Source organism: Streptomyces sp. Ag109_G2-15 (assembly GCF_900215565.1).
Taxonomy (GTDB): domain Bacteria; phylum Actinomycetota; class Actinomycetes; order Streptomycetales; family Streptomycetaceae; genus Streptomyces; species Streptomyces diastatochromogenes.
Genome location: NZ_OCNI01000001.1, coordinates 4,405,253 through 4,520,595, shown reverse-complemented (window position 1 = coordinate 4,520,595; position 115,343 = coordinate 4,405,253). Strand labels below are relative to the sequence as shown.

General features: G+C 72.0%; 98 protein-coding genes and 4 pseudogenes (2 of these 102 running past the window's edge). 57 read left to right on the top strand and 45 right to left on the bottom strand.

Going from position 1 to position 115,343, the window contains the following annotated elements:
* Both CRP49_RS20305 and CRP49_RS20300 read right to left on the bottom strand, forming a co-directional pair.
* Positions 1–107, bottom strand: partial view of an Fpg/Nei family DNA glycosylase gene (locus tag CRP49_RS20305; RefSeq protein WP_097254654.1) — the start only. It extends 703 nt beyond the left edge of the window; only the first 107 of its 810 coding nucleotides appear in the window; the start codon lies at positions 105–107; its stop codon lies off the left edge, out of view.
* 178 nt (positions 108–285) lie between these two features.
* Positions 286–771, bottom strand: coding sequence for a ribose-5-phosphate isomerase (locus CRP49_RS20300; RefSeq protein ID WP_097254653.1), 486 nt, complete (start codon positions 769–771; stop codon positions 286–288).
* A 203-nt stretch (positions 772–974) separates the two neighbouring features.
* Here CRP49_RS20300 and CRP49_RS20295 point away from each other — a divergent pair, with 203 nt between their 5' ends.
* Positions 975–2,402 carry an amino acid permease gene (locus CRP49_RS20295; RefSeq protein WP_097254652.1) on the top strand — a complete coding sequence of 476 codons (1,428 nt, stop codon included), beginning with the start codon at positions 975–977 and terminating at the stop codon, positions 2,400–2,402.
* Positions 2,403–2,459: 57 nt separating this feature from the next.
* Here the strand turns inward: CRP49_RS20295 and CRP49_RS20290 are convergent, their stop codons facing one another.
* Positions 2,460–4,115 carry a serine/threonine-protein kinase gene (locus CRP49_RS20290; RefSeq protein ID WP_373560359.1) on the bottom strand — a complete coding sequence of 552 codons (1,656 nt, stop codon included), beginning with the start codon at positions 4,113–4,115 and terminating at the stop codon, positions 2,460–2,462.
* Between the two features lie 207 nt (positions 4,116–4,322).
* Between CRP49_RS20290 and CRP49_RS20285 the strand changes: the two genes are divergently transcribed.
* On the top strand, positions 4,323–5,039 hold the full coding sequence (locus CRP49_RS20285) for an LPXTG cell wall anchor domain-containing protein (protein WP_097254650.1): 717 nt from the start codon (positions 4,323–4,325) through the stop codon (positions 5,037–5,039).
* A gap of 198 nt (positions 5,040–5,237) precedes the next feature.
* Here CRP49_RS20285 and CRP49_RS20275 read toward each other — a convergent pair whose 3' ends face one another.
* Positions 5,238–5,819, bottom strand: a complete 582-nt coding sequence (locus tag CRP49_RS20275; RefSeq protein WP_097254648.1) for a biotin transporter BioY — start codon at positions 5,817–5,819, stop codon at positions 5,238–5,240.
* A gap of 443 nt (positions 5,820–6,262) precedes the next feature.
* On the opposite strand from CRP49_RS20275, the gene CRP49_RS20270 reads away from it, so the two are divergent.
* The 10 genes and pseudogenes from CRP49_RS20270 to CRP49_RS20225 form a co-directional block, all read left to right on the top strand.
* Positions 6,263–7,462 (top strand): ROK family transcriptional regulator, encoded by a 1,200-nt coding sequence (locus CRP49_RS20270; protein WP_097254647.1) that lies wholly within the window; start codon positions 6,263–6,265, stop codon positions 7,460–7,462.
* Positions 7,463–7,671: 209 nt separating this feature from the next.
* Positions 7,672–8,715, top strand: coding sequence for an ABC transporter substrate-binding protein (locus CRP49_RS20265; protein ID WP_097254646.1), 1,044 nt, complete (start codon positions 7,672–7,674; stop codon positions 8,713–8,715).
* On the top strand, positions 8,712–9,560 hold the full coding sequence (locus CRP49_RS20260; protein ID WP_097254645.1) for an ABC transporter permease: 849 nt from the start codon (positions 8,712–8,714) through the stop codon (positions 9,558–9,560). Before CRP49_RS20265 ends, CRP49_RS20260 begins: the two co-directional genes overlap by 4 nt.
* Positions 9,536–10,270, top strand: a complete 735-nt coding sequence (locus tag CRP49_RS20255) for an ABC transporter ATP-binding protein (RefSeq protein WP_097254644.1) — start codon at positions 9,536–9,538, stop codon at positions 10,268–10,270. Before CRP49_RS20260 ends, CRP49_RS20255 begins: the two co-directional genes overlap by 25 nt.
* Positions 10,267–11,601, top strand: coding sequence for an LLM class flavin-dependent oxidoreductase (locus CRP49_RS20250; protein WP_097254643.1), 1,335 nt, complete (start codon positions 10,267–10,269; stop codon positions 11,599–11,601). The genes CRP49_RS20255 and CRP49_RS20250 overlap by 4 nt, the downstream gene beginning before the upstream one ends.
* Before the next feature lie 23 nt (positions 11,602–11,624).
* Entirely contained in the window at positions 11,625–12,515 is an 891-nt protein-coding gene (locus CRP49_RS20245; RefSeq protein ID WP_097254642.1) for a TauD/TfdA family dioxygenase, read from the top strand.
* Positions 12,516–12,637: 122 nt separating this feature from the next.
* Entirely contained in the window at positions 12,638–14,029 is a 1,392-nt protein-coding gene (locus CRP49_RS20240; RefSeq protein ID WP_097254641.1) for an amino acid permease, read from the top strand.
* 121 nt (positions 14,030–14,150) lie between these two features.
* Positions 14,151–14,798 (top strand): superoxide dismutase, encoded by a 648-nt coding sequence (locus CRP49_RS20235; protein WP_097254640.1) that lies wholly within the window; start codon positions 14,151–14,153, stop codon positions 14,796–14,798.
* Between the two features lie 191 nt (positions 14,799–14,989).
* Positions 14,990–15,226, top strand: a pseudogene (locus CRP49_RS20230) (MMPL family transporter); the annotation flags it as partial.
* A pseudogene (locus tag CRP49_RS20225) lies at positions 15,219–15,554 on the top strand (LuxR C-terminal-related transcriptional regulator); the annotation flags it as partial. The pseudogenes CRP49_RS20230 and CRP49_RS20225, both read left to right, overlap by 8 nt.
* On the opposite strand, the gene CRP49_RS20220 reads toward CRP49_RS20225, so the two are convergent.
* The 5 genes from CRP49_RS20220 to CRP49_RS20200 form a co-directional block, all read right to left on the bottom strand.
* Positions 15,555–16,172: a histidine phosphatase family protein gene (locus tag CRP49_RS20220; protein ID WP_097254639.1), complete on the bottom strand. Its 618-nt coding sequence runs from the start codon at positions 16,170–16,172 to the stop codon at positions 15,555–15,557.
* A gap of 46 nt (positions 16,173–16,218) precedes the next feature.
* Positions 16,219–16,992 (bottom strand): SDR family NAD(P)-dependent oxidoreductase, encoded by a 774-nt coding sequence (locus CRP49_RS20215; RefSeq protein ID WP_097254638.1) that lies wholly within the window; start codon positions 16,990–16,992, stop codon positions 16,219–16,221.
* Positions 16,989–17,264 (bottom strand): nuclear transport factor 2 family protein, encoded by a 276-nt coding sequence (locus CRP49_RS20210; protein WP_097254637.1) that lies wholly within the window; start codon positions 17,262–17,264, stop codon positions 16,989–16,991. The genes CRP49_RS20215 and CRP49_RS20210 overlap by 4 nt, the downstream gene beginning before the upstream one ends.
* A gap of 6 nt (positions 17,265–17,270) precedes the next feature.
* Positions 17,271–18,278, bottom strand: a complete 1,008-nt coding sequence (locus CRP49_RS20205) for a hypothetical protein (RefSeq protein ID WP_097254636.1) — start codon at positions 18,276–18,278, stop codon at positions 17,271–17,273.
* 140 nt (positions 18,279–18,418) lie between these two features.
* Positions 18,419–19,846, bottom strand: a complete 1,428-nt coding sequence (locus CRP49_RS20200) for an FGGY-family carbohydrate kinase (RefSeq protein ID WP_097254635.1) — start codon at positions 19,844–19,846, stop codon at positions 18,419–18,421.
* 181 nt (positions 19,847–20,027) lie between these two features.
* On the opposite strand from CRP49_RS20200, the gene CRP49_RS20195 reads away from it, so the two are divergent.
* The 8 genes from CRP49_RS20195 to CRP49_RS20160 are packed head-to-tail and all read left to right on the top strand — an operon-like array spanning position 20,028 to position 28,577.
* Positions 20,028–21,449: an ABC transporter substrate-binding protein gene (locus CRP49_RS20195; protein WP_097254634.1), complete on the top strand. Its 1,422-nt coding sequence runs from the start codon at positions 20,028–20,030 to the stop codon at positions 21,447–21,449.
* On the top strand, positions 21,449–22,333 hold the full coding sequence (locus CRP49_RS20190) for a carbohydrate ABC transporter permease (RefSeq protein WP_097254633.1): 885 nt from the start codon (positions 21,449–21,451) through the stop codon (positions 22,331–22,333). The genes CRP49_RS20195 and CRP49_RS20190 overlap by 1 nt, the downstream gene beginning before the upstream one ends.
* A complete protein-coding gene (locus tag CRP49_RS20185) occupies positions 22,330–23,154 on the top strand; it encodes a carbohydrate ABC transporter permease (protein ID WP_097254632.1) in 825 nt (274 codons plus the stop codon). The genes CRP49_RS20190 and CRP49_RS20185 overlap by 4 nt, the downstream gene beginning before the upstream one ends.
* Positions 23,151–24,242, top strand: coding sequence for an ABC transporter ATP-binding protein (locus tag CRP49_RS20180; RefSeq protein WP_097254631.1), 1,092 nt, complete (start codon positions 23,151–23,153; stop codon positions 24,240–24,242). Before CRP49_RS20185 ends, CRP49_RS20180 begins: the two co-directional genes overlap by 4 nt.
* Entirely contained in the window at positions 24,242–25,066 is an 825-nt protein-coding gene (locus CRP49_RS20175) for a DeoR/GlpR family DNA-binding transcription regulator (RefSeq protein ID WP_097254630.1), read from the top strand. Before CRP49_RS20180 ends, CRP49_RS20175 begins: the two co-directional genes overlap by 1 nt.
* Positions 25,044–26,117 (top strand): ABC transporter ATP-binding protein, encoded by a 1,074-nt coding sequence (locus CRP49_RS20170; RefSeq protein WP_097254629.1) that lies wholly within the window; start codon positions 25,044–25,046, stop codon positions 26,115–26,117. Before CRP49_RS20175 ends, CRP49_RS20170 begins: the two co-directional genes overlap by 23 nt.
* Positions 26,114–27,136: a 2-hydroxyacid dehydrogenase gene (locus CRP49_RS20165; protein ID WP_097254628.1), complete on the top strand. Its 1,023-nt coding sequence runs from the start codon at positions 26,114–26,116 to the stop codon at positions 27,134–27,136. Before CRP49_RS20170 ends, CRP49_RS20165 begins: the two co-directional genes overlap by 4 nt.
* A gap of 13 nt (positions 27,137–27,149) precedes the next feature.
* On the top strand, positions 27,150–28,577 hold the full coding sequence (locus CRP49_RS20160) for an FGGY-family carbohydrate kinase (protein WP_097254627.1): 1,428 nt from the start codon (positions 27,150–27,152) through the stop codon (positions 28,575–28,577).
* Between the two features lie 65 nt (positions 28,578–28,642).
* On the opposite strand, the gene CRP49_RS20155 is transcribed toward CRP49_RS20160, so the two are convergent.
* Entirely contained in the window at positions 28,643–29,305 is a 663-nt protein-coding gene (locus CRP49_RS20155) for a DsbA family protein (RefSeq protein WP_094221243.1), read from the bottom strand.
* Between the two features lie 139 nt (positions 29,306–29,444).
* On the opposite strand from CRP49_RS20155, the gene pepN (CRP49_RS20150) reads away from it, so the two are divergent.
* The 3 genes and pseudogenes from pepN (CRP49_RS20150) to CRP49_RS20140 form a co-directional block, all read left to right on the top strand.
* Complete coding sequence (gene pepN / locus CRP49_RS20150) at positions 29,445–32,024, top strand: aminopeptidase N (protein WP_179851689.1); 2,580 nt, start codon at positions 29,445–29,447, stop codon at positions 32,022–32,024.
* 207 nt (positions 32,025–32,231) lie between these two features.
* Positions 32,232–33,269, top strand: a complete 1,038-nt coding sequence (locus CRP49_RS20145; RefSeq protein WP_097254626.1) for a hypothetical protein — start codon at positions 32,232–32,234, stop codon at positions 33,267–33,269.
* 108 nt (positions 33,270–33,377) lie between these two features.
* Positions 33,378–33,746 (top strand): annotated as a pseudogene (locus CRP49_RS20140) (GNAT family N-acetyltransferase); the annotation flags it as partial.
* On the opposite strand, the gene CRP49_RS20135 reads toward CRP49_RS20140, so the two are convergent.
* The 6 genes from CRP49_RS20135 to CRP49_RS20110 all read right to left on the bottom strand — a co-directional run bounded on the left by CRP49_RS20135 (position 33,696) and on the right by CRP49_RS20110 (position 40,226).
* On the bottom strand, positions 33,696–35,063 hold the full coding sequence (locus CRP49_RS20135) for a glycosyltransferase (RefSeq protein WP_257033678.1): 1,368 nt from the start codon (positions 35,061–35,063) through the stop codon (positions 33,696–33,698). The pseudogene CRP49_RS20140 and the gene CRP49_RS20135 overlap by 51 nt on opposite strands.
* A 151-nt stretch (positions 35,064–35,214) precedes the next feature.
* The gene (locus CRP49_RS20130) at positions 35,215–36,348 is read right to left on the bottom strand and encodes a serine hydrolase (RefSeq protein ID WP_179851688.1); all 1,134 of its coding nucleotides are present in this window, start codon (positions 36,346–36,348) and stop codon (positions 35,215–35,217) included.
* Between the two features lie 93 nt (positions 36,349–36,441).
* Complete coding sequence (locus CRP49_RS20125; RefSeq protein ID WP_097254624.1) at positions 36,442–38,196, bottom strand: TIGR03767 family metallophosphoesterase; 1,755 nt, start codon at positions 38,194–38,196, stop codon at positions 36,442–36,444.
* A 231-nt stretch (positions 38,197–38,427) separates the two neighbouring features.
* Complete coding sequence (locus tag CRP49_RS20120) at positions 38,428–38,874, bottom strand: NUDIX hydrolase (protein ID WP_179851687.1); 447 nt, start codon at positions 38,872–38,874, stop codon at positions 38,428–38,430.
* Between the two features lie 9 nt (positions 38,875–38,883).
* Positions 38,884–39,777 (bottom strand): pyridoxamine 5'-phosphate oxidase family protein, encoded by an 894-nt coding sequence (locus CRP49_RS20115; RefSeq protein WP_097254622.1) that lies wholly within the window; start codon positions 39,775–39,777, stop codon positions 38,884–38,886.
* Positions 39,778–39,779: 2 nt separating this feature from the next.
* On the bottom strand, positions 39,780–40,226 hold the full coding sequence (locus CRP49_RS20110; protein WP_097254621.1) for a VOC family protein: 447 nt from the start codon (positions 40,224–40,226) through the stop codon (positions 39,780–39,782).
* Between the two features lie 105 nt (positions 40,227–40,331).
* Between CRP49_RS20110 and CRP49_RS20105 the strand changes: the two genes are divergently transcribed.
* The gene (locus CRP49_RS20105) at positions 40,332–40,874 is read left to right on the top strand and encodes a CGNR zinc finger domain-containing protein (RefSeq protein WP_097254620.1); all 543 of its coding nucleotides are present in this window, start codon (positions 40,332–40,334) and stop codon (positions 40,872–40,874) included.
* A 157-nt stretch (positions 40,875–41,031) separates the two neighbouring features.
* Positions 41,032–44,334 (top strand): S8 family serine peptidase, encoded by a 3,303-nt coding sequence (locus CRP49_RS20100; protein WP_097254619.1) that lies wholly within the window; start codon positions 41,032–41,034, stop codon positions 44,332–44,334.
* A gap of 48 nt (positions 44,335–44,382) precedes the next feature.
* Here the strand turns inward: CRP49_RS20100 and CRP49_RS20095 are convergent, their stop codons facing one another.
* Together CRP49_RS20095 and CRP49_RS20090 are read right to left on the bottom strand one after the other, a co-directional pair.
* The gene (locus tag CRP49_RS20095; RefSeq protein WP_097254618.1) at positions 44,383–45,264 is read right to left on the bottom strand and encodes a hypothetical protein; all 882 of its coding nucleotides are present in this window, start codon (positions 45,262–45,264) and stop codon (positions 44,383–44,385) included.
* Between the two features lies 1 nt (position 45,265).
* Complete coding sequence (locus tag CRP49_RS20090; protein WP_094221253.1) at positions 45,266–45,784, bottom strand: RNA polymerase sigma factor; 519 nt, start codon at positions 45,782–45,784, stop codon at positions 45,266–45,268.
* 308 nt (positions 45,785–46,092) lie between these two features.
* Between CRP49_RS20090 and CRP49_RS20085 the strand changes: the two genes are divergently transcribed.
* Both CRP49_RS20085 and pepN (CRP49_RS20080) read left to right on the top strand, forming a co-directional pair.
* On the top strand, positions 46,093–47,112 hold the full coding sequence (locus tag CRP49_RS20085; RefSeq protein ID WP_097254617.1) for an aspartate-semialdehyde dehydrogenase: 1,020 nt from the start codon (positions 46,093–46,095) through the stop codon (positions 47,110–47,112).
* 164 nt (positions 47,113–47,276) lie between these two features.
* The gene (gene pepN, locus CRP49_RS20080; protein WP_097254616.1) at positions 47,277–49,853 is read left to right on the top strand and encodes an aminopeptidase N; all 2,577 of its coding nucleotides are present in this window, start codon (positions 47,277–47,279) and stop codon (positions 49,851–49,853) included.
* A gap of 69 nt (positions 49,854–49,922) precedes the next feature.
* On the opposite strand, the gene CRP49_RS47955 is transcribed toward pepN (CRP49_RS20080), so the two are convergent.
* Positions 49,923–50,426, bottom strand: a complete 504-nt coding sequence (locus CRP49_RS47955) for a hypothetical protein (RefSeq protein ID WP_257033447.1) — start codon at positions 50,424–50,426, stop codon at positions 49,923–49,925.
* A 122-nt stretch (positions 50,427–50,548) separates the two neighbouring features.
* Here CRP49_RS47955 and CRP49_RS47950 point away from each other — a divergent pair, with 122 nt between their 5' ends.
* Complete coding sequence (locus CRP49_RS47950) at positions 50,549–50,812, top strand: hypothetical protein (protein ID WP_257033446.1); 264 nt, start codon at positions 50,549–50,551, stop codon at positions 50,810–50,812.
* 81 nt (positions 50,813–50,893) lie between these two features.
* Here CRP49_RS47950 and CRP49_RS49135 read toward each other — a convergent pair.
* From CRP49_RS49135 to CRP49_RS20065, 3 genes and pseudogenes are all read right to left on the bottom strand, one after another.
* Positions 50,894–51,151 (bottom strand): annotated as a pseudogene (locus tag CRP49_RS49135) (M14 family zinc carboxypeptidase); the annotation flags it as partial.
* Between the two features lie 87 nt (positions 51,152–51,238).
* Positions 51,239–52,000 (bottom strand): SDR family NAD(P)-dependent oxidoreductase, encoded by a 762-nt coding sequence (locus CRP49_RS20070; RefSeq protein ID WP_097257454.1) that lies wholly within the window; start codon positions 51,998–52,000, stop codon positions 51,239–51,241.
* 70 nt (positions 52,001–52,070) lie between these two features.
* Positions 52,071–53,402, bottom strand: coding sequence for a sigma-70 family RNA polymerase sigma factor (locus tag CRP49_RS20065; RefSeq protein WP_097254615.1), 1,332 nt, complete (start codon positions 53,400–53,402; stop codon positions 52,071–52,073).
* Between the two features lie 102 nt (positions 53,403–53,504).
* Here CRP49_RS20065 and CRP49_RS20060 point away from each other — a divergent pair, with 102 nt between their 5' ends.
* Positions 53,505–53,990: a DUF1203 domain-containing protein gene (locus CRP49_RS20060; RefSeq protein ID WP_097254614.1), complete on the top strand. Its 486-nt coding sequence runs from the start codon at positions 53,505–53,507 to the stop codon at positions 53,988–53,990.
* A 325-nt stretch (positions 53,991–54,315) separates the two neighbouring features.
* On the opposite strand, the gene CRP49_RS20050 is transcribed toward CRP49_RS20060, so the two are convergent.
* From CRP49_RS20050 to CRP49_RS20035, 4 genes are read right to left on the bottom strand one after another with little or no spacing between them, the layout of a single operon-like run.
* On the bottom strand, positions 54,316–55,230 hold the full coding sequence (locus CRP49_RS20050) for a LysR family transcriptional regulator (RefSeq protein ID WP_097254613.1): 915 nt from the start codon (positions 55,228–55,230) through the stop codon (positions 54,316–54,318).
* Between the two features lie 45 nt (positions 55,231–55,275).
* Positions 55,276–56,199 (bottom strand): DMT family transporter, encoded by a 924-nt coding sequence (locus CRP49_RS20045; protein WP_097254612.1) that lies wholly within the window; start codon positions 56,197–56,199, stop codon positions 55,276–55,278.
* Between the two features lie 36 nt (positions 56,200–56,235).
* Positions 56,236–57,165, bottom strand: a complete 930-nt coding sequence (locus CRP49_RS20040; protein WP_097254611.1) for an EamA family transporter — start codon at positions 57,163–57,165, stop codon at positions 56,236–56,238.
* A gap of 32 nt (positions 57,166–57,197) precedes the next feature.
* Positions 57,198–58,490 (bottom strand): MFS transporter, encoded by a 1,293-nt coding sequence (locus CRP49_RS20035; protein ID WP_097254610.1) that lies wholly within the window; start codon positions 58,488–58,490, stop codon positions 57,198–57,200.
* A 107-nt stretch (positions 58,491–58,597) separates the two neighbouring features.
* Here CRP49_RS20035 and CRP49_RS20030 point away from each other — a divergent pair, with 107 nt between their 5' ends.
* Positions 58,598–59,113, top strand: a complete 516-nt coding sequence (locus CRP49_RS20030; protein WP_097254609.1) for a MarR family winged helix-turn-helix transcriptional regulator — start codon at positions 58,598–58,600, stop codon at positions 59,111–59,113.
* On the opposite strand, the gene CRP49_RS20025 is transcribed toward CRP49_RS20030, so the two are convergent.
* Complete coding sequence (locus CRP49_RS20025; RefSeq protein WP_097254608.1) at positions 59,110–62,463, bottom strand: NACHT domain-containing NTPase; 3,354 nt, start codon at positions 62,461–62,463, stop codon at positions 59,110–59,112. The genes CRP49_RS20030 and CRP49_RS20025 overlap by 4 nt on opposite strands.
* A gap of 99 nt (positions 62,464–62,562) precedes the next feature.
* Entirely contained in the window at positions 62,563–64,044 is a 1,482-nt protein-coding gene (locus CRP49_RS20020; RefSeq protein WP_097254607.1) for an FAD-dependent monooxygenase, read from the bottom strand.
* Positions 64,045–64,174: 130 nt separating this feature from the next.
* On the opposite strand from CRP49_RS20020, the gene CRP49_RS20015 reads away from it, so the two are divergent.
* Positions 64,175–64,774 carry a TetR family transcriptional regulator gene (locus tag CRP49_RS20015; protein WP_097254606.1) on the top strand — a complete coding sequence of 200 codons (600 nt, stop codon included), beginning with the start codon at positions 64,175–64,177 and terminating at the stop codon, positions 64,772–64,774.
* An 85-nt stretch (positions 64,775–64,859) separates the two neighbouring features.
* On the opposite strand, the gene CRP49_RS20010 is transcribed toward CRP49_RS20015, so the two are convergent.
* The 3 genes from CRP49_RS20010 to CRP49_RS20000 are packed head-to-tail and all read right to left on the bottom strand — an operon-like array spanning position 64,860 to position 67,501.
* Complete coding sequence (locus CRP49_RS20010) at positions 64,860–65,126, bottom strand: hypothetical protein (protein WP_097254605.1); 267 nt, start codon at positions 65,124–65,126, stop codon at positions 64,860–64,862.
* A 47-nt stretch (positions 65,127–65,173) separates the two neighbouring features.
* A complete protein-coding gene (malQ, locus tag CRP49_RS20005; protein ID WP_097254604.1) occupies positions 65,174–67,255 on the bottom strand; it encodes a 4-alpha-glucanotransferase in 2,082 nt (693 codons plus the stop codon).
* Positions 67,256–67,501 (bottom strand): hypothetical protein, encoded by a 246-nt coding sequence (locus tag CRP49_RS20000; RefSeq protein WP_097254603.1) that lies wholly within the window; start codon positions 67,499–67,501, stop codon positions 67,256–67,258.
* A 214-nt stretch (positions 67,502–67,715) separates the two neighbouring features.
* Between CRP49_RS20000 and CRP49_RS19995 the strand changes: the two genes are divergently transcribed.
* From CRP49_RS19995 to CRP49_RS19975, 5 genes are all read left to right on the top strand, one after another.
* Positions 67,716–68,312: an RNA polymerase sigma factor gene (locus CRP49_RS19995; RefSeq protein WP_097254602.1), complete on the top strand. Its 597-nt coding sequence runs from the start codon at positions 67,716–67,718 to the stop codon at positions 68,310–68,312.
* Positions 68,309–69,208, top strand: coding sequence for a zf-HC2 domain-containing protein (locus tag CRP49_RS19990; RefSeq protein ID WP_097254601.1), 900 nt, complete (start codon positions 68,309–68,311; stop codon positions 69,206–69,208). The genes CRP49_RS19995 and CRP49_RS19990 overlap by 4 nt, the downstream gene beginning before the upstream one ends.
* A gap of 213 nt (positions 69,209–69,421) precedes the next feature.
* Complete coding sequence (locus tag CRP49_RS19985; RefSeq protein WP_097254600.1) at positions 69,422–70,180, top strand: ABC transporter ATP-binding protein; 759 nt, start codon at positions 69,422–69,424, stop codon at positions 70,178–70,180.
* Positions 70,177–71,508 carry a hypothetical protein gene (locus tag CRP49_RS19980; RefSeq protein WP_097254599.1) on the top strand — a complete coding sequence of 444 codons (1,332 nt, stop codon included), beginning with the start codon at positions 70,177–70,179 and terminating at the stop codon, positions 71,506–71,508. The genes CRP49_RS19985 and CRP49_RS19980 overlap by 4 nt, the downstream gene beginning before the upstream one ends.
* Positions 71,505–72,107 (top strand): hypothetical protein, encoded by a 603-nt coding sequence (locus CRP49_RS19975; protein WP_097254598.1) that lies wholly within the window; start codon positions 71,505–71,507, stop codon positions 72,105–72,107. Before CRP49_RS19980 ends, CRP49_RS19975 begins: the two co-directional genes overlap by 4 nt.
* 41 nt (positions 72,108–72,148) lie before the next feature.
* Here the strand turns inward: CRP49_RS19975 and CRP49_RS19970 are convergent, their stop codons facing one another.
* Positions 72,149–72,685: an HNH endonuclease gene (locus CRP49_RS19970; protein ID WP_094214599.1), complete on the bottom strand. Its 537-nt coding sequence runs from the start codon at positions 72,683–72,685 to the stop codon at positions 72,149–72,151.
* Positions 72,686–73,002: 317 nt separating this feature from the next.
* On the opposite strand from CRP49_RS19970, the gene CRP49_RS19965 reads away from it, so the two are divergent.
* Positions 73,003–74,103, top strand: coding sequence for a mechanosensitive ion channel family protein (locus tag CRP49_RS19965; RefSeq protein ID WP_257033444.1), 1,101 nt, complete (start codon positions 73,003–73,005; stop codon positions 74,101–74,103).
* Here the strand turns inward: CRP49_RS19965 and CRP49_RS19960 are convergent.
* Positions 74,072–74,710: a hypothetical protein gene (locus tag CRP49_RS19960; protein ID WP_097254597.1), complete on the bottom strand. Its 639-nt coding sequence runs from the start codon at positions 74,708–74,710 to the stop codon at positions 74,072–74,074. The genes CRP49_RS19965 and CRP49_RS19960 overlap by 32 nt on opposite strands.
* The gene (locus tag CRP49_RS19955; protein WP_097254596.1) at positions 74,707–75,240 is read right to left on the bottom strand and encodes a hypothetical protein; all 534 of its coding nucleotides are present in this window, start codon (positions 75,238–75,240) and stop codon (positions 74,707–74,709) included. Before CRP49_RS19955 ends, CRP49_RS19960 begins: the two co-directional genes overlap by 4 nt.
* A 196-nt stretch (positions 75,241–75,436) precedes the next feature.
* Between CRP49_RS19955 and CRP49_RS19950 the strand changes: the two genes are divergently transcribed.
* The 7 genes from CRP49_RS19950 (at position 75,437) to CRP49_RS19920 (ending at position 83,223) form a co-directional block, all read left to right on the top strand.
* A complete protein-coding gene (locus CRP49_RS19950) occupies positions 75,437–76,264 on the top strand; it encodes a hypothetical protein (RefSeq protein ID WP_097254595.1) in 828 nt (275 codons plus the stop codon).
* Positions 76,265–76,513: 249 nt separating this feature from the next.
* Positions 76,514–77,725, top strand: coding sequence for an ROK family transcriptional regulator (locus CRP49_RS19945; protein ID WP_097254594.1), 1,212 nt, complete (start codon positions 76,514–76,516; stop codon positions 77,723–77,725).
* A 71-nt stretch (positions 77,726–77,796) separates the two neighbouring features.
* Complete coding sequence (locus CRP49_RS19940; protein ID WP_257033443.1) at positions 77,797–79,140, top strand: ABC transporter substrate-binding protein; 1,344 nt, start codon at positions 77,797–77,799, stop codon at positions 79,138–79,140.
* Between the two features lie 2 nt (positions 79,141–79,142).
* Positions 79,143–80,084: a carbohydrate ABC transporter permease gene (locus CRP49_RS19935; RefSeq protein WP_097254592.1), complete on the top strand. Its 942-nt coding sequence runs from the start codon at positions 79,143–79,145 to the stop codon at positions 80,082–80,084.
* Positions 80,085–80,086: 2 nt separating this feature from the next.
* Positions 80,087–80,980 carry a carbohydrate ABC transporter permease gene (locus CRP49_RS19930; protein WP_097254591.1) on the top strand — a complete coding sequence of 298 codons (894 nt, stop codon included), beginning with the start codon at positions 80,087–80,089 and terminating at the stop codon, positions 80,978–80,980.
* A 6-nt stretch (positions 80,981–80,986) separates the two neighbouring features.
* Complete coding sequence (locus CRP49_RS19925; RefSeq protein ID WP_097254590.1) at positions 80,987–82,252, top strand: 6-phospho-beta-glucosidase; 1,266 nt, start codon at positions 80,987–80,989, stop codon at positions 82,250–82,252.
* Positions 82,243–83,223, top strand: a complete 981-nt coding sequence (locus CRP49_RS19920) for an N-acetylglucosamine kinase (RefSeq protein ID WP_097254589.1) — start codon at positions 82,243–82,245, stop codon at positions 83,221–83,223. Before CRP49_RS19925 ends, CRP49_RS19920 begins: the two co-directional genes overlap by 10 nt.
* Here CRP49_RS19920 and CRP49_RS19915 read toward each other — a convergent pair.
* Positions 83,199–83,690, bottom strand: a complete 492-nt coding sequence (locus CRP49_RS19915; RefSeq protein ID WP_097254588.1) for a GNAT family N-acetyltransferase — start codon at positions 83,688–83,690, stop codon at positions 83,199–83,201. The genes CRP49_RS19920 and CRP49_RS19915 overlap by 25 nt on opposite strands.
* Before the next feature lie 6 nt (positions 83,691–83,696).
* On the bottom strand, positions 83,697–84,143 hold the full coding sequence (locus CRP49_RS19910; protein WP_097257453.1) for a VOC family protein: 447 nt from the start codon (positions 84,141–84,143) through the stop codon (positions 83,697–83,699).
* A 193-nt stretch (positions 84,144–84,336) separates the two neighbouring features.
* Here CRP49_RS19910 and CRP49_RS19905 point away from each other — a divergent pair, with 193 nt between their 5' ends.
* The 7 genes from CRP49_RS19905 (at position 84,337) to CRP49_RS19875 (ending at position 95,070) form a co-directional block, all read left to right on the top strand.
* Positions 84,337–85,761 carry a hypothetical protein gene (locus CRP49_RS19905; protein WP_373560358.1) on the top strand — a complete coding sequence of 475 codons (1,425 nt, stop codon included), beginning with the start codon at positions 84,337–84,339 and terminating at the stop codon, positions 85,759–85,761.
* Between the two features lie 14 nt (positions 85,762–85,775).
* Positions 85,776–86,807, top strand: coding sequence for a glutamate ABC transporter substrate-binding protein (locus CRP49_RS19900; RefSeq protein WP_097254587.1), 1,032 nt, complete (start codon positions 85,776–85,778; stop codon positions 86,805–86,807).
* Positions 86,808–86,858: 51 nt separating this feature from the next.
* Entirely contained in the window at positions 86,859–88,151 is a 1,293-nt protein-coding gene (locus CRP49_RS19895; RefSeq protein WP_097254586.1) for a hypothetical protein, read from the top strand.
* Entirely contained in the window at positions 88,148–90,616 is a 2,469-nt protein-coding gene (locus CRP49_RS19890; RefSeq protein ID WP_097254585.1) for a serine/threonine-protein kinase, read from the top strand. The genes CRP49_RS19895 and CRP49_RS19890 overlap by 4 nt, the downstream gene beginning before the upstream one ends.
* 3 nt (positions 90,617–90,619) lie before the next feature.
* On the top strand, positions 90,620–91,927 hold the full coding sequence (locus CRP49_RS19885) for a PP2C family serine/threonine-protein phosphatase (protein WP_097254584.1): 1,308 nt from the start codon (positions 90,620–90,622) through the stop codon (positions 91,925–91,927).
* Between the two features lie 102 nt (positions 91,928–92,029).
* Positions 92,030–93,373, top strand: coding sequence for a VWA domain-containing protein (locus tag CRP49_RS19880; RefSeq protein WP_097254583.1), 1,344 nt, complete (start codon positions 92,030–92,032; stop codon positions 93,371–93,373).
* Positions 93,374–93,423: 50 nt separating this feature from the next.
* Complete coding sequence (locus CRP49_RS19875; protein ID WP_097254582.1) at positions 93,424–95,070, top strand: FHA domain-containing protein; 1,647 nt, start codon at positions 93,424–93,426, stop codon at positions 95,068–95,070.
* Positions 95,071–95,083: 13 nt separating this feature from the next.
* Here the strand turns inward: CRP49_RS19875 and CRP49_RS19870 are convergent, their stop codons facing one another.
* Positions 95,084–96,061: a methyltransferase domain-containing protein gene (locus CRP49_RS19870; protein WP_097254581.1), complete on the bottom strand. Its 978-nt coding sequence runs from the start codon at positions 96,059–96,061 to the stop codon at positions 95,084–95,086.
* Between the two features lie 101 nt (positions 96,062–96,162).
* On the opposite strand from CRP49_RS19870, the gene CRP49_RS19865 reads away from it, so the two are divergent.
* The 6 genes from CRP49_RS19865 to CRP49_RS19840 all read left to right on the top strand — a co-directional run bounded on the left by CRP49_RS19865 (position 96,163) and on the right by CRP49_RS19840 (position 105,253).
* The gene (locus CRP49_RS19865) at positions 96,163–96,567 is read left to right on the top strand and encodes a globin (protein WP_097254580.1); all 405 of its coding nucleotides are present in this window, start codon (positions 96,163–96,165) and stop codon (positions 96,565–96,567) included.
* Between the two features lie 153 nt (positions 96,568–96,720).
* A complete protein-coding gene (locus CRP49_RS19860) occupies positions 96,721–100,068 on the top strand; it encodes an ABC transporter permease (RefSeq protein ID WP_097254579.1) in 3,348 nt (1,115 codons plus the stop codon).
* Between the two features lie 22 nt (positions 100,069–100,090).
* A complete protein-coding gene (locus tag CRP49_RS19855) occupies positions 100,091–102,805 on the top strand; it encodes an FtsX-like permease family protein (protein WP_257033442.1) in 2,715 nt (904 codons plus the stop codon).
* A gap of 146 nt (positions 102,806–102,951) precedes the next feature.
* Positions 102,952–103,908: an ABC transporter ATP-binding protein gene (locus tag CRP49_RS19850; RefSeq protein WP_097254577.1), complete on the top strand. Its 957-nt coding sequence runs from the start codon at positions 102,952–102,954 to the stop codon at positions 103,906–103,908.
* 188 nt (positions 103,909–104,096) lie between these two features.
* Complete coding sequence (locus CRP49_RS19845; protein WP_097254576.1) at positions 104,097–104,792, top strand: FadR/GntR family transcriptional regulator; 696 nt, start codon at positions 104,097–104,099, stop codon at positions 104,790–104,792.
* A gap of 11 nt (positions 104,793–104,803) precedes the next feature.
* Positions 104,804–105,253, top strand: coding sequence for an SLC13 family permease (locus CRP49_RS19840; protein WP_257033676.1), 450 nt, complete (start codon positions 104,804–104,806; stop codon positions 105,251–105,253).
* On the opposite strand, the gene CRP49_RS19835 is transcribed toward CRP49_RS19840, so the two are convergent.
* The 8 genes from CRP49_RS19835 to CRP49_RS19800 all read right to left on the bottom strand — a co-directional run.
* Complete coding sequence (locus tag CRP49_RS19835) at positions 105,240–105,917, bottom strand: hypothetical protein (protein WP_097254575.1); 678 nt, start codon at positions 105,915–105,917, stop codon at positions 105,240–105,242. The genes CRP49_RS19840 and CRP49_RS19835 overlap by 14 nt on opposite strands.
* Complete coding sequence (locus CRP49_RS19830; RefSeq protein WP_097254574.1) at positions 105,914–106,327, bottom strand: thioesterase family protein; 414 nt, start codon at positions 106,325–106,327, stop codon at positions 105,914–105,916. The genes CRP49_RS19835 and CRP49_RS19830 overlap by 4 nt, the downstream gene beginning before the upstream one ends.
* Before the next feature lie 6 nt (positions 106,328–106,333).
* On the bottom strand, positions 106,334–107,998 hold the full coding sequence (gene ettA / locus CRP49_RS19825; RefSeq protein ID WP_097254573.1) for an energy-dependent translational throttle protein EttA: 1,665 nt from the start codon (positions 107,996–107,998) through the stop codon (positions 106,334–106,336).
* Between the two features lie 219 nt (positions 107,999–108,217).
* The gene (locus CRP49_RS19820) at positions 108,218–110,293 is read right to left on the bottom strand and encodes a CDP-glycerol glycerophosphotransferase family protein (protein ID WP_257033441.1); all 2,076 of its coding nucleotides are present in this window, start codon (positions 110,291–110,293) and stop codon (positions 108,218–108,220) included.
* A gap of 211 nt (positions 110,294–110,504) precedes the next feature.
* Entirely contained in the window at positions 110,505–111,038 is a 534-nt protein-coding gene (locus CRP49_RS19815; RefSeq protein ID WP_097254572.1) for a putative immunity protein, read from the bottom strand.
* Between the two features lie 90 nt (positions 111,039–111,128).
* The gene (locus CRP49_RS19810; protein ID WP_373560357.1) at positions 111,129–112,538 is read right to left on the bottom strand and encodes a Cys-Gln thioester bond-forming surface protein; all 1,410 of its coding nucleotides are present in this window, start codon (positions 112,536–112,538) and stop codon (positions 111,129–111,131) included.
* Between the two features lie 298 nt (positions 112,539–112,836).
* The gene (locus tag CRP49_RS19805) at positions 112,837–113,346 is read right to left on the bottom strand and encodes a single-stranded DNA-binding protein (protein ID WP_097254571.1); all 510 of its coding nucleotides are present in this window, start codon (positions 113,344–113,346) and stop codon (positions 112,837–112,839) included.
* A gap of 584 nt (positions 113,347–113,930) precedes the next feature.
* Positions 113,931–115,343, bottom strand: partial view of a YfjP family GTPase gene (locus tag CRP49_RS19800; RefSeq protein WP_373560396.1) — the 3' portion only. 894 nt of this gene lie beyond the right edge of the window; the window shows 1,413 of its 2,307 coding nt (coding positions 895–2,307); its start codon lies off the right edge, out of view; its stop codon occupies positions 113,931–113,933.

The following is a 115,343-nucleotide window of genomic DNA, read 5'->3' as shown; positions in this document are numbered from 1 at the left end:
GCCGCGTCCGAAAACTTGCCCTGGGGACTGGTCACCCGTGGGTCGGTGCCCTGAAACCGCTCGGCGTAGTCCTGGGCCAGCCGGTGGATGGTGTGCCCTTCTGGCAAGGCGGAGGTGTCCTTTCCAACCGATTTTTCCCACCCACCCGTCTCGGTCGACAGAAGGGCGGGACAAGGGGTGGAAGGGGCGGGCCCCCACCAAGCCCCGCCCACCCTTGTCAGCCGACCGAGTCGGGTGGGTGCGTGGGAAACGGGGGTCTGGGGGCGGAGCCCCCAGGGGGCGCCGTTACTGCTGGGGGTGGTGGGCCGGGATCGGGGGGAGGTCGCCGGTGGTCTCGTAGGCCGACAGCATGTCGATGCGGCGGATGTGACGCTCGTCACCGGAGAACGGCGTGTTGAGGAAGACCTCGACGAACTTGGTCGCCTCCTCCGTGCTGTGCATCCGCGCACCCACCGCCACGACGTTCGCGTTGTTGTGCTGCCGCCCCAGCGAAGCCGTCTCCTCGCTCCAGGCCAGCGCCGCCCGCACACCCTTGACCTTGTTCGCGGCGATCTGCTCCCCGTTGCCGGAGCCGCCGATCACGACACCGAGAGCCTCGGGGTCCGCCGCCGCCTTCTCCGCTGCACGCAGGCAGAAGGGCGGGTAGTCGTCCTGGGCGTCGTAGATGTGGGGCCCGCAGTCGACGGGCTCGTGCCCCGCCGCCTTGAGCCATTCGACGAGGTGGTTCTTGAGTTCGTAGCCCGCATGGTCGGAGCCGAGATACACGCGCATGGGACGAGTGTGACACGCCTGTTTCCGGGCAGCAGCCTCGGGTGTCGGCCCGGAAAAATGTGAGCCGAGCCATAGAACCTCAAGGAAACCTCAAGTAACAATCCGGATTCAGAGGTTCCCGGATTCGTTCACCTCGGTTTCACTGGACCGGCTCGTACACCGCTCGTGCGGGCAGCTCCACCTGGCGTAAAGGAAATCCGTCCATGACCCCTGGTTCGGGCCTTCAAGCAGGACTGAAAAACCGCCATCTGTCGATGATCGCGATCGGTGGCGTCATCGGAGCCGGCCTCTTCGTCGGTTCCAGTTCCGGTATCGCTACCGCGGGACCGGGCATCCTTCTGTCGTACGCCCTCGTCGGCACGCTCGTGGTGCTGGTGATGCGCATGCTCGGCGAGATGTCCGCCGCCAATCCGACCTCCGGTTCCTTCTCCGCGCACGCCGACCGTGCGCTGGGACGCTGGGCCGGCTTCTCCATCGGCTGGCTCTACTGGTTCTTCTGGGTCGTCGTGCTGGCCGTGGAGGCCACCGCCGGCGCGAAGATCCTCGAGGGCTGGATCCCGGCCGTCCCGCAGTGGGGCTGGGCGCTCATCGTGATGACCGTCCTGACCGCGACCAACCTGGTCTCGGTCAGTTCCTACGGCGAGTTCGAGTTCTGGTTCGCCGGCATCAAGGTCGTGGCGATCGGCGCGTTCATCGTCGTCGGCCTGCTGGCCATCTTCGGTGTCCTGCCGGGCGTGCACGCCGACAAGGCGAGCTTCGGCAACCTGACCTCCCACGGCGGCTTCCTGCCGCACGGACCCGGGGCCATCCTCACCGGTGTGCTGCTGGTCGTCTTCTCCTTCATGGGCAGCGAGATCGCGACGCTGGCGGCCGGCGAGTCGGAGGACCCGCAGCGCGCGGTCACCAAGTCGACCAACAGCATCATCTGGCGTATCGGCGTCTTCTACCTGGGCTCGATCCTGGTCGTCGTCTCCCTGCTGCCGTGGAACGACCCGTCGATCGCGAAGGACGGCTCCTACGTCGCCGCCCTGAACTCCCTCGGTATCGCGCACGCCGGTGAGCTCATGAACTTCATCGTGCTCACCTCGGTGCTGTCCTGCCTGAACTCGGGCCTGTACACCGCCTCCCGGATGGCGTTCTCGCTCGGTCAGCGTGGTGACGCGCCGAAGATGTTCGCGAAGACCACCTCGCGCGGTGTCCCGGTGGCGGCGATCACCGCGTCCGTGCTCTTCGGCTTCGTCGCCGTCTTCTTCAACTACAAGTTCCCGGACTCGGTCTTCCTCTTCCTGGTCAACTCCAGTGGTGCGGTGGCCCTGTTCGTGTGGCTGGTCATCTGCTTCTCGCAGCTGCGCATGCGGAAGATCATCCAGCGGGAGGCGCCCGAGAAGCTGGTCGTCAGGATGTGGCTCTACCCCTACCTGACCTGGGCGACGGCCGCACTGATCGTGTTCGTCCTCGGCTACATGCTGACGGACACGAAGGGCGAGAGCAGTGGTCGTACGACGGTGCTGCTGTCCGTGCTGGTCGCGGCGCTCGTGGTCGGCATCGCCGTGATCAAGGAGAAGGTCGTCGGCCGCCGGGCGGTTCCCGCCGCGGAGGCGGAGCCGGTCGACAAGGTGAGCGTCGGCTGATCCGGCCCACCGCCGCGTTTCGGGGAGGGAGTCCTTCGGGGCTCCCTCCCTCGCGTTTCACAGGACCGTGAACGTGTCCTTGACGCGGTCGTAGAGGCTGATGGCCTGCCCCTCGATCTCCGGCTGGTACCAGGTGTTGATCTGGTACGACTTCCCGTCCGCGTCGAAGCCGAGCAGGCGGGCGTGCCAGGGGGTGCCCTTGAGGGTGAAGGTGTACTCCCAGACGACCGCCGGGTACCCCTGGAATCTGGTCTCCGCCAGCCGGATCTTGACGTAGTCGCGTCCCTGCTGGGCGTCCTTCTCCGAGCGCTTCCAGGTGTCCAGGAGGTCGCCCCGGGCCAGCGACGACTTGCCGACGAGTTCCTGCCGCCCGTCCGGCGAGGTGTAGTGCACCTCGGCCCCCGTCTTCACATCCCGCCGCCACCCCTTGGGCGGCACCCATGCGAACCCGCCCGCCTCCGTCCTGGCACCGGGCGGCGGACTGTGCGGCCGCGAGGTCCCGTCGACGGTCGGAGAGACCGTCGGGGAGACGGCCGCAGAAGCAGCAGAAGACGCCTTGGGCGACGAGGCCACTGCGGTTGCGCCACCTGCCCCCTCCCGCCGCCCGCCGCCGCCGGACGTGGCGGCCAGCACGGCGACCACGACACCCACGGCGACGACCCCGAGCACGGCGAGCAGCGCGGTCCGGCGGGGGTGCTGGCCGACGGCGGTCTCGGGTTCCGCGGCGGGTTCGGGTTCCGCGGCGGGTTCGGGCGGCGCGCCCCCGAACTCTTCGGATGACCCACCTCCAGGCCCCTCCCCTGCGGGGGCGCCCTCGGCGGCTCCTGGGGGCTCCGCCCCCAGACCCCCGTTTCCCACCCGCCCAACCATCTCGGTCGGCTGAACCGGCTCGCTCCTGAAGGGGACGGTCGGTACCGGCGGATACACCACCGCTCGCAGGGCCTGCTCCACCTCCGCGAGCCCGGGCCGGGCCGACGGGTCCTTGGCCAGCAGAGCGGCGAGGAGGTCACGCAACGGGCCTGCTGACGGCGGGAGTCGGGGCTCCTCGTACAGGACCGCGTGCAGGGTGGCCAGCGTGGTGTCGCGGGAGAACGGGGAGTTGCCCGCCAGGGCCGCGGAGAGGGTCGCGCCGAGGGACCACAGGTCGGACGGCGGGCCCTGACGGCGGCCGGAGATGCGTTCGGGGGCCATGTAGTCGGGGGAACCGACGAGCATGCCGACCATCGTGAGGGCCTTGGCGTCCTGGATCGCGGCGATGCCGAAGTCGGTGAGGACCACGCGGCCCGCTCCGGACTCGACAAGGACGTTCCCCGGTTTGATGTCCCGGTGCAGGACGCCCCCGGCGTGCACCTGGCGGAGCGCCGCCACCAGGCCCAGCCCGATGCCCGCGGCCTCGCGCGGGCTCAGCGGGCCCTGCTCGGTCATGATCCGCTCGAGTGAGCGGCCGGGGATCAACTCCATGACGATCCACAGGCGTTGCCCCTCGTCCACCACGTCGTAGACGCGCACGACGTTGGGGTGGTCGATCCGGGCCGTCGCCCGGGCCTCGCGCAGGGTGCGTTCGCGGTGGGTGCGACTGTCCTCCGCGGCGTGCCCGTCGACGCGTATCTCCTTCACCGCGACCAGCCGGTCGAGCATTTCGTCGACGGCCCGCCACACCCGCCCCATTCCCCCCTGCCCGATGCTTTCGACCAGCCGATAGCGCGCGTTCACCAGTAGCCCCGGAATCCCGCCGGCCCCCGGTTCTCCCGCTTCCCCCATATTTCCCGGCAATGCGTCGCACCCCCCTCAACGACCGCCTCTGCTGAAACACAACGGTCACACTTCGCGCCGTACCAGCATAGTGCGGGGAAATCTTGTGGTACCTCTTCAAGTACTGCGAATTCAGGTGCAGTCCAGGGGGTTGCAAGGGGGGCGAACATGAGTTCTCGTCGCAGGGCGGGCATCGCGGGATCGCTGGTCACGGCATCTTTCTCGGCCGTGCTGGTCCTCGCCTGCACGGCCGTGGCCGATGACCAGGGACCGGGCAGCGACAAGGGAGGAAAGGCGGTCGACGAGGCACCGGCGGGCGTGAAGCTGCGCACGCTGCTGCCGGAGAAGATCTCGGTCGACAACAGTTCGAAAAAGACGGCGATTACCGCCACGGTGAAGAACGAGGGGACCAAGGACAGCGGCGACATCCGGCTTTTGGTGGTCGGATTCGACGGGTTGAGGATCGCGGGTGTTCAGGGCTGCTCGGCGATCGCGGAAAAGGACCTGCCGGAAGGTTCGAACAGTGGTTTCAGTTGCCCGGTCGGTTCGCTTGCGGCCGGGCAGTCCAAGTCGTACGCGGTGCAGGCCACGTACGACCTGAGCAAGGCCGGGAAGATCTGTCTGCCCGCGCAGACCACGGACGGGAAGAAGACGTTCTGGCAGCAGGGCCCGGTGCCCTTCGGCACGACCAATCCGTCGCCGAACGCCCCGGCCACCCCGCTGCTCCTCGGCACCGACAACAAGCCGGTCGCCCCGGACGGCGACGAGCTGCCCAAGACCGGTGTGGGGCGTGCCGTGCTGCCCCTGGGCGCCGCGGGCGCCGCGCTGATCGCGGCCGGCGCGGCCGGAGTGTGGTGGTCGCAGCGCCGGCGGCAGGAGGCCTGAGCCGCACCACGACAACCGCGGAACATCGGCCGCACAACCTGACGGAAGCAGTCAGGTTGTGCGGCCATCGTGTGCGTCACGTGGCCAGGGGCGCCGGGGACCGGAGTGCGGGTCTGTACGACCCGGAGACGCAAAAGAGGCTCGCCGGGCTGAAGGCGCAGTACGACCCGGCGAACCTCTTTTGCAGGAACTGCGGATTCAGCGCTTGCCGACGAACTTCCAGGCGGTGGGCAGCACGCCCATCGCCAGGGCGGCCTTCAGGGCGTCGCCGATCAGGAACGGGGTGAGGCCGAGGGAGATCGCCTGGGAGGCGGACAGGTCGGCGGCCAGGGCCAGGTAGGGGACGCCGACGGCGTAGATGATCGCCTCGCCGAGGATCATCGTGCCGGCCATGCGCAGCGGGGAACGGTCGGCGCCGCGGCGGGCCAGCGCGCCCACGGCCGCGGAGGCGAGCAGCATGCCGATGATGTAGCCGAAGGAGACGGCGCCCGAGCCGGAGGTGCCGCCCGCGAACCACGGCACGCCGACGACGCCCGCGACGGCGTACAGGGCGAGGGAGAGGAAGCCGCGGCGGGCGCCGAGCGCGGTGCCGACGAGCAGCGCGGCGAAGGTCTGGCCGGTCACCGGCACCGGGGAGCCGGGCACCGGAACCGACAGCTGGGCCGCGAGACCGGTGAGCACGGCGCCGCCGAGCACGAGGGCGGCGTCGCGCACGCGGGACGCGGGAAGGAGGTCGGCGAGGACGGCGCCGGGGCGGGCGGCGACGGTGGCGGTGCTCATGGGGACTCCGCGAGTGGTGTGGGCACGTGGGAACACCGTGACGCTATACCGGCCGCCGCGCGCCGATCACCGTCAGTGCTCGACAAAGGCGGTCACCGGCCCTTGGTGGGCTCCGGACAAAGGATGCGGGTTACACCGGGTACGGCGTGATACCGGTCACTGAGGTGAAGTGGTGCATGGTACCTGGGGAGCTGACACCACGTCTGTAGGGTTCCACCAAAGGCCCGGTGGCCGTCTCGCCCGTCGGTCGCCGTCTGGGCAGCGCGGGGGCGCTTTGCTAGCTTCGAACGCATGGTTGCCCAGGCCCGGTACTTCACGTCGCGTCGCTATGTCGACCTGCGACGCCAGGGCGCTGCCACCTGTCGCCGCCCGGGGTAGCGGCGCTCTGCGGGGCGCCTCTCCTTTCCGAGACGTGTCGGCCCCGCTTCCGAGGACGGTTCTCCATGCCCCGTACCGCGGCATCCACCCTTGTCTCCCCCGTTCCCCGTGCCGCCGACAGCGACCGGCGGCGGACCAGCGCCAGCGTCGTGCTGCGGTCCGTGCTGGAGCACGGGCCGGTCGCACGCAGCACCATCGCCCGGCTGACCGGGCTGTCGCCCGCGTCGGTGACCGAGCACTGTGCCCGGCTGGCCGGGCTCGGACTGATCCACGAGGAGGCGGCGCCCCGCCGTTCGAACGGGGTCGGCCGGCCGCATGTGCCGGTCGACCTCGACCGTGACCGGTTCGTGGTCGGCGGGGTGCACGTGGCCGTGCCGTACACCACCGTCGCGCTGCTGGACCTGCGGGGCCGTGTGGTGGCCGAGCGACGGCTGAAGCACGAACGGACCGATCCGGGCTGGGTGCTGGCCCGGGCCGCCGAGGGCCTGACGGCGCTGCTCGCGCGGGCGCCGGGCCGCCGGCCGCTGGGGGTCGGGGTCGCGGTCGGCGGCTGGGTGGACCGGGAGACGGGTACCGTCGTCGAGCACGAGCTGCTGGGCTGGCGCGAGGTGCCGGTGCGGGAGCTGCTCGGCGCCCGCACCGGGCTGCCGGTCCAGGTGGACGGGCACGCGCGGGCGTTGGTCAACGGCGAGCGGCTGTTCGGGCGGGCCCGGGGCAGCCGCAGCGTGCTGCATCTGTTCGTCGGCAACGTGGTCGACGCGGCCTTCGCCACCAACGACGAGGTGCACTACGGGCCGCGTTCCCAGGCCGGTGCGATCGCCCATCTTCCGGTGCCGGGCGGCACCGAGCCGTGCGACTGCGGGCGGACCGGCTGCCTCCAGGTGGAGCTGAGCGAGCGGACGTTGTGCCGGCGGGCCCGGGAGGCCGGAGTGATCGACGGGGTGAACCCGATGCACGTGCTCGCGGCGGCGCAGGCCGGGGACGCGGCGGCGGTACGGCTGCTGGTGGAGCGGGCGCGGATGACCGGGCGGGCGGCGGGGCTGCTGCTGGACGTGCTCAATCCGGAGACGGTGGTCGTGACCGAAGTGGGCGTCATGCACCGCGAGGACTGCCTGGCCGCGCTGCGGGAAGCGGCCGGAAATCACCGGTCCGCGGCCGTGCTGCCGACGAGTTTCCCGGATTCCGTGCTGGCGGTCGCGGGTGGCTCCGTGGTGCTGGACGCGCTGTTCCGGGACCCGTTGGGTGCGTCACCTGAGGCTATTTAATTCAGAAACTCGGAATGTTGACAGGAGTCGCTCATGGCCGGGAACATCCTGGTCATGAGCCCTCTCACGAGCTGTCGCACCCTCTGTTGCTGACACATTGCCGCGCATGAAGCGCGTGTTTCTCGCTGCGTGAGTTTTTCCTGCTCCGGCTTGCCTTCCCGGAATTCCTCCTGCCTTTCCGCTCGCCCTTTTTCCCCGGGAGTCCTCCCATGCACCGTCGTGTCTTTCTCACGTCCCTGCTCGGCGCGTCCGCCGCCGTCGCCGGCCTCAGCGGCTGCGCAGACGGCAGCGCCGCCGCCGACACCAGGGGCGCCGCCACCAAGCCGCTCGCCGACAAGGTCCCGTCCGGCACCAGCCTGAAGATCGCCTCCTACCAGGGCACGCAACAGCTGCAGTTCAGACTGGCGAAGCTGCCCCCGCTGCCGTTCACCGTGTCGAGCTGGGTCAACATCGGGGCCGGTCCGGACGTCATCAACGCGTTCCGCGCCAAGTCCCTGGACCTCGCCAACAACGCGGGCATCCCGCCGATCCAGGCGCACTACCAGGGTTTCGACGCGAAGATCGTCGCGATCAACATCACCCGCAAGCCCAACTACCTCTTCGCCACCAAGCCCGGCAGCGACATCCGCACGGTCGCGGACTTCAAGGGCAAGAAGCTCGCCTTCTCCCAGGGGCAGGCGCAGGGTGTCGTACTGCTGCGCGCGCTGAAGCAGGCGGGGCTGAAGTACGACGAGGTGAAGCTGGTCCCGCTGACCAGCAACCAGTTCCTGACCGCCCTGCAGTCCGGGCAGGTGGACATCGCCCCGCTCGCCAACAGCCAGGCACCCGCCTACCTCAAGCAGTACGAGGGCAAGGGCGCCCACACCATCCCCACCGACGTCGTCGACCTGCTCAACCTGCTGTGGGCGCCGCAGTCCGTGCTGAACGACCCGGCGAAGGCCGCGGCGATCGCCGCCTACATCCCCGAGTGGGCCAAGGGCCAGGTGTGGCAGTACGAGCACGCGGACGTGTGGAACGAGGAGTTCTACGTCAAGACGCAGAACCTGACCCTCGACCAGGCCCGGGGTATCAGCAAGCTCGCCAACAAGCCTCTCTTCCCGCCCAGTTGGGACGAGGCGATCAAGTGGGAGCAGGAGACCGCCGACCTGCTCGCCGAGGGCGGCTTCGTGAAGAAGTTCGACGTCTCCTCGCTCTTCGACCACCGCTTCGAGTCCATCGCCGCCAAGGCCGTACCGGCGGAGTATCGGAGGTGAGCGCCGTGACCACGACGACGACCGCCGTGGCGGCCACGGCCGCCGGGGAACTCCCCCAGGTCCGCCGGCGCCGCCGCCTCTCCCCCGGCCGCCGCCTGCCCGCGGCCCGGCTGGCCGGGCCGCTGCTGCTGCTCGCCCTGTGGGCCGCCGCCTCGGCCGCCGGACGGCTGGACCCGGGTGCCATCCCGGCGCCCTGGACCGTGCTGCGAACGGGCGTCCACCTGTGGACCGACGGCACGCTGCCCACCGACATCCTGACCTCGCTGGAGCGGGCCGGGTACGGCTTCGTGATCGGCCTGACCGCCGGGGTCGCCCTCGCGCTCGCCTCCGGGCTCAGCCGGGCCGGGGAGGCGCTGATCGACGGGACCGTGCAGCTCAACCGGGCGATCCCGACCCTCGGTCTGATCCCGCTGTTCATCCTCTGGCTGGGCATCGGGGAGACCTTCAAGATCGCCATCATCGCGATCGTCGTCTACATCCCGCTCTACCTGAACACGCACGCCGCGCTGTCCGGCATCGACAGCCGGTACGTCGAACTCGCCGAGGTGCAGGGCCTGTCGAGGTTCGCCTTCATCCGGCAGATCGTGATCCCGGGGGCGCTGCCCGGATTCTTCGTGGGACTCCGGCTCGCCGTCACCGGCTCCTGGCTGGGCCTGGTGGTCCTGGAGCAGATCAACGCCACCAGCGGCCTCGGCTACCTGATGTTCCAGGCGCAGAACTACGGCCAGACCGACGTCATCCTGGTCGGCCTGCTGATCTACGGCATCTTCGGCCTGGTCTCCGACAGCGTGGTCCGTCTGATCGAACGAAGGGTGCTGTCATGGCGCCGCACACTGAACAGCTGACCCGGCCCGCCGTCCAACTGCGGGGACTGACCCGGTCGTTCGAGGAACGTACGGTCCTCGACAGCATCGACCTCGACCTGCCCGCCGGCCAGTTCACGGCCCTGCTGGGGCACAGCGGCTCGGGCAAGTCCACCCTGCTGCGAGCCGTCGCGGGCCTCGACCACGGGGTCACGGGCAGCGGGCAGCTCACCGCGCCCGAGCGGGTGTCGGTCGTCTTCCAGGACTCCCGGCTGCTGCCCTGGCGCCGGGTGCTGGACAACGTACTGCTCGGCCTGGACGGCAAGGACGCCGTCGAACGCGGCCGTTCGGCACTGGCGGAGGTCGGCCTCGAAGGGCGGGAGCGGGCCTGGCCCGGCGAGCTGTCCGGCGGCGAGGCACAGCGGGCCGCGCTCGCCCGGTCCCTGGTCCGCGAACCCGAACTCCTGCTGGCCGACGAGCCGTTCGGCGCGCTGGACGCGCTCACCCGGATCCGGATGCACCACCTGCTGCGCGAGCTGTGGGAGCGCCACCGGCCCTCGGTGCTGCTCGTCACCCACGACGTGGACGAGGCGATCGTGCTCGCCGACCGCGTCCTCGTCCTGGACCAGGGCCGGATCGGCCTCGACCTGACCATCGACCGTCCCCACCCGCGCTCCTACCGCGAGCCGGTGCTGGGTGAATACCGCGAGCGGCTGCTGGCCGCACTGGGCGTCACGGAGGATCATCAGTGACACAGAGAAAGCTCCACCTCAACGCGTTCCTGATGAGCACCGGCCATCACGAGGCATCGTGGCGGCTGCCGGAGAGCGATCCGTACGCGCACGTCGATCTGGACCACTACGTGCGGCTCGCCCGGATCGCCGAGCGCGGCACCTTCGACTCGCTCTTCCTGGCCGACGGCCCGCACCTGTGGGGCAGCGTCGCCCAGCGCCCGGCCGGCGCCCTGGAACCGCTCACCCTGCTCACCGCCCTGGCCACGGCCACCGAGCACATCGGCCTGATCGCCACCGCCTCCACCTCCTACAACTCCCCCTACAACCTGGCCCGCAAGTTCGCCTCGCTGGACATCATCAGCGGCGGCCGGGCGGGCTGGAACATCGTCACCACGGCGGGTGCCGAGGCCGCGCGCAACTTCGGCCTGGACGCGGAACCCGCGCACGCCGAGCGGTACGCCCGGGCCGCCGAGTTCCTCGACGTGGCCCTCAAGCTCTGGGACAGCTGGGAGGACGACGCGATCGTCGCCGACAAGGCGGCCGGGGTCTGGGGCGACGACGCCAAGATCCATCCGCCCCGGCACCAGGGGACGTACTTCAGCGTCGAGGGCGCGCTCAACGTGCCGCGCTCCCCGCAGGGCTATCCGCTGCTGGTGCAGGCGGGCTCCTCCGAGGACGGCAAGGCGTTCGCGGCCCGGTACGCGGAGGCGGTGTTCACCGCCCAGCAGACGCTGCGGGACGCGCAGGCCTTCTACGGCGACCTCAAGTCCCGTACCGCACAGGCCGGAAGGGACCCCGAGCACATCAAGGTGCTGCCCGGCATCGTCCCGGTGATCGGCGCCACGGAGGCCGAGGCACGGGCCGCCGAGCAGCTGCTGGAGGACCACATCGTGTACGACCACGGGGTGAGCCGCCTGGAAAGCCTGCTCCAACTGCCCTCCGGAACACTGGAGTTGGACGCCCAGCTCCCCGCCGACCTGCCGCCCGAGTCCGCCATCGAGGGTGCCAAGAGCCGCTACACGCTGATCGTGGAGCTGGCCCGGCGCGAGCGGCTGACCGTACGGCAGCTGATCGGACGGCTCGGCGGCGGGCGCGGGCACCTCACCTTCGCCGGGACGCCCGAGCAGGTCGCCGACCAGATCGAGACCTGGTTCACCCAGGGCGCCGCCGACGGCTTCAACATCATGCCGGCCGTGCTGCCCTCCGGCCTGGAGGCGTTCGTCGAGCACGTCGTACCGATCCTGCGCACCCGCGGCCTGCTCCGCACCGCCTACGGCCCCCGCCAGACCCTGCGGGAGCGCTACGGCCTTCCCCGCCCCGCCAACCAGCACACCGCAGCCCTCGTCTGACTCGTCTGAAAGGACCAGCGACCATGTCCATCGAGATCACCAAGGTCACCGCACGCATCGGCGCCCGGGTCTCCGGCGTCGACATCACCCGGCCCCTCGCCCCGGAGCAGGTCGCCGCGATCCGCGAGGCCCTGAACGTCCACAAGGCGCTCGTCTTCGACGCCCAAGGCCTGGACGACGCGGGCCAGCAGGCCTTCGCCCGCCACTTCGGCGACCTGACCACCGCCCACCCGACGGTCGGCGCCGTCGAGGGTGCCCCGAACGTGCTGCCCGTGGACAGCGAGCGCGGCCGCGCCAACCACTGGCACACGGACGTCACCTTCGTCCTCAACCCGCCGCAGGCCAGCACCCTGCGCTCGATCACCGTCCCGCCGTACGGCGGCGAGACCCTGATCGCCAACGCGGCGGCCGCCTACCGCGACCTGCCCGAGCCGCTGCGCCGGCTGGCCGACACCCTGTGGGCCGAGCACACCAACGACTACGACTACGCGGTGCCGGACGAGGAGATCGACGAGGAGAAGGCGGCCCAGCGCGCCCAGTTCACGTCCATCAAGTACCGCACCGCGCACCCGGTGGTCCGCGTCCACCCGCTGACCGGCGAACGCGGGCTGTTCATCGGCGGGTTCGCGCAGCGGATCACCGGCCTGTCGGTGGGCGAGTCCCGCAGGATCCTCGACCTGCTCCAGGCGTACGTCACCCGCCCGGAGAACATCCTGCGCTGGCGCTGGTCGGAGAACCAGCTGGTCCTCTTCGACAACCGCATCACCCAGCACTACGCCATCGACAACTACGACGGGCAGCCGCGCCGGCTGCACCGGGTGACCGTCGCCGGTGACGTCCCGGTCGGCATCGAGGGCAAGGAGAGCTACTCGATCGAGGGTGACGCCTCGCACTACACACCCGTGGCCGCGTAACGTCACACTCACCCTGCGTACAGGGGGTGTCCGCATACTGGGCGACTCGTTCGCGTGAGCGGACGGGCCGCCCAGACTGTGGGCGTTTTTGCCCACTCTTCAGCACTGGACGAGCCGCGCCGATGCCCAACAGCACCACCACCGAGACGCCACCGCAGCAGCGGGACGGTGTCTCCCTCTCCCACGGTCTCAAGCAGCGCCACCTGTCGATGATCGCCCTCGGCGGTGTGATCGGCGCGGGCCTGTTCGTCGGCTCCGGCGCGGGTATCGCCGCGGCCGGACCGTCCATCGTGCTCGCCTTCGCCCTCTCCGGCCTCCTGGTGATGCTGGTGATGCGGATGCTCGGCGAGATGTCGGCCGCCCACCCGTCCTCGGGTTCCTTCTCCGCGCACGCCGAGCGGGCCATGGGCCCCTGGGCGGGCTTCACCGCGGGCTGGTCCTTCTGGGTGCTGCTGTGCACGGCCGTCGGCCTGGAGGGCATCGCCGCCGCGAACATCGTCACCGGCTGGCTGCCGGGCACCCCGCAGTGGGCCTGGGTCGCCCTGTTCATGCTGGTGTTCTGCGGGGCGAACCTGGCCGCGGTGAAGAACTTCGGCGAGTTCGAGTTCTGGTTCGCCGCCCTGAAGGTCGGCGCGATCTCGCTCTTCCTCGTCCTCGGCGGGCTCGCCATCACCGGCGTACTCCCCGGCACGGACGCCCCGGGCACCGCGAACCTCACCCACTTCTTCCCGCACGGCGGCGAGGGGCTGATCGTCGGTCTGCTCGCCTCCGTCTTCGCCTACGGCGGCCTGGAGACGGTCACGATCGCGGCCGCCGAGTCCGAGAACCCGGTCAAGGGCGTGGCGAGCGCGGTCCGCACGGCGATGTGGCGCATCGCGCTGTTCTACATCGGGTCGATGGCGGTCGTGGTCACGCTCGTCCCGTGGGACTCGAAGGACATCGCGAACCCGGACAAGGGCCCGTACGTCGCCACGCTCGACCATCTCGGCATCCCCGGCGCCGGCCAGGTGATGAAGGTCGTCGTCCTCGTCGCCCTGCTCTCCGCGATGAACGCCAACATCTACGGCTCCTCGCGCATCGCCTACTCGCTGGTCGAGCGGGGTCAGGGCCCCAAGGTCCTGGCGAAGGTCTCCGGCGGGGTCCCGCGCATCGCCGTCCTCACCTCCTCCGTCTTCGGCTTCGTGTGCGTGCTGCTCAGCTACTGGCGGCCGGACGACGTCTTCCCCTGGCTGCTGAACATGATCGGCGCGGTGATCCTGGTCGTCTGGATCTTCATCGCGGTCTCCCAGCTGTTGTTGCGGCGGCGCGTGGAGCGGGAGGCGCCGGAGAAGCTGGTCGTACGGATGTGGGGGTTCCCCTGGCTGACGTGGGTCGCGTTGGCGGGGATGGCGGCGATCTTCGTGCTGATGGCGCGGGAGGAAGGCACCCGCATTCAGCTGTACTCGACGGGTGGGATGACGTTGTTCCTCGCGGTCGTGGGGTACGTCCGGCAGCGGGTGCGGGCCAGGTCCTGACCTCGCCCCTCCTCTTCGAGCCCCTCCCGAAAGACCCCCGCGGTGCACCCGCGGGGGTCTTTTTGTTGCTAGCGTGTAGTTGCAAGCCATTTGCAATAAGAGGTTCGGAGGGGAACGACCCATGCCCGTCTACACGCTGCCCGACCTGCCCTACGACTACTCCGCGCTCGCCCCCGTGATCAGCCCCGAGATCATCGAGCTGCACCACGACAAGCACCACGCCGCCTATGTGAAGGGCGCCAACGACACGCTGGAGCAGCTCGCCGAGGCGCGGGACAAGGAGTCGTGGGGCTCGATCAACGGCCTGGAGAAGAACCTGGCGTTCCACCTCTCCGGGCACATCCTGCACAGCATCTACTGGCAGAACATGACCGGCCCGAAGGACGGCGGCGGCGAGCCTCTGGCGCAGGACGGTGTGGGCGACCTCGCGGACGCCATCACCGAGTCGTTCGGCTCCTTCGCCGGGTTCAAGGCCCAGCTGACCAAGGCGTCCGCGACCACCCAGGGCTCCGGGTGGGGCGTCCTCGCGTACGAGCCGCTGAGCGGCCGACTCGTGGTGGAACAGGTCTACGACCACCAGGGCAACGTGGGGCAGGGCTCCGTGCCGATCCTCGTCTTCGACGCCTGGGAGCACGCCTTCTACCTCCAGTACCGGAACCAGAAGGTCGACTTCATCGAGGCCATGTGGCAGGTCGTCAACTGGCAGGACGTGGCCCGCCGTTACGAGGCCGCCAGGGCCCGCGCGGACGTACTGCTGCTGGCGCCCTGAGGCAGGCGTGAAACGTCCTGCTCGTGATCGTCTTCTCACCTTTCACGTAGCGGGCGGATGAAGAGGAGGGCCCTCGCGAGGACGTGACTCGCGAGGGCCCTCCTTGTGCACCGCGTCCACCGATCGGCTGACGCCGAGTTCAACCAAGCACCCGTCTCCACGAAGTACCCTGCTCAGCAAGGCTTTTGGGCATGAACACACTCACTGTGCGCGCGGCGCGCTGGAGCGCCCGGCACCCTTGGCGGGCCCTCCTCGGCTGGCTGCTGTTCGTGGCGTTGTGCCTGGGCGCCGGCAGTGCCGTCGGCACCAACAGCGCGAAGACGGCGGACTACAGGGTCGGCGAGGCCGGGCGGGCCGAGGCCATGGCCGCCGAAGGGCACCTGGAGCGCCTGTCCACCGAACAGGTACTGATCTCCACCCGCTCGGGCCATCGGCTATCTGCTCAAGGACACCACCAGGGAACAGCTGGTCGACGCGATCCGCTCGGCCGCGCGCGGTGAGACCGTCCTCGCCCCCCGGGTGGCGGAGAAGCTGGTGGCCCGTATGCGGCGCCCGGTCCAGGATCCGCTGACCGCCCGCGAGACCGACGTCCTCGACACGGTGGCGGACGGGCTCACGAACGCCGAGATCGGCCGCCGTCTGGTCATCTCCGAGGCCACCGTCAAGACGCATCTGCTGCGTCTCTTCGCCAAGCTGGACGTCAACGACCGGACGCGGGCGGTGGTGGCCATGGAGCGGGGGCTGCTGCGGCGGTGACTACGGCTCACAGGGCACATTGAGCGACAGCAGCGCGGTGTGCTCCCCAGTGACGCGGATCTCGCTCACCGCCGCGTTGTGCAACCTCGGGAAGACACGGCGGTACTCCGCGACCGGGATGTGCAGGAGCGAGCACAGCACCAGTCGGAGCAGGGTGTTGTGGGCGACGACGAGGACCCGTTCGTCGGGGTGTGCGGCGGCGATCCGGCGCAGGGCGGCCGTGCCCCGGGCGGCGGCGGTGCGAGGGTCCTCGGCGCCGGGGAACGGGTGCGCCACCGGGTCGGTGCGGAAGGCCCGCGCCGCCTCGGGGTTCTCCTTCTCGAACTCGGCGAGCGTCCGGCCCTCCACCACCCCGAAGTCGCACTCCCTCAGGTCGCCTTCGCGCCCCGGGGTGAGGCCGAGGGCGCGGCAGGCGGGCTCGGCGGTGGCGATCGCCCGGGACAGGGGCGAGGTCCAGACCGCGTCCACCGGATGAGCGGCGGCCCAGCGGCCCAGCGCCTCGGCCTGGGCGCGCCCGGTGTCGGTGAGGCCGACGTCGCTGACGCCGGCGTACCGGTTCTCGGCGTGCCAGACGGTCTGGCCGTGGCGGGCGAGGAGGAGGGTGGTGGCCGAGGTCATGGTGAGCAGTATTGCCGGTGCCGGTCCCTCCGGTCGGCCGCGGTCGTCAACCGGCTGAGAACGTGCGGGCGTAGTGGCCGGCGGTCCAGCCGCCGTCCACCACCAGCGTCGACCCCGTCATGTAGGAGGAGGCGTCACCGGCCAGGAACATGACGGCCTTGGCGATCTCCTCCGGCGCGGCGGGGCGCTGGAGGGGGACATGAGCGAGAAGTTCCTCGGGAGCGTAACCGAGACGGGTGAAGTCGGTGTTCTGGAGCAGGGGCGTGGCGACGGCACCGGGGCAGATCACGTTCACCCGGACGCCCTGGGCGACGACCTCCATGGCGGCCGCGCGGGTGAGGCCGAGTACGGCGTGCTTCGAGGCACAGTAGGCCGCGAGCCCGGGGATGCCTTCAAGGCCCGCGAACGACGCCACGTTGATGATCTGTCCGCCGCCTCCTCGGATCATCAGCGGCAGAGCGGCGCGCATGCCGAGGAAGACGCCGGTCTGGTTGACCGCCACCATGCGGGTGTAGTCCTCGAGCGACGTGGTGTGGAGCGGACCGGGGCGCATGACACCGGCGTTGTTCACCAGGACGTCCAGCCGTCCGAAGCGCTCCTCGACCTCGTCGATCAGGTCGCTCCACGAGGTCTCGTCGGCGACGTCGAGCTCGCGCAGCAGGAACCGGTCGGCGCATCCGGGGCCTACGGGCCGGCCGTCCCGCAGTGACAGGTCGGCGGCGATGACGGTGGTGCCGTCGTCGAGCAGCGCCTGGGTGACAGCGGTGCCGATCCCGCCGCACGCACCGGTGACCAGGGCGATCCGTGCGGCGCCGCTCATCGCCGGACTCCTTCCGTCGGAGCTTGTGTCGGGGCGGTGGATCCTTCCGGCACCGCGTCCAGGTACTCCGCCACCCAGGCGCGGATCTGAGCCCGCCCGCGATGGGTTCTCTTGAAGGAGCGGTCCTCCGCCACCGCGTCCTCCGTATAGAGGCCGGGGAACTTGTCCAACCCGTCAAGGGAGAACGAGTCGGCCCACTCCACGACCGGCAGGGCGCCGGGCGCGAGCGGTGCCGGGCGGGCCGTCGGCCGGGCGGTATGGATCGCTGTCACAGTTCCTCAGCCCTCGGCGCCGACGAGCAGGGAGGTCGCCCATTCGGGCAGCGTGCGGTGTGCGTGATGGCGGGTGGTGATCCGCTCCCACTCGTAGTCACCGCAGACCCAGTCATGGAGGATGTCCGCGTACCCGGCGACCGCGACCCGCTGGGAGTCGTCCAGGGCCCGGGCAAGGCGGGGCAGCTCCTGCCGTTCGAGCTCCACCAGTTCGTCGGCCTTGCCCTGTGCGATCCCGGACGCGATGACCAGTGCCTCGTCCCGGGTGCAGCCGTGGGTGCGTTCGACGAGGTGGATCACGTTGTGCCCGCCGGTGACGTCCTCGTGGTTGAGGGACATCGAGTCGTTGCGTAACCCGACCAGGTCCGCGGCGAGTTGCCGCATGCGCCGCAACAGCGGGTGGTGCCACACCACCGGCGCGACCTCGACGCCACCCCAGTGCTCTGCCAGGTCGTTCTGCCCGAAGGCGCACGTCGTGGCGGCCCGGAGCTGGAAGTACTCCTCCAGGTCGGTGTGGACGCGGCCGTCGGTACGGTCGATCGCCTCGGTGAGCTGCGACGCGAAGTACGACGACCAGTGGTGGGCCACACGTGACCGCAGCGGGGCGGACATCCCCCGGACCATGCGCTCCCACAGGTCGGCGAACGCCCGTACCGTCGGCGCCTGATGCCGCTCCGTGCCCGGTGCGCCGTGCACGATGTCGATCAGCGCACCGCAGATGCGGGCCACCCGCCGTGGATCGCGCCCGGCCTCCCCGTCCAACTGGTCGTCGAACGGCAGGAAGTACCAGCCCATCATCTGCGCGGCGGTACAGCACGCGTCGAGGTCGGCCTGGGGGTAGAAGAACCCGGCCACCTCCGCCAGGCGCCAGTTCGTGAAGTCCTCGACGGCCTGCTCGCCGTGCAGCAGATCGAACCTTCTCATCCAGTCGATCGCGCTCTCGCGAGCCGCGTCCACATGCGGGTTGAACCGAAGCGGCCACGGGGCAGTGAACACCACACCCTGATACGTCACGTATGCGCCTTTCGTGAAGTCCCTTCTCCAGGAAGGATCTTGTGGCGCGCACGACCCCTGCAAGACTTGTCCCGGTCTGTCCATCCGATCGAGCTAAAAGCCCGTCAGAATGTTTTGTGCCTTGATCACCGACGGCTCCCTCACGGCCGTAGCCGCGCCCGGGCATGCGCCGCCACCGCCCCCGGCAGCCACCCCCGGGACTCCAGTTCCCCCACCAGCCGGGCGTACGGCTCGGCGAAGCGTGCGGTGCGGTCCGGGCGGGGCTCGGCCGTCGTGCCGATGCGGACCATGCCGTCGGCCGCGTCCGCGAGCGTGGGAGCGGCGCCGGTGCCGTAGGCCGCCAGTGCGGCCATGCCCAGGGCGGGTTCGGTCTGCTCCGGGACCCTGGCCGGGCGGCCCAGGATGTCGGTGCGGAGCTGGGTCCAGTAGGGGCTGCGGGCCGCGCCGCCGGTGAAGGCGAGAGGGCCGTCCAGAGGGGCGCCGAGGTGGTGGAGGTAGTCCAGGCAGAGGCGTTCCGTGAAGGCGACGCCCTGGAGGAGGGCGGCCCACAGGTCGGCGTCGGACTCCGGGGCGCCGAGGAGGAGGGCGGTGGCCTGCGGGGCGTGGAAGGGGAAGCGTTCGCCCGGGGAGACGAGGGGGTAGGCGACCGCGTTCGAGGGCTCGAAGGCGGCGGCCGCGGCGTCCAGCGCGGCCGGGTCGGCGCTCCCGAAGCGGGCCGTCAGGACACCGGCGCCCACGCTGGAGGCGCCACCGGGCAGCCAAGTGCCGTCGGGAGCACGGTGGTTGTAGACCACCCCGGTCGGGTCATGCACCGGATCCGCGGCGGCCCCCTTCAGCACCAGGGTCGTCCCCAGCACCGAGTTCCACGCGCCCTCCCGCAGCGCGCCCGAGGCGATCTGTGCCGCGCAGCCGTCCGTCATGCCCGCGACGACCGGGGTGCCGGCCGGGATGCCGGCGGCCTCGGCGGCCGCCGGGCAGACCTCGCCCAGCCTGGTGCCGGGGCGTACGACGTCGGGCAGGACACCGGAGGGCAGCCCGGTGAGGTCGGGCCAGCGGTCGCGCTCCACGTCGTACGCCGTCTTCAGGGCATGACTGGAGTCGGTGGGGACAGGGCCGCCGACGAGCCGCGCGTTGATCAGGTCGGGCTGGTGCGCCACCCGGCCGGGACCGTACCGGCCGACCAGCCACCGCGCCTTCGGCAGCGCCCAGGTGTCCTGCACCACGAGCCCCGCCGACCGCAGCCGGCCCGCCTCGGCCGCCGCCCGCCCGTCGTCGTACATCAGCGCCGGACTCACCGGGCGGCCGGTGTCATCGGTGAGCAGTACGGTCCCGGAGGTCCCGCACACCGCGAGTCCCGCCACCCGCACCCGCACCCCGTCGAGCGCGGCCCGGCAGGCCGCGCACACCGCCTCCCACCACTCCCCCGGATCCTGCTCGTGCCGCACCCCCTCCCGCCGCCCGCGCCGCAGGGGCGCCGCACCGCTGCCGAGGACGCCACCGTCGGCCGTCACGAGCAGGGCACGCACCCCCTGCGTGCCGAGATCGATCCCGAGCCACGCCAACCCCATCCGGACCTCCCGCAGATAGCGAATGGGCTTGTGAACTTCCCATACCCCTCTGAGATTTCCCCCTGATTTCCCCGTGCACAAGGGATTGACGGCCTTCCTTCGCCGTTACACCCTCTGTTATCGAGTCGACTCGCACTGTTAACCCGGCCCGACCCCACCGCCCCACCGACGGAGGTCACCGATGAACAGGTACGTGCACGACCGCCGGCGCTTCCTCGCCCTGACCGCGGGGGCCGCCGCGACCCCGTTCCTCGCGGCCTGCGGTGCCGGCTTCGGCGGTGACGGCAAGAAGAGCGACGGTTCGGCCGCGGACGACGTCACCGGCTCCTTCGACTGGAAGCGGGAGAAGGGCACGACGGTCAGGGCGCTGCTCAACAAGCACCCGTACGCGGACGCCCTGATCGCCGACCTGAAGTCCTTCACCGAGAAGACCGGCATCGAGGTGAAGTACGACGTCTTCCCCGAGGACAACTACTTCGACAAGCTCACCGTGGATCTGTCGAGCGGGCGGGCCTCGTACGACGTCTTCATGCTCGGCGCCTACATGGTGTGGCAGTACGGGCCACCGGGGTGGCTGGAAGACCTCGGGCCCTGGATGCGCAACTCCTCAGCCACCGGCGCCGAATGGGACCAGGCCGACTTCTTCCCGAACCTCCTGCAGGCCGACCAGTGGTCGCTGAAGGCGGGCGCGCCGCTCGGCCAGGGCGGGCAGTACGCGCTGCCGTGGGGCTGGGAGACCAACGTGGTCGCCTACAACACCGAGGTGTTCGACAAGCTGGGACTGAAGCCCGCCGAGTCCTTCGACGAGCTGCGCGAGCTGGCCGGCGCCATCAAGAAGAGAGCCCCTGGCGCCGGGTTCGACGGGATGTACGGGATCGCCGTGCGCGGGTCCAGGAGCTGGGCGACCATCCACCCCGGGTTCATGACCATGTACGCCCGCAACGGGCTGCACGACTTCACCGTCGAGGGCGGGAAGCTCACCCCCGCCATGAACACCCCGAAGGCCGTCGCCTTCACCGAGGACTGGGCCGGCATGGTCAGGCAGGGCGGGCCGCCGTCCTGGACGTCGTACACCTGGTACCAGTGCTCCAGCGACCTCGGTGCGAAGAAGGCCGGGATGCTGTTCGACGCGGACACGGCGGCCTACTTCCAGGCCGTGAAGGGAGCCTCTCCCGCCTCGGGGAAGATCGCCTTCCACCCCGGGCCCAAGGGGCCGGACGGGTCGCTCGCCACCAACATGTGGATCTGGTCGCTCGGCATGAACGCCAGGAGCAGGCGGAAGAGCGCCAGTTGGCTCTTCCTGCAGTGGGCGACCGGGAAGGAGCACCTGCGCAGGGCCGCCCTCACGAACAACCACATCGACCCCGTACGGAAGTCGGTCAGCCAGGACGGCGCCTACAAGGACAAGATGCGGCACCTGCCCGGGTTCATCGAGACCTTCGAGACGGTCGTCGACCAGACGAAGATCCAGTTCACCCCGCAGGCCCAGTTCTTCGACGCCACCACCAGCTGGGCCGCCGGCCTCCAGGAGATCTACGGCGGGAAGGACGCCCGGTCCGTGCTGAACGGACTGGCGAGCGACCTCAGGTCCAAGGTCGACTGATGGGCCTGCGAGTCACCCTGCGCCCGTACCTCCTCGTCGTACCGGCACTGCTCCTCACCTGCGGGATCCTGTACCCCTTCGCGCTCGGCCTGTACTACACGCTGTTCGACTTCTCGGCGAGCAAACCGCAGCCGGACATGGTGCGCTTCCAGAACTACGAGACCGTGTTCACGCAGGACGCCTTCTGGAACTCGGCCTGGGTGACCGTGCTGTACGCGGTCGGCGCGGCCGCCGTGGAGACCGTGCTCGGGGTCGCCGTCGCCCTGCTGCTGCACCGCTCGTCCCTGGTCGGCCGGGTGCTGGAGAAGATCCTGATCCTGCCCCTGATGATCGCCCCGGTGATCGCGGCGATCATGTGGAAGCTGATGCTCCAGCCGTCGGTGGGTGTGGTCAACCACCTGCTGAAGCCCTTCGGGCTCGGCGGGGTGCAGTGGACGGACACCCCGACGGGCGCCCTGTTGTCGTCGATCGCCGTGGACGTCTGGGTCTACACCCCGTTCGTGGCGATTCTGGCGCTGGCCGGTCTGCGGTCGCTGCCCACCTCCCCCTTCGAGGCGGCGGCCGTGGACGGCGCCGGCTGGTGGTACACCTTCCGGCGGCTGACCCTGCCGATGCTGTGGCCGTACGTCCTGGTCGCGGTGATCTTCCGGTTCATGGACTCGCTGAAGGTCTTCGACATCATCTACGCCCTGACGGAGGGCGGCCCGGGCGACTCCACGGTCGTCCTGCAGATCCGGGCGTATCTGGAGGCGATCCGCTTCCAGCGGTACTCCTTCGGGATCAGCTACACGATCGTGCTGTGGGCCGTGGTGTACCTGGCCGCGATGGTCCTCGTCCGGCATCTGGGGCGGATCCAGCGGAAGGCGGCGGAGGTGTCCCGGTGAAGCGACGCCTGGTGGGCCGGCTGGCCGATGCCGCGCTCATCCTCTACTTCCTCTTCGCGCTGTTCCCGATCGCCTGGATGGTGATCCTCTCCCTCAAGCCCGCCGACCAGCTCTTCAGCACCTACTTCTCGTTCACCCCGACGCTGGACTCCTACCGGACCGTGCTGGGTGACAGCGAGGGCATCCCCTTCGTGCGGTTCTTCGTCAACAGCCTGGTGGTGTCGGTGGGCGCGGTCGCGCTCTCGCTGGTGGTCGGGCTGCCGGCGGCGTACGCCTCGGCGCGCTGGCGGTTCCGGGGCTCGGAGAACCTGATGTTCACGCTGCTGTCGTTCCGCTTCGCGCCCGAACTCACCGTGATAATCCCGCTGTTCGTGCTCTACCAGAAGCTGGGGCTGTTCGACACGTACGTCGGCATGGTGTGGGTGCTGCAGCTGGTCACGCTTCCGCTGGTGGTGTGGATCATGCGGTCGTACTTCGCGGATCTCACCCCTGAGCTGGAGCAGGCGGCGCTGCTCGACGGCTACTCCCGCAAGCAGGCCTTCTTCAAGGTGGCCCTGCCGCTGGTGAAGCCGGGCATCGCGGCGGTGTCGCTGCTGGCGTTCATCTTCGCCTGGAACAACTTCGTCTTCCCGCTGATCCTCACCTCCAGCTCCGCGCAGACCGTGACCGTGGGCGCGCTGTCCTTCCTGGGCGGCGACCGGCCCAAGTACAACCTCACGGCCGCGGCCGCGCTGGTCTCCGTCGTACCGCCGCTACTGCTGGCGCTGACCATCCAGCGGTATCTGGTGCGCGGGCTGTCGTTCGGGGCGGTGAAGTCATGAGCGTCGCACTGCGGGACGTACACAAGGCGTACGGCCGGACGACCGCCCTCGACGGGATCGAACTCCGGGTGGGAGAGGGCGAGTTCTTCTGTCTGCTCGGGCCGTCCGGCGCGGGCAAGACCACCACGCTGAAGACCGTCGCCGGGCTTGAGCGGCCCGACTCCGGGACCGTCGAGATCGACGGCCGGGACGTGCGGGACGTGGAGCCGTACGACCGGGGTGTGGCCATGTGCTTCGAGAGCTACGCCCTCTATCCGCACCGCTCGGTGTACGACAACCTCGTCTCGCCGTTGCGCTCACCGAGGCACCGGCTGCCCGCCGCCGAGGCCCGGGAGCGGGTCGGGGCGATTGCCGAACTGCTAAGTATCAGCGCACTGTTGGACCGTTCTGTGGGGCAGTTGTCCAACGGGCAGCGGCAGCGGGTCGCCCTCGGCCGGGTGCTGGTGCGTCCGGCCCGCGCCTTCCTCCTCGACGAGCCCCTCTCCCACCTGGACGCCAAGCTGCGCCAGCAGATGCGGGCCGAGCTGAAGGCGATCGGAGCCGTCCGGCGCACCACCACGCTGTACGTCACCCACGACTCCGTCGAGGCACTGGCGCTCGGCGACCGGATCGGGGTCATCCGGGACGGGCGGATCGTGCAGACCGGCACCCGGGAGGAGATCTGGTACCGGCCTTACGACACGGAGGTCGCGCGGGCCTTCGGGCGGCCGCGGATCAATCTGTTGCCGGGGACGGTGACGGAAGCCGGGGGCTTCCGGTCGGTGGACGGCGCGGTCGAACTGCCGCTGCCCGTGCGGGCGCCCGCCGGCAGCGAGGTGCTGGTCGGGGTACGGCCCCGGGACGTCTCCCTGGCCGGGGACGGCCACCGGCTCTACGGGTCCGTCTACGTCACCGAGGTGCTGGGCTGGTCGGTCGAGGTCACCGTGCGGATCGGCGCGCAGCAGCTGTCGCTCGTCGTACCCCGGAGCGAGGCGGCCGGGCTGCGTCCCGACGAACCGGTCCGACCGGCCGTCCGGGCTGAGAACCTGCTGGTGTTCGAGGCCGACCGGCCAGGGCGTCCGGGACGACGGATCGGGAAGAGCACGTGATGAGCAGTGGTGCACAGCAGGGACCCGCGGCCCGGCAGGCCGCCATGGCCGAGCGCGTGCTGGCCGAGGGCTCGGCCACCGCGGCCGAGCTGGCCGAGCGGTTCGGGGTGAGTCTGATGACCATCCACCGGGACCTGGACGAACTCGAACGGCAGGGGATCGTCAGGAAGTTCCGGGGCGGGGTGACCGCGCAGCCGTCCGGGGTGTTCGAGTCGAACGTGCAGTACCGGCTGAAGACCATGCGCCCGCAGAAGGCCGCGCTCGCCTCACACGCCCTGGGGCAGATCGAGCCCGGCATGGCGATCCTCCTCGACGACTCCACCTCCACGCTGGAGATAGCCCGCCGGCTGCGGCTCGGCGAGATCACCCCGCTCACGGTCGTCACCAACTTCCTGGAGGCGATCAACCTCCTGGCCGGCCGGCGGGGCATCCATCTGATGGCCCTCGGTGGCGACTACGACGGGCTGCACTCCTCCTTCCTCGGGGTGTCCTGTGTGGAGGCGGTGGAGCAGCTGCGGGTGGACGTGGGCTTCGTGTCGACGTCGGGCGTGCACGGCGGCTACGCCTACCACCAGGAGCAGCACATCGTCTCCGTGAAGCGGGCGATGCTCGCCGCGGCCGCGCGCAACGTGCTGCTGGTCGACCACACCAAGCTGGGCCGGGTCGCCCTGCACCGGGTGGCCCCGCTCTCCCGCTTCGACCTGCTGCTGGTGGACGACGGCGCGTCGGCGGAGGCGCTGCGCGACCTGGACGAGCACAAGGTGCGGTACGAGGTGTGCGCCACGGATCCGAGGGAGGGCGATGACCGCGCTGGAGTTACGTGAGCTGCGCAAGACGTACCGGTCGCGGGGCCGCCCGGCGGTGGAGGCGGTCCGGGGCCTGGACCTGAGTCTGCGGTCCGGTGAACTCCTCGGGCTGCTGGGCCCGTCGGGCTGCGGAAAGTCCACCACGCTGCGGATGATCGCGGGTCTGGAGGCGGTGACCGGCGGGGACATCCTGGTCGGGGGCGCGTCGGTGACCGGCCGTCCGGCGCAGGAGCGGAACATCGGGGTCGCGTTCGAGAACTACGCGCTGTATCCGCCGCTGACGGTCGCGGAGAACCTGGCGTTCGGGCTGAGGGCGCGCCGGAGAAGCCTTCGGGGGGATGTGCGGCGCAAGGTCGCCGAGATCGCCGAGCGGGTCGGCCTCACCGACGTCCTCGACGCCCGCCCGGCCGGACTGTCCAGCGGGCAGAAGCAGCGCGTTTCGCTGGCCCGGGCGCTGATCCGGGAACCGGACGTCCTCCTCCTGGACGAGCCGCTGTCCCATCTCGACGCGGCCCAGCGCGACACCACCCGCCGTGAGCTGAAGCGCATCCAGCGCGACCTGGGCCACACCACGATCCTGGTCACGCACGACCAGGAGGAGGCCCTGTCCCTCGCCGACCGGATCGCCGTCATGCGGGACGGTGTGATCCAGCAGCTCGGCACGCCCTACGAGATCTACGACAGCCCCGCCACCGCCTTCGTGGCGGACTTCGTCGGCGAGCCCGCGATCAACCTGCTGCCCGGCGCCGCCACCGCCGACGGCCACGTACGCCTGTCCGCCGGGGTGCGGATCGCGCTGCCGGTGCCGGTGGCCGAGGGGCGGGCCGTGGTGGTCGGCATCCGCCCCGAGGACCTGAGCCTCACCGGCGACGGCGGCATCCCCGCCCGGGTCGTGGCCCATGAACCCCTGCTGGAGTCGGGCATCGCCACCCTCGCCCTCGACGGGGTGGAGCGGCACCTGGTGGTGCTCAGCGGGCCCGAGGTGCGCCTCGCGCACGACGAGCGGGTCCGGGTGGCGGCCGGACTCACCCATGTCTTCGACGCCGAGACGGGAGACACCCTGCGATGACCTCCAGTGTGCGTGTGGTGGCCGCCGGCGACCACTTCGTCCTGCCGTCCCTCATCACGGCCGCCCTCGGGCAGGAAGGCGCCTGTGATGTACGGGAGTTGACCCTGGGCTGGCCCCTCGAACCCTTCGGGCCGGTCGCCGAGGTGAGCGAGGCCAGCGACGCCGAGGACGAGCTGATCTCCGCTCTCGCCGGCGCGCAGGTCCTGGTCACGCAGATGGGCCCGGTCACCGAACGCGTCCTCGGTGCCTGCCCCCAGCTGCGGCTGGTGGTGGTCTGCCGGGGCGGGCCGGTCAACGTCAACCTGGACGCGGCGAAGCGGCACGACGTCCGGGTGTGCTTCGCGCCCGGCCGCAACGCCGCCGCCACCGCCGAGTTCACCGTCGGCCTGCTCCTCGCCGCCCTGCGCCGCATCCCACAGGCCCATGAACTCCTGGCCCGCCAGGGGAGTTGGGCCGGATCGGCGTACTACACCTACGAGCGCAGCGGACTGGAGCTGGAGGACCTGCCGGTCGGGCTGGTCGGCTACGGCGCGGTGGGCAGCCGGGTGGCGCGGGTGCTGTGCGCCTTCGGGGCGCGGGTGATGGTGTACGACCCCTATGTGCGCGGGGAGGTGCACGGACTGCGGGTGCCCTCGCTGGACGACCTGTTGCGCCGCTCGGCCGTCATCACCCTGCACGCCCGGCTCACCGCCGAGACCCGCGGTCTGATCGGCGCCCGTGAACTGGCGCTGCTGCCGCCCGGAGCGGTGGTGGTGAACGCGGCCCGGGGGCCGCTGCTGGACGAGGACGCGCTGTGCGACGCGCTGGAGGGCGGGCGGCTCGCGGCGGCGGCCCTGGACACCTACGCCCGTGAACCGCTCCCGCCGGACTCCCGGCTGCCCGCTCTGGCCGACCGCGTCGTCCTCACCCCGCACCTGGGCGGGGCCAGCCGGGCGGTCGCGGAGAAGGCGGCCCGGATCGCCGCCGCCGAGGTGGGCCGCTGGGTGCGCGGGGAGCCGCTCGCGCACTGTCTGACCTGACCCAGGAGGTCTTATGTACGTCGGGATCGATGTGGGCACGTCCATGGTGAAGGCCGCCGCCTTCGACCGCGGCGGCCGTGAACTGGCCGTCGAGGCACGGCCGGTGGGGCTCAACCTGCGCGGCGGAGCCGTGGAGCAGGACATGGAGGAGGTGTACGGGGCCGTCGTCGCCGTACTGCGGGCGCTGACCGCTCGGGTGCCGGAGCCCGTGGAGCTGGCCGGGCTGACCGGGCAGGGCGACGGGGTGTGGCTGGTGGACGGGGCGGGCCGGCCGGTGCGGCCTGCGGCCTCCTGGATGGACGGCCGGGCCCACGCACTGGTCGACCAGTGGCTGGCGGACGGCACCTTCGAGAGCGTCTTCCGGCGCACCGGCAGCGCGATGTTCCCGGGCTGCCCGGGCCCGCTGCTGGCGTGGCTCGACCGGTACGAGCCGACGTCCCTGGAGGCGGCCGCGGCGGCCGTGTACTGCAAGGACATGGTCTTCCAGCGGCTGACCGGCGCGGCGCGGGCGGTGACGGACGTGTCGGACGCGTCGATGCCGTTCCTGGACCCGCGCACCCGGTCCTACGACAACCGGGTCGTGGAGCTGCTCGGTCTGACCCACCGCCGGGGCCTGCTCGCACCGGTCAGCGATCCGGTCGCGACCGGCGAGGCGCGCGGCGCGGGGCTGCCGCCCGGCACCCGGCTGGCGAACGGCCCGTACGACCTGCCGGCCTGTGCGCTCGGCGCGGGCGTCACCGCGCCCGGTGACGGGCTGCTGATCGTCGGCACCTGCCTGGCCGCCCTGGTCGCCACCACGGACCTGGACCTGGGCGGCGAACCGGCCGGGCTGTACATCTCCACCGACCGGCCCGGTCACTGGCTGCGCGCGATGCCCGCGATGGTCGGCACGGCGGCCCTGGACTGGGTGCTGAGCACCACGGGCGTGCGGCACGAGGAGGTGGACGCCCTGCTGGCCGCCACCCCGCCGGGCGCCCACGGGGTGCGCGTGCTGCCGTACTTCGCGCCCTCCGGCGAGCGCGCCCCCTTCGTGGAGCCCCGGCTGCGGGCCGAACTCACCGGTGTCTCCCTGGAGTCGACGCCCGCCGACCTGATCCGCGCCACCTGCGAGGGCATCGGCTACGCGGCCCGGCACTGCCTGGCGGCGGCGGGCCTGACCGGGACGCTGGCGGTGTGCGGCGGCGGCACCCGCAGCCCCGCCTGGATGCGGCTGCTGGCGGACGTGCTGGGCCGCCCGCTGCGGGTGGTGGAGGGCGAGGTGGGCGCGCGGGGCGCGGTGCTGGCGGCGGCCGAGCGGTTCGGCACGGCCCTGGACGCGGCGGCCTGGACCGAGCCGACCCGCGTCGTGGAGCCGGACGCGGACCGGGCCGCGTACTACGCGAAGGGGTACGAGGAGCACCTGGCGCGCCTGGCTCAGGCACGCGAACGGGCCCGGAGCTGACCGGGCCCGTTCGGCAGGACTTACAGGGTCGTGACGTACAGGGTCAGGGCTTACAGGGTCTGGACTTACAGGTTGCTGAAGTCGGGGCCCTTGGTGCGGGTCCGCTTGATCTCGTAGAAGCCGGGGACGGAGGCCACGGCGAGGGTGCCGTCCCACAGGCGGGCCGCCTCCTCGCCCTTGGGGGCGGGGGTGACGACCGGGCCGAAGAAGGCGATCTGCTCGCCGTCGGGGCCCGGGACCGCGATGACCGGGGTGCCGACGTCCTGGCCGACCTTCTCGATGCCCTCCTTGTGGGAGGCGCGCAGCTCGGCGTCGAACTCGAAGTCCTTCTGCTCGGCGTACTCGATCAGCTCGGCGGGCAGGCCGACGTCCGCGAGCGCACCGGCGATGGCCTCCAGGGTCGCGCCCTCGCCGTTGTTGTGGAACCGGGTGCCGAGCGCGGTGTAAAGGGGGCCGAGGACGTCCGCGCCGTGCTTCTGCCAGGCCGCGGTGACCACGCGCACCGGCTGCCACGCCTTGACGGCGAGCATCTCCCGGTACTCCTCGGGCAGCTCGTCCAGCTTGTTCTCGTTGAGGACGGCGAGGCTCATGATGTGCCAGCGGACCTCGATCTCGCGGACCTTCTCCACCTCCAGCACCCAGCGGGAGGTCATCCAGGCCCAGGGGCACAGCGGGTCGAACCAGAAGTCCACGGGGGTCTTGCCGCTCGTGGTCACGGTCTCGGACATGCGTCTCCTCAGCGAAATGGGCTTTTGAAGGAGCAACATTCCCCTGGTCACCCTCATTCCCTGGTGCCCCGTGTCAGGGGCGCGTGGCAGGATCGGTGCTGTTCCGCGCCATCCAAGCGACCACGAGGGAGTGCCGCCCGTGCCCGGTGAGAATCTGACCCGCGACGAGGCCCGTGAGCGGGCCGCCCTGCTGTCCGTCGACGGGTACGAGGTGGCGCTGGACCTGCGCTCCGCCGTGGGCGACGGGGACGGCGGGCCGCGCACCTTCCGCTCGGTGACCACGATCAGGTTCCGCTGCAACGAGCCGGGCGCGTCCACGTTCGCCGACCTGGTCGCGCCGAGTGTGACCTCAGTCACACTCAACGGCAAGGACCTGGACCCGGGTGAGGTCTTCGACGGCTCCCGGATCGCGCTGGAGGACCTGGCCGCCGAGAACGAGCTGACGGTCGACGCGCAGTGCGCCTACTCCCGCACCGGCGAGGGCATGCACCGCTTCGTGGACCCCGAGGACGGCGAGGTCTACCTCTACACCCAGTACGAGCCGGCCGACGCCCGCCGGGTCTTCACGAACTTCGAGCAGCCGGACCTGAAGGCGCCGTACCGCTTCGAGGTGCGGGCGCCCGAGGGCTGGACGGTGTGGAGCAACGGCGCCGGGGAACGCGCCGACGGCGTCTGGCGGTTCGCGGAGACGAAGCCGATCTCGACGTACATCACCTGCGTGGTGGCGGGGCCGTACCACTATGTGACGGACTCCTACGAGCGCACCCTGGAGGACGGGACGAAGCTGGAGATCCCGCTCGGCGCCCTGTGCCGCAAGGGACTCGCGCCCCACTTCGATGCCGACGACGTCTTCCTGGTCACCAAGCAGGGCCTGGACTTCTTCCACGAGCACTTCGACTACCCGTACCCCTTCGGGAAGTACGACCAGGCGTTCGTGCCCGAGTACAACCTGGGCGCGATGGAGAACCCGGGGATGGTGACCTTCCGCGAGGAGTACATCTTCCGCGGGAAGGTGACGCAGGCGTCCTACGAGGCGCGGGCCAACGTCATCCTGCACGAGATGGCGCACATGTGGTTCGGCGACCTGGTCACCATGGTGTGGTGGGACGACCTGTGGCTGAAGGAGTCCTTCGCGGACTTCATGGGCACGTTCGCGAACGTCGGCGCGACCCGCTTCACCGACGCCTGGATCACCTTCGCCAACCGCCGCAAGGCCTGGGCCTACCGCGCGGACCAGCTGCCCTCCACGCACCCGATCACCGCGGACATCCGCGATCTGCAGGACGCCAAGCTCAACTTCGACGGCATCACGTACGCCAAGGGCGCCTCCGTGCTGAAGCAGTTGGTGGCGTACGTCGGCGAGGACGCCTTCCTGGAGGGCGCCCGCCGCTACTTCAAGCGGAACGCGTACGGCAACACGCGCCTGGGCGACCTGTTGTCGGTGCTGGCGGAGACCAGCGGCCGGGACATGTCCGCGTGGGCCCGCTCCTGGCTGCAGACGGCCGGGGTGAACTCGCTGACTCCGCAGGTGCTGCTGGACGCGGGGGGCCGGGTGGCCGAGCTTGCGGTGGTGCAGGAGGCGCCGGAGTCGCACCCCGAGGAGCGCCCGCACCGGGTCGCGGTGGGCCTGTACCGCCGTACGGCCGAGGGCGTGCTGGAGCGGTACGCGCGCGTGGAGACGGACGTCGAGGGTCCGCGCACGGTGGTGGCGGAGCTGGCCGGCGCCGAGGCCCCGGAGCTGGTGCTGGTCAACGACGACGACCTGACCTACTGCAAGATCCGCTTCGACGAGACCTCGCTGGCCACCCTGCGCGAGCACCTGGGCGCGCTCACCGACCCACTGGCCCGCGCCCTGTGCTGGTCCGCGCTGTGGAACCTGACCCGGGACGCCCTGCTGCCGGCGCGGGACTTCGTGGACCTGGTGCTGCGGTTCGCGGGCCGGGAGTCCGACATCGGCGTGCTGCAGATGCTGCACGCCTGGGCGAACTCGGCACTGGCGCACTACGCGGCGCCCGAGTGGCGGGCGACCGGCGAGGAGCTGCTCGCCGAGGGCGCGCTGCGGGAGCTGCAGGCGGCCGAGCCCGGCAGCGAGCACCAGCTGGCCTGGGCGCGCTTCTTCGCGACGGTCGCCTCCGGCGGGACGGACCTCGCGCTGCTGAAGGGTCTGCTGGACGGCACGGAGACGGTCGAGGGCCTGGACGTGGACCAGGAGCTGCGCTGGGCGTTCCTGGGACCGCTGGCGGCCCACGGGGTGGCCGACGAGTCCGTCCTCGCGGCCGAACTGGCCCGTGACGACACGGCGTCCGGCAAGCGCCACCAGGTCCGCTGTCTGGCCGCGCGCCCGTCGGCGGCGGTCAAGGCACAGGCCTGGGCGCAGGTCGTGGAGTCCGACGCCCTGTCGAACGCGCTGGTGGAGGCGACCATCGCGGGCTTCGACCAGCCCTCGCAGCGGGAGCTGACGGCGCCGTACGCCGAGAAGTACTTCGCGGCGATCGAGCGGGTGTGGCAGGAGCGGTCGATCCAGATCGGCATGGACGTCGTACGGGGCCTGTTCCCGGGTTTCCAGGACCGTCAGGAGACGCTGGACGCGACGGACGCGTGGCTCGGGGCCCACGCGGACGCGGCGCCCGCGCTGCGCCGACTGGTGCTGGAGGCGCGGGACGACCTGGCGCGCTCGCTGCGCGCACAGGCGTGCGACAAGGCGGCCGCCGACGCCTGACCCTTGGCCTGAGCTTCCCCGGTCGGTGACCGTTACGGAATTCAGTCAATAGCGCCCGTAACCCCTGGTCCACACCCGATTGGACCAGGGGTTTTCCACCCCTACTCGACACCCGAACACTTGCCCTTTAGTACCGTCTTGTCCGCATTCCTCGACGACCGTGTAACAGCGGTTAAGGGTGGGACAGAGCGCGGGAATCTCGGGGCCATGACGCACAACACCCCGCTCTCCCCCCGCCCCCTCCGTCACCTCTCCGAGGTCCACCGCCGTGTTCTGACGGCGGCCCAGCTCCGCTCCCACGGCGTCTCCACGGCCGAGCTGAACGAGCAGTGCCGCCCCGGCGGCCCCTGGCAGCCGCTGCTGCCGAACGTGATCCTGCTCCACCCCGGCCCGGCGACGAGCGAGGAGCGGCTGCACGGGGCGCTGCTGTACGCGGCACGGGAGTCGGCCCCGGGCGTCCCGGCCCAGCCCTCCGCCGACGAGCCGCACCGCCCGGTGTACGCGGACGCCGTCATCACCGGCCTGGCGGCCCTCACCCTGCACGGCTTCTCCTCCACCCCGCCGCTCCTGTCCCTGGACCGCGTCGACGTACTGATCCCCCGCCTGCGACGCCTGCGCTCCGCGGGCTACGTCCGCGTCCTGCGCACCCCCTCCCTCCCCACCCCCTGCGCGGTGACGGGCCTGCCGGTGGCACCGGTGCCGCGCGCGCTGGCCGACGCGGTGGCGGAACTGACGGACGCGGCCGCGGTACGCCGCCTGCTGACCGAGGCGGTACGCGCCGGCCACTGCGAACCGGCCGCGGTGGTACGGGAGTTGACCAACGCGAAGCTGCTGACCCGCCCGCACGTGGTGGACGCGGTGGACTCGCTGCTGGCCGAGGGCCGGGCCATCGCGGAGGACCGCCTCTACCGGATGGTCAGCGAGTACGGCCTGCCCGACCCCGTCTGGAACGTGGACCTGCGCCTGCCCGGCGGCCCCCACCTCGGCGGCCTGGACGCCTACTGGCCCGAGCAGGCGGTCGCGGTCGAACTGGACACCCGGGCCCCCCGCCAGGACGAGGACGCCCTCTGGTCGGAATACGCCCGCAAGCGCGAGCACTTGGAACGTCTGGGCATCACGGTCGTCTACATCACCCCCAGGAAGCTCCGTGAGTCCCTGGAACAACAGGCGACGGTGGTCCGCACGGCCCTGATGGCCTCCGGCGACCGCGACCCGGCCGCCTATGTCGTGGTGCTGCCCCGGTAGTGACGGACCGAGGCGACACCAGGAGGGGAGAGGAGGGGCCACCGGGGCGATGCCGGTGGCCCCTCCTCATGTCCAACTCCCGTCACCCTCAAGCGTTACGGTGGCCCGATGAGCGATGAAGCCGTCGTACTGCGCCCCGCACGCGAGGACGATCTGCCCGTGCTCGAACGGTTCCTGCTGGATCCGGAGAGCGCCGGGCCGTTCCAGTGGTACGGATGGTCGGACCCGGGGCGGTTCAGGCGGCGCTTTGCCGAGAACGGGATGCTGGGCGAGGACGGTGGGCTGTTGGTGGTGGAGTCGGCCGCCGAGCCGCTCGGGTTCGTCGCCTGGCGGAAGGTCGTCGTCTCGCCCTCCACCCACTGCTGGAACATCGGCGCCCAGCTGCTGCCCGAGGCCCGCGGACGCGGGGTCGGCAGCCGGGCCCAGCTACAGCTCGTCCGCCACCTCTTCGCCCACACCCCCGTGATGCGGATCGAGGCGGACACCGAGGCCGAGAACATCGCCGAACAGCGGGCCCTGGAGAAGGCCGGCTTCACTCGCGAGGGCGTACTGCGCGGCATCGTCTTCCGGGACGGGAAGTGGCGGGACGGCGTCGCCTACAGCGTGCTGCGCGGCGACCCGCTGCCCGCCCACGTGTGAGGCGTACACCTCGTCGAGCAGTGCGGCGTACGCGGCGATCATGCGGGTGCGGCTGAAGCGCTCACGGCTGCGTTCCAGGGCGGGAGCCAGCTCGGCGCGGCCCGTGATCGCGGCCGTCCAGGCGAGGGCGATGGCGCCGGGGTCGGGCGGGGTGACGAAGCCGTGGCCGGTGACGATCGCCGCGCTGTCGCCGACGTCCGTCGTCACCGGGACGGCACCGCACATCATGCCCTCGATCAGGCACAGCGGCGCCGCCTCCCCGGAGACGGAGGTCAGGGCGACGACGTCGGAGCCCGCGTAGACGGCCTCCATGTCGTGCCGTACGCCCAGGAGGTGGATCCGTTCCGCGAGCCGGCGGTCCTCGCCGAACGCGACCTCGATGTCGGCCCACAGGGACGGGTTCCCGTCGGTCATGCCCGCGCCGCACATCAGGACGTGTCCCTCGGGCTCGCGCGCCAGCCAGGCGCGGGCCGCCCGGAGGAAGAGGGGCACGTTCTTCATCTGCGCGTACCGGGCCGCGAAGACCACCACCGGGGCGGCGGCCGGAATGCCCAGGGACGCGCGGAACGCCAGCCGGGCCGCCGGGTCCGGGCGGAAGCGGAGCAGGTCGACGCCGTTGGGGATCACGTGCAGCAGGTCGGCCGGGACGCCGGCGGCCTCGTAGGCGGCCCGCGTCGACTCGGCGCAGCACACGCACGCCGCCACCGTGCCGTCGGCGATCGCGGCCTTCAGCTCGTCCAGGGCGGGGCCCTGGTTCTCGGGGTCGGAGCGGTGCAGGCAGACCACGACCGGGCGGCGGGGCAGGCCGCCCTGGTTCAGGAGGGCGAGCGGCTGTTCCTTGAGGGAGAGGATCACATCCGCCCCGGCCATGGCCCGAGCCGTTTCGGCCAGCTCCGGACCGCTGAAAACGGACGCCGCGACCGAGCCGTCCACCAGGCCCGCGGTGCGGCCCAGCGAGGTGACGCCGACCTCGCCGGCCGTCAGCGCGCGGTAGCAGTGGTCGTCCTCCATGCGTTGCCGGGTGGCCTCGCGGTGGACCTCGCCATGGATGCTGAGTACCTGGTGGGACTGGCCGCCCTCGGCCAGTCCCAGTACGACGTCGCTGTGCACGATCCTGGCCCCTCCGGAGAAGAAGCCCTCATAGACCGACAGCACACGCAGTCCGTGCCTCGCGCGCACACGACCACCCGCCTTGCATAAATGATCGAGAAGATCGAGCCATCCCCGTCCATAGCGGGATAGCCGATATGAGGCGGTACGGACATTGCGGGCGCGTTAACACGGAACGACGGGAATGAAACGTTGGCTAACAGAATTCCCCGTCGATCACCGCGTCCATGTCCCCGGCCCAGTCCCCGTTGAAATTCAGCGCCAGCGCATGGCGGCCGTCCTCCGTCGTCACCGCATCGGACGCGGAGCCGTGGATGCCGCCGCCATGGCCCCAGACATGAACACCGCAGGTCAGCTCGGTGTCCATGAGGCCGAGGCCGTAGCGGGTGTTCGGGATGCCGTCCGCCCGTACCGTGGTCTTCATTTCCTTCAGCTGCTGCGGCGGAAGGAGTTTTCCGCGCAGCAGAGCGCTGTAGAAGCGGTCCAGATCCGCGGAATTCGAGATCATTTCACCGGCCGAGGACGCGATGGACGGGTTGAGCTTCGTGACGTCGTACGACGGACCCGTCGCCGTCTGAGCGAGTTTCGAGTAGGCGCGGCTGCTGGGGTGCGGGACGGTGACCCGGGTGCCGGGGACGGAGGTGGCCGTGAGGTGCAGGGGGCCGATGATGCGGCGGGTGATTTCCGTGGCGTACGAGTGGCCCGTCACCTTCTCGATCACCATGCCGGCCAGGACGTAGTTCGTGTTCGAGTACCCCCAGGACTTGCCCGGCCTGAAGTCCGGCTCGTGCTTCATCGCGATCGCGACCAGGTGGCGCGGGGTGAGCGTGTCGTAGCGGTGTGCGAAGAAGCCGTCCTTGGTGAAGTAGGCGCGGCCGAAGTCGTCGTCGGCGGTGTAGTTGTAGATGCCGCTGGTGTGGTTGAGGAGCTCCCGGACGGTGATGCGGCTCCCGTCGTGGCCGTGGCCGTGCACCACCCCGGGCAGCCACTTCTCCACCGTGTCGTCCAGCGACAGCCGGCCCTCCGCCTCCAGCTGGAGCAGGACGGTGGAGACGAACGTCTTGGTGATGCTGCCGACGCGGTAGCGGTCGGCCGTCGAACGCGGTGCGCCCGTGCGGGTGTCGCCCACGCCGGCCGTCGTGGACCAGGTGCCGTGGGCGTCCTTCGCGGTGGCGGTCACCCCGGGTACCCCGGCCTGGACGGCCGCCTCGATCGCCTTGCGCGTGGCGGAGTGGCCGCCCGTGGCGGGGCCGGCCGCGAAGGCCGGGCCCGCCAGGGCCGCCGACAGGAGCAGGGCGGTGGCGCCCACCAGGGTCGTACGTGCACGCATGTCTTCCCCCAACTGTGCCGTTCGGTTCGGTCGGGGGAGGGACCTGGTGGTGGTGTGCGAAGGTTGCGTGCCTGTAGGCCGGTTGAGTGAGTTTCAGCCCTTCTTGAGCACCAGCTCGGTGTTCCGGTCGGCCGCGCTGCCCGCGAGGGTCGTCCTGGCACCGGGGGCGTTGTAGGCCAGCTCGCGGTAGAGGGCGGCGAGGCCGGTCTGGGAGAGGTCGGCGAAGTCCGTGCGGTGCGGGGCGGCGGACTCGATCAGGGTGGTGAACAGGGAGATCGTGCCGTCCTTGTTGTCCACCAGCTCGACGACGCGGGCGAGGTGGGGGTAGTCGATGTGCGAGGCGGTGGAGATCTCCCAGAAGGAGCGGCCGCCGGAGGCCTGGTGCGGGGTGATGACGTTCTTGTGGATGTGGCCGTTCACCCAGGCCAGCACGTTGGCGTGGGAGGCGAGGAGCGAGACCACCTCGGCGCCGTTGTGGCGCCGCTCCCCCGGGTGGGCCGGGTCGCGGCGGGTGTTGGTCATCGTCTTGCTGGTGTGGTGGCTGAAGACGACGGCGTAGGAGTCCTTGTTGTCCTTGAGCGTCTTGTCCAGCCACTTCAGCTGGGCGGTGCCGACGGAGCCCTCGTAGTGGCCGCCGGCGTCGGTGGTGTCGAGGCTGATGCCGATGACGTCGTCGGAGATGCGGAAGGCGTAGTACTGGGTGCCCGCGTCCAGGTTCGCCGAGGAGTAGCCGTGGCCGACCGGGCCGTGGCCCTGGTAGGCGGGGTCCAGGTGGGCCTTCAGATAGTCCGCGGAGGTGTACGGCGCCCGCTTCTCGTCCGGGGTGACCGAGCGCATCGAGCGGGCGTGGGCCTTGAGGAAGTCGCGGTAGCCGACGCCCTTGGGGTCGGTGGCGTTCTTGATGGCGTCCTGGAGCTTCTTGGCCTCGGCGGCGGAGACGTTCATCAGCTTCTTCCCGCCGATGGCCGCCTCGGCGAGGTAGGGATCGCCGTGGGAGCCGTAGCAGCCGAGCGGGAGGGAGTCGTGGTTGCCGACGGTGGAGTACCAGGGCAGGTTGAGGCCGGGGCTCCTCACCTCGCGGACGGCGGCGGCCAGGAAGCCCTTCAGGTACGGGAAGCCGAGCGCCTTGTCGCCGTCGCGGGTGGTGGAGTCGGGCTGCCAGTACAGCTTGAGGCCGCTGTTCTGCACGCCCTCGTAGTGCCGCGGGTCCCCGGAGTTCGGGGTGATGCGGCCGCCGCTCATCACCTTCATGAACCACTCCAGTTCGGAGTGGGCGTTGTTGTCGGTGTTGTCGCCGGTGGTCATCACGAAGTGCAGCGGGGCACCGGTGACGGGGGCGCCGCGCAGCGCGTTGACCCGCTCGACGAGCGAGACGGCGCCGGGCACGGTCAGCGCCTCCTGCGGGCGCCAGGCGTGCGGGTCGGTGGAGCGCAGGTACTCCAGCCGCAGGGGGTGCTGGACGTCCTGCAGGTGCAGGTCGGTGAACTGCACGAAGGCGGCGAGGGTGGTACGGCGGCTCGCGCGGCCGGACTTGGGCGTGGCCAGCTCGCTGCGCACGACCCGCTTCCAGCCGGGGCCGTCGCCCAGGCGCCGGTAGCCGGAGCTGTTCCGGGGGGCGGCGACGGAGGAGAGAGTGGTGCCCTTGGTGTAGGGGGCGAGCGGGCTCGCAGCGGAGGCCTGCCGGGAGTGGGCGACGGGCGCCTCGGCGGTTCTGGTGGCGGCCTGGCTGTCGGTGGTGCGCAGGGCGTAGCCGACGCCCGCGGAGAGCGAGACCGCTCCGGCGGCGGCGAGGACGGTACGGCGGTGGACCCCCAGTGCGGAGGTGGCGACAGAGCGTATGCGCGACATGGCGCGATCTCCCCGAGTGCGAACGCGTCGGCAGTGGTCGCGGGCGATCGCTCTCGCGAACATCCCGCTCGCTCTGGATGCTTGGCACCGGGAATGACCTGTACGTGAACACGACAGCAACGCGCAGCGCCGATCACCGTACGTGGATCTCTGGCCACCTTTCGCGCCCACGACCGCTCCTCGGGCGGCCGGGCAACGGTCACTCCGTGTTCATTTTCCGGGGTAGTGCAGCTATTCCACCCGCCCCGCCGCCGGCCGCTCGCGCCACAGCCGCAACGCCGTGTCGATGAGCGGCACCCGGTTCAGGCCGGGCACGGCGGCCAGGTCCTGCCAGGCGGCGAAGTCGGTGGAGCCGCCGACCTCGTGCCGGAGTTCACCGTCGGTCACCTCGCCGGCGTAGACGATCCGCACGCCGTGGTAGTCCGTACGGCGGCTGAACCGGCGGGCGCCGGTGAGCCGGAGGGAGTCCACGCCGAGGAGGCCGGTCACCTCGATGCGGTAGCCGGTCTCCTCGGTCACCTCGCGGCGGACGGTATCGTACGGGTCCTCGCCGTGCTCCATGCCGCCGCCCGGCAGCACCCACTCGGGCGTGCCGTCGGGGCCCGGCGAGCGGGCGAGCAGGATCTGTCCGCCGCGGACGCACACGGCGTAGGCCGCCACCCTCAGCTTCCGTCGCATGGACGGACGTTAGCGCGCGGTGTCCGGGTTGGCGGGCGAATATTCCGGCGCGGACCAGCGCAGGGGCAGGGCGGCGGGGGTCTCCACGGCCTCCTCGACGGTGAAGCGGACCGTCCGCTCGCCGTCGGCCGTGAACTCGGTGTGGGCCTCGCCGGTGAGTTGCAGCACCGTGCCGGTCGTCCAGTCCAGGAAGAGCAGCCCGGCGCGCGGGTCGGTGCGCAGGTTGCCGAGGGTGAGGAACATGGCGTTGCCGGCGTAGTCCGGCCAGGTCAGTTCGCGCGGTGACACGACCTGGACGAAGCCGCGGTTGCCGCCACGGTGGCTGACGTCGGCTCCGCCGGGGTGCACGGTGGCCAGGAAGAAGGTGTCGGCCGATTGTATGAACTCCACTGCCTGGTGGGTGAGTTCGCTCAGTGGGCAGGGGGTGCCTGGTGTGCGGTCGGTGAGGGTCTCGTACGACTCCCTGCGTTGGATGTACTTGGGGCAGTTGGAGAAGACCTGGTCCGCGGTGACGGCAAAGCCGCGGTTTGTCGGCCTCAGCCGACCATTGAGGCGCATCCGGCGGCGGGTGCGGGGGTCCAGGGCGATGGTGCCTATGTGAGTGCCCGGGGCTTTCAGGGCCGACGCGAGGGGATCCGTCAGGCCGTCGTTTGTGTTCGTGATGACCGACATCTGCCTCGGGCCCGTGGCCCGTACGAAGCCCGGTGCGCCCGCGAGGGCGGACGCCCATACCCGGCCCGTCTCCGGAGCCGCCGCGCCGACGATCAGCAGGGGCTGGAGTTCCAGGAAGGCCGCCGCGACCGGCTTGATGTCCTGGCCGAGGGAGCGGCCGACGTGATCGGCGCGGTCCCGGACGCCGACCAGGTCCTGCAGGGCGCGCGAGCCCGCGTGATAGCCGCTCACGGCTAGAAGAAGCCGCAGGTCGGGGCGGAGGCGTGCGGAGCGGGGGCGCTCTCGGCGCCGAGCGGTCCGGAGATCTCCAGCCGGGTGCCGTCCGGGTCGTGGAAGAAGATCCCGCCGGAGGCCGCCCCCTCCCGGTGGGCCACCACGCCCTCGTGGGCGAACTCGACCCCGGCGCCGCGCAGCGCCGTCTCGTACTCCCGGACCCGCTCGATCGAGTCGGCAGTGAAGGCGAGGTGGTGCAGTCCGGCCCGGCCACCGTCGTACGCCCCCTGCGCCTGCTGCCAGAGGGTGAGGACGGGGCCTTCGCCGCCGTCGCCCAGGAACGCGTAGCGCCGGTCGTCCTCCTTGCCCTCGGCGAGCAGGGTGAAGCCGAGGACGTCCCGGTAGAAGGCGAGCGAGCGGTCGAGGTCGGTGACGTTGAGGCCGGTGTGGCCGGTGCGCAGAGTCATGGCTTCCCTTTCAGGCTTATAACCTTCGACATCACGTTAGAGGGTTAGATACGGAAGCGCAACCGGTCACGTACTCTTGAGGGGTTAGCCGAGAAGGAGTGCCCGATGTCCGCCGCCCGCGATCCCCGCCCGCTCACCGGTGAGCCCCTCGCCCTCGACCTGATCAACACCCGGTGGAACCGGGAGGGCGTCACCCAGGACCTGCTCGCCGACGCCGAGGGGCTCGCGGTGTGGCTCGCGAGCAACGGGCTCGACGGCGCCCACGCGGCCGACGCGGCCGTACTGGACCATCTGCGCCAGGCACGGGAGGCGCTGCAGGCCGCGGTGGACGGGTCACTGGCCGAGGGGGCACCGCTCGTCGACGCCGTCCTCGCGCACGGGCGCATCCGGCCTCGGCTGACCGAGCGGGGGGCGGCCGAGGAGCCCGAGTTCGGCGACCCCGCCTGGGGCCCGGCCTGGCTGGCCGCCCGGAACTACCTGGAGCTGCTGGCGCAGGCCCCGGACCGGATCCGCAGCTGCGCCCATGAGACGTGCATCCTGCACTTCTTCGACACGTCCAGGAACGGCACCCGCCGCTGGTGTTCGATGGCCGCGTGCGGCAACCGGGCGAAGGCGTCCCGTCATTACGCCCGCTCGAAGGAGAACTGAGCGAATTCCGGACCAGACAGGTCCAATCCGCTCAGAACCCATCGCGGGTTTTCCCCATACATCCATATCGATTCGGTCAACGGTCCCCAAATTTCTGCCCTTTGGGTAAAGCTGTGCCCTCGTCCGGCACTGGATTCTTTACCTACAAGGGATGCCGATGACCCACACCCCCGAGCGCGACCCGATACCCGGCCACAGACGCCTGGCCCGCATAGGCCTGGCCGTGGGCGTGGTGGCCGCTCTCTGCGCGACCGGGCCGATACCCCTGGCCCTCGCCGCGGACGCTCCGCCCGCCGCGGCCACCGACCCCGGCGTCAAGTCCGCCCACGACAAGCTCGGTTCGGACGACGCCGACCTGCTCGCCGAGGCCAAGGCGGACGGCGACAAGAACGTCACGATGATGATCGCGACCGCGCCCGGGAAGACCGAGCAGGTCACCGAGGAGCTGCACGCGGTCAAGGGCGGCTCGGTGGGCCGTACCTACGACAAGCTCGGCTACGTCCGCGCCACGGTCCCGACCGCCAAGGCGGACTCGGCGATCGCGGCCGCCGCGAAGCTCTCCTCGGTGCACGCCATCGACCTGCGCCAGGAGATCGCGCTCGACGACCCGACGCCGAACGCGGACACCGCCAAGTCGGCGACGGCCACGAAGACTTACCCCGGCCCCGGCAAGGACACCCCCGCCGAGAACCCGTACAACCCGTCCTTCGAGACCGGCGCCGTCGACTTCGTCGACGAGCACCCGAAGGCGGACGGCCGGGGCGTCACCATCGGCATCCTCGACTCCGGCGTCGACCTCGGACACCCGGCGCTGCAGAAGACCACCACCGGCGAGCGCAAGATCGTCGACTGGGTCACCGCGACCGACCCGATCCTGGACAGCGACGCCACCTGGCGGCCCATGGTCACCGCGGTCTCCGGCCCGAGCTTCAGCTACGGCGGCCAGACCTGGGCGGCGCCGGCGGGCTCGTACCAGATCAGCACCTTCAAGGAGTCCGCGACCACCGGCGGCGACGAGAAGGGCGACCTGAACCGGGACGGCGACACCACCGACAGCTGGGGCGTCCTGTACGACGCGGCGGCCGGCACGGTCACGCTCGACCTGAACAACAACCACGACTTCACCGACGACACGCCGATGAAGCCGTACAAGGACGGCTACCAGATCGGCTACTTCGGCACCGACGACCCGAAGACCGACGTCGTCGAGCGCGTGCCGTTCGTCGTGCAGATCCGCAAGGACGTCCCGATGGACCCCTTCGGCGGGTCCTGGGTCGGCAAGAAGGCCGACTTCGTCAACATCGGCGTCATCGAGTCCGAGCACGGCACCCACGTGGCCGGCATCACCGCCGCCAACGGCCTGTTCGGCGGCGAGATGAACGGCGCGGCCCCCGGTGCGAAGATCGTCTCGTCCCGTGCCTGCACCTGGACCGGCGGCTGCACCAACGTCGCCCTCACCGAGGGCATGATCGACCTGGTCGCCAACCGGGGCGTCGACATCGTCAACATGTCGATCGGCGGCCTCCCGGCGCTGAACGACGGCAACAACGCGCGCGCCGAGCTGTACACCCGGCTCATCGACACCTACGGCGTCCAGCTGGTCATCTCCGCGGGCAACTCCGGTCCCGGTGCCAACACCATCGGCGACCCCGGTCTGGCCGACAAGGTGATCTCGGTCGGCGCGGCCATCTCCCGGCAGACCTGGGCCGCCAACTACGGCTCGCAGGTGGAGAAGAAGTACGCGCTGCTGCCCTTCTCCTCGCGCGGCCCGCGTGAGGACGGCGGCTTCACGCCGACCCTGGTCGCGCCCGGTGCCGCGATCAACACCACCCAGACCTGGCTGCCGGGCTCCCCGGTCGCCGAGGCGGGCTACTCGCTGCCGGCCGGCTACTCGATGCTCCAGGGCACCTCGATGGCGTCCCCGCAGGCCGCGGGCGCCTCGGCGCTGCTGCTGTCGGCCGCCAAGCGGAAGGGCATCGACCTGACGCCCGCCACGCTGCGCACGGCGCTGACCTCGACCGCCGACCACATCAAGGGTGTGCAGGCGTACGAGGAGGGCGCGGGCCGCATCAACATCGTGGACGCGTGGGACGCGATCCGCGACGACGCGACCGCGCACGACTACACCGTCAAGGCCCCGGTCGACACCGCGCTCGACCAGGCGCTCAAGACCCCGGGCTACGGCACGGGCCTGTACGACCGCGAGGGCGGCCTGAAGGCCGGCCAGAAGAAGACGTACGACGTCACCATCACCCGTACCTCCGGCCCGGACAAGGCCGTGTGGCACGAGCTGCACTTCGAGAACAACGCCGGTGACACCTTCCGGATCCTCGGCGACGACGTCGTGCGGCTGCCGCTGAACCAGCCGGTGACCGTCAAGGTCCAGGCGGCGCCGCGGTCGGCGGGCATCAAGAGCGCGATCCTGGAGGTCGACGACCCGAGGACGGAGGGGGTCGACAAGCAGATCCTCACCACCGTCGTGGTCTCCGCCCCGGTGAACTACACCTACTCCGCGTCGAGTTCGGTGCAGCGCAACAGCACGCAGTCGTACTTCCTGAACGTGCCCGCGGGCGCCAAGTCCCTGGAGGTCGCGATCGGCGGGCTCAAGGACAAGAGCCAGACCCGGTTCATCGCGATCCACCCGTACGGCACTCCGGTCGACAACACCGGCACCCCGTACTGCTACAACAACTACCTCGACGGCAACGGCTGCAAGCCGGACGTCCGCTCCTACGCCGACCCGCAGGCCGGTGTCTGGGAGATCGAGGTCGAGTCGCGCCGTACCTCGCCGCTGCTCGACAACCCGTACACGCTGGACGTCTCCGTCCTCGGCGCGGCCTTCGACCCGGAGACCGTGACCGTGCCCGAGGTCAAGGTCGGCACCCCGGCCACCGCCTCCTGGAAGGTGACCAACAAGTACGCGGCCCTCGACGGCAAGCTGGTCGGCGGCCCCCTCGGCTCCTCCAAGACGGCCCGCCCCTCCATCAAGGAGGGCGAGACCCAGACCACCACGGTGGACGTCCCGGCCGGTGCCAAGTCCCTGGACGTGGCCATCGGCAACGTCTCCGACGCGGCCGCCGACCTGGACCTGACCGTGTACGACGCGAGCGGCAAGCAGGTCGCGCAGTCCGCGGACGGCGACTCGGAGGAGGCGGTCTCCGTCCCGTCCCCGGCCGCCGGCACGTACACCATCAAGGTCGTGGGCTACTCGGTCCCGTCCGGTTCGACCGACTACGACTACCGGGACGTGTTCTTCTCCTCCACGCTCGGCACCGTCACGGTCGACGACTCGACCCCGGTCAAGCTCGGCACGGGCGACTCGGCCACGGTGACCGGCCAGGTCACGGCCGCCGCCGAGGCCCCCGCGGGCCGCGAGTTCTTCGGCCGGCTGCAGCTGGTGAACGCGCGCGGCACCGTCGCGGGCGTCGGCAGCGTGAAGATCGAGAAGGTCACGCCGTAACGGGCTGACCTGAGGTGAGGGGCGGGTGTCCGGAGGGACACCCGCCCCTCACGGTTTGCCGGTCGGCTCCTGGTCCTCGGACGGGCATGTGGTGTGCCGGGAGTCGGGCAGCGCCTCGGTGATCCAGGCGCGGTCGGCGGCCACGCGGGTGTCGCCGACGGACCACCGGCTCGCGGTCTTCCGCCCCTGGTCGACGCCGACGAGCACGTGCTGCCCCTTGTGCGGGGCCGGCTTCGCGTCGTCGTCGAGGAGGAAGGCGACCTCGGCCGGGCCCCGGGCGGGCTTGTAGGAGCGGGTCACGGTCAGCACGATCCGGGTCCAGGGCGTCTGCGGCTGCGGATCCACCGCGGCCACCGTGCCCTCGACGACCAGCTTGGAGCAGGCCAGGGCCTGCTCCGGGTCGGAGGGCCGCCCGCTGTCGCTGGAGTACTCCGGGCTCCGGGCGTCGGTCTTCGCGTCGGCGCTGCTCCCGCCCATCGAGTCGTCCGCCCCGGTGTGCGTCACGAGCCAGCCGAGCCCGGCGACCATGCTGAAGGCCGCCGCGAAGGCGAGCGAGCCGAGCGCGAGGCGCAGGGCCCGTCGCGGGCCGGACGGGCGCCCCGGGCGGGTCGGGCGTACGGGAGCGGTGGGGCGTGTGGTGCTCCGGGGGCGTTTCCCGGACGGGGCGCTCCGGGCGGGGCCCGCCGTGGACCCGGCCTCCGCGGCTGCCGGTGCGGCCGCCTGCTCCTCCCCCTGCTCCTCCCCGGTCAGTGCCTCCGCGAGCCAGGTCAGCTGGTCCTTCAGCAGCGCCACGTCGGCCTCGGCCGAGCGGTGTTCGCTCAGGTAGGCGGCGTCCCGGTGGGCTTCCTCCGGCAGGGGCTCGCCCGTGATCGCGGCCATGAGCGCGTCCATGCCGGCGTACTCCCCCGCGCCCTCGTGTTCGGCGGTCACGTCACACCACCTCGTCCTCGTGCAGCCTCTCGCGCAGCGCGCGGACCGCCGTGTGCAACCTGCTCTTCACCGTGCCCTCGGGAACGCCCAGCTCCTCGGCTATCCCGCGCACCGGCAGGTCGGCGAAGAAGCGCAGGATCACGACCTGCCGCTGGGCGTCGGGCAGTTCGTCCAGACCCCGGGCGACGGCGAGGGAGAGCAGGCTGGTCTCCTCGCCTGAGGGGTGCACCGGCTCGCGCAGCGACGCCAGCCGCTCCCCCAGCCGCTCCTGGCGCCGCTTGGCCCGGTGCCAGTCCATGGCCAGGTTGGAGGCGACCACCGCCACCCAGGCGGACACGTTCCGCGGTGCCTCGCGCCCGCTCGCGGCCCGCTCCAGCAGCCGCAGGCGGACCTGCTGCACCCCGTCCGGCAGGTCCGCCTGCGGCACGCCACCGAGCGCGAGCACCGCCCGCACCCGGCGTTCCTGGGCCGCGTCCAGAGGATCTTCCTCGTGGACACGGCGGGCCGTTCTGCGCAGCACAAGCCACCCCCCTCACCGCGTTTCCTCTACGACGCCGCAGCGCACGGAAACGTTCGGCGGAACCCCGGTACATCGTTCAGAGGCGTACGTCACACCGCCGCGCGGGGCAGCACAGCTTCCGGCACGGGGCGGCCTTGAAGCGAATTTCTCCAGCTCAGCGGGGGTGTGGGCGGGAGTTCCGCAACCGCTGGCCGGGACGGAGCGTCCCAGTCCTCGGGCATGACCCGCAAAGAATTGGACAGGCGGACCGTGGTCGGCCGCATGATGGAAACGCCGCAGACACACAGAAACATCTAGAGGGAGTCGCCGTGAGGGTCGGAATCGTCGGAGCCACCGGTCAGGTCGGCACGGTCATGCGCAGGATCCTCGTGGAGCGGAACTTCCCGGTCACCGAGCTGCGCCTGTTCGCCTCGGCCCGCTCGGCCGGCACCGTGCTGGACGGCGTGACGGTGGAGGACGCGGCGACCGCCGACTACACCGGCCTCGACATCGTGATCTTCTCCGCGGGCGGCGCGACCTCCAAGGCGCTGGCCGAGAAGGTCGCCTCCCAGGGTGCCGTCGTGATCGACAACTCCTCGGCCTGGCGCAAGGACCCCGAGGTCCCCCTGGTGGTCTCCGAGGTGAACGCGCACGCGATCGCCGACCGCCCCAAGGGCATCATCGCCAACCCGAACTGCACCACGATGGCCGCGATGCCGGTCCTGAAGCCGCTGCACGAGGAGGCCGGCCTGGAGGCGCTGGTCGTCGCCACCTACCAGGCGGTGTCCGGTTCGGGTCTCGCGGGCGTGGCGGAGCTGCACGGCCAGGCCCAGAAGGTGGTCGCCGACGCCGACAAGCTCACCCACGACGGCGAGGCGGTCGACTTCCCCGAGCCGGGTGTCTACAAGCGGCCCATCGCCTTCAACGTGCTCCCGCTGGCGGGCTCGATCGTCGACGACGGTCTGAACGAGACCGACGAGGAGCAGAAGCTGCGCAACGAGTCCCGCAAGATCCTGGAGATCCCGGGTCTGAAGGTCTCCGGCACCTGTGTGCGCGTCCCGGTCTTCTCCGGCCACTCCCTCCAGGTCAACGCCCGCTTCGCCCGCCCGATCTCCCCGGAGCGCGCCACCGAGCTGCTGGCGGGTGCCCCGGGCGTCGTCCTCTCCGAGATCCCGAACCCGCTGCAGGCGGCCGGCAAGGACCCGTCGTTCGTCGGCCGCATCCGCCGCGACGAGACGGTGGAGCACGGCCTGGCCCTGTTCATCTCCAACGACAACCTCCGCAAGGGCGCCGCGCTGAACGCGGTGCAGATCGCGGAGCTGGTCGCGGCGGAGCTGTCGGCGAAGTAACGCGAACACTCTGAAATGGGGCGGTCACCTCCGGGTGGCCGCCCCTCCAGTTTCCGGCCCATAGGGCTTTCCCTAGGGCTGCGCCGCGCAGCCCTAGGACGTCGCCCTCTGTACAGGTCCCGTGGAAGGATGGCCGAACGCACACATAACGAGGAGATGACCGCGTGCCTGGCACAAACCTGACTCGCGAAGAGGCGCAGCAGCGGGCGACGCTGCTCACCGTTGACTCGTACGAGATCGATCTCGACCTCTCCGGCGCGCAGGAGGGCGGCACCTACCGGTCCGTGACCACGGTGCGCTTCGACGTAGCCGAAAGCGGTGCCGCGTCCTTCATCGACCTTGTCGCGCCGGCGGTCCATGAGGTGACCCTGAACGGCGACGCGCTCGACCCCGCCGCGGTCTTCGAGGACTCGCGGATCGCGCTGCCGGGGCTGCTGGAGGGCCGCAACGTCCTCCGGGTGGTCGCCGACTGCGCCTACACCAACACCGGCGAGGGCCTGCACCGCTTCGTCGACCCGGTCGACGAGCAGGCCTACCTGTACACCCAGTTCGAGGTGCCGGACGCCCGCCGCGTCTTCGCCTCGTTCGAGCAGCCGGACCTGAAGGCGACCTTCCAGTTCACCGTGAAGGCGCCGGCGGGCTGGACCGTCATCTCCAACTCCCCGACGCCCGAGCCCAAGGACGACGTCTGGGTGTTCGAGCCGACGCCGCGCATCTCGTCGTACATCACCGCGCTGATCGTCGGGCCGTACCACTCGGTGCACAGCGTGTACGAGAAGGACGGGCAGAGCGTGCCGCTCGGCATCTACTGCCGTCCCTCGCTCGCCGAGTTCCTCGACTCGGACGCGATCTTCGAGGTCACCCGGCAGGGCTTCGACTGGTTCCAGGAGAAGTTCGACTACCAGTACCCGTTCAAGAAGTACGACCAGCTGTTCGTGCCCGAGTTCAACGCGGGCGCGATGGAGAACGCGGGCGCGGTGACCATCCGCGACCAGTACGTCTTCCGATCCAAGGTGACGGACGCGGCGTACGAGGTCCGCGCGGAGACCATCCTGCACGAGCTGGCCCACATGTGGTTCGGCGACCTGGTCACCATGGAGTGGTGGAACGACCTGTGGCTGAACGAGTCGTTCGCCACCTTCACCTCCATCGCCTGCCAGGCCTCCGCGCCCGGCTCCAGGTGGCCGCACTCGTGGACCACGTTCGCCAACTCGATGAAGACCTGGGCGTACCGGCAGGACCAGCTGCCGTCCACGCACCCGATCATGGCGGACATCCGCGACCTGGACGACGTCCTGGTCAACTTCGACGGCATCACGTACGCCAAGGGCGCGAGCGTGCTGAAGCAGCTCGTCGCGTACGTCGGCGAGGACGAGTTCTTCAAGGGCGTGCAGGCCTACTTCAAGGCGCACGCCTTCGGCAACACGCGCCTGTCGGACCTGCTGGGCGCGCTGGAGGAGACCTCCGGGCGTGATCTGAAGACCTGGTCGAAGAAGTGGCTGGAGACGGCCGGCATCAACATCCTGCGCCCGGAGATCGCCACCGACGCCGACGGCGTCATCACCTCCTTCTCCGTCCGCCAGGAGGCCCCGGCCCTGCCCGCCGGCGCCAAGGGCGAGCCGGTGCTGCGCCCGCACCGCATCGCGATCGGCCTGTACGACCTCTCCGCCGACTCCGGCAAGCTGGTGCGCACCGACCGGATCGAGCTGGACGTCGACGGCGAGCTGACGGCCGTAGCGCAGCTGACGGGCAAGCGCCGCCCCGCGGTGATCCTGCTCAACGACGACGACCTCTCCTACGCCAAGGTCCGCCTGGACGAGGAGTCGCTGAAGACCGTCACCGAGCACCTCGGCGACTTCGAGGCGTCCCTGCCGCGCGCGCTGTGCTGGGCGTCGGCCTGGGACATGACGAGGGACGCCGAGCTGGCGACCCGCGACTACCTCTCGCTGGTGCTGTCCGGCGTCGGCAAGGAGTCCGACATCGGCGTGGTGCAGTCGCTGCAGCGCCAGGTGAAGCTGGCCATCGACCTGTACGCCGACCCGTCCACCCGCGAGGCCCTGCTGACCCGCTGGACCGACGCCACGCTGGCCCACCTGCGGGCCGCCGAGCCGGCCGGCGACCACCAGCTGGCCTGGGCGCGCGCCTTCGCGGCGACCGCCCGGACGCCGGAGCAGCTGGACCTCCTGGAGGCCCTGCTGGACGGCACCCACACGGTCGAGGGCCTGGCCGTCGACACGGAGCTGCGCTGGGCGTTCGTGGAGCGGCTCGCGGCGGTCGGCCGCTTCGACGAGGCGGAGGTCGCGGCCGAGTACGAGCGGGACAAGACCGCGGCCGGTGAGCGCCACGCGGCCACCGCCCGGGCGGCCCGCCCGACCCCGGAGGCCAAGGCGGAGGCGTGGGCGTCGGTCATCGACTCCGACAAGCTGCCGAACGCCGTGCAGGAGGCCGTGATCAGCGGCTTCGTCCAGACCGACCAGCGCGAGCTGCTCGCGCCGTACACGGACCGGTACTTCGAGGTCGTCAAGGACGTCTGGGACTCCCGTTCGCACGAGATCGCCCAGCAGATCGCGATCGGCCTGTACCCGACGATCCAGGTCTCGGAGGAGACCCTGACCAAGACGGACACCTGGCTGTCCGCGGCCGAGCCCAACGCGGCCCTGCGCCGGCTGGTCTCGGAGTCCCGCTCGGGCGTCGAGCGGGCGCTGAGGGCCCAGGCGGCGGACGCGGCGGCCGGCGAGTAGTCGTCGCCGTACGGCAATGAAGGCGCCCGGTGTGCGCAGTGCACCGGGCGCCTTTCCGTCTGTTCGGTCTCAGTCGCACACCCTGCGGGCGACGTCCAGCATGGTCCGTACGTGCAGTGCGGTCTGCGCGGACACCGGTATCCACCGCAGCTCGTAGGTCTTGTCGAGTTCCCGGCACCACTCGTGCACCAGGTCCGTGAGGGCGCAGGCGGTCCCGGGGGCGGTGCCGGCCAGGGCCCGGCGCAGCATGGCCGCCGCGCGCAGCGGGATACGGCGGGCGGCGACGCCGAGGGTCGCGAAGTGGCCCCGGGAGCCGCCGCGCTCGTCCGCGCAGGTGGCGGCGATCGACGGCGCAACGTCCAGCAGTTCCCGGGCGGCGGTGTGCAGGGGCAGCAGGTCCTCGTCGGGTACGCCGTCTCCCAGCAGCTCGGTGATCTCCCGGGTACGGCCCAGCAGCAGCTCGGCCGCCCGGGCGGCCTCCCCCGCGGGTCGGGTTCGGGCCGGGGGTCGCTCACGGCGGGGGCGGACCAGGCCGGTGCCTCGACGACGGCGGTCAGGGTGCCGTAGCGCCACGGGTAGAGCCAGGTGCTCTCGGCGACGTAGCCGCTGGGGTCGCGTTCGCTTCCGGTGTTCCCCTCCGGGAGCCGCAGGACGCCGGGCGGGTCCGGCTGCCAGTCGGGAGCGTCGTACGGACGGTGGTCGAGCGGGATGCGCAGGAGTGCGGCCGTCTCGCGGAAGGCGCGCGCGGCACCGGGCACCCTCCTGGTCTGCAGGGTGAAGGCACCGCCGACCTCGATGCCGTGCAGGGTGAACTGGGCCACGGGCCGCAGTTCGTCGAGCAGCCGCACGAGGGCCGCCGACTCGGGCAGCGGCTCCCGGCCGGTGCCCGGGACGGGCAGCGACTCGGGCTGGCAGGCGAACTCGGGCCGGTAGAAGTGCCGGTGGCACTCCGTCAGTGACGGGGCCGGCTCCTCGGGCTGCCAGCCGTGCGCGAGGCGGGCGCCGTCCGGGTCGAGGCAGAGCAGGAAGTGCCAGGTGCAGCCGAGTGCCTCCGGAATCTCCGGCCGGTGGGCGAGGAGCCGGGCGAGCCGCAGGGCGGAGGCCCCACCCACCGGCTCGTTGGCGTGCGCACCGGCGACGGTGAGAATCTGCCGCTCCCCGTGCCCGGCGGACAGCACCCACAGCGGCCGCCCGCCCCGGCTCTCCCCGACGGCCCGCAGCCGCAGCACCCCCGGCGCGGCGGCGACCAGCGCACGGGCACGCCGCTCCAGTTCGTCGACGCCCGGATAGCCCACCATGGCAACTCCACTTCCGCTACTGGATGTTGAGCGGTTCCATGGGAGCGTCGGGAGTGGGGGCCGTCAAGAGTGACCCGCGATGTCAGGTCACCCTGGGAACATGCCGCCGGTGACGTTGACGAAGGTGCCGGTGATGCCGGCCGCGTGGTCGCAGGCGAGGAAGACGGCGGTGGCGGCGATCTCGGCGAGGGTGGGGTTGCGGCGGGTCATGCGCATTCCGGCGAGGTGCTGCAGGATCCCGTCGACGTTCACGTTCGGGTCGACGGCCTTCAGCTTCTCCTCGCTGAACGTCTCCGGCACCCCGGCCGCCCAGAGCCCCACCGCACGCACCCCGCGCGGCCCCAGCTCGATGGCGAGGTTCCGCACGAGCGTGTCGATCGCCGCGTCGGCCGGCCCGGTGCCGCCCATCATCGGACTGCCCTGCGCGGAGCCGCTGTTGAGGGTGAGGATCACCCCCGAGCCCCGCTCGGCCATGCGGCGGCCGGCGGCGCGGGCGGTGAGGAAGTTGGCGCGGATGCCGGTGGTGACGGGCCGCAGGAAGTCGTCGGCGGCCATCTCGGTCAGCGGCATGCCCTGCACGTCCCCGCGGGTGACGAGGTTGAACGAGATGTCGATGGTGTCGACGCGCCCGGCGTGCGCCTCCACGGCCGCCTCGTCGAGCGCGTCGAGGACCGCCGTCTCCGCGTGCCCGCCGGCCGCCTCGATGTCCTCGGCCACCACCTCCAGCGTCTCCTGGGTGCGCCCCACGAGGTGGACGCGGGCGCCCTCCGCGGCGAAGGCGCGGGCGACCGCACCGCCGATGGAGCCGCCGGCGCCGTAGACGATCGCGGTCTTGTCGGTGAGCTGCATGATGATCTCCCTGCGGGTCATGTCGTACGAGTCGGTCATGCAGACGTACGGCGTCCCTGTGACTCATCGGTCACAGCCGCAGCGGCAGCCCGAACGCCGGGAAGAGATGTGGCTCGAAGGAGGTGATCTCCACGATCCGCCCGCCGTCGAAGCGGAGCACGTCCAGCACCTGGGCGCGGTAAACGGTCGTACCGGGCCGACGGACGTAACCCCCGGCGGCGAGCTGCCCGTTGGCACGGGCGGGCAGGTGGCGCCAGTGCCCGAGGAACATCGGGGAGGCGGGGTCGAGGCTGGGGCGCAGGAAGCCGAGGAGGGCGTCGCGGCCGGTGAACCAGTACGGGTTGGGCGGCATGGTGAGGACGACGTCCTCGGCGAGCAGCTCTGCCATCGCGTCGAAGTCGAGCCGCTCGGCGGCGGCCATGTACCGCCGCAGAAGGGCGCGTTCGCGCTCGGTGGGCGGGGCAGCCGTCCATTCCTCGCGCTGGTCGGGCAGGTGCGTGCGCAGGGCCGGCCGGGCGCGCTGCAGCGCGCTGTTGACCGAGGCCACGGAGGTGTCCAGCGCCTCGGCGGTCTCGGCGGCGGTGAGTCCGAGCAGGTCCCGCAGGACGAGCGCGGCCCGCTGCCGGGCGGGCAGATGCTGGAGCGCGGCCAGCAGCACCAGTTCGACGGTCTCCCGGGAGACGGCGGCGGCGTCGGGCCGCTCCCCCTCCGCTCCGGGCAGCTGGTCGTCCGGGTAGGGCTGCAGCCAGGTGACGCGGGCGGGCGGCTCGTCGCTGCCGTGCCGCATGCCGGGCAGGGGTTCATAGCGCTGGGGGCGGCGGGCGGTACGGCGCTGGAAGTCGAGGCAGGCGTGGGTGGCGATGCGGTACAGCCAGGTACGGACACTCGCCCGCCCCTGATAGCCGTCCCTGGCCCGCCAGGCACGCAGAAACGTCTCCTGCACGAGATCCTCGGCGTCGTCGTACGAACCCGTCATCCGGTAGCAGTGGGCACGGATCTCACGGCGGTGGGACTCGGTGAGGGCGGCGAAGTCGGTTTCGGTGAAGGTGCTTTCGGTGCTCTCGGTGCCGTCGGCGCTTCGGGCGGGGATTTCCGTAACGGCGGTCGGCGTGACGGATTGTCCGGCGGCCTCCTGCGCGACCCGGGCGATGCGCCGCAGCCGGGCGACGGAGGAGGACAGCTCGCTCACACCGGCGTACAGCGCGGCGGCGGGCCGCGGCACCAGTTCCCGCGCCTGCCGTCCGACAGCGTCGATCAACTCCTCCAGCCCGCTGCCGCCGCCCTGCCGCTCCCGGTACGCCTTCTGCCGACAGGCGGCGGAGCAGTACACCGAGCTACGGCCCCTGCGGCCGCCCCGTGTGGAAAGGGGGCCGCCACAACTCGCACAGGTCTCCACGGTCACGGGCGCCTCCCGTCATGGTCCGGACGGCGGCGATCCTACGGGGGCCGACGCGATGTCCGGATCCCGCCGGTCATCGGCCGGGCCCCGCGCCACGCTGCTTCCATGACTACCTACCACGCACGACCGCTGACCCCTCCGGTTCTCAAGGAGCTGCGCACCTGCGACGACGCGGGCCGCCCCCTGCTCCCCTTCACCGACGCCGAAGGCGGCGCCCCCCTGCGCTGCTGCCTGCGCCGCAGCGCACCCGGCGAGCGCATCGCCCTGGTCTCGTACGCACCCCTGCGCCGCTGGGCGGCCGAGACGGGCACCGACCCGGGGGCCTACGACGAACAGGGCCCCGTCTTCATCCACGCCGACGACTGCCCCGGCCCGGCCGACACCACCCTGCCCTTCACCAACGCCCACCGCACGGTGCGCCGTTACTCCACCGACGGCCGCATCCTGGGCGGCCGCCTGGTCGACGACCCGTCCGGTTTCGAGGGTGCGTTCGCGGAGGCGTTCGCCGATCCCGAGGTGGGGGTCGTGCACGTGCGGGCGGTGGAGTACGGGTGCTTCTTGTATGAGGTGCGGCGGCCTTACAGCGGCTGACACAACGAGCCGAGCTGTCGGCGAGTGATGAGCAATAATGCCTCAGCCCTCTGCCAGGCCCTGGCGGAGGGCGAGAATGGCGAGGCGTACCCGATTGGGGCATGTGCAGGTCCATCAGCACGACGTCCGGTTGCAGGCGTTCGGCCAGCCGCACCGCGTCCGCGCCGTTCACGGCCTCTCCGGCCTCCTCCGCCTCGCCTCAACACGCAAGACGTCGGCCGGATCCTGTCAGGTCACTTCGTCACACGTCTTACAGCGCCCGCCCGCCCCATCGAAGCCACCGTCATGATCAAGGCAGGCCACCTCTACGAACTGCACTACGAGTTCACGCCCGAGCGATGCCGCTGGGACCCGCCGCGTCCTGCAGGGCCTCCAGCACCCTGCCCACCGCCGCTCCCGCCTCCGCCCCCTTCCGCACCGCCGCCACCACATGCCGTACCGGACGGTCCTCACCCAGTTCGCGCATCACCACGCCCTCGCGGCGGGCCGCGGCCATCCGGGGGACCAGGGCGACGCCCATCCCCGCCTCGACCATGGCCAGGATCGCGGTCCAGCCGGAGGCCGAGTGGCCCTGGTGGGGGCTGAAACCGGCGGACTCGCAGGCGCGGCGGGTGATGTCGGACCAGGGGCCGCTGCCGCCGAAGATCCAGGGTTCGGCGGCGAGGTCGGTGAGGGTCAGGGAGGGGGTGGTGGCCAGGGGGTGGGACGGGGGGAGGGCGATGTCCAAGGGGTCGGCGAGGAGGGGGAGGCGGGCGAAGCGGGGGTCGGCCGCGCTCGGGGCCTCGGCGGCGAGGGAGAGGGCCAGGTCGACCTCACCGGCGGAGAGGAGGTCGTAGGCCTCGGCGGCTTCGGCCTCGCGGACCCGTACGGTCACACCCGGGTGCGTCGCCCGCAGGGACCGTACGGCCGGTACGACCAGGGCGGGCACCGCCGTGGAGAAGGCGCCGACCCGCACCTCGCCCGCCTCGCCCTGCGCGTAGGACTCCAACGCCGCGTCGGCGCGCTCCAGTTGTTCGAAGACCGGCTCGGTGTGCCGCAGCACCAGCCGGGCGGCGTCCGTCAGCCGGACCCGGCGGCCCTGGGCCTCCAGCAGCGGCACGCCGAGCTGCCGGGCGAGGTTGGTGAGCTGCTGGGAGACCGCGGAGGGGGTCATGTGCAGGGCCTCGGCCGTCGCGGTGACGGTGCCCCGTTCCCGGAGGGTGCGCAGGATCTGCAGCTTCCTCAGGTCCCACTCGGTCATGCCGGCACGTTACACGCGCGACCGGAGTACGGGCGGGATCGGCCGTCACCTGCGGGATCCCGCACCCAGCGTCACCCCGCCCAGGATCAGCGCCATGCAGAGGAGTTGGGGCCGGCTGGTGTTCTCGCCGAGCAGGGCCCAGGAGAGTACGGCCACGCAGATGGGCTGGAGGTAGTAGACGATGCCCGCGCGGGCGGCGCCGATCAGGGCGATGGCCTTGCTCCAGGCGAAGAAGGCGACCGCGGAGGAGGCCACGCCGACGTAGAGGAGGGGGAGGAGCGTGCCGGGTGTCGGGTGGAAGGCGCCTTGGGTGGCGAGGCTTGCCGCCTGTACGGGCAGCAGCAGGACCGTGCCGACGAGGAACGTGGTGAACAGGAAGGCGGTGCCGTCCAGTTCGGCGGGGCGGCGGCGGAGCAGCGCGCTGTAGGCGGCGAAGCAGCAGGACGCGGCGATCATCCACAGGTCGCCGGCGCCGAAGCTCGCGCCGCCGCCCATGAGCAGCAGCACGCCCGCGCAGGCCGTCAGCAGTCCGAGGGTCCGCCGCGCTCCGAGCCGTACGCCGCCCAGCCGCTCGAACACCGCCATCAGGACCGGCGAGGCGGCCATGATCATGCCCATGGTGGGGGCCGGGGTGGTCAGGCCCGCCTGGTTGACGAGGGTGTTGTAGACGGCGACGCCGAGGAGGGAGGCGAGGAGGACGTAGCGGGCGTGGCGTCGGATCAGGGCCCGTTGCCGCCAGGCCCGGCGGGCGCCGAAGGGGGCCACGGCCACCAGGGCGATCACCCAGCGCCAGAAGGCGTGCTGGATCGGCGGGACGCTGTCGTGCAGCGCGCGGGAGGTGACGAAGCTGCCGGACCAGACGACGGTGGCGAGGGCGGCCAGGGCCAGGCCGAGCACGGGGGCGGCGGTCTTGCGGGGGCGGGTGGTGGAGGCAGGGGAGGCGGTGGTCCGGTGCAGGACGGCTGCCACTGGGGTCCTTTCGCTGTGGGGTGGGTGGATGTGCACCTACCGTCGCAGCGCCGGAACCGTCAGGTCCATCGAATCTTTTCGAGCGGTTTTTTCAGCAGAGCTGAATGATTGGCGGCGCCCCGCGCCCAACTGCCCGGCCACCGTCGCCCCGAACGCCAGCGCCATGCCGGCCACCTGCAGCGGCGTGAGCGCCTGCCCGAGGGCCGCCCAGCCGACCACGGCGGCGGTCAGCGGGGAGAGCGGGCCGAGGAAGCCGACCTGGGTGGCGCTGAGCCGGCCGATGCCGCGGAACCAGAGCCAGTAGGCGAGCGCGGTGTTCGCCAGCGCCAAGTAGAGGTAGCCGCCGGCGGCACGGCCGTCGAGCGCGGGCGGGGCGCCCTCGGCCAGGAAGGCGACCGGCGCGATGAGCAGGCCGCCCGCGGTGAGCTGCCAGCCGGTGAGCGCCAGCGGGCCGACGCCGTCGGGGCGGCCCCATCGCTTGGTCAGCACCGTCCCGGCGGCCATCGAGGCGGTGGAGGCGACGGCCGCGAGCACCCCGACCACGTCCAGGGCACCGGCCCCCTTGAGGACGACGAGACTCACCCCGAACGCGGCGACGACCCCGGCGACCAGCGTGCGCGCGGCCGGCCGCTGCCCGAGGAGGAGCGCCGAGAGGCCCACGACGAACAGCGGCCCGACGGAGCCGACGACGGCGGCCATCCCGCCGGGCAGCCGGTACGCCGACACGAACAGCAGCGGGAAGAAGGCGCCGATGTTCAGCGCGCCCAGCACGAACGCCTTCGCCCACCAGGCGCCGCGCGGCAGCACCCGGGTCAGCGCCAGCAGGACGAGCCCGGCGGGCAGGGCCCGCATCAGGGCGGTGAACAGGGGGCGGTCGGCCGGGAGGAACTCGGTGGTGACGGCGTAGGTGGTGCCCCAGGAGACGGGGGCGAGGGCGGTGAGCAGGACGGTCATGGGCCGTTTCATCGCAGGTCCTTTCGGATTCCGAAGATGTGGGGTCAGGCCGTGACGGGAGCGGGGGTGGCGGCGCCACCGTGGGTCACGGTCACCGGCTGGGGCCGTACCGCCTCCGCCGGCAGCCGGCGCTCCACCCGGATCAGCAGGGCGGCGGCGACCGCCGAGGTGAGGACGAGGACGGCCCACGGCGCCCGGCCGTCCAGCGCGAGCAGGGCCGTGAACAGGGACGGCGCCACCGCCTTCGCCAGCGACCAGGACATCTGGTAGGCCGCCATGTACCGGCCGCGCACCGCCTCGGGCGCCGCCGAGACGGCGAGGACCTCGGCGGCGGGGCTGTGGATCAGCTCGCCGATCGTGTAGACGACGACCACGGCGACCAGGGCGACGCCCAGGACCGCGCCCGAGCCGGGCCGCAGGGTGCCGAGCACGATCTGCGCGGCGAAGGCGGTCGCGAACAGGGCCCCGCCCAGCGCCGCCGCCCGGGTGCGCCGGGCGCCGGCCCGCCGGACCCGCGAGCCGACGAAGACGCCGGCCACCGCGCACAGCACCGTGTTGATGGTGAACGCGGCACCCGTGAACGCGGCGGGCCCGTGCAGCCACTCCACGACGAACAGCGGGAAGAGGATCGAGAGGGCCGAATAGCTCAGCGCGTTCAGGAAGTTGGCGCCGGTGACGGCCAGGAAGGGCCGGTCGGCGAGGACGAGCCGGTAACCGGCGCCCGCCCGCCGCGGGGCCGGGGCTCCGCCGGCCGCGCGCACCGGCTTCAGCGGGCGCAGCAGCAGCGCCGCCAGAGCGAAGGAGAGGGCGTTGCCCCAGGCCGCGTACGTGTACCCGGCGCTGCCCGCGAAGGCGATGACCAGCGTGGCCAGCAGCGAGCCCGCGCCGTTGCCGGCGTTCTGCAGCGCGCGCGTCGACGCCTGCAGCCGGTCCCGGCCGGCCCCGCGTGCCACCTCACCGATCAGGGACTGCTGTGCGGCGGGGAACGCGCGGTCGGCGGCCGCGGTGACCAGGGCCACGGCCGCGAAGGCGGCGAGGGAGTGGGCGAGGGGGTAGAGGGCGAAGCCGGCGACCCGGACGCCGTAGAGCAGGTACTGCACGCGCTTGGCGCCGTACCGGTCAACCGCCGCTCCGGCGAGCGGAAGTGCGCCGATGCCCACGAGACCGGTGGCCGTGAGCACGGCGCCCACGACCGCGAAGGACAGCCCGGTGACGTAGTGGAAGAACACCAGCGTGAACGGGATGTACATGCCGGTGCCGACGCCGTTGACCGCGGCGGCGACGGGCAGGGCCCACTCCCCCGGGACGCGCTCGCTCTCCCCGCTCTTCCTCTTCATCGTGCCTCCCCCTCCGAAATGACTTGATGGAAAGTAGCTTAACGCTAAGCAACTTTTCGTCAAGCTACTTTCTTGCGGGCGACCGAACGAAGCCGGATACTCACCCCATGAACCCGAGCCAGCCCCCCAGGGACCCCGTCGACGCGATCATCGACCAGTGGGCGGCGGTGCGGCCCGACCTGGACACGAAGGCGATGGAGGTCTTCGGGCGGATCTACCGCCTCTCCCGCGCCATGGGCGACCGCATGGAGAAGGCCTACGCCCCCTACGGCATCTCACGCGGCGAGTTCGACGTCCTCGCTACCCTGCGCCGCTCCGGTGAGCCGTACACCCTCTCCCCGCGCCAGCTCTCGGCGACGCTGATGCTCACCACCGGCGGCATGACCGGCCGCCTCGACAAACTGGAACGGGCCGGCCTGCTGCGCCGCTCCCCCGACCCCCACGACCGCCGCGGCCTCCAGGTCACGCTGACCGAGAAGGGGCTGGACGTCATCGACCGGGCGGTCGGCGCGGGCCTCGACGTCCAGACGGCGGCCCTGACCTCCCTCGACACGGAACAGGCCGACCAACTGGCCAGCCTGCTACGGGAGTTGCTCGCGGGGACTCAGGGGGCGGAGCACTAGGCAGACTGGGTGCGGGTGAGGAGGAGGATCTGATTGGGGCGGGGGCCGCTTGATGAGGCGTCGAGAGCGGCCAGGCTCTGCCAGACGATGTACATGTGGCCGCTTCTGCGTTGATGGCGCCAACCTGAATCGTCCAGGTCGACCATCGCGGCGATGAGAGCCGTGCGGGCGGAAGACAGCACTCGCGCATCGCAGGGGATGGTGCGGTCGCGTATCGCCGTGAGCAGTTCCGTGACGCCTTCCACCAGCACCTGCGCTTGATCAGCCGGGTAATTGTGGGCTGTTGACCGGAGGATGTCGCGCTGAGGGCGTATGTGACGGGTCGGATCCTCTGGTGCCCGTGGATCGGAAGGTCCTGTGGCCCGCCTTCCTTCAGTTGCTCGGGCCACCAAGAAGTCGTCCAGGGCGGTGAGTCCGGGGGGCTCCGCGTCATGGGTGGCGATGAATGGCCAGCCGGGCACCTGCCGGTTGCACAGGGAACGGAAGGCGTTCAGGGAGAGCGTCAGCACCTGCGTGTGGGAGTCGCGGGTGAGGCTGAGAGCGAGGTTGAGGGCGAGATCGAGATTGAGGTCGCGCAAGAAGGGGTGGGGCGGGGAGAACGAGAGGGCTCGGTCGAGGGCGCGGACGAGGTCAGGGGCGGGGCCGCGGACATCGGCGGATTCGAGGGCGAGGTCGAGGGTACGGATCAGGCCCTCGTCGAGGCCCTGGGCGTGTTCGAGGGCACGGTCGAGGTCGAGACGGTGGGCGTGTGGGAGCGCGCGGCCGAGGGTGGGGTCGATGGCGAGATCCCAGGCGAGCTCGTGAACGCGGTCGAGGCTGGTGTCGGGGTCGAGGATCTCGGCGGCATGGGCGCCGACGACCGAGTGGGCGTGTGCGAGGGCGCGAGCGAGAACGGGGTCCAGGTTGAGCGAGAGCTCTTGGACGGGAACGGTCTCGACGGCGCGAGTAAAGGCGTGGGCGAGGTCGAATGCTCGCAGGAAAGCGGGGGCGAGCACGCGGTTGTCGGTGAAGGCCTCGGCACACAGGCGGACGTCGTCGATGGCGATTGCCATGGCCAGGATGAGGGGGAGTTTCAGGGCGGACACGGCAGGGGCACCGCGGAGCGCCGAAGCGTGTGTAAGCGCGGTGGTGAGGACCTTGATCCAGGTCTCCACCTGCGTGCGCTGTGGCTCCGGCGTAGCCATGAGCCGCAGATAGAGGGTGATCCGTTCCCGATCGGCGGCGACGAGAGGGCGGAGCTGCTCGGCTGGGTAGGCGTAAGGCCAGTCGACGCCCTGCGGCTGATGAAGGACCGTCTCGTTGCCGTCAAGAGCCCAGACGGTGTGGCGGGTGAGGTCAGCGGCCAGGGCGGCGGGGTCACCCAGCTCCGCCGGGGTCGGCAGCCGGTAGGCGGTCTCGCCGTCTCCGGTGAGGGCGTTGATCCAGTCGACGAAGCGTTCGGCGTCACCGGCCTGCATGCCTACCGCCACGCCGCTGTCGCTCCCTGACGGGTCCGGGAGGACGGGATGGTGACGGCCCGCCGCTTCCTCCTCGTTGACGAACGCCATGTACAGGGCATGGGGAACAGGCCGCGCGCACAACGCGGTCGTGTCATCGATCCGGATGGTCTCGCGCAGGGCCCGCGTGGCCAGGATCCCGGCCACGAGGCGCGCACGGGCGGGATCGCGAGGCTGGCCGGGCGCGGGCGGGGCCAGCAAGGCTTCCAGCCGGACCCGAGCGTCGGGGTCGAGTGTTCTTGCCTCCTCGGCGCAGTCGAAGGCCAGGGCCAGGGCGGGGACCGTGCCGCTGTCGAGGCAGGCAATGATGACGGGCGTGGCGTCGTTGCCGGCGGACCAGAGCAGGATCGTCTCCCGCCACCACGGGTCGTTGACGTTCGCCGTCAGGACGGTGGTGTCGGCGTGCGGGATGCCGAGCTGGGCGGCGGCCAGGTACTCCTGCAGCGTGAGGTGGGCGAAGCCGTACACATCATGGTCACGCTCGACCAGCAGGCCGCTCTTGCGGGCCTCCTCCAGGAACACCTCGGCGCTCACGTGGCCCGGAACCTGCCGAAGGGCCAGTCGGATCGCCCTCGCGGCGTCACGCACCGGCCAGTCGCGGACCCTGGCCCTCATCATGGCCAGGGCCAGGTGCTGGGCGACGTGCTGCTTGTGCGGACCGGCAAGGCCCGTGGCGTCGGTCAGACCTCGGGCTTCGGAGCGGCGGTGGAGCAGTACGTCGCACATCTCGCCGTACAACTCGGCTCGACTACCTGGCAGTTGTCCTCGATAGCGGTGCACGTTCGCCGTCATCGTCAGCAGCAGAGGGTTCGCCGCCAGGTCGTACAGGGCTGCTTGTCTGCGCAGGCGGGCCAGCAGGTCCGCGGCGGTCCTGGCAGCAGCGGCTCGTACCTCGTGACCGGTGGCACCCCGGGCGCGGCTCTCCGTCGCGTACGACCACTGGCGCAGGAAGCGCTCGATCTGCTGCCAGGTGAAGCGGCGTACCTGGAGGACCTCCGCGCCCGGCAGCGGATTCGACTCGTAGCCGTGGGGCCGGGACGTCACCACATACGTGTTGTGCGGGTGCCGCTGGATCTGACGAGCGACCCAGGCCACCACCCGGCCTCGTTCCGTCGGGTCGGCGACCTCGTCCAGGCCGTCCAGCAGGACCACGCAGCCTCCGCGGTCGAGGCGGCGGGCGAGCCAGCGTGCCGCGACCTTGCCGTCCAGCCAACCTGCCGAGACCGCCACCGTCTCCAGCGTCGGGGGTTCGTCGGCCAGGAGGGCCGTGGCGTGGTCACGGAGGTAAAGCAGTACGGGCAGGCGTCTCTTCCACGGGCGCCAGCGGTGTGCGCACAGCTCCAGGGCCGTGTTGCGGGCCAGCGTCGTCTTGCCGGAGCCCGGGCCGCCGATGACCGCCAGGACCCGGGACGCCTCGTCGCGTTCGGCATCCCGGAGCACCGATGCCAGGCTTCTGCGTTCTCCGCCGCCCACCGAACCGAGGTACGGCTCCCTGGCCGCCGCATGCAGTACCTGCGGTACGACACTGACGTCGACGTACACCTGACGCATCCGGAAGACGAACTCGCTCTGCGTGGCGATGCCGACGGTCTCCATGTCCTGGACGCTCGCCCGCAGCTGCCGCAGGTACACGCGGCGGCCGCCGCGTGCGGTACCGGTGTTCTCACCCCCGGCGGGGGCGGAGGTGGTTCCCAGCTCCGAGTAGACGAGGCTCAGTGCCGACACGCAGAGCGAGGCGTACAGCCAGGTCCAGCTGAGTCTGCCGTCGTTGAGCACCTGGTTCGTCGCCACGCCCACCGTGACCAACAGCCCGGCCCCCGCCAGGATGCGGAACGCTCGGCGTAACCCCGTCATCCCCTGCCCCCTGTCCGCCCGTGCCGCTCGCACCAGCCAAGCGCGTGTATGCCCTTCCTGGAGGCGCAGTTGACGGATTCGAGATCTTCAGGGCCCCTCTCACTTCTGCGCGTGTTCGTTCACGGCCGCCTCGATCCGAACCGCGTCCGTGGAGTCCGCCGCCCAGGCCACGTATCCGTCGGGGCGCACCAGCACCGTCGTACGACGGTCGCTCGCCCACCGCACCACGGCGAGCCGCTCCTCGCGGCCGCCCTCGTACGGCTCCGGGGTGATCAGGACGAACCGGCCGCCGCGCAGGGCCTCGTAGAGGCGGCCGCCGTCGGCCAGGGCGACGTCCGGGACGCGGGTTCCGGTGAGGCGGTGGGCGCCGCGGGGCACGGGGTAGCGGTAACCGATGCCGGTGATCTGGCCGGCGACCTTGCGGCGAGCCGGGCCCACGGCGTCGAGGAAAGTGGTGAGTGCGGCGCGGGCCGCCAGCGTCCAGGGGCGCTTGGCCATGGCGAGGCGGACGATGCCGCCGCTGCTGCGCAGCACCGCCCTGCCGACCGGGTGGCGCTCGGCCTGGTAGCTGTCGAGCAGCTCCGGGGCCGCGTGGCCGGTGACGACGGCGGCGAGCTTCCAGCTCAGGTTGGCCGCGTCCTGCAGCCCGGTGTTCATGCCCTGGCCGCCGGCCGGGGTGTGCACGTGGGCGGCGTCCCCGGCGAGGAAGATCCGGCCGACCCGGTAGGCGGGCGCCTGGCGCTCGTCACTGTGGAACCGGGACATCCAGCGGGCGTCGTGCATCCCGAAGTCCCGGCCGAGCGCGAGGCGGGTGATCTCCTTGACCTCGGCCAGGTCCAGCGGCTCCCGGTCGGGGACGTTGCGGCCGCGGTGCCAGCCGATCACCCGGTAGTAGCCGTCGCCGAACGGTGCGAGGAAGGCGAAGGCGTCGCCGACGGCGTTGACGGTGAGCAGGGTCGGGGGCTTCTCCGCGAGCCGCACGTCGGCGAGGACGACGGAGCGGATCACCGACCTGCCGGGGAAGGGCAGGCCGATCACGTCCCGCACGACGCTGCGCATGCCGTCGGCGCCGACGACGTACGCGGCCCGCAGGCTCTCCGTCCGGCCTCCGGGTCCGCGGGCCTCCACCGTCACGCCGTCCGCGTCCTGGGTGAGGCCGGTCAGCTCGGTCTCGTACCGGAAGTCGACGCCCGCCTCGGCCGCACGCCGCTCCAGCACCTTCTCCACCTCGTACTGCGGGAGGACGAGGAGGTGGTTGAAGCGGGAGGGGAGGGTGTCGAGGTCGATGGTGAGGCGGCCGAAGAGGCGGAGCCGGTCCAGGGGTTGACCGACGGCCTCCAGGTCGTCGGCGAGGCCCCGGGCGTCGAGCTGTTCGAGCGTGCGGGCGTGCAGGACGAAGGCCCGGGAGAGGTTGCTGATCTTGCGCGGGCGCTTTTCGAGGACGGTGACCGGGACGCCGGCGGTGGCGAGGTCACCGGCGAGGAGGAGGCCGGTGGGGCCGGAGCCGACGACGAGGACGCGAGGGGTGGTACCGGGACCGGTGGTGTCAGTGGTGCTGGTGGTTCCAGTGGTGCCGTTCATCGGAGGCCTCCTGGGGTGCCAACGGCCGTTTGCCAACAGGCGTTGACCAACGCTTGTTGGCAAACGTAGGACGGTCTACGAGTAATGTCAACGCTTGTTGGCCCACGCATGTTGGCCTACGCTTGTTGGCATGACCGGCAGCCCCAGCACAAGCACAGATTCCGGTACCGGCAAGGCGACCCGCCGCTCCGACGCCACCCGTACCGCGATCCTCGCCGCCGCCCGCGAGCGCTTCGCGGCTGACGGCTACGAGCGGGCCACCATCCGCGCCATCGCCAAGGACGCGCGCATCGACCCGTCGATGGTGATGCGGTACTTCGGCAGCAAAGAGGGCCTGTTCGCAGCGGCCGTCGCGCTCGACCTGCGGCTGCCGGACCTGACGCGGGTACCCCGGGACGAGGCCGGCCTGACGCTGGTGACCCACTTCCTCAGCCTGTGGGAGGAGAACGAGGAACTCACGGCCGTACTGCGGGTGGGCGCCACCAACCAGGCCGGGGCCGAGCGCATGCAGGGCATCTTCCGGGACCAACTACTGCCGGTGGCCCGGCAGGTGTGCCCCGATCCGGAGCAGGTGCCTGCTCGGGCCGCGCTCTGCGCCTCGCAGCTGCTCGGGCTCGCGCTCACCCGTTATGTGCTGCGGCTGCCGCCGGCGGTGGCCCTGCACCGCGAGGAGCTCGTGGCGTGGCTGGGACCGACCGTGCAGCGGTACCTGACCGCGCCGAGCCCCTGAGACCCGCCCGGGAAAACACCGAGGGCGCCGACCCCACCGCACACATGCGGCAGATCGGCGCCCCAGGCAGAGATCAGGTTCGCGCTCAGGCCTTCGCCTTGGCCTTCGCCGCACCGGGCTTGACCACGCGGATCTTGGACTTGTCCAGGACCATCACCAGCCCGGTGATGATCGCGAACAGCGCCACCGGAAGCAGCACGTACAGGCCCAGCGTCGCGCCGACGCTCAGGCCCGTGCCGGGGTCGTCACCGTCGTCGCGGGTCAGCGCGAGCGCGGGGGACGACATGAGCAGCATCATCAGCGTCGTACCGGCGGCCAGGGCGCCGGCGCGCAGGGCGTTCTTCTTGTCCACGTTCTCAAGTTAGCGAACGCCCAGGAAGGCCGCGCGCCCGGGGTGCCCTATGCGGGCCCGCCCTCCCGGAGAGCCGCCAGCAGCGCCCTGAGCCGAGGTGAGGCCGTCAGTTCCTCCAGGGGCACCGGCCTGCCGTCCGCGTCGGCGATCGGCAGGCGCCAGTTCGGGTACTGGTCCCAGGTACCCGGCAGGTTCTGCGGGCGGCGGTCGCCGACGCCGTCCGGGAGCCAGACGCCGATCAGGCGGGCCGGGGTGCGCAGCAGGTAGCGGTACACGCCCTGGATCTCCGCCTCCTCGTCGGATCCCGGGGGCCCGGCGGCCGGGCTGTCGAGCAGGCCCAGGCTGCCCAGCAGGGCGAGCCACTCCGCGGTGTCCGCGGTCGCCTCCGCGCGCTCCTCGGTGACCGGGCGGGTCAGCAGGCCGAGGCGGTCGCGCAGGTCGACGTGGTCGCCGGTGAGCCGGGCGGCGGTGGGCGGCAGGTCGTGGGTGGTGGCGGTGGCCAGGCAGTCGGCGCGCCAGCGCTCCGGCGGCAGCGGGTGGCCGTCGCCCTCCCAGTCCCGCTCGAACCACAGCACGGAGGTGCCGAGCACCCCGCGCCGCTGCAGCGTCTCGCGCACCCCCGGCTCCACGGTGCCCAGGTCCTCGCCGATCACCACCGATCCGGCGCGGGAGGCCTCCAGGAGGAGCAGGGCGAGCATGGCGTCGGCGTCGTAGCGGACGTAGGTGCCCTCGGTGGGCGGGCTGCCGACGGGCACCCACCACAGCCGGAACAGGCCCATCACGTGGTCGATGCGCAGGGCGCCGGCGTAGCGGAAGAGGGCGCGCAGGAGGTGGCGGTAGGGGGCGTGACCGGAGGCTGCGAGGCGGTCGGGGCGCCAGGGGGGCAGCCCCCAGTCCTGGCCGCGGGCGTTGAAGGCGTCGGGCGGGGCGCCGACCGACATGCCGGCGGCGAAGTGGTCCTGCTGGGCCCAGGCGTCCGCGCCCCCGGGGTGCACGCCGACGGCGAGGTCGTGGACGATCCCGACGGGCATGCCGGCCTCCCGGGCGGCGCGCTGGGCGGCGCGGAGCCCGCTGTCGGTGAGCCAGGCGAGCCGGGCGTGGAAGTCGACCCGGTCGGCCAGCTCGGCGCGGGCGCGGGCGGTCTCGGTGGAGCGCGGGTCGCGCAGTCTTTCGGGCCAGCCGTGCCAGTCGGGGCCGTGGGTCTCGGCGAGGGCGCACCAGGTGGCGTGGTCCTCCAGCGCCTGCCCCTCCTCGGCGCGGAAGGCGTCGTACGCGGCCTGCCGTCCCGGTCCGAGCGGGACCCGGACGACCAGCTCAAGGGCCTGCCGCTTCAGCTCCCACACCGCGTCCCGGTCGATGAGGGCGCCCTTGTCGAGGACGTCGGCGCGCAGCCGCTCGGCGCGCTCCAGCAGGGCGCGGACCCGGCCCTGGTCCTCGACGTACGCGAACTCGGGGATCTCCTCGATCCGCAGGTGGACGGGGTCGGGGTAGCGGCGCGAGGAGGGCCGGTACGGGGACGGGTCGGTCGGGGTCCCGGGTACGGCCGCGTGCAGCGGGTTGACCTGCACGAACCCGGCTCCGGCGGTCCGCGCGGCCCAGCCGGCCAGCTCGGCGAGGTCACCGAGGTCGCCCATGCCCCAGGAGCGCCGGGAGAGCAGCGAGTACAGCTGGACGAGCAGGCCGTGGGAGCGGGCGGCGGGGGCGGGCAGCCGGTCGGGGGCGACGATGAGGTGGGTGTACCCGGTGCGTCCGTCGGGTGCGGTGGCGCTCACCCGGTGCACACCGGCGGGCAGCCCCTCGATCCCGTCCCGCTCCTCCCCCTGCTCGGTCTCGACGCGCAGGCGGGTGCCGGGCGGCAGCGCGGCGAAGGCGGGCGGCGGCCCCGCGGTGCCGGCCCACTGGACCACCGTCGTCGGCAGCAGCCGGGCGCGCAGCTCGCGCTCCCGTGCGGCGAGCGCGGTGCGGACGGCGTCCGGGGTGCTCGCGTCGACGCCGAGGGCGGCCAGGGCGGCGACCACGGCGGAGGCGGAGACCGCGACCGTACGCTCCGGGGCGGGGCTGTAGGAGGTGGCGACCCCGTGCAGCCCGGCGAGCCGGGACAGCTGCTCGTCCTCGAGCGCCGCGGCCATCTACAGCCCCGCGCCGAAGGAGGCCGGGACGGGGTCGGACTCGCTGGTCAGCGGGGCGGCGTCGGCGAGCGGCGGCTCGCTGGTCAGGGGCTCGGCATCAGGCAGCGGCGGCTCGCTGGTCAGCGGCGCCTCGGCGCACGCGCTCTCCGCGCTGAAGACGCAGGCGGGCACCTCCTGGGTCTCGGCGGACTGCTCCGCCACGGGTTTCCACTGGGCCGGAATCGGGGGATGCGCGGGTGCGGCCACGGGGGCCTCCTTACCTCTGAGTCTTTTAGCCGGATTGCCCGGATTCTCCGGGTCTTTTCGCCGGGCCGGATGCCGCGGCTTGCGAGGGTCAAAGGCAGGCCTACCCCGAGACCGCGACGACACTCTCCAGGACCGGTGGAGCACGGATGCGCGCGCCTCGTGATCCGTGGGCCCCCGGCCGGTCGATAGACGGGGTGTGAGACTGTTCCGCCCCATGGGGGGCCAGCGGGAGAAGGACGGCGCGGGGGACGCGGCACTGCTGCGGGCCGTCGCGGCGGGGGATCCGGCGGCGATGGCCGACCTGTACGACCGGCACGCGGGATGGCTGCACGCCCGGCTGACGCGGCGCTGCGCCGATCCGGAGGTCGTACGGGAAGTACTGCAGGACACCTTCGTCACGGTGTGGCGGTCGGCGGCCGGGCATCGCGGGGAGGAGGCCGGCGGCTGGCTGTGGACGATCGCGGCGCGGCGGCTGGTCGACGCGCGTCGGGCACAGGAGCGGGCCGCGCGGGTGGCGGGGCCGCCGCTGGAACCCGAGCCCCACGGGGGGTACGAGCCCGCGGCCTCCGCCGAGGACAGGGTGCTGGCCGGGCTGGAGTACGGCGATGTCGGCACCGCCCTCGACCGGATCTCCCCCGAGCTGCGCGAGGTGCTGCGCGCGACCGTCGTCGACGGGTTGAGCACCCGTGAGGCGGCCCGGCTGCTCGGCATACCCGAGGGCACGGTCAAGTCCCGAGCCCGGCGCGCCCGCGCCGAACTACGCACGGCCCTGGGCCACTTGAACCCGTCCCCGCTGGGAGGCATGGCATGAGCAACGGCAACGCGCGCAACTGGCACGCCTCCGACGGTCTCGTCGCCCGCTACGCCGACGGCTCCCTTCCGGAGCCGGACGCGTGGTCCCTGGAGAAACACGTGGAGGGCTGCGCCGGATGCGCGGCGCGGGTGTCGCGGGCGGTGCACGGTACGGCGGCGGGGGCGGTGCTGGCCCAGGTGCGGGAGTCGGTGCTGGCGGCGGCGCCGGTCCTGAAGCCGGCGCCGGTACGGCAGGTCACCCCGGAGGCACCCCCGGCCCCGGCACCGCCCCGGCTCGCCCGGCTCCTGTGGGCCGTCGGGCCCGCCGTGCGCGGGGCCTGGCTGCCCGCGGTGCTGCTGGTCGCCGTGGGGGCGATGGCCCTGGGGTACGGGGGCGGGTTCCCCGACGCCCGGGCGCTGCTGCTCGCGGTCGCCCCCGTCGTGCCCGTTGCCGGGGTCGCCCTGTCCTACGGGCCGCACGCCGACCCGCTGTACGAGGTCGTCGCGGCCACCCCGGCCGGCGGGCTGCGGCTGGCGCTGACCCGGACGGCCGCCGTCCTCGGGGTGAGCCTGCCGCTGCTGACCGTCGCCGGCCTGCTGCTGCCCGCCTCCGGCGCTCCGGCGGCCGCGGCCTGGCTGCTGCCGGGGCTGGCGCTGACGCTGGGCTCGCTGGCCCTGGCCTCCTTCGTCGGCTGCCGCACGGCGTCCGGCGTCACGGCGGGGGGCTGGCTGTGCGCCGTCCTCGCACCGGTGTCCGCGGCGCCGGCCGACGGAGCCGGCGCACGGCTGGCCGAGCAGCTCTCCCGTTGCCTCGACGGCACCGGGACGCAGGGCGCGTGGGCCGCGGCGGCCGTCCTGAGCACCGCACTGCTGGTCGTCCGCCGCCCGGCCTACGACAGCCTGATGCACAGCTGACGACGAGGGGCGCCGTACGACCCGGTCCGGTCCTCGACCGCCCCGCCCAGCGCCTGCTTCCTCTTGCCTCATGGGCCGCACCGGCTTTCGCGACCACCTTGCGGCCCACCCACGGCGGCCTCGCCGCCCCCCCAACCACTCGAACGGCAGCCGCGCGACCGCCCCGCGGTCCGTCCCGGCCCCATCCCTGGAGACATCGTGAGTTCCATACGCGTGACCGGCCTACGGGTCCGGCACCGCAAGACCCTTGCGCTCGACTCGGTCGATCTGGCCCTCGGCACCGGCGTGCACGGGCTGCTCGGGCCGAACGGCGCCGGCAAGACCTCTCTGATCCGGGTGCTGGCCACGGTGGCGCAGCCGTCCGGCGGGAGGATGGAGATCCTCGGGCAGGACAGTACCGACCAGCGCGGGCGCGCCAGGATCCGGCGCCGGCTCGGCTACCTTCCCCAGGAGTTCGGCTACTACCCCGGCTTCACGGTGCGGGAGTTCGTGGCGTACGTGGCCTGGCTGAAGGAGCTGCCCGGCACCCAGGTCCCGGCCGCCGTGGAGCGGGCCGTGGCCCGGGTCGGGCTCGCCGACCGCATCGACGCGAAGATCAAGACGCTGTCCGGGGGCATGGTCCGCCGCGTCGGCATCGCCCAGGCCATCGTCAACGACCCGAGCGTGCTGCTGCTGGACGAGCCGACCGCGGGGCTCGACCCCGAGCAGCGCGTGGAGTTCCGCGAGCTGCTGAGGGAGCTGGGGGCGTCGGCCACCGTGGTGGTCTCCACCCACCTGGTGGAGGACGTGGCCGCCGCCTGCACGGAGGTCACCCTCCTTGACCGGGGCCGGATCGCCTACCGGGGCACCCCCGAGGCGCTCACCGCGCTCGGCGCGGCCTCGCACGGCCCGGGCGACCACCCGATCGAGCGCGGGTACACCGCCGCGCTGCGGGCCCACCGCACCCCCTGGGGCACGGAGGCGGTGCGATGACCCTCGTGACGGAACCGACGGCGGCCGTCCGGACCTCGCACCCGCTGCGCGCCGAGTCGGTCCGCGGCTTCGCTCCCTTCGCCGGGGCGGGGATCCTGCTGACGCTCGGCGCGATGCTGGCCGGGTCCTCGGCCCGCTGGCAGGGCGGCTGGGCGGAGACCGCCGCCCAACTGCACCAAGCGGTGCTGATCACCGCCCCGTTCGCCGCCGCCGCGGGCTGCTGGCAGGGCGGCCGGGAGCGGCGGCGGCACACCGAGGAACTGTGGGGGACGGTCGTACGCACACCGCTCGTGCGGTTCCTGGCGTCCGCCCTGCCGGTCGTCGCCTGGGTGGTCGCCGGCTACCTGGCCGCAGCGGCCTTCGCGATGCTCGCCACCTGGCCCTTCGCCCGGGGCGACCGGCCGCACCTGGCCCTGCTGCCGGGGGACGCGGTGGCCACGGCCGCCGCCGCGCTGCTGGGGCATGTGGTGGGTCGCGTCGTCCCCACCCGGCTGGCGGCGCCGCTGCTGGCGATGGCCGGGTACGTGGGGCTCGGCATGGCGTCGACCGCCCGGTCGGGCTCCGGCATCCACCTCAATCCCGCCTTTCCCGTCCCGTTCGCCTCGCTGCCGGTGTGGTGGCAGCCGATGGCGATGGCGCTGTGGACGGGCGGGCTGGCGGTCGCGGCCACACTGGCGTACGCCGCCCGACGCCGGGTGAAGGCCCTGGTGCCCCTGGCCGTCGCCGTGACCGCGGGGGCACTGCTCGCCCACACCGGGAACGGCCTGTGGCACCGGGACCCGCTCGTCCACCGTCAGGTCTGCGACACCTCCACCACCCCGGCCGTCTGTGTCAACGCCCGGTACGCGGGCATGCTCCCGCAGGTCAGCGGGGCCCTGTCGGGGGTCACCGGCAAGCTGAAGGGCGTACGGAACCTGCCGGTGCGGTGGGCGGACCGGAACGGCGCCCCCCGTGCCCACGAGGCCGAGCTGCCGACCCTGGCGCCGTTCGGCTGGTCGGTGGTACGGGGCCGGCTGACCAGTCCGACGGAGTTCGCGTGGCAGGCCGTGGGGTCGCTGCAGAACCCCGACTGCCCCGTGGAGAAGCCGAACGCCCGTGTGCAGCGGGCGGACGACGTCGTGGCGGCCTACCTGGCGCCGAGCCCCCAGCAGAAGTACTTCGACGACCTGGACGCCCAGGGAGACGCGTCCCACCGCGCGGAGCTGCGCAAGCGCCGCGCCGCCAAGGCCCGTTTCGCGGCGATGACCGGGGACGAGCGCCGCGCGTGGCTGTCCGCGTACTTCGCCGCCCGGGGCGACTGCGACCCGAAGGGGGTGCCGTCCCTGTGACCGGACTCCTCCTGTACGCGCGCTCCCGCGCGCTGCCGACCGCCCTGGCCGCCCTCGCCGGCACCGCCGCCTTCGCGCTCTGGGCCGCCGGCCGCCTGGACACCTATGTGGACCCCGACCGCCGGGTGCCCATCGTCGCCCTGGCCCCCCTGCTGGCCGCCGCCGTGATCGGCACGACCCTGTACACGGCGTCGGACGAACTGGACCGGACCGCCGTACGCCCCTGGTGGCCGCGCCGGCTGCTGCAGCTGGCGGCGCTGACCGCGCTGGCGGCGGCGCTGCTGCCGCTCGCGGTGCTCGGGCATCCGGAGGTCTTCGGGCCCGCGACGGTGATCCGCAACGTACTCGGGTGTACGGGGCTCACGGTGGCGGCAGCCGTACTGCTCGGCGCACGGCTGAGCTGGCTGCCCGTCTTCGGGTACGTCACCGCCGTGTATCTGGGCTCCTCGGGGGCGCGCGGGCGCGCGGCGACGGTGTGGGCGTGGCCGATGCAGCCGGGTGCGCAACCGGGCGCCTGGGCAGCTGCGCTGGTGGCTTTCGCCATGGGCGCCGCCCTGTACGCCGTACGCGGGGCGCGCGCGGAAGGACCCCGCGGCTGAACGGAGCCGCTCGGCCACGGGGTACACAAAGGCCCGGATCGTCAGGCGGAGATGCCGTCGATCCGGGCCATGGCGTCGTCCGCGCCGAACGGCTGCAAGTAGGGCAGCCAGCGCGGGTCCCTATGGCCGGTCCCGATGATGCGCCAGGCCAGACCGGAAGGCGGGGCCGGTTTGTGGCGCAGCCGCCAGCCGATCTCGACGAGGTGCTTGTCGGCCTTCACGTGGTTGCAGCGGCGGCAGGAGGCCACCACGTTGTCCCAGACGTGCTTGCCCCCGCGGCTGCGCGGGATGACGTGGTCGACGCTGGTTGCGACGCCACCGCAGTACATGCACCGGCCCCCGTCGCGGGCGAACAGCGCCCTGCGGGTAAGAGGAACGGGCCCCCGATAGGGAACCCGGACGAATCGCTTGAGCCGGACCACGCTGGGTGCGGGGACTGTGACGGTTGCGCTGTGCATATAGGCGCCGGATTCCTCGAGGGAGACCGCCTTGTTCTCCAGGACGAGGACGAGCGCGCGACGAAGCGGTACGACGCCGAGCGGCTCGTACGACGCGTTGAGGACCAGGACATGCGGCACGGGGGCCTCCTTGGGCGTCGGCGGCGCGTGGCTTGCGCCGGGACGATCTGCAGTCAGTCTCCCCTCTTGCCTGGTGGAAGCGCCACCATGTCCCGGTAACGGGCTGGGAGTGTTTTCGACCACACCGGATTCATCCCCAGGATCATGGCCTGTTCAAGCCCGGGTGAGACCGGTCTCTCCTGAGCCTCTCCACCGCGGAACGGCATGGCGCACACACAATGCCCCGTTAGTGTGGTGGTCCTGTCCGTCCGGTGACCTTTTCGTGACCTTGACCGCCCCACCGGAGCGGACCGCGCAGCACCATGGAGGTACCTGCCGTGTCCTTGCCCGTCGTCCTACAGGCCGCCGGTGCGACGCCGTCCCCGTCTCCGTCGGGGTCGACGGCCCCGGCCGTACCGACGCTTCAGGACGCCCAGGAGAGCGCGACGAACGCGGCGAGCTGGGTGGAGCAGAACTGGTCGACCTGGCTCGCGATGGGCCTGCAGATCCTGCTGATCCTGGTCGTGGCGTTCGTGCTCAGAGCGGCGGTGCGGCGGGCGATCACCAAACTGATAGACCGGATGAACCGGACCGTGGAGTCGGTGGACGGCACCGCGCTGGGCGGACTGCTGGTCAACGCCGAGCGGCGCCGGCAGCGCTCGCAGGCGATCGGCTCGGTGCTGCGCTCGGTGGCGAGCTTCCTGATCCTCGGCACGGCCGCGCTGATGGTGCTGTCCACCTTCAAGATCAACCTGGCCCCGCTGCTGGCCTCGGCCGGTGTGGCCGGTGTGGCGATCGGTTTCGGTGCCCGGAACCTGGTCACGGACTTCCTCTCCGGCGTGTTCATGATCCTGGAGGACCAGTACGGCGTCGGTGACGTGGTCGACGCGGGCGTGGCCTCCGGCGAGGTGATCGAGGTCGGGCTGCGGGTGACCAAGCTGCGCGGCGACAACGGCGAGATCTGGTACGTCCGCAACGGCGAGGTCAAGCGGATCGGCAACCTCTCCCAGGGCTGGGCGACCGCCGGGGTCGACGTGACCGTACGGGCGAGCGAGGACCTGGACCGGGTGAAGGCCACGCTGGACGAGGTCGCCGAGCAGATGACCAAGGAAGAGCCCTGGAACGAGCTGCTGTGGGGGCCGATCGAGGTGCTAGGCCTGGACAGCGTGCTGATCGACTCCATGGTGGTCCGGGTCTCGGCCAAGACCATGCCGGGCAAGGCGGTGGCCGTGGAACGCGAGCTGCGCTGGCGCATCAAGCGGGCGTTCGACGCGGCCAGCATCCGCATCGTGGGCGGGGCGACGGCCACGGAGGACACCGAGGACACCCCCGACCCGACGGCCTCGGTGGCGGCACCCTCGGTCTACTCCAACACCGCGTCCCCGCAGTCGGAGGCGGCGACGCCGATCACTCCGCAGCAGCGGTCGGCGCCGAAGTAGCTCCGCAGGCCAGGCGGTAGCCCTCGCGGACCCAGGCGTCCTTGCCGGGGCGCTTCCCGCATCGCAGGAGCGCACTGCCGTCGCCGTCCCAGGTGGTCACGCTGCCGTACAGGTCGGTGTCACGGCCGGGACAGGTGACGGTGAAGTTCGCCTGTACGACGTGGACCCCGTCGGCCTCGACGAAACGGCCCTGGACTCCGCGGAGGTCGACCGTGACCAGGTCCTGCTTCCGGTTCACGGTCGTCCGGCCGGGCTTGCCCAGCATGGACACGTCCACGCTGAGGCGGTCGGCGAGCGAGGCCAGCACGCGCCGGTCCGAGACGCTCGGCGCGCTGGTCTCCACGCTCGCCGTCACCGTGCGCACGTGGACGGCCGGGAACTCGAAGTGCGCGTATTTCCTGGCCCTGACGTCGCTCTTGCCGACCGTCACCACCGGGGAGACCTCGGTGAGCCGCCATTCCGTCGCGGTCGTACGCCAGTGGATGGCCCCGGAGCGGCAGGAAGGGGCGGACGCGGAGGGGGTCGCACGGGCGACCGGCTTCTCCTGCGCCGTACACGCCACCGCGCCCAGCAGCAGCACCGCCGCCGCGATGTGACGCTGTTTCATTCCGCCCCCACCATCCTCACCATCTGACACAGCGCCACGAACGCACTCGCCCTGCGCACCCCCTGCATGCTCGTCAGCCCCTCCCCCGCCCGGATCCGCACCCGGGCCTCGCCCGAGGGCTCGAACGTCACCGAACCGGCGACGGACTGCCGGCCGCGGAACGGACGCCAGCGGAACTCCAGTCGCTCCTCCCCGCCCATCACGGCGAACGCCCGCTCGGACGTGTCCAGCAGGGCCCTCAGTCGCGCTGGCGGTCCGGCGGGGAAGGTGCGTTCCTGTGTCTCCGCGAGGGCCGCCACGGTGACCGGGATCCCGGTGCCCCGGGCACGTCGTATCAGGGCCCCGTGCACATGGAGGGCGCCGAGGAGAGCCGGCACCGCCCACACGAGCGGTACGGGGAGGAGATCGCCGAGCGTCGGCCAGGCGAAGCCGTCGTTGGAGGCCTCGACCAGGGCCATGATCACCATCAACGGCACAAAGCTCGCGAACGTGCTCAGCCAGAGCCTCAGCACCAGTCTTCCATCGGGCACGAATCGTGAATCTAAGCCCTCTGACCAGCGCAAACCAGATCCGTGATGGACTCGTGACGCACCCGGGGATTCAGATCGTCTTCACAGGAACCCCCCGTTCCCTCCGCATCGGGTGATCGTCTAGGGTCACCTCCACAACGGGCCCTTGTTCTGGAGCGCGACGCCGCCCGGGGGCCCGCTCCGAATGTGGGGAAACATGAGAAAGCTCGCCATAGGCACGGCCCTGTCCGGCGCCTTGGCCCTCGCCGGCCTCGCCGCACCCGCGGCCTCCGCGGCCGGCACGCCCGACCTGACCTTCGCCGGCGTGACCGTGAACAACGGCAAGCCGATCGTCGTCGGCATCAGCAAGGCCGTGACCGTGCCGGTGTCCTACACCCTGACCCGCCCCAAGGACCTGGTCATCGACCAGAAGAAGACGTTCCAGGCGGTGATCCTCTACCGCGGCACCCTGCGGACCATGCCCAACGAGGTGGACCCGGAGGCGGCGCCGGACTGCACGCCCACCGCCACGACGGACACCACGGTCACCGAGAGCTGCACCGAGACGATCGTCGTGGACCCGGGGGACTCCCTGTTCGAGGCCGCGGACGCCACCACCTGGAAGGCCGCGGGTCTGTACGCCCACGCCGACGGCACCGTCTCGGACGACTACCTGCACAACGAGACCGACGTGTCCATCTGGGGCAACCTCGCCTCGGTGAACGTGCAGCGCGCCGCCAAGGTGACCGTGAACGCCTCCCCGGAGCCCGCGGCCAAGGGCAAGACGCTCACCGTCAAGGGCAAGCTGACCCGGGCGAACTGGGAGAGCCTGAAGTACACGGGCTACCAGGGCCGGACGGTCCTGCTCCAGTTCAAGGCGGACGGCGGTTCGTACAAGAACGTCAAGGCGATCACCTCCGGCACCGGGGGCGCCCTGTCCACCACGGTGACGGCGACCAAGAGCGGAACGTACCGCTTCGTCTTCACGGGTACGGCCACCACCGCGGCCAAGGCCTCCGCCGGTGACCACGTGACGGTCAGGTAGTCGGGCACCCCGCTTGAAGCGGGCCCGCAGAGCAGGCCCGCACCCCCTTACGGCACGCCCCCGAGGTAACGACTCTGTTGCCTCGGGGGCGTTGTCTATTGACGCCCTCTTCGTCCTGGGCTTACGTTCCTCCCACCCGAATAGGAAAGTTTCCTAACAGTGATCTTCCGGCGCCCCGGTGATCAAGACTGGACGTCATGACCAGGTCACTGGGAAGCTGGGCAGTTGGAAAGGCAGGTGTCGACCCCCATGGCAGGAACCGCCGGTACGCCGGGCACCCCGCGCGTCCTGCGCGCCATGAACGACCGCGCCGCCCTGGATCTCCTGCTGGAGCACGGGCCGCTGTCCCGCACCCGGATCGGCAAGCTCACCGGCCTGTCCAAGCCGACCGCCTCCCAGTTGCTGGCCCGCCTGGAAGCGGCCGGCCTGGTCCGGGTCACCGGTACCAGCGAGGGCCGGCCGGGCCCCAACGCCCAGCTCTACGCGGTCAACCCGACGGCCGCGTACGCCGCCGGGCTCGACGTCACCCCGCACCGCATCCGCGCCGCCGTCGCCGACATCACCGGCCGCACGGTCGGCGAGTACGAACTGCCCACCCCCGGCCGCCGCCCCGCCCACCCGGTCGTCCAGCAGGTCACCGACGCCCTCGACGGCGCCGTGAAGGCCGCCGGGCTGGCCCGGGACGACGTCCACCGGCTGGTCATCGGCACCCCCGGCGCCTTCGACCCGGGCACCGGCCGGCTGCGCTACGCCTCCCACCTGCCCGGCTGGCACTCCCCCACGCTGCTCGACGAACTCGCGGCGGCGCTCCCGATGCCGGTCGAGTACGAGAACGACGTCAACCTCGTCGCCATCGCCGAACAGCGGCTCGGCGCGGCCCAGGGGCACGCGGACTTCGTGCTGCTGTGGAACCAGGAGGGCATGGGCGCCGCCCTGGTCCTCGGCGGCCGGCTGCACCGCGGCTGGACCGGCGGCGCCGGCGAGGTCGGCTTCCTCCCCGTGCCGGGCACCCCCCTGGTGCGCCAGGTGACCAAGGCCAACAGCGGTGGCTACCAGGAGCTGGCCGGCTCCCAGGCCGTACCGAAGCTGGCCCGCGAACTCGGCATCGAGGACGTGCCGTCGGGGCCGTACACCGAGGCCGCCGCGGAACTCCTGGCGCGCGCCGCCGACCATGTGAGCGGACCCCACCGGGAGCTGCTCGCCACCTACGCGACCCGGCTGGCCACCGGTCTCGCCTCGCTCGTCTCCGTCCTCGACCCCGAACTCGTCGTCCTCAGCGGCTCCGCCCTGACGGCCGGCGGCGAGGTGCTGCGCGCCCTCGTCCAGGCCGAGCTGGAGGAGCTGGCGGCGGCCCGCCCCCGGCTCGTCGTCGGCGACGTCCGTGAACACCCCGTGCTGCGCGGCGCGTTGGAGTCCGCGCTCGCGACCACCCGCGACGAGGTCTTCGACACCTCGCACTGAGCCCGCCCCCCTCCGCAGTCCCCCTCTCCTCACCCACCCCTGCCCCGGGAGACCTCGCCATGCCCGAAGTCATGCCCTCAGCCATACCCTCCGTTGCCCGAAAAGCGGCTTTCGCGGTAACCGCCTCCCTCGCCCTGCTCGCCACCGCCTGTACGGGCCAGTCCAACTCCGGCGCCACCGACGACGCCTCCAAGGACACGACGATCAACTTCTGGCACGCGTGGAGCGCGCCGAACGAGGTGAAGGCGGTCAAGGACCTGGTCGCCGGCTTCGAGAAGGCGCACCCCAACATCCACGTGAACATCGTCGGCAACATGACCGACGACAAGATCAACCAGGCGCTGCGCTCCGGCGGCGACCGGGCCCCGGACGTGATCTCCTCCTTCACCACCAACAACGTGGGCAAGTTCTGCTCCTCGGGCGCGCTGGTGGACCTCAACCCCTTCTTCAAGAAGTCGGGGATCGACCCGGAGACGACCTTCCCGAAGCCGATGAACGAGTACACCCAGTTCGACGGCAACCGCTGCGCGGTGCCGCTGCTGGGCGACGCGTACGGCCTCTACTACAACAGGACGGCGTTCAAGAAGGCGGGCATCACGGCCCCGCCGAAGACGTGGTCCGAATTCGAGGCCGACGCCAAGAAGCTGACGATCCCGCAGGGCGACGGTTACCGGCAGCTGGGCTTCATGCCGGACTACCACGGCTGGGAGTCCACGACCGAGCACTACTTCGGGCAGTTCTCGCCGACGTACTTCGACAAGGCCGGCAAGTCCAACGTGGCCAAGGACCCGGCGTTCGAGAAGGGCTTCACCCTCCAGAAGCGGCTGGTCGACGAACTCGGCGGCTTCCAGAAGCTGGAGAAGTTCCGGGCCACGCTGGGTGACGAGTGGGGCCCCAAGCACCCCTTCCACACCGGTCAGGTCGCCATGCAGCTGGACGGCGAGTGGCGGCTCGGGATGGCGCTCGACACCAAGCCGAAGTTCGACATCGGCGTGGCCCCGCTGCCCGTCCCGGACGACCAGGCCGACCAGTACGGCAAGGGCTACATCACCGGCACCATCGCGGGCATCGCGGCCACCAGCCACAAGCAGAACGCGGCCTGGGAACTGGTGAAGTACATGACCACGAACACGGACGCGGTGGTCGGCTTCGCCAACGGCATCCACAACGTGCCCTCCACGCTCGCCGCGCTGAAGTCCCCGAAGCTGAAGTACGACCCCCGGTTCAAGACCTTCCTGGACATCGCCGCGAACCGGAACTCCACCACCACTCCCGCCTCGATCAACGGCGGTGTGTACCTGGTGACGATCCAGCAGTTCGGCTACGACTACGAGAGCGGCAAGGTCACCGATCTGAAGGCCGGCCTGAAGAAGACGGCCGCCCAGATCGACACCGACATCGCGCAGGCGAAGTAGCCATGAGCACCATCACCCTGGCGTCGAAGCAGCGGAAACAAGCACTGCGTACGGCCGCCTTCATGTCGCCCTGGCTGATCGGCTTCGCGGTCTTCTTCGCGTACCCGCTGATCTCGACGGTCTACTTCTCGTTCATGCACTACGACGGCTTCGAGCCGCCGACGTGGAGCGGGACGAAGAACTGGACGTACGTCTTCGAGCACTACCCGCTCTTCTGGCCCGCCCTGCGCAACACGCTGTGGCTGGTCGTCGTGGTGGTGACCCTCCGGGTCCTCTTCGGGCTCGGCGTCGGCCTGCTCATCACCAAGATCAAGACGGGGACGGGTGTCTTCCGCACCCTGTTCTATCTGCCGTACCTGGCCCCGCCGGTCGCCGCGACCATGGCCTTCGCCTTCCTGCTCAACCCCGGTACGGGCCCGGTCAACTCGCTCCTGGAGAAGACCGGCATCCCGGCGCCGGGCTGGTTCAACGACCCGGCCTGGTCCAAGCCGGCCCTGACCCTGCTCTTCCTGTGGGGCGTCGGCGACCTGATGGTCATCTTCATGGCCGCGCTGCTCGACGTGCCGGCGGAGCAGTACGAGGCCGCCGAGCTGGACGGCGCGTCCGCGTGGCAGCGCTTCCGGTACGTCACGCTGCCGAACATCTCCCCGATCGTGATGTTCGCCGTGGTCACCGGCGTGATCCAGACCATGCAGTGCTACACCCAGCCCCTGATCGCGGGGAAGGTCGCCTCGGGTGTGATCCAGGGCGCGGGCACCCAGTTCGAGCCCGGCTACCCGGACAAGTCCACGCTCACCCTCCCGCAGCTCGTCTACAACCTCGGTTTCCAGCGCTTCGACTACGGCTCCGCGTGTGTCGTCGCCCTGGTCCTCTTCGTCCTGTCGATGGCGTTCACCGCGTTCCTGATGCGGCGCCGGGGCGGTCTCATCCAGGCAGGTGACTGACCATGACCCAAGTACTGGACCAGCCGGTGAAGCCGACGGCGCAGGTGTCCGGGGCGGAGCGCACCGCCCGCCGCAGGGCCCTGCTGGAGTGGATCGCGATCCACTCCCTCGGCGTCGCCGCCGCGCTGTTCTTCACGCTCCCCTTCGTGTTCGTGTTCCTGACCTCGCTGATGAGCGACACCCAGGCCCTGAGCCGCGACCTGATCCCGCACACCTGGGAGTGGGGCAACTACAAGAAGGTCTTCGACACACCCGGCTTCCTGACCTGGTGGAAGAACACGCTGATCTACGCCGGCCTCGGCACCGTCCTGACCGTGGTGTCGTCCATCCCGGTGGCGTACGCGCTCGCCAAGTTCCGCTTCCGGGGCCGCAACCTGTCACTCATGCTGGTGATCTCGATGATGATGCTGCCTCCGCAGGTGATCATCATCCCGATGTACCTGTTCTGGGCGAAGCAGCTGGACCTGTCGGGCACGCTGTGGCCGCTGGTCATCCCGCTGGCGTTCGGGGACGCGTTCTCCATCTTCCTGCTGCGCCAGTTCCTGATGACGATCCCGAACGAGTACGTCGACGCGGCGAAGGTGGACGGCTGCGGCGACCTGCGCACCCTGCTGCGGGTGGTCCTGCCGATGGCGAAGCCGGGCATCGCCGCCGTCGCCCTCTTCCAGTTCTTCAACGCCTGGAACGACTACTTCGGCCCCCAGATCTACGCCTCGGAGAACCCCGGCGCCTGGACCCTCTCCTACGGCCTGGAGTCCTTCAAGGGCGCGCACCACACCGACTGGAACCTGACCATGGCCGCGACCGTGCTGGTCATGGCCCCCGTGATCCTCGTGTTCTTCTTCGCCCAGAAGGCGTTCGTGGAAGGCGTCACGCTCACCGGAGTGAAGGGTTAACCAAGCATGAAACTCACCGTGGTCGGCGGAGGCTCGACCTACACCCCCGAACTCATCGACGGCTTCGCGCGCCTCAGGGACACCCTGCCCATCGAGGAACTGGTGCTCGTGGACCCGGCCGCCGAACGCCTGGAACTGGTGGGCGGCCTGGCCCGCCGGATCTTCGCCAGGCAGGCGCACCCCGGCCGGATCGTCACCACGTCCGACCTGGACGCGGGAGTCGACGGCGCCGACGCCGTACTGCTCCAGCTCCGTGTCGGCGGCCAGGCAGCCCGCGAGCAGGACGAGACCTGGCCGCTGGAGTGCGGCTGCATCGGCCAGGAGACGACCGGCGCGGGCGGCCTCGCCAAGGCGCTGCGCACGGTCCCGGTCGTCCTCGACATCGCCGAACGGGTCCGCCGTACGAACCCGCTCGCGTGGATCATCGACTTCACCAACCCGGTCGGCATCGTCACCCGCGCCCTGCTCCAGGCGGGCCACCGTGCGGTGGGCCTGTGCAACGTGGCGATCGGTCTCCAGCGCAAGTTCGCGGCGCTGCTGGGCACCGACCCGAAGGACGTCCACCTGGACCACGTGGGCCTGAACCACCTCACCTGGGAGACGGGGGTGCGCCTCGGCGGCCCCGAGGGCGCCAACGTCCTGCCCAAGCTCCTGGCCGAACACGGCGACACCATCGCCGACCACCTGCGCCTGCCCCGCCCCCTCCTGGACCGCCTGAGCGTGGTCCCCTCGTACTACCTGCGCTACTACTACGCCCACGACGAGGTCGTACGAGAACTGCGCACCAAGCCCTCCCGGGCGGCCGAAGTCGCCGCGATGGAACGCGAGTTGCTGACGATGTACGGCGACCCGTCCCTGGACGAGAAGCCGGTGCTGCTGGCCAAGCGGGGCGGCGCCTTCTACTCGGAGGCGGCGGTGGACCTGGCGGCGGCCCTGCTGGGCGGCACGGGCAGCCCGTACCAGGTGGTGAACACGCTCAACAAGGGCACGCTGCCCTTCCTGCCGGACGACGCGGTGATCGAGGTGCAGGCGGCGGTCGGCCCGACCGGCCCCACCCCCCTCCCCGTCCCGGACCTGGACCCGCTGTACGCGGGCCTGGTGGCGAACGTGACGACGTACGAGGACCTGGCCCTGGAGGCGGCGCTGCGCGGCGGCCGGGACCGCGTCTTCCGGGCGCTGCTGGCCCACCCCCTGATCGGCCAGTACGAGTACGCCGACACCCTCACCGACCGACTGATCGCGCACAACCGGGAGCACCTGGCGTGGGCCTGACCTCGACCGTCCTCGCTATCGACGCGGGCAACAGCAAGACCGACGTGGCCGTGGTGACCGGCGAGGGGGAGGTCCTGGCCACGGCCCGCGGCGGCGGCTTCCGCCCGCCGGCGGTGGGCGTGGAGGCGGCGATGGACGCCCTGGCCGACCCGGTCGGGCGGGCCCTGTCGGACGCGGGCCTGTCCGCCGCCTCGCACGTCTCCGCCTGCCTGGCCAACGCCGATCTGCCGGTCGAGGAGGAGCAGTTGGCCGGCGCGCTGCACGCGCGCGCGTGGGGCGCGTCGGTGGAGGTCCGCAACGACACCTTCGCGATCCTGCGGGCGGGCGTGGCCGAGCCCCGGGGCGTGGCCGTGGTGTGCGGCGCGGGCATCAACTGCGTCGGCATGCGCCTTGACGGCCGCACCGCCCGCTTCCCGGCGATCGGCCGCATCTCCGGCGACTGGGGCGGCGGTTGGGGCCTTGCCGAGGAGGCCCTCTGGTACGCGGCCCGCGCGGAGGACGGCCGCGGCGAGCCGACGGAGCTGGTCCGCACGCTCCCGGCCCACTTCGGTCTCCGCTCCATGTACGCGCTGATCGAGGCCTTGCACCTGGAGCACGTCGAGCACGGCCGCCGCCACGAACTGACCCCGGTCCTCTTCGAGACGGCCGCACAGGGCGACCCGGTCGCCCGCTCGATCGTGCACCGCCTCGCGGAGGAGGTCGCGACGATGGCCACGGTCGCCCTGACCCGCCTCGACCTCCTCGCCGAGGAGACCCCGGTCCTCCTGGGCGGCAGCGTCCTGACCGCCGGCCACGCCCAACTCGACGACACCCTGCGCGACCTGCTGTCCTCCCGGGCCCCCAAGGCCGACGCCCGGGTGGTGACGGCCAGCCCGGTCCTGGGCGCGGTGTTGCTGGGCCTGGACCGGCTGGGGGCGCAGGCGGAGGCGCGGGAGCGGGCCCGGGCCTACTGGGAGAAGAGGGAGGACTGAGCGCCGGGCGCGCGTTCCCGTTGCTCGGCGACGGCGGACCCGACGGTCTTTTCGAGGAGCGTGAACGACTTGGGCGCACCGCCCGGCTGCGCCTTGCCCGCCTTGTGGCCGACGGCCTGGTAGCCGGCGTTCAGGTAGTACCTGTTCAGGCGCTCGTTGCCGGCCAGGCAGTCCAGGCGCACCAACGCCCGCCCCGCCGCGGCCACACGACGCTCCGCGGCCTGCAGAAGCGGTCGCCCCGTCCCGGGCGGGGCACTGCCGCGGTCCACCATCAGCCGGTAGACGTAACCGGCCACCGGCGGCTGCGGCCCCCAGGCGTCCTCGTCCTCCCACCACAGCTCCCAGGCCCCGGCCAGGCGGCCGTCGGCCTCGGCGAGCCAGACCTCGCCACTGGCCAGGATCCGGCGGAAGTGGCTCTCGTCCAGCTCGCCGGGCCGCCACTGGGCATCAACTGCCCCGGATCGCAAGCGCGTCTACTCGTCCTCGCCGTCACCGCCGTCACCGCCGTCACCGCTGTCCGCATAGAGGCAGAAGGGATGCCCGGCCGGGTCGAGCAGGACCCTGACGTTGTCCTGGGGCTGGTGGTCGGCCTCGCGGGCGCCGAGGTGCAGGGCGTGTGCCACCGCGGCTCCCAGGTCCGTCACCTCGAAGTCGAGGTGCATGGTGATGCGTTGCGCGCCCTCACGGGCGGGCCAGACCGGGGGGACGTAGTCGTCCGCGCGCTGGATGGCGAGGTAGGCCACGCCCTCCGGTGGGGTGAGGGCCGCTTCGTCGGCGTCCTCCTTGGCGATCTCCCAGCCGAGGAGTTCCGAGTAGAAGCGGGCGAGCGCGTGCGGGTCGGGGGCTTCGAGGACCACGCCCCACCAGTCGTGGCGTGCCATGCGGGGAGTGCCGGGGTCGTGACGGGGTCGTCCGTGCATGTCGGCGAAGGGTACAAGGGAACCGATCCGACGCACCCGGCGTGTTCATCGGCAGGGGGTGGTGCGGAAGGCTCCCCGCGCCGTCATTCCGTAGGTTGCGCTGCGATCCGATCAAGATCGAGTGAAGGCTGGTGCGGATGTCAGTCCGGGCGGTGATACTTGGCGGCGAACGGATGACCATGGGGGAGGTCAAGTGACACACCCGCCGAAGAGCAGCGCGGCGCCACCACAGGTGGGCTCCGCCCTGCCCACCGTCCCCCCTCAGCCCGGCGCACCCGCACGGCCGGGCCCGCCTCCGGCCCCCCGCCGTACCGCCTTCGCCGAGGGTGTCGAGCGGGTGCGGGCCGCCGCGACCACCGAGCCCGGGCGGCTGCGGATCATCGGCGCCGTCCTCGCGCTGCTCGTCGTCGCATTCGGTGCGGTCACCGCCTGGCAGACCTCCGAGCGCGCGGCCGCCGCCGACGACGTGCTGCACCGCAGCCAGCCGCTCAGTGCCGGCGCGGCCGGCATCTACCGCTCGCTGGCCGACGCCAACACGGCCGCATCCAGCGGGTTCCTGGCCGGCGGGCAGGAGACCGCGGACTCGCGAGACCGGTACGAGAAGGACATCCGTGCGGCCGCCGAAGGGCTCGTCACGGCCGCCGCCAACGCCGAGCCGGGCTCCCCCTCCGAGGCGACCGTCGCCAAGCTGAACCAGCTGCTGCCCGAGTACAAGGGGCTCATCGAGCGCGCCCGGACCTACAACCGCCAGGGATACCCGGTCGGCGGCGCGTATCTGCGGTACGCCAACGAGAAGATGCAGAAGGAGATGCTCCCGGCGGCGGAGGATCTCTACACGAAGGAGAACCAGCGGCTCGACGCCGACTACGGGGACGCGACGCCGTACCCCTGGGCGGCGATAGCGCTCGGCGTGCTCGCCCTGACCGCGCTCGGCTGGGCCCAGCACCGTACGTACCGGCGCACCAACCGGGTCCTCAACCACGGACTCGTTGCCGCCACCGCCGCCACCGGTGTGGTGCTGCTGTGGCTGGTCGTCGGGCACACCGTCGCACGCTCGGGCCTCGACGGCTCCTACGACCACGGCATCCGCTCGCTGAAGGTCCTGCACGACGCGCGGATCGCCTCCCTGAAGGCGCGCGGCAACGAGAACCTGAGCCTGGTGGCGCGCGGCGCCGAGACGGTGACGGTCGGCGAACAGACGTACGACGCGTACTACTACGACTTCGACAAGGACATGACCGTGCTCGGCAAGGGCCTCACCGAGGCCGACCGGCTCGCCGACGACCAGGCGGGCACCAAGCCGGTCAAGGCGGCCGAGGGCAACATGGCGGTGTGGAAGAAGCGTCACACCTCCGCCCGTACCGAGGACGAGAACGGCAACTACCAGCAGGCGCTGGACATGGTGATCGGCGGCAAGGGCGCGACCGGCGAGTGCTTCGACAGTGTCGACAGCAACCTCGCCCGGGCCATCGACCACGAGCAGACCGAGTTCCAGCAGGCCGCGGGTGACGGACTGGACGCGATGACCGGGCTGTCCGTGGGTGCCGCCGTACTGGCGGTCCTCGGCGCCGCGGGCGCGGTCGCCGGCATCGGGCGCAGGCTTTCGGAGTACCGGTGACAGGGGGCAGGACGATGTACGCAGCACGTGCACGGGCCTCCCTGCGGGGCTGGGGCGGAGTCGGCGCGATGGCGGTGCTGTGCGCCCTGGCGCTGGCGTTCGTCCTGCTGCTGCCGCGGACCCAGGAGTCCCCCCCGGTCGGGCACACCGCCGGCCCGGGAGTGGCGGAGGCCACCCAGGCCCGGGCCGCGGACTGCAAGGACTCCGAGGCGCAGAAGCAGACGCTGTCGCCGTCCGGCGCCGACGGGCCGACGATCGACGCCATCAAGTCCCGTGCGGGCGCCAAGCGCAAGCTGGTCGTCGGCGTCGACCAGAACAGCTACCACTGGGGCTACCGCAACCCGAACACCGAGGGCGCGGAGCTGGAGGGCTTCGACATCGACCTGGTGCACCGGATCGCCGCGGACATCCTCGGCGACCCGGACGCGGTGCAGTTCAAGGCGATACCGACCAGCCAGCGCATCCCCGCCATCCAGGACGGCCGGGTCGACATGGTCGTGCGCACGATGACCATCAACTGCCAGCGGCTCGGCGAAGTCGCCTTCTCCGCGCCCTACTTCAAGACCGGACAGCAGGTGCTCGCGCCCAAGTCGTCGGCCATCACCGGGTACGACGACACGCTCGCGCACAAGAAGATCTGCACGGCGTCCGGTTCCACCGCCTACCTCAAGCTGAAGGCGGACCGGGACAAGGGCACCCTGCCCGCCTCCACCGACATCTCCACCACCGTCCCCAACCAGCTCGACTGCCTGGTCCGTTTGCAGCTCGGTGAGGTCGACGCCGTCGTCACCGACGGCGCGCTCGCCGCGAGCCAGGCCGCCCAGGACCCGACGGTCGAACTGAAGGGCAAGGCGTTCACCACCGAGTACTACGGCGTGGCGATGAAGAAGGACGCCACCGATCTGGTACGCCGGGTCAATCGCATCCTGGTCGGCTACCGAGCGAACGGCTGGCAGGCGTCGTACGACAGATGGCTGTCGGCCACACTGGGCAAGGACTCGGGACCGTCCAAGCCGCCGGCCCCGGAGTATCTGCGCACGAGCTGACTTCCACCCACCAACGACCCAGGCCAACCACACAGCAGCGAGAGGTGATCGATGGGCGTCACGGACCCCGCCGGGCCGGTGATGGACCGGGACGAGGTGGACCGTGCGCTGGCGCGGCTCGGCGCGGAGCACGAGGCGATCGAGACCTCGCTGCTCGCCCTCCAGGACCACGCGGGCCGCAGACTCCTCGAAGGCGCCGAACTGACCGGCGTCACCAGGGAACGCTGGGCGGCCACGGAGGCGTCGATCACCCTGCTGTGGGCGTACTTCGACGCCTACACGGCCGCGCTGCGCTCCGCCCGGGAGATCCGCTCCCGGCGCCGCTGGTCCAGCCGCGAGGACCTGGTGGAGCTGACAGAACTGCTGCGCGGCGAGGGCGTCACGGTCCCGGGCGGCACCGGCAAGCTCAGCGAGAGCTTCTCGCTGGGCACCCTGGTCGACCGGATGAACGAGCTGTACGCGTCCTCGCTGGACCTGGTGGTCACCGCCGACGCGGTCTGGTCGGCGCTGCCCGCCCGGATCGATTTACTCGCCGCGGAACTCCAGCGCACCCGCAAACTCGCGCACTCCGTCGGCGTACGCCCCGGCGAGCACCCGGCCGGCGACGACCTGGAGCGCATCACCCGCACGCTGACCAAGCTGCGCGAGGACGTGGTCTCGGACCCGCTCGCCTTCTGGGTGCCGGCGGAGGGCAGTTCGGCGCCCGGCGGCGGCCGCCCGGACACCACGGTGTACGACCGTGAGGCGCGCGCCCTGGAGGACGTACGGCGCGAGATCGACGCCGTGCTGACGGTCCGCCAGGATGCCGAGGCGCGGCTGATCCGGCTGCGGGACGTGCTCTCCCGCGCGGACCGCACCCTCGCCGAGGCGCGCACCGCGCGCGGTGAGGTGCTCGCCAAGATCGCCGCGACCGAGGTGCCCGTCGTCAGCGGGCCGCCGACCGCGCTGCAGGAACAGCTGGCGACCGCGGCCGAGTACCGGCGGCAGGCGCAGTGGCACCGGCTCTCCCCGCTCCTGGAGTCCCTGGAACAGAAGGCCGAGGACGAACTGCTGCGGGCCCGTGAGTCGTTGACGGCGGTCACCGCGCCGCTCGCGGTCCGCGCCGAGCTGCGCGGCCGCCTGGACGCGTACAAGGCGAAGGTCGCCCGGCACGGGCTGGCCGAGGACCCGCTGCTGATGGAGCGGTACGACGCCGCCCGGCGCATGCTGTGGAGCGCGCCCTGCGACCTGCGGGTGGCCGAACAGGCCGTGCTGCGCTACCAGCAGGCGGCGGCCGAACAGTTCGGCGCACCGCGCGTGCCCGAGCAGCACGGGCCCGAGGACCGGAAGGGGGAGCACGCGTGAGCCAGGCACAGCAGAGCTGTCAGCGGCCGGGCTGCGAGGGGACGTACGAGGACGTCGGCGGCGGTGAGCTGTACTGCGACACCTGTGGCCTCGCCCCCGTCGTCTCGTCGAGCGGCATGGTCGGCTCGCCGCCCACCGGGATCACCAGCGGCGGCAAGGGCTCGGCGAGCAGCGGCAGTTCCCGCAGCGCGCGTACGTCGTCGCAGTCGTCCCGGTCGCGGCGCTCGGTGTCCGGGCGGCTCTCGCGCTCCCTGTCGGGCAAGTCCACCGGCCGCTCGGTGTCCGTGCGCAGCTCCGGCTCCGCCTCGGGCACCTCCACGCGGGGGCGGCTGGGCGCAGGGCTTGTCTCGGTGCCGCAGGTGCCGCGTCCCGACCCGCGCGCGATGGTGCTGGAGAACCCGGAGGTGCCCGAGCGGAAGCGGTTCTGCTCGCGGTCCGACTGCGGGGCTCCCGTCGGCCGGGCGCGCGGTGACCGGCCGGGGCGCACGGAGGGGTTCTGCACCAAGTGCGGGCACCCGTACTCGTTCGTGCCGAAGCTGAAGGCCGGGGACGTCGTGCACGGCCAGTACGAGGTCGCGGGCTGCCTCGCGCACGGCGGCCTGGGCTGGATCTACCTCGCCGTGGACCGGGCCGTGTCCGACCGGTGGGTGGTGCTCAAGGGCCTGCTGGACACCGGCGACCAGGACGCGATGGAGGCCGCGATCTCCGAGCGGCGGTTCCTCGCGGAGATCGAGCACGCCAACATCGTGCGGATCTACAACTTCGTCGAGCACCTCGACCAGCGCACCGGCTCCCTCGACGGCTACATCGTCATGGAGTACGTCGGCGGCAAGTCGCTGAAGGAGATCGCCAACGCCCGCCGCACACCGGACGGCCGGCGCGATCCGCTGCCGGTGGAGCAGGCCTGCGCGTACGGCATCGAGGCGCTTGAGGCGCTCGGCCATCTGCACAGCCGCAATCTGCTGTACTGCGACTTCAAGGTCGACAACGCCATCCAGACCGAGGACCAGCTCAAGCTGATCGACATGGGCGCGGTGCGCCGGATGGACGACGACGAGTCGGCGATCTACGGCACGGTGGGCTACCAGGCGCCCGAGGTCGCCGAGGTCGGCCCGTCGGTGGCGAGCGACCTGTACACGGTGGGCCGTACCCTCGCGGTGCTCACCTTCGACTTCCAGGGCTACACGAACGTCTTCGTGGACTCCCTGCCCGACCCGGACCACATCGAGGTCTTCCGCCGCTACGAGTCCTTCTACCGGCTCCTGGTCCGCGCCACCGACCCCGACCCGGCCCGCCGGTTCGCCTCCGCGCAGGAGATGGCCGAGCAGCTGACCGGGGTCCTGCGCGAGGTCGTCTCGCTGCAGACGGGGCAGGCCCGGCCCGCGCTGTCGACGCTGCTGGGGCCCGAAGTGAAGGTCACGGACGCGGAGTTGTTCCCCAAGCTGGACGGGGACGTGTCACGGCTCGGGGCGCGGCAGGTGCGCAGCGCCCATCCCGTCCCCGCGCTGCCCCCGGCAGCGATCGTCAAGCCGGTCGACACCCCCGCCGCCGCCCTCGCCCTGCCCGTCCCGCTGGTCGACCCGGGCGACCCCAACGCCGGTTTCCTGGCGGGCCTGATGGCGTCCGCGCCGGCCGAACTGATCAGCGCGCTGGACGCGGCACCGGTGGCGACCGTCGAGACCCGGCTGCGGCAGGTCCGGGCCCGGCTGGAAAGCGGCGACCACCAGGCCGCGCTGATGGCGCTGGCCAAGCTGGACGAGGAACGGCCCGACGACTGGCGGGTGGTGTGGTACCGGGGCGTGGCCGCCCTGGTCACCGGTGACTTCGAGGGCGCGGCACTCTCCTTCGACGCGATCTACGACGCCTTCCCCGGCGAGGCCGCGCCCAAGCTGGCGCTCGGCCTGTGCGCGGAGGTGCTCGGCCAGCTGGACAACGCGGCCGAGTACTACGGCCTGGTGTGGGCGACCGACCCGAGCTTCGTCAGCGCGGCCTTCGGGCTGGCCCGGGTGCAGCTCGCGGCCGGGGACCGGCGCGGTGCCGTACGGACCCTGGAGTCGGTGCCGGAGTCCTCCATCCACTACACGGCAGCCCGGGTCGCCGCGGTCCGGGCCCGGCTCAGACAACGCACGGCGACCGCCGCCGACGTACCGTTCCTGGACGACCTGACGGCCGCCGCCGGGCAGGTCGAGGCGCTGGACGCGTACGGTCTGGATCCGGCCCGGCGCGAGCAGTTGTCGGCCGAAGTCCTCGGCAGCGCGCTGGACTGGATACTCTCCACAGGCGAGGGCACCGCCCAACCCGCCGTCGGCGGACGGGTGCTGCTCGGCAGCGGTCTGGACGAGCGGGGCCTCCGCTTCGGACTGGAGCGCGCGTACCGCACGCTGGCCCGGCTGGCGACCGGCGGCCAGGAGAGGATCGAACTGGTGGAACGGGCCAACCGTTACCGCCCCCGGACGTGGGTGTAGTTGATGTCGCAGATGCCCCAGCAGGCCGCACTGTCGAAGTGCCCGAGCTGCACGGAGCCGCTCGAGTCGGGTGACCTTTTCTGCGGCGCGTGCGGATACGACCTCTCCGTCGTGCCCGTGCCGCCGCAGGACCATCCGACGCTCACCATGACCGGCTCCCCCGCGCCCGGGGACGGCGTGGACTGGCCCGCCCCCGAGCCGGCCGGCTCCGGCAGCACCCCGGGCGAGGTGCATCTGCCGGCCGATCTGCCCGGCACCGACTCGGGCGGCAAGTCCCTGCACGCCCAGGAGCCGGCCGCGCCCGGCGTCCGCTTCGACCGGCCCCCGGAGCCCGACGAGTACCCGCTGCAGGCCCCGGACCCGCGCGCGGCGGCCCCCGCCGTGCCGGAGGAGCCCCAGCCGGTCTGTGTGGCCTGCCGGGCGGGCCGGGTGGACAGCGACGGCTACTGCGAGAACTGCGGGCACGCCCAGCCCCGCGAACGCGACCACATGGAGCGGGAGTCGGGCCCGGTCGCCGCGGTCAGCGACCGCGGCCTGCGCCACCACCGCAACGAGGACGCCTTCACCGTCGACCACACCGCGCTGCCCGACGGCTCGCCCGCCACCCTGGCGATCGTCTGCGACGGCGTGTCCTCGGCGACCCGCCCCGACGAGGCCTCCGCGGCCGCCGCGCAGGCTGCCGGTGACACCCTGCTGGCCGCCCTGCCGCGCGGCACCCACCCGCAGCAGGCGATGCACGAGGCGATCGTGGCCGCCGCCCAGGCCGTCAACGCGCTCGCCGAGGAGCCCGCTTCGGCCCGCGAGCACGCCCCGCACCAGAACGCCCCGGCCTGCACCATCGTCGGCGCGGTCGTCACCTCCGGGCTGCTGGTGGTCGGCTGGGTCGGCGACAGCCGCGCCTACTGGGTGCCGGCCGACCGCGGCGCGCCCGCGGCCCGGCTGACCGAGGACGACTCCTGGGCGGCGCAGATGGTCGCGGCCGGCCTGATGAACGAGGCGGAGGCGTACGCCGACGAGCGCGCCCACGCGATCACCGGCTGGCTCGGCGCGGACGCCTACGAACTTGAGCCGCACACCGCCTCCTTCAAGCCGGACCGGCCCGGTGTCGTGGTGGTGTGCACCGACGGCCTGTGGAACTACGCGGAGACGGCCGAGGAGATGTCCGAGGTGGTCCCGGCCGACGCGGCCGAGCGGCCGCTGCACAGCGCCCGGGTTCTGGTCGGCCACGCCCTGGACGGCGGGGGCCACGACAACGTAACAGTGGCCGTCGTGCCGTTCCCCGCGCCGCCGCAGGGGGCAGGATCGGCCTGAGGCCGTAGAAAACGGGGAAGCCTCGACGGACCGGAGGGGACCGGTCCGTCCACACGCATGTGCCTCGCTTCGGCGGGGTGTCCGAGGGGGATCTAGACAAACATGGCCAATTTCGCGAAGTCGCACGTGCCGCAGTTCTCGGTCGACGTCTACCAGAACGAGTACCTGCCCGAGGGCGGCCGTGAGGTCAACGCCATCGTCACGGTGACGGCGACGGGGGGCGGCACGATCGGGAGCGCGGTCGCCGCGCCGCTGTACACACCGGGCCACGGGCCCTCCGCCGCGGTGGCGATCATGGTCGACTGCTCGGGCTCCATGGACTACCCGCCGACCAAGATGCGCAACGCCCGGGACGCCACGGCCGCCGCGATCGACACCCTGCGCGACGGCACCCACTTCGCGGTGATCGGCGGCACGCACGTCGCCAAGGAGGTGTACCCCGGCGGCGGACGGCTCGCGGTCGCCGACGCCACCACGCGCGAGCAGGCCAAGCAGGCGCTGCGCCGGCTCAGCGCGGGCGGCGGCACCGCCATCGGCACCTGGCTGCGACTGGCCGACCGGCTGCTGTCCTCGGCGGACGTGGCCATCCGGCACGGCATCCTGCTCACCGACGGACGCAACGAGCACGAGTCGCCGGAGGACCTCCGGGCCGCGCTGACCGAATGCGCCGGGCGGTTCACCTGTGACGCGCGCGGCGTGGGCACCGACTGGGAAGTGAAAGAAGTCACAGGTATCGCCTCCGCGCTGCTCGGCACCGCCGACATCGTCGCCGACCCGGCGGGCCTGGCCGCCGACTTCACGCGGATGATGGAGACGGCGATGGGCAAGGAGGTCGCCGACGTCACCCTCCGGGTGTGGACGCCGGTCGGTACGACCATCAGGTTCGTCAAGCAAGTCGCGCCCACGGTGGAGGAGTTGACCGGCCGGCGCACGGAGGCCGGGCCGCGGGCCGGGGACTATCCCACCGGGTCCTGGGGCGACGAGTCCCGCGACTACCACCTGTGCGTCGAGGTCGCGGCGGCCGGTCTCGGCCGGGAGATGCTGGCCGCCCGGGTGTCGCTGGTCATCCCGCAGGCGGACGGATCGGTGCAGAACCTCGGCGCGCAGGGGCTCGTACGGGCCGTGTGGACCGACGACATGACGGCCTCGACCTCGATCAACCCCCAAGTCGCCCACTACACCGGGCAGGCCGAACTGGCACAAGCCATCCAGCAAGGGCTGGATCTTCGCAAAGCGGGCGATTTCGATGGAGCAACGGCCAAACTGGGGCGCGCTGTTCAGCTCGCCAGTGCCTCCGGGAACGCCGATACTGCGAAACTGCTTGCGAAGGTGGTGGACGTGGTCGATGCAGCGACAGGTACTGTGCGACTGAAGGCGAAGGTCGCGGAGGCCGACGAGATGACTCTCGAGACCCGGTCCACAAAGACTGTTCGTGTAAAGAAGTAGTGACTCAGCAGTACTGAGTAGGACCCTGAAGGAGAGGGGGAAGCGCCGACATGCCGACCTGCCCGAACGGACACCAGTCGGGTTCCGACGACTGGTGCGAGGTCTGCGGTCACCGCATGGCCGGTGCCGTACCTCCGCCCCCACCACCGCCCCCGGCCGCCGGCGGCTACGGCTTCCCGCCCCCGCAGGGCACCCAGGCCGGCGGCCGCCCGCAGGGCGCGCCCGAGCCGGAGCTGTGCCCGCAGTGCCGTACGCCCCGCGAGGGCGGCGCGCCCTTCTGCGAGGAGTGCCGGTGGAACTTCCTGACCAACACGGCCACCTCCTACACCCCGGCCGCCCCGCGCCCGGCCCAGCCGCGCTTCCAGCCGCCCAGCTCGACGTACGGCGGCGGTGACTCGTACGAGTACCAGGGCTCGCGGCCCTCGCAGGTGAACCGGCCCGCCGAGCCGATCCCGTCCTTCGGCAGCGAGCCCTCGGGCCCGACGCCGTTCGCCGGCGAGCGCACCCCGCCCGGCCCGCCGCCCACCTCGGGCGGCCCGGGCGGCTTCGGCGGCAACCAGCGTCCGTCCGGCCCTCCGCCGAGCTTCGGCGGCGGTCCGGGGCAGGGCCAGGGTGGACCCGGCGGTCCTTCGGGCTTCGGCGGTACTCAGGGCCAGGGCGGTCCCGGCGGGCCCGGCGGTCCGTCCGGCTTCGGCGGCGGTCCGGGGCAGGGCCAGGGTGGACCCGGCGGTCCTTCGGGCTTCGGCGGTACTCAGGGCCAGGGCGGTCCCGGCGGCCCGTCCGGCTTCGGCGGTGGGCAGGGGCCTGGCGGTCCTGGTGGCCCCGGCGGCCCGTCCGGCTTCGGCGGTGGCCCCGGCCAGAACCCCGGTGGGCCCGGCGGCCCCTCCGGCCCTCCGCCCTTCGGCCGTGAGCCCTCCGGTCCCGGCGGCCCCGGTGCGCCCGGCCCCTCCGGCTTCGGTGGCGACCCCTCCCGTCCGGTTCCGCCGCCGCCCGGGCCGACCCCGCCCGCCGGTCCCGGCGGTACGGCCGGCGGTGCGCCGCAGGCCTTCCAGCAGTCCGGCCCGCCCGCGCCGCCCGCGTTCCCGCGGGAGACCGGCCGGCCCCCGACCGGCGGTCCGGCCTTCGGCGGCGGTGAGGACGACTGGGTGATCTCCCCGCCGTCGGCCGGAAGCCCTGGTGGCCCCGGTGGTCCCGGTGTTCCCGGCGGTGGACAGGGCGGCTACGGCTACCCGCCGCCCGGCGCCACCCAGGCCCCGCCCGGTCTGGGCTTCCCGCCGGCGCCGCAGGGTCCGACGACGTGGACGGCGACCATCGGCCCGGACCGCGAGTACTTCATGGCGATGATGCACCGCTCGGGGCCCGAGGCCGCGGGTCTCAACCTGCCCGCGTACTCGCCCGAGCAGCAGCGCACGCTCACCGGCAACCAGGTCACCATCGGCCGCCGCCGGCACTCCACCGGCGACACCCCCGACATCGACCTGTCGGTGCCGCCGGAGGACCCGGGCGTCTCGCACCAGCACGCGGTGCTGGTCCAGCAGCCGGACGGCAGCTGGGCGATCGTCGACCAGAACTCGACGAACGGCACCACGGTCAACGGCTCGGACGAACCGATCCAGCCGTTCGTGCCGGTGCCGCTGCAGGACGGCGACCGGGTGCACGTGGGCGCCTGGACGACGATCACCGTCCGCAGGGGCTGAACACGGACGACGGTTAGGGGAGGGGCCAGGTGTGCGGCCCCTCCGGGGCGTCCAGCCATGCCCAGGCGCGCTCGCCGCTGACCGTGACGCCGTACCGGGCGCGGTGCGGTCTGCCCTCGCGCTCCCACAGGGCGTAGGCGTCCTGGGGGTCGAAGGCGCCGTGGGTCAGGGCGAGCAGGAAGCGGAACAGCTCGTGCTCGCGGGCCGGGCGCGGCAGCCCGTGCAGGGACACCGCCCCGGGTTCCGCCCGGCCCGTGCCCCGCAGGGGCACGAAGTAGGCGGGCGTGGACAGGAAACGGCCCTCGGCGTGCCCGGGGTCGGTGACGGCGAGGGCGAGCAGTCCGGTCGCGAACGGGGTCAGGATGCGGGCGCCGGGGCTGCACTGGTCGAGCCAGGCGCGCGGCACCGTGGGCAGCGTGCAGGTGGCGATGATCCGGTCGAAGGGGGCTCGTTCGGGCACCCCGCGCGCGCCGTCGCCGGTGACGACCACCGGGCGGTACCCGGCCAGGGCCAGGTGCTGCCGGGCCGACTCGGTGATCTCCGGTTCCAGGTCGATGGTGGTGACGAGGTCGTCGTCGCCGAGCCGCTGGGCGAGCAGCGCCGCGTTGTAGCCGGTGCCGGCGCCCACCTCCAGGACCCGGTTGCCGTCCTCGACCCGCAGGGCGACCAGCATCTTCGCCATCAGCGAGGGCTGGCTGGCGGAGGAGATCAGCTCGCCGTCGCGCAGCCGGGTGGCCAGCGGGGTGTCGGCGTAGGCGCCGGACACCCAGCGCTTGCGCTCCTCGGGGTCCGGGCTCTCGCGCCAGCGGCGCTCGTAGCCGCCCCTGACGCCGACGTAGTAGTAGGGCACGAACAGGTGCCGGGGGACCTCCGCGAACGCCTCCCGCCACACCTGGTCCTCGTCCCAGACCCCCTCGGCGTCGATCTCCCGCACCAGCGCGGCCCGCGCCACGGCGGCGAGCACGTCGATCTCGGTGTCGTAGGCGCCCATATGTCCACAGTAGGGCTGCCTCGTGCCGCAGCAGGCCCGCCTCCGCAGGACGGGGTCCTAAGCCTTGAGTCCTGGGTCACCCCGTCTGAGACCATGGACGCGTGAAAGAGATTCGGCGCGGCACGCTTCAGGAGCAGACCTTCTACGAGCAGGTCGGCGGGGAGGAGACCTTCCGCCGGCTCGTCCACCGTTTCTACGAGGGAGTCGCCGGGGACCCGCTCCTCAAGCCGATGTACCCGGAGGAGGACCTGGGCCCGGCCGAGGAGCGGCTGACCCTGTTCCTGATGCAGTACTGGGGCGGCCCGACGACGTACAGCGAGAACCGTGGCCACCCCCGGCTGCGGATGCGGCACGCCCCGTTCACCGTGGACCGGGCCGCGCACGACGCCTGGCTGAAGCACATGCGGGTGGCCGTCGACGAGCTGGGGCTGTCCGAGGAGCACGAGCGGACGCTGTGGAACTACCTGACGTACGCGGCCCAGTCGATGGTGAACACCGCCGAGTGACCCGCTGAACGCCGGATTCCGGTCGTCCGGCGCCGGAATCCGGTCACGATCCGGTATAGACCGATCGACAAACGCTTACCTTCGGCCCGTCGCCTCTGCCAACATCGCCCAAAGGTCTGGGAGTTCAGGAAGTCCGGACAACACGGGGGCAGGGTGACGGGGTTCGTCTTGGCACGCGCGCGGGCACACCGCCTGCTGCTCGGCTCCACCCTGCTCACGGTGCTGCTGACCACCGCGGTGCTGGCGACGCTCACTGCGTACTCGGGCGCGATCGGGGACGCGGCGCTGCGCCATGTGCTGAGCGACCCGGGCAACGCGGCCGCCACCTCGCTGATCGTGAAGGCCGAGGTACCGGCCGACGGGCGCGCCGCCGCCGACACCGCCGTACGCCAGGGCGCGCGCCGGACCTTCGACGGGCTGCCGGTGACCTTACGGACGCTGCGCCGCTCGGGCCCGTACGCGCTGCCCCGCTCGCTGCAGCCGCCCGCCGAGCGGTCGGGCGACCCGGATCTGACCTTCTTCGCCGCGCTGGACCGCACGCAGGTGCGGCCGGTCGCCGGCCGGCTTCCGGGCCGGACGGGCGGCGAGATCGAGGTGGCGCTCCCCCAGGCGGCGGCCCGGCCGCTCGGCCTGAAGCCGGGCGACCGCCTCACCCTGGCCGACCGGCTGGGCGAGGGGAAGGTGCGGGTACGCGTCACCGGGCTGTACCGGCCCGCCTCCGCGAACGCGCCGTACTGGCAGCTGGACGACCTGCTCGGGCGCGGGGTGAAGGAGTCCGGCTTCACGACGTACGGGCCGCTGCTCGCCGACCCCTCGGTGCTCGCCGGCGGACGGGTGAGCGCCGGGCCGACGGCCTGGCTGGCGTCGGCCGACTTCGGCTCCGTGACGACCGGACGGATCGGGGCGCTGCGGGACGCGGCGCGGACCGGGAGCGCGGCGCTGCGCACGTCCCACGCCCTGAGCGGGGTGACCGCGTCGACCACCTCGCTGCCGGACGTCCTGGACCGGGCCGACCGCTCGCTGCTGGTCGCCCGCTCGACCCTGCTGATCGTCGCGCTCCAGCTGGTGCTGCTCGCCGGGTACGCGCTGCTGCTGGTGGCCCGGCTGCTCGGCGCCGAACGGGCGGCCGAGACCGGGCTGCTCAGGGCCCGCGGCGCCTCCCGGGCCCGGATCGCGGCGCTCGCCGCGGCCGAGTCGCTGCTGCTCGCCCTCCCGGCGGCCGTCTGCGCGCCCCTGCTCGCCGGACCGCTCACCACTCTGCTGACCGCGCACGGGCCCCTGGCCCGCCTCGACCTGCGTCTGGACCTCCCGCCCGGTGCCAGCCCCGGTGTGTGGCTGGTGGCGGCCGCGGTGGCCCTGGGCTGCGCGCTGACGGTGACGCCACCGGCGCTGACGGGGGCGGACGCGGAGCGGCGCGGGCGGCGTGCGGAACCGGGCCGCCGGGCGCGACGGCCGCTCTCCCGCTTCGGAAGGGGCCGTTCGGCCGGCTCGCCCGGCTCCCGTCCGCGCGCCCGCCGCGCCGGTGCCGGTCTGCTCCCCACCCCGCTGCGCGCCGGAGGCGACCTGGGCCTGCTCGCCGTGGCCGCGGTGGCCTACTGGCAGTTGGCGCAGCAGGACTCGGGGAGTGTCGCCGCCGACCGGTCGGGGGCGCTCGGGGTGGACCCCCTGCTGGTCGCCGCGCCGGCGCTGGCGCTGCTCGCCGGGACCGTGCTGACGCTACGGCTGCTGCCGCCCGTGGCGCGGCTCGCCGAGCGGTGGGCGGCGGCCGGGCGGGGGCTGCCGATGGCGCTGGCCGGCTGGCAGTTCAGCCGCCGCACCGCACGCGCCGCGGGCCCGGTGCTGCTGCTCGTCCTCGCCGTGGCGCTCGGCATGCTGGCCATCGGGCAGGCGTCCTCCTGGGACCGCTCGCAGGACGACCAGGCCGACTTCCGCGCCGGAGTGCCGGTGCGGGTGCTGTCCGCGGGGGACGGGGAGCTGGGCCGTACGGACGCGTACGCCGCGCTTCCCCACGTACGCGAGGCCGTGCCCGCCGCACGCGCCGAGGAGCCGCTGTCCGGCGACCGTACGGCGACCGTGCTGGCCGTGGACACCGCGCGCGCGGGGGACGCGATGCTGATGCGCCCGGACCTGGCGGCCGTACCGGTGAAGCCGCTGCTGGCCGCTCTGACGCCGAAGGACTCCCCGGCCGGGGCCCGGGTGCCGGCGCACACCGCGCGGCTGCGGCTGACGGCGACTCTGCGCAGCTCCGCCGGCCCCGGGACGACCGCCGACGTCACGGTCGGACTCGAGGACCGGTACGGGGTGCCGTACCAGGTGCCGTTCGGCCGGCTCCCCGCCGACGGCCGCGCGCACACCCTCACCCTCGACCTCGGCTCCGCCCCCGGCCCGGCGATCCTCACCGCACTCCAGCTGGACATGCTCCAGCCCGCCGAGCGGGCGGAGCGACACCGGCTCACGGTCGGGGACCTGACCGCCGAGGGAACCGACGGGACCCGGCGCCCGCTCGCCCTGCCCGCTTCCTGGACCACGGCCGTGCACACCGGCGGCGCGGCCGTCTCGACCCCCGCCAGCAGCCCCACCCGGCCGCGGATCGTCTCCACCCGGCCGCTCACCGTCTCCTACGGCACCGGGTACCTGCCGGACCCGGGCTGGACGGTCGCCACCGTGTCCGTGCAGCTCCAGGTGGCGCGTCCCGCGCCGCCCGAGGTGCGGGCCGTCGTGACCGACCGGTTCCTGGACTCGGCGGGCGCCCGCACCGGGCAGCGCGTGGACGTGCAGATCGGCGACCAGAGCATCCCGGTGCGGATCGTCCGGGCGGTGCGCGCGCTGCCCACGACCGGCAGCTCGGGCAGCCATGACGGCGGTGCCGTGCTGGTCGATCTGCGGGCCGCGAACCGGGCGTTGCAGGCGCGGTACGGGGAGAGCGTCACGCCCACCGAGTGGTGGCTGCGCACCGCGCCGGGCGAGGCGGCCCAGGTCGCCGCCGCCGTACGGGCGTTGCCGGATGTCATCGACCCGGGGCAGGTGGTGGTCCGGGACGAGATCGCCGCCGAGCTGCGCGACGACCCGTTCGGTGCCGGTCCCACGGCCGCGTTCGCCGCGGCGGCCGTGGTGGCGGCGGCCCTGGCCGCGGTCGGCTTCGCCGTGGGCGCCGTCGGGTCGCTGCGGGCGCGCGAGGCGGACTTCGCCGTGCTGCGCGCCCTCGGCGCCCCACGCCGCCGGCTGGCCCGCACGGTCGCCGCCGAACAGGCCGTCCTGGTGGGCCTGGCCCTGGCGGTGGGCGTCGCCCTCGGCACCGTACTGGCCCGTGGAGTCCTCCCGTTGATCGTCCTGACCGGCGATGCCACCCGCCCCGTACCGGACCTGCTGGTCCAACTCCCGCCCGCGCGCGTGGCGTTGCTTCTGGTGGCCGTCGCCGCGGCTCCGCTGGCGGTCGCGGCGACGGCGACCGTACGGCGGACGGACCCGGCACAGGCACTGCGCGAACAGAGGGGTGAGTGAGGTGAGTTCCTCGCCGGCTGACGTGAGTTCCTCGCCTGCCGTGGTCGCCCCCTGGGTGCGTACCCGGCTGCGGGCCGCGCCCGGTGCCGCGCTCGCGCTCGCGCTGCTGGTCGTGGTGACCGCCTGTCTGGCGGGAGCCTTTCCGCGGGCGGTCGAGCGGTACGAGGACGCGGGGCTGGTGCACACGCTCCACCAGGCCCGCCCCGAGCGCACCACCGTGCGGGTGAGCGCGCCGCTGCCCCTGTACGGCATGTCCAGCGACGACCCGGACACGCTGTTCCGCCCCGGCGTGCTGAAACGGCAGTACGAGAAGCTGCTGGGCGCGGTCGGCGGTTCGCTGTCCGTCGACCGCGACCAGTCGGCGTACGGCATCGCGACCGGGACCAGCCCGGCGGTGGCCGATCCCTGGATCCCGCGCCCGAGCGGTCTGCTCGCCCATGTCTCGCTGGTCGCGCAGAGCGGCCTGGCCGGACACGCCGACGTCCGCGCGGGACGGCTGCCGCGCGCCACGGGCCCGGTGGACACCATGTCGCCCGAGGTGGAGGCCGCCGTCACCGCCGCCACCGCCAAGAGCCTGCACATCAAGGTGGGTTCGGTCATCCACGTGCCCGGCGTCGGCCGCGGCCCGCTCGCCGTCCGGGTCACCGGCATCCTCGCCCCGCGCGAGCCCGCCGGCGCCTACTGGTCGACCGTCCCGCTGCTGCGCACGCCCAGTCTGATGCGGCTGCCCCAGCCCGGCCCGCCGCTGACCTACTGGCTCGGCGCGCTCCTGCTGCCCCAGGAGGCGGCCCCCGCCCTGGTGGGCACGCGCGGAGAGCCCTTCCGCTACTGGTACTTCGCCCCGGACCTCGGCGGCCTGCGCGCCCACGAACTGGACCGCCTGAAGTCCGCAGTCGCCTCCCTGGAGTCCGGCCCCGGCCTGCAGCGCGCCCGTACCGCCACGGGCGAGGAGAGCGACGTCGACACCGGCCTGGACGACGTCCTCGCCGCCTTCTCCCGGCTGCGCTCGAACATCTCCCCGCTGGTCGCGGTGGCCGCCGCCGGCACCGCCACGGTCGCCGTCGTCGTGCTGCTCATGGCGGGCGGCCTGGCCGCCGACCGCCGCCGCACCGAACTCGCCCTGCTCCGCGCCCGGGGCGCCTCCCTGCCCGGCCTCACCGGCCGGCTGCTGGCCGAGACCGCCGTGGTCGCCGTACCCGCGGGCGCGGTCGGCCTGGGCGCCGCGCTCCTCCTCTTCCCTGACGCCCGGACCGGTCACGCCGTGGCCGCCGCGCTGGCCGTCACGCTCACCGCCTGCGCCGCCCTCCCGCTGCGCGCCGTGCTCGCCCACCGGTCGGTACAGCTGACGGCCCCGCGTGCGGACGTGACGGCCGTACGACCCTCCCGGCGCCGTACCGTCGCCGAGCTGACCCTGCTGGCGCTGGCGGCCGGGGCGGTGGCGACCCTGCGCAGAAGCGGCACGTCGGCCGGCCAGCTGGTGTCCCTGGCCCCGGTGCTGACCGGCATCATCGCGGCCCTGCTGCTGCTCCGCCTCTACCCCCTGCTGCTGCGCCGCCTCGCCCGCCCGGCCGGGCGCTTGCGCGGGGCGGTGGGCCATCTGTCCCTGGCCCGCGCGGGACGCACCCAGGCCTCCGCGGTACTGCCCCTGCTGGCCCTGCTGACCGCGCTGACCACGGCGGCCTTCGGCGGCTCGGTCCTGGCCGGCGTGGCCGAGGCCCGGGACCGCGCGGCCCTGCTCACCGTCGGGGCCGACGCCCGCATGGACGCGGCCGTCCCGCTCCCGGCGGACCTGGCCGCCCGGGTGCGCGCGCTGCCCGGGGTGCACGGGGTGGCGGCGGCGAGCATCACGTACGACGCGAAGCCGCTGGACGAGGAGGACACGGTGACGCTGGTCGGGGTGGACCCGGCCGCGTACGGCCGGTTGGCGGCCGACACCGGTCTGGGGACCTTCCCGGCGAGTGGGCTGAAGAACTCGAGGACACTTCCCGCCCTGGCCTCCCCCTCCGTCGCCCGCGCGTACGGCACCCGACGTCCCTTCCTGGTACGGCTGAACGACGGCAGCGCGGTCACCGTCCGGATCACCACCGTCCTCGACCGCACCCCGGCCGTGCCCGGCGCCGACTTCCTGATCGTGAACCGCGCCGGGCTCCCGGCGGCGGCCGCCCGCCCGACGACGCTGCTGCTGACCGGCGCCCACCTGGACGCGGAAGCGCTGCGCCGCGCGGCCCCCGCCTCGGTCACGGTGCAGACCCTGGCCGAGGTGCGGTCCCGGTACGCCGACTCGCCCCTGCAGACCGGTGCCGGGCACGTCTACACGGCGGCGGTGGCCGCGGGCGCCGGCTTCGCCGTCCTCGCCCTGCTCCTCGCGCTGCTGCGGGCGGCTCCCGAACGCGCCGCGCTCCTGGCCCGCCTGCGCACGATGGGCCTCACCCGCGCCCAGGGCCGCCGCCTCCTCGTCCTGGAGTCCCTCCCCCAGGCCCTCCTCGCCGCGGCCGGCGGCACGCTGACCGGCTGGACCGCCATCCACCTCCTCTCCCCCGGCATCGACCTGACCACCATCGCCCTGACCACCTCCCAGACCCCGGCAGGCAAGGCCACCCTCCACCCCGACTCCTGGTCCCTGACGGCCCCGGCGATCACGGTCGTGGTGCTCGCGGTGGGGGTGGCGGGGGTGCAGGCGTGGTGGACGGGGAGACGGGGGTCGGTGCGGGAGCTGCGGGCGGGGGAGGGGCGATGAGCAGTCGCTCTGGATTCCGCCGTAGCTGCGGGCAGTCGTGCCGCTGGGGCGGCGCCCGCTCCCAAAGAGAGCGGCACCCTGCCGGCGCCGGTAAGCGACCCCACACCCGCCCAGCAGCAGCAAGGGGCAACCACACAGGAGACCCCATGACAACGAACCCGAGCCTCACCGACCTCGCCGACCGCGTCACCGAGACCCGCAACCGCCCCGCCTACGGCCACGACGCCCTCATCACCTGCGACCGCCTCGTCCGCATCTTCTCCGCGGACGGCGTGGAGGTACAGGCACTCCAGGGCCTCGACCTCCTCGTCCGCGAGGGCGAGCTGATGGCCCTGGTCGGCGCCTCGGGCAGCGGCAAGTCCACCCTCATGAACATCCTCGCCGGCCTGGACACCCCCACCGCGGGAGCGGCCCGCGTCGCCGGCCGCGACCTGCTCACCATGACCGCGAAGGACCGCCTCGCCTACCGCCGCGAGGTCGTCGGCTTCGTCTGGCAGCAGACCTCCCGCAACCTGCTCCCGTACCTCACCGCGGCCCAGAACGTCGCCCTCCCGCTCCAGCTGTCCGGCACCCGCACCCGCCGCCGCGCCCGCACCGAACGCGCCCTGGAACTCCTGGAGTTGCTCCAGGTGGCCGACTGCCGCGACCGCCACCCGCACGAGATGTCCGGCGGCCAGCAGCAGCGCACCGCGATCGCCGTGGCCCTCGCGAACGCCCCCGCGGTCCTCCTCGCCGACGAACCCACCGGCGAACTCGACTCCCAGACCGGCGCGCAGATCTTCGACGCGTTCCGCACCGCGAACGAGACCCTCGGCACCACCATCGTCATCGTCACCCACGACCAGGCGGTGGCCGGCGAGGTCCGCCGCACGGTCGCCATCCGTGACGGCCGCACCTCCACCGAGGTGCTGCGCCGCAGCGAGGTGGACGCCACGACGGGCCACGAGACCGTGGTCGCCCGCGAGTACGCCATGCTCGACCGTGCGGGCCGCCTCCAACTGCCCGCCGAGTACACGAAGGCCCTGAACATGCGCGACCGGGTGGCCCTGGAACTGGAACCGGACCACATCGGCGTCTGGCCGGACGACAGCGAGCCCCGCTGATCACCTTCCGTAACCAAACGGACATGCGCGCCCGGTATTGACGCGCCCCCACCCCGGTGCCATGGTTACCGACCCAGAGACATCAGATATCTGACGTCAGACATCTGAGGCTCCCACTGCCGCCACCGCACCCACCCCGTACGGTGGCAACCGACCCGCACCGATCCACGCCCGCCGGAGGCCCAACGATGTCGCTCTCCGAAGACCTCGCCGAGCGTCTGCTCAGCGCGATCATCGACGGCACGTACCCGCCGGACGCCGCCCTCCCCCCGGAGGCCGAGCTGGCCGAGCAGTCCGCCGTGAGCCGCCTGACCGTGCGCGAGGCGGTGAAGCAGCTGCGCGCGCAGAACGTCGTACGCGTGGTCCGCGGCCGTGGCACCTACGTGAACCCGCCGGATCGCTGGACCGCGCTGGAACCGGTGGTCCGCGCCGCGTCCCGCTCCGCCCACACCTCGCTCTCCCAGCAGCTCATCGAGGCCCGCCGCCTCATCGAGAACGGCGCCACGGAACTGGCCGCGCTGCGCCGCGACGAGACCCACCTCGCCGAGCTGCGCGAGCACCTCGCCACGATGCGGGAGGCCGCGGACGAGGCCGACACGGAGAAGTTCGTCCAGGCCGACATCGACTTCCACGCCACGGTGATGCGCGCGACGGGCAACCTCTTCGTCCCCCTGCTCTTCGAGCCCTTCGGCCCGCTGCTCGCCGAGGGCCGCCGCGAGACCTCCGCGGTCCCCCAGATCCGGATCAACGCCATCGCCCACCACGAAGTGGTCCTCGCGGCCCTCGAAAGCGGCGACCCGGACAAGGCCCGCGAGGCCATGAACGCCCACATGAACCAGACGGCGCACGACTACCGCACCCACGTACTGAAGTCGGCCGAGTAAACCTCGTCTCCATCGGCGTCGCGCTCGCCGCGGGCGTCCCCGCCGCCGACCTGGTGAAGACCATCGAGGAGGGCATGGGCTCCACCCTCGGCCACATCGCCACGATCATCGCCCTGGGCGCCATGATCGGCCGGATCATCGAACTCTCCGGCGGCGCCGCCGCGTTCGCCCACTCCCTCATCGACCGCTTCGGCTCCAAGCGCACCCCGCTCGCCCTCACCGTCGCCGGTTTCGTCCTCGGCATCCCGGTCTTCTTCGAGGTCGGCCTGATCATCCTGATGCCGATCGCGTACGGCGTCGCCCGCGCCTCCCGCAAGCCGCTCCTGGTCTACGCCCTCCCGATGGGCGCGGCCATGCTCACGGTGCACGCCTTCCTGCCCCCGCACCCCGGCGCGGTCGCCGTCGCCCAGGCCATCGGTGCCGACCTGGGTCTGATGCTGCTCGGGCCTAGCGGACGGTGACGTCCAGCGCGCCGAGTCCCGCACGCCGTACGGCGATCGACCCGTACGGCGTGCGCAGCCGCAGCCACGCGCCCGACGAGAACAGGGCCGGGTTCCCCGCGGTCTGCGTGGGGCGCAGGAAGCCCAGCGACTGGGCCGCGTGCACGGCCCGCACCGGAAGGTTCGTGTCCCCGACCGTCCGGGACCAGATCTCCCGCCCGATCCGGTCGAGTTCGGCGCGGGTACGCCGCTCCGGCGCCAACTCCTGCGTACGGGAGCGGAATTCCGCCACGGCGGCGGCGACCATGGCGCGCAGCGCGTCCGGTGCCGGCAGTCCCGGCTCGGTCCGCCAGCCGCCGCGGGGCGGCAGCAGACCGGCCCACGGCGGACCGGTCACCGCGGACGGGACGACGGCCGTGGCCGCCGCCTCGTCGATGGACTCCAGCAGCTCACCGGCGGAGACGGTCACGTCCAGCGTGAGGTCGAGACCGTTCTCGTACGGCTTCGCCAGCCGCACCGCGCGGACCGCCAGCACCTCGAAGGACGGCGGCCGCCCGAACACGGCGAGTGCGGTCCCGGTCGCCTGCAGGCGCACCGCGGCCCCACGGTCGTAGTGGAGCAGCCGGGAGAGGAAGGCGGCGAGGTCGGCCGCCTCCGTCTCGTCGGCGAGGTGGAGCACCGTCATGCGGCGACGGCCTCCTCGTCGGCCGCGTCCGTGTACTCCTCGAGGAACTCCCGCTCCTCCTGGGTGATCCGGCGCGGCCGCTGGGTCTCGAAGTCGAACGGCACGACCACCGTCGAGGCCCGTACGTAGACCACGTCCTCGTCCTTCACCTCGTAGGTGATGGTGAAGGACGCGGCCTTGATCGCGGTGACCCACAGCTCGATGTCCACCGGGTGGTGCCGGTGGACGAGCTGCCGCTTGTAGTCGATCTCGTGCCGCGCCACCACGGACCCCTGCTTGAACTCCTTGTCCGGGCGGAACAGGAAGTTGATACGGGCTTCCTCCAGGTAGCGGATGAAGACCGCGTTGTTGACATGGCCGTACGCGTCCATGTCGGACCAGCGCAGGGGGCAGCGGTAGATGTGACGCAAGATCGATCAGCCCCGGGTCAGCTTCTTGTAGGTGGCGCGGTGCGGACGCGCGGCGTCCGGCCCGAGCCGCTCGATCTTGTTCTTCTCGTACGACTCGAAGTTGCCCTCGAACCAGAACCACTTCGACTCACCCTCGTAGGCGAGGATGTGCGTGGCGACCCGGTCCAGGAACCACCGGTCGTGGGAGACGACGACGGCGCAGCCGGGGAAGTCCAGCAGGGCGTTCTCCAGGCTGGACAGGGTCTCCACGTCGAGGTCGTTGGTGGGCTCGTCGAGGAGCAGCAGGTTGCCGCCCTGCTTCAGGGTCAGCGCCAGGTTGAGGCGGTTGCGCTCACCACCGGACAGGACGCCGGTCGGCTTCTGCTGGTCCGGACCCTTGAAGCCGAAGGCCGACACATACGCCCGGCTCGGCATCTCGACCTGTCCGACGTTGATGTAGTCGAGCCCGTCGGACACGACCTCCCACAGCGTCTTCTTCGGGTCGAGGTTCTCGCGACTCTGGTCGACGTAGGAGATCTTGACGGTCTCGCCGACCTTGATGTCGCCGGAGTCCGGGGTCTCCAGGCCCTGGATCATCTTGAACAGCGTGGTCTTGCCGGCGCCGTTCGGGCCGATGACGCCGACGATGCCGTTGCGCGGCAGCGTGAAGCTCAGCCCGTCGACGAGGATCTTCTCGCCGAAGGCCTTGTTGAGCTGGTCGACCTCGACGACGATGCTGCCCAGGCGCGGGCCCGGCGGGATCTGGATCTCCTCGAAGTCCAGCTTCCGCATCTTCTCCGCTTCGGCGGCCATCTCCTCGTACCGCGCGAGACGGGCCTTGGACTTGGCCTGACGCCCCTTGGCGTTCGACCGCACCCACTCCAGCTCTTCCTTGAGCCGCTTCTGCCGCTTGGCGTCCTTCTGGCCCTCGACCTTGAGGCGGGTCGCCTTGGTCTCCAGGTACGTGGAGTAGTTGCCCTCGTACGGGTAGGCGCGCCCGCGGTCGAGCTCGAGGATCCACTGGGCGACGTTGTCGAGGAAGTACCGGTCGTGAGTGATGGCCACCACGGTGCCCGCGTACTTGGCGAGGTGCTGCTCCAGCCAGTTCACGGACTCGGCGTCGAGGTGGTTGGTGGGCTCGTCGAGGAGCAGCAGGTCGGGCGCCTCGAGGAGCAGCTTGCAGAGCGCGACGCGGCGCTTCTCACCACCGGAGAGGTTGGTGACGGGCCAGTCGCCGGGCGGGCAGCCCAGCGCGTCCATGGCCTGCTCCAGCTGGGCGTCGAGGTCCCACGCGTTGGCGTGGTCCAGCTCCTCCTGCAGCTTGCCCATCTCGTCGAGCAGCGCGTCGGAGTAGTCGGTCGCCATCAGCTCGGCGATCTCGTTGAACCGGTCGAGCTTGCCCTTGATCTCGCCGACACCCTCCTGGACGTTCTCCAGGACGGTCTTCTCCTCGTTGAGCGGGGGCTCCTGCAGCAGGATGCCGACGCTGTAGCCCGGGGACAGGAACGCGTCACCGTTCGAAGGCTGCTGCAGTCCGGCCATGATCTGCAGGACCGTCGACTTACCGGCACCGTTCGGGCCGACCACACCGATCTTCGCGCCGGGCAGGAAGCTCAGCGTTACGTCGTCAAGGATGACCTTGTCGCCGTGCGCCTTGCGCGTCTTGCGCATGGTGTAAATGTACTCAGCCAAGAGAAACCGTCCGGCAGCTTGAAATCTGGCAGTGGGCAGATACACCCCATCTTGCCTGACCGCCACCCCTGGATGGAAACCAGTACGGCCGGACGCCTGTGACCTGGGATTTCACAGATCTCGGCCATGGCTGATCACGGAACGAACGACCAAAGGGGCCGCCACACCCGGAGACCCGGCGTGTGGCAGCCCCTTCTGCGCTTCCTGGAACCTGCGGACTCAGCCCCTGACGTGCTCGCTGTCCAGCGTCGCCTCGGCGTCCCGCTGTGTCGGGATCACCGGGAGCGCGCGCACCGCCATGGCCGCCCGGTGTTCGTCGGCCTCGGCGCACAGCGCACGGGCCGCCTCGTTGAAGCGGACGACGGACGGCGGGTCGGAGGGGCCCAGCAGATGCAGCTTCAGCTCCGTGCGGGCCTCGGCGAAGGTGTCCTTCTCGGGGTGGCGCACCGACTCCAGCAGGGCCGGTATGCCGGAGGCGTCCGGAGTGAGGACGGCGCCTGCCCGGACCGTGGGGAAGGTGTCGCGGAAGTCCTGCTCGGGAAGGCCGCTGGTGTTGGCGACGGCGTACGGCTTCTCGCTCTCCAGGTAGTCGGAGATGACGCTGGAGACATCGCTGATCAGCACGTCGGCCACGTTGAAGCAGGCGTACACGGTCGGCCGCGCCCCAGTGACGATCTGGTGCTCCCACGCGGGGAACGAGGCCCAGTACGCGGCCTCCCAGGCGGCCGTCGCGGCGGCCACGGCTGCGGCCCGACCGGGTTCCGGTGCCGTCTGGAGCAGCATCCGCTCCGCGTCGTCCGCGCCCGGCCGGGACGAGGACGTAGTCAGTCGGTCGAGTTCGGCGGTCCGCTGGGCCAGTTCCGCCGCCGCGGAGGACGCGGGCCGCTCATCGGCGTGTTCCGCGGCACGGACGGCGCTCGCGGCGCGGATCATCTCCTGGATCCGGGCGTTCGCGGCTCCCGCCCGGGGCTCGACCGAGCCGGTCAGCGGGTGCGGCTTGTACAGGAGCCGGACCCCCGGGTCGGCCAGCAGGGCGCGGACGATGTTCTCGCCGGCCTCGATGACCGAGGTGTTGCCCGGGTTGCCGTCCCAGCCCTCCCACGTGGGGGCGTAGAGAACCGTGGTGTACGGGCCCGTGGGCGCACCGGCGTACGGCTGGATCACGTCCAGCTGCGGGCGTCCGATCTCCACGACGTCCTTGTCGTCGACACCCACGGCCGCCAGGGCGTACCGCTCGCGCGCCGCGGGACCGGCCACCCACACCTCGTCGTACGCCTTCGCGTACGGGTTGCAGCTGGACAGCTTGTCGCTCTCGCCGTGGTTGACGAACGCGTGCTTGATCGTGGGGATCCGCAGCACCTGCGAGGTCTTACCCGAGTTCGACGGGTGGATCAGCATCTTCAGCGTGGACTGCTCCAGCCTCATCAGGTCGGCGACCTTCGGCAGGCACACGATCGGGATGTCGGTGGACGCGATCTTCCGCACCATGAAGCGCTCACGCAGCACGATCAGCGGACGGCCCTCCAGCCGGGCCAGCGGCTCCAGCCACATGTTCGCCTGGTAGGCCGAGCTGGTGCCGCCGGAGAAGTACATGCCCACCGTCGGCTGGTACTCCGCGAGCCAGGCCTCGAACCACTCCAGCGCCTCCTCGCTCGTCACCGGCCTGCGTCCCGGCCGCAGCCGCAGGAGCAGGACGCCGACGGCCACCACCGCGAAGGCGGCGGACAGGGCGATGCCCGCGGCGGCCAACCGGGCCGAGCCGGTCACCGCGGCGGCCAGCAGGCCGGCCGAAGAGGGCAGACCGAACATGAGGAGCCGCTGCCCGGCGCGCTGCATCAGCAGAGCGGGGGGAGCGGGCCTCAGCCGCAGCGCCGAGGCGTCGATGTTCCGCGTCACCACGGGCAGGGTGCGAGTGCGGCGTACGGAGATCGCCAGCGCCTGGCAGGCGAAGTGCAGGGCGTAGAAGACCAGCAGACCGCAGACGAGAGCCAGGTACTTCGTCTCGTAGTCCTGCTCTTCGATGCGGAGCAGGCCGGTCACCAGCAGAAGGTCCCGGACGGCCTGGCGCACGGTCACGGTCGCGTTCAGCTTCCCGAGGGCGCTGGCCATGCCCCGCTGCCACCGGTGCAGGGCGATGTCCGCCGCCAGCCCGACCGCGGCGGCGGCCACGAGCAGCGGAACGCTGGGAAGGAGGGCGCCTACCGCCTGAACGGCGAACGACAGGGCGAGCACCGTCGGTAGGAGGAGGCGTGCCGCTGCGGTGCGCAACCGAGCGGGCAGGGGCGATGCTGACACTTCGCGGGCTCCAGGCAACTCAACATCCTTGGGCACGGACTCGCCGACCGGCGCGCTCAGATGGCCGCGGTTCGGAAGCCGGTGCGTACGGATGTTCTCCTAATAGGTGGTCGGACTTTACCTGTGTGTCAGCTTGTTTGGCTCCTGGGGTGGGCGTGAATGGAGGCACAAGCGGTTGCCGGCCTCTCCGAAGCCGGCTGTGGGGGGGTTCTCAGACGCGGAGCGCGGCGTCCAGGTCGCGGATGAACTCCCCCACGCGCCCGCCGCCGGGAGGCGCGGCGGGCAGGCGGCCGAGCACCTCGGTGACCGCCGCCGGTGCGTGCTGACGCGCCCATTCAAGAGTCCCCGCGGTGACACCCGGGGCTTCTCCGGATGCCAGCTCCTCCGCTCGTGCCGCATGCGCAGCCGCACCGAGAATGTGCTTCACCTGATGAGCGTCCGCCAGGGGATGCAGGTACGCGGCGGCGGCCGCATGGCAGGCCGCTCGGGCCGCGTCTTCCGCAGCGGGTGAAGCAGCTTCCTGAGCCGCCTTGAACGCGGCCCACGCCCGCTGCCGCAGCACCCCCGTGCGCCGGCCGCCCCCGGCGAAGGCGTCCGCCGCGTCGATGGCCTCGCGAGGGCGCGTGTCAGCGGGAAAGCTCTCTTCGAAGATCGACAGCGCCCGGCGCGCACAGTCGGCCGCGTAGCCCGTGATCTCACGAAGTTCGTGTTCGCTCAGCTCGATCTTGTCCGACTTGGTAGGCACCGCTCAATCCTGCCGCAGGTCGCCGGGCGGGCGTGGTTCGCCGCGGTGTCCGTCACTCGCCCGTGGGCGTCTCCCTTACTCCCCTGTGGGCTACTCCCCCGTGGGCGTCTCCTTGCGGCGCAGGAAGACCAGGACCGCGCCACCGATCACCACCAGGCCGATGGCCACTCCGGCGATCATCGGGGTGATCGCGGAACCGCCCGTGGCGGCGAGGTCGGTGTCGGGCGGGGTGGTGATGCCGCCGACCGTGGCCGGGCTGGGCTCGCTGAGGGTCTGGGTGGTCTTGGTGGTCAGCGTGCCCTGGGTTCTGCAGTCGAGGAGGCCGGTGAAGCGGTGGCTGAAGCCGTTCGGACCGGTGATCGTGAAGTCGTAGGGCTGGTCCTCCTGGAGCGGGACCGTCACCGTACGGGTGGCGCCCGCGGGGATGGTGTGCTCGGCTCCCATCAGCTCGAAGGTGAAGGGCTGGTCGCCCTTGTTGACCGCGGTGATGTCCACGCCGCCCTTGGCGCAGTTGGTCCTGGTCGACACCGCCGGTATGGCGCCCTTGTCCGCCCAGGTGGCACTCACGGTGGCGGAGACCGTGGACTCGCTGGAGCCGGCCAGGATCTGGGTCTGGCTGCGGCTCTCGGAGGCGAAGGCCCGGCCCACCGGCACGGTGGTCGACGCCTGCACGGTCAGCTGGGCCGATCCGTCCGCCGCGTCCTCGGGGATGTCGAAGAACAGCTGGCTGCCGTCCTTCGCCGACGTGATCACCTTGCCGGTCCTGTCGATGATCCGCACCCCGCTGCCGGCTGCGTCCGCGGGAGGGCTCACCGTCACGCTGTCCGCGTTGGTGTGCACGGTCACCGGGCCGAGCAGATCACCGGGGCGGCCGGAGACCGCGGGCGGGTCCAGGGTCAGCGAGGCCTGCGGCTCGGCGGTGCCGCGGGCACTCTTCTCCAGGTAGTCGGCCAGCTTCTCGGCCTGCGGGTCGACGGCGTCGACCTTCGCCCCGTCCGAGTAGCGCCAGATGGCCACCTGGGTGCCGGCCGCCGCGTCCTGCTCGGTCAGTCCACTCGCGCCCGCCTTCCGGGCGAGCGCGGCGAGGTCGTTCACCTGGGGGTAGGAGTTCTGCAGGATCCAGCGGATCCGGCCGGCGTCCTTGTTGGTGCCCAGCGAGGTGCCACTCCAGGGCGTCTCCTGGTAGCGGGCGTCGCGCTGGGTGGGGTTGTGGAGGTCGACGCAGTACGTCTGCAGGGTGCCGCCGCCGTCCACGGACATCTCGAACAGGCCCGCGGCCACCCGCTGGTCGCCGCCGTCCTCGTGGATCACGGCCTCGCCATAGGTCTTCAGACCGTTGATCGTGGCCGTCGCACCGCCCTGGGTCTGCGGAGTCCCCTCGGCCACGGCCATGCCGGAGCCGGCCAGCACACCCGCGGCCACCAGGCCGGACACCAGCGTCACGGCGCCGAGGCGGGCCACTTGGGCGGACCGAGGAAACCCAGAGAACGCAGCAAGCACAGAATTCCCCTTCGAGCAGGACCCGTTGGACGTGGGGGACGGTCCCACCAGCAGAATCGGCAAGCCCCGAGGGGCATGCCGGGCATCCTATGGATCACGCGGACCTCGCCCGGCCGGTCAGATCGTCTGATAGCCGATCCGATCCGGAATCGTTATCGCCTGGACGGGATGTGAGCTGGGCTTATCGACAAATCCACCGATTCGGTGGGGGTGTTCGGAACACATGCGCCGACAAGCCGCAGCTCGGCCAGGACCCGGGCGGCCAGCGCCGATGGAACCGGCGGCGGCTCGCCTTACGTCACGTCACCACCGCTGGTTCGGGGTGCTGTTGGGCCAGATCTCCGGCCGGGGCGTCAGCCGGTGGTGTCTCCCAGCTGGGCTCCGGGCTTACCGCCGCGGACGGTGTCTCCCAGTTCGGCTCCGGGCGTACGGCTGCGGGCGCCTCCGGCCTGGCCGCGCGGCGGAAGAGCGCGGTGCCCCGCGCCAGGTCGTGGCCGATGGCCACCGCGTCGATGTCGGCCGACGCCCAGTTCTGCTGCCCCTCGCGCACCTCCGAGCGCACCTTCAGCCGCCCTTGGACGACGACGGGCTGCCCCACCTCCACCGACGCCGCCACGTTGACGGCGAGCTGACGGTTGGCCCACACCGTGAAGAAATTGGTGTGCCCGTCCGTCCAGGCGCTCTTCTCCCGGTCCCAGTACCGCGAGGTCACCGCCAGCCGGAACCGCGCCGACGGACCCGCCGACAGCTCCCGGTACACCGGCCGCGTCGCCACGTTGCCCACCACACACACCACGGTCTCGTTCATCGCGAACCCCTCCCTCACCCGGCCCTTCGACCGGGCGGACACGCGTACGGGCCCCTCCCGTACGGCTGCGTCTGCCGCGCCGGCGCACCCGATCCGCGTACGTCGGCACCCGACACGCCGATCGCCGGCACCGCCCGCCCTCCACTCGTCGGACGTGCGGCGCGATCGCCGTGGCACCAGACTGCCTCCGCCGGGCCGAGCCCGCTGAGCGCTGTGGACGGCCAGCCGCCTGTGGAAAATCCCATCACCCGAACGAGTGGCCAACGTGCTCCTCGGCGCCTCACCCACCCTCGCCGGCCTCACCCGACCCCGACGGCTCGGCGACGGCTGGCCTCATCCCACCCTGGCCTCTCAACCACCGCCGCCGGGCTCACCTCCCCCGCCAGCCCGGCGCCGGTCGGCCTCATCCCCACCCTGGCCCCTCAACCACCTTCGCCGGGCTCACCTCCGCCCGCTGGCCTCACCCGACCCCGACGGCCCGGCCCCGGCCGACCTCACCCCACCCCGACCCCTCAGCCACCGCCGCCGGGCTCACCTCCCCCGCCAGCCTCACCCGACCCACGACGGCTCAGCCCCGGCCAACCTCACCCCACCCCGGCCCCGCTCCGGATCACCTGCCCGTACTGCTCCCGTACCTCCCGGTACCGCAGCAGCTCCGCCGCCACCGGATCGAGCACCCGGGCCCGGCCGCAGCTCGAGGCCGCCTCCCGCAGCCGCCGTTCCGCCTCCATGCCGTACCGGCGGGACGGCCCCCGCGCCGCCATTCGGCAGCCCCACTCCACGAGCGGCCCGCCGACGATCCCGCACACCATCAGCAGCACCGGCACGCCCAGGTTGGGCGCCATGGCCCCGGCGATCTGGCCCACCAGCCACAGGCCGCCCACGATCTGCAGCAGGGTCATCGCAGCCTGGACCAGCACGGCCACCGGCCACCACCCCGGGCGGGGCGGTCGGCCCGGCGGCATCCCGGCCTGCGCCGCCAGCTCGTCCAACGTCTCGGACAGCCCCTGGGAGCCGCGTACGGCCGCCTCGCGCACCGCCGCCGCCCACGGCGTCGGCAGGCCCGCCGAGGCCCGGTCGGCGACCGTACGGACCGCCTGTTCGACCCGCTGGCGGGCCGTGGCCTCCTCGTCCGTCTGGGCGCGCACCCGGACCCGCCCCGTCGTCGGTCCGCCACGGTCCTGGTACCAGCGCCACAGCCGCAGCCAGGGCGTGCCGCAGGCGCGGTTGGCATTGCGCATCCAGGCGCGTTCGGCGGCCTCGCCGGCCGCGGTGGCGCCCACGGCGGCCGCGAGCCGGGCGGCGAACTCCTCCCGCGCCTCCTCGCTGAGGCCGACGCGCCGGCCGGTGGCGTAGACGGGCCGCAGCTGCTCCGCCGCGGCGTCCACGTCGGCCGCGACCCGGCGGGCCGCCGCACCGCGCTCCGTCACGAACTCGCCGAGCGACTCACGCAGATCGGCGACGCCGTCGCCGGTGAGTGCGGACAGCGCGAGCACCGTGGCGCCCGGTTCGCCGTACTCGCCAAGCGCGACGCCGTCCTCGTCGAGCAGCCGGCGCAGATCGTCCAGGACCTGGTCGGCGGCCTCCCCGGGCAGCCGGTCGATCTGGTTGAGGACGACGAACATGACCTCCGCGTGGCCGGCCATGGGCCGCAGATAGCGCTCGTGCAGTACGGCGTCCGCGTACTTCTCGGGGTCGACCACCCAGATGACCGCGTCGACCAGTTTCAGGATCCGGTCGACCTGCGTACGGTGCTCCACGGCCGCCGAGTCGTGGTCGGGCAGGTCGATCAGAACCAGCCCGCGCAGCTGCCCCTCGGCCTCCGCGCTCTGCACCGGGCGCCGGCGCAGTCGCCCCGGGATGCCGAGCCGGTCGATGAGACTCGCCGCGCCGTCGCTCCAACTGCACGCGATCGGCGCCGCGGTGGTCGGGCGCCGTACGCCGGTCTCCGAAATGGCCACTCCGGCGAGCGCGTTGAACAGCTGCGACTTTCCGCT

Coding starts and splice junctions, on each gene's coding strand:
- CRP49_RS20295 (WP_097254652.1), top strand. CDS start 975: ATGACCCCTGGTTCGGGCCTTCAAGCAGGACTGAAAAACCGCCATCTG.
- CRP49_RS20155 (WP_094221243.1), bottom strand. CDS start 29,305: ATGTCCGAGACCGTGACCACGAGCGGCAAGACCCCCGTGGACTTCTGG.
- CRP49_RS19930 (WP_097254591.1), top strand. CDS start 80,087: ATGACCCAAGTACTGGACCAGCCGGTGAAGCCGACGGCGCAGGTGTCC.
- CRP49_RS20060 (WP_097254614.1), top strand. CDS start 53,505: ATGACTACCTACCACGCACGACCGCTGACCCCTCCGGTTCTCAAGGAG.
- CRP49_RS20025 (WP_097254608.1), bottom strand. CDS start 62,463: ATGACGGGGTTACGCCGAGCGTTCCGCATCCTGGCGGGGGCCGGGCTG.
- CRP49_RS19870 (WP_097254581.1), bottom strand. CDS start 96,061: ATGGGCGCCTACGACACCGAGATCGACGTGCTCGCCGCCGTGGCGCGG.
- CRP49_RS19960 (WP_097254597.1), bottom strand. CDS start 74,710: ATGAAACAGCGTCACATCGCGGCGGCGGTGCTGCTGCTGGGCGCGGTG.
- CRP49_RS19895 (WP_097254586.1), top strand. CDS start 86,859: ATGGGCGTCACGGACCCCGCCGGGCCGGTGATGGACCGGGACGAGGTG.
- CRP49_RS20190 (WP_097254633.1), top strand. CDS start 21,449: ATGGGCCTGCGAGTCACCCTGCGCCCGTACCTCCTCGTCGTACCGGCA.
- CRP49_RS20040 (WP_097254611.1), bottom strand. CDS start 57,165: ATGAAACGGCCCATGACCGTCCTGCTCACCGCCCTCGCCCCCGTCTCC.
- CRP49_RS19910 (WP_097257453.1), bottom strand. CDS start 84,143: ATGCACGGACGACCCCGTCACGACCCCGGCACTCCCCGCATGGCACGC.
- CRP49_RS20020 (WP_097254607.1), bottom strand. CDS start 64,044: ATGAACGGCACCACTGGAACCACCAGCACCACTGACACCACCGGTCCC.
- CRP49_RS20170 (WP_097254629.1), top strand. CDS start 25,044: ATGACCGCGCTGGAGTTACGTGAGCTGCGCAAGACGTACCGGTCGCGG.
- CRP49_RS20050 (WP_097254613.1), bottom strand. CDS start 55,230: ATGACCGAGTGGGACCTGAGGAAGCTGCAGATCCTGCGCACCCTCCGG.
- CRP49_RS19900 (WP_097254587.1), top strand. CDS start 85,776: ATGTACGCAGCACGTGCACGGGCCTCCCTGCGGGGCTGGGGCGGAGTC.
- CRP49_RS20160 (WP_097254627.1), top strand. CDS start 27,150: ATGTACGTCGGGATCGATGTGGGCACGTCCATGGTGAAGGCCGCCGCC.
- CRP49_RS19845 (WP_097254576.1), top strand. CDS start 104,097: ATGTCGCTCTCCGAAGACCTCGCCGAGCGTCTGCTCAGCGCGATCATC.
- CRP49_RS20285 (WP_097254650.1), top strand. CDS start 4,323: ATGAGTTCTCGTCGCAGGGCGGGCATCGCGGGATCGCTGGTCACGGCA.
- CRP49_RS19805 (WP_097254571.1), bottom strand. CDS start 113,346: ATGAACGAGACCGTGGTGTGTGTGGTGGGCAACGTGGCGACGCGGCCG.
- CRP49_RS20270 (WP_097254647.1), top strand. CDS start 6,263: ATGCCCCGTACCGCGGCATCCACCCTTGTCTCCCCCGTTCCCCGTGCC.
- CRP49_RS20255 (WP_097254644.1), top strand. CDS start 9,536: ATGGCGCCGCACACTGAACAGCTGACCCGGCCCGCCGTCCAACTGCGG.
- CRP49_RS20130 (WP_179851688.1), bottom strand. CDS start 36,348: ATGCGTGCACGTACGACCCTGGTGGGCGCCACCGCCCTGCTCCTGTCG.
- CRP49_RS19950 (WP_097254595.1), top strand. CDS start 75,437: ATGAGAAAGCTCGCCATAGGCACGGCCCTGTCCGGCGCCTTGGCCCTC.
- CRP49_RS19885 (WP_097254584.1), top strand. CDS start 90,620: ATGTCGCAGATGCCCCAGCAGGCCGCACTGTCGAAGTGCCCGAGCTGC.
- CRP49_RS20120 (WP_179851687.1), bottom strand. CDS start 38,874: ATGCGACGGAAGCTGAGGGTGGCGGCCTACGCCGTGTGCGTCCGCGGC.
- CRP49_RS20215 (WP_097254638.1), bottom strand. CDS start 16,992: ATGAGCGGCGCCGCACGGATCGCCCTGGTCACCGGTGCGTGCGGCGGG.
- CRP49_RS20030 (WP_097254609.1), top strand. CDS start 58,598: ATGAACCCGAGCCAGCCCCCCAGGGACCCCGTCGACGCGATCATCGAC.
- CRP49_RS20100 (WP_097254619.1), top strand. CDS start 41,032: ATGACCCACACCCCCGAGCGCGACCCGATACCCGGCCACAGACGCCTG.
- CRP49_RS19835 (WP_097254575.1), bottom strand. CDS start 105,917: ATGACGGTGCTCCACCTCGCCGACGAGACGGAGGCGGCCGACCTCGCC.
- CRP49_RS19990 (WP_097254601.1), top strand. CDS start 68,309: ATGAGCAACGGCAACGCGCGCAACTGGCACGCCTCCGACGGTCTCGTC.
- CRP49_RS19875 (WP_097254582.1), top strand. CDS start 93,424: ATGCCGACCTGCCCGAACGGACACCAGTCGGGTTCCGACGACTGGTGC.
- CRP49_RS20165 (WP_097254628.1), top strand. CDS start 26,114: ATGACCTCCAGTGTGCGTGTGGTGGCCGCCGGCGACCACTTCGTCCTG.
- malQ (WP_097254604.1), bottom strand. CDS start 67,255: ATGGCCGCGGCGCTCGAGGACGAGCAGCTGTCCCGGCTCGCCGGGCTG.
- CRP49_RS19940 (WP_257033443.1), top strand. CDS start 77,797: ATGCCCTCAGCCATACCCTCCGTTGCCCGAAAAGCGGCTTTCGCGGTA.
- CRP49_RS20200 (WP_097254635.1), bottom strand. CDS start 19,846: ATGGGGTTGGCGTGGCTCGGGATCGATCTCGGCACGCAGGGGGTGCGT.
- CRP49_RS20275 (WP_097254648.1), bottom strand. CDS start 5,819: ATGAGCACCGCCACCGTCGCCGCCCGCCCCGGCGCCGTCCTCGCCGAC.
- CRP49_RS20035 (WP_097254610.1), bottom strand. CDS start 58,490: ATGAAGAGGAAGAGCGGGGAGAGCGAGCGCGTCCCGGGGGAGTGGGCC.
- CRP49_RS20195 (WP_097254634.1), top strand. CDS start 20,028: ATGAACAGGTACGTGCACGACCGCCGGCGCTTCCTCGCCCTGACCGCG.
- CRP49_RS20175 (WP_097254630.1), top strand. CDS start 24,242: ATGAGCAGTGGTGCACAGCAGGGACCCGCGGCCCGGCAGGCCGCCATG.
- CRP49_RS19850 (WP_097254577.1), top strand. CDS start 102,952: ATGACAACGAACCCGAGCCTCACCGACCTCGCCGACCGCGTCACCGAG.
- CRP49_RS19880 (WP_097254583.1), top strand. CDS start 92,030: ATGGCCAATTTCGCGAAGTCGCACGTGCCGCAGTTCTCGGTCGACGTC.
- CRP49_RS20110 (WP_097254621.1), bottom strand. CDS start 40,226: ATGACTCTGCGCACCGGCCACACCGGCCTCAACGTCACCGACCTCGAC.
- CRP49_RS20235 (WP_097254640.1), top strand. CDS start 14,151: ATGCCCGTCTACACGCTGCCCGACCTGCCCTACGACTACTCCGCGCTC.
- CRP49_RS19980 (WP_097254599.1), top strand. CDS start 70,177: ATGACCCTCGTGACGGAACCGACGGCGGCCGTCCGGACCTCGCACCCG.
- CRP49_RS19935 (WP_097254592.1), top strand. CDS start 79,143: ATGAGCACCATCACCCTGGCGTCGAAGCAGCGGAAACAAGCACTGCGT.
- CRP49_RS20300 (WP_097254653.1), bottom strand. CDS start 771: ATGCGCGTGTATCTCGGCTCCGACCATGCGGGCTACGAACTCAAGAAC.
- CRP49_RS20265 (WP_097254646.1), top strand. CDS start 7,672: ATGCACCGTCGTGTCTTTCTCACGTCCCTGCTCGGCGCGTCCGCCGCC.
- CRP49_RS19925 (WP_097254590.1), top strand. CDS start 80,987: ATGAAACTCACCGTGGTCGGCGGAGGCTCGACCTACACCCCCGAACTC.
- CRP49_RS20145 (WP_097254626.1), top strand. CDS start 32,232: ATGACGCACAACACCCCGCTCTCCCCCCGCCCCCTCCGTCACCTCTCC.
- CRP49_RS20070 (WP_097257454.1), bottom strand. CDS start 52,000: ATGCAGCTCACCGACAAGACCGCGATCGTCTACGGCGCCGGCGGCTCC.
- CRP49_RS20240 (WP_097254641.1), top strand. CDS start 12,638: ATGCCCAACAGCACCACCACCGAGACGCCACCGCAGCAGCGGGACGGT.
- CRP49_RS20180 (WP_097254631.1), top strand. CDS start 23,151: ATGAGCGTCGCACTGCGGGACGTACACAAGGCGTACGGCCGGACGACC.
- CRP49_RS20220 (WP_097254639.1), bottom strand. CDS start 16,172: ATGACCTCGGCCACCACCCTCCTCCTCGCCCGCCACGGCCAGACCGTC.
- CRP49_RS20125 (WP_097254624.1), bottom strand. CDS start 38,196: ATGTCGCGCATACGCTCTGTCGCCACCTCCGCACTGGGGGTCCACCGC.
- CRP49_RS20105 (WP_097254620.1), top strand. CDS start 40,332: ATGTCCGCCGCCCGCGATCCCCGCCCGCTCACCGGTGAGCCCCTCGCC.
- CRP49_RS19945 (WP_097254594.1), top strand. CDS start 76,514: ATGGCAGGAACCGCCGGTACGCCGGGCACCCCGCGCGTCCTGCGCGCC.
- CRP49_RS19995 (WP_097254602.1), top strand. CDS start 67,716: ATGGGGGGCCAGCGGGAGAAGGACGGCGCGGGGGACGCGGCACTGCTG.
- CRP49_RS20245 (WP_097254642.1), top strand. CDS start 11,625: ATGTCCATCGAGATCACCAAGGTCACCGCACGCATCGGCGCCCGGGTC.
- CRP49_RS20015 (WP_097254606.1), top strand. CDS start 64,175: ATGACCGGCAGCCCCAGCACAAGCACAGATTCCGGTACCGGCAAGGCG.